78 protein-coding genes and 2 tRNA genes (1 of these 80 running past the window's edge) are annotated in these 85480 nt (G+C 61.4%); 37 read left to right on the forward strand and 43 right to left on the reverse strand.

Annotated features, from left to right (window positions below; translation table 11 throughout):
* Positions 1-469: the 5' portion of an NAD(P)H-binding protein gene (locus WH91_RS13955; protein WP_046171620.1), read on the reverse strand. Its footprint begins 410 nt before the window's first position; the window shows 469 of its 879 coding nt (coding positions 1-469); the start codon lies at positions 467-469; the stop codon falls past the left edge of the window.
* A 147-nt stretch (positions 470-616) separates the two neighbouring features.
* On the opposite strand from WH91_RS13955, the gene WH91_RS13960 reads away from it, so the two are divergent.
* The 5 genes from WH91_RS13960 to gyrA all read left to right on the forward strand — a co-directional run bounded on the left by WH91_RS13960 (position 617) and on the right by gyrA (position 5919).
* On the forward strand, positions 617-1021 hold the full coding sequence (locus tag WH91_RS13960; RefSeq protein ID WP_342028097.1) for a winged helix-turn-helix transcriptional regulator: 405 nt from the start codon (positions 617-619) through the stop codon (positions 1019-1021).
* Positions 1022-1091: 70 nt separating this feature from the next.
* Positions 1092-1352 carry an AbrB/MazE/SpoVT family DNA-binding domain-containing protein gene (locus WH91_RS13965; protein ID WP_046171621.1) on the forward strand — a complete coding sequence of 87 codons (261 nt, stop codon included), beginning with the start codon at positions 1092-1094 and terminating at the stop codon, positions 1350-1352.
* Complete coding sequence (locus WH91_RS13970) at positions 1349-1753, forward strand: type II toxin-antitoxin system VapC family toxin (RefSeq protein ID WP_046171622.1); 405 nt, start codon at positions 1349-1351, stop codon at positions 1751-1753. Before WH91_RS13965 ends, WH91_RS13970 begins: the two co-directional genes overlap by 4 nt.
* 59 nt (positions 1754-1812) lie before the next feature.
* Positions 1813-3039, forward strand: a complete 1227-nt coding sequence (locus WH91_RS13975) for an MFS transporter (RefSeq protein ID WP_046171623.1) — start codon at positions 1813-1815, stop codon at positions 3037-3039.
* A gap of 162 nt (positions 3040-3201) precedes the next feature.
* Positions 3202-5919: a DNA gyrase subunit A gene (gyrA, locus tag WH91_RS13980; protein WP_199533528.1), complete on the forward strand. Its 2718-nt coding sequence runs from the start codon at positions 3202-3204 to the stop codon at positions 5917-5919.
* Positions 5920-5950: 31 nt separating this feature from the next.
* Here gyrA and WH91_RS13985 read toward each other — a convergent pair whose 3' ends face one another.
* Positions 5951-6457 carry a DUF805 domain-containing protein gene (locus WH91_RS13985; protein ID WP_052952849.1) on the reverse strand — a complete coding sequence of 169 codons (507 nt, stop codon included), beginning with the start codon at positions 6455-6457 and terminating at the stop codon, positions 5951-5953.
* A 206-nt stretch (positions 6458-6663) separates the two neighbouring features.
* On the opposite strand from WH91_RS13985, the gene coaD reads away from it, so the two are divergent.
* The 8 genes from coaD to map all read left to right on the forward strand — a co-directional run bounded on the left by coaD (position 6664) and on the right by map (position 13747).
* Positions 6664-7158: a pantetheine-phosphate adenylyltransferase gene (coaD, locus tag WH91_RS13990; protein WP_046171625.1), complete on the forward strand. Its 495-nt coding sequence runs from the start codon at positions 6664-6666 to the stop codon at positions 7156-7158.
* Positions 7155-7742: a peptidylprolyl isomerase gene (locus WH91_RS13995; RefSeq protein ID WP_046171626.1), complete on the forward strand. Its 588-nt coding sequence runs from the start codon at positions 7155-7157 to the stop codon at positions 7740-7742. Before coaD ends, WH91_RS13995 begins: the two co-directional genes overlap by 4 nt.
* A gap of 235 nt (positions 7743-7977) precedes the next feature.
* Positions 7978-8457, forward strand: a complete 480-nt coding sequence (locus tag WH91_RS14000; protein ID WP_046171627.1) for a peptidylprolyl isomerase — start codon at positions 7978-7980, stop codon at positions 8455-8457.
* Positions 8458-8533: 76 nt separating this feature from the next.
* Complete coding sequence (locus tag WH91_RS14005; protein WP_046171628.1) at positions 8534-8983, forward strand: DMT family transporter; 450 nt, start codon at positions 8534-8536, stop codon at positions 8981-8983.
* Positions 8984-9054: 71 nt separating this feature from the next.
* Complete coding sequence (queA, locus tag WH91_RS14010; protein WP_046171629.1) at positions 9055-10140, forward strand: tRNA preQ1(34) S-adenosylmethionine ribosyltransferase-isomerase QueA; 1086 nt, start codon at positions 9055-9057, stop codon at positions 10138-10140.
* Positions 10141-10183: 43 nt separating this feature from the next.
* A complete protein-coding gene (gene tgt, locus WH91_RS14015) occupies positions 10184-11323 on the forward strand; it encodes a tRNA guanosine(34) transglycosylase Tgt (protein WP_046171630.1) in 1140 nt (379 codons plus the stop codon).
* Positions 11324-11346: 23 nt separating this feature from the next.
* A complete protein-coding gene (pgi, locus tag WH91_RS14020) occupies positions 11347-12987 on the forward strand; it encodes a glucose-6-phosphate isomerase (RefSeq protein ID WP_046171631.1) in 1641 nt (546 codons plus the stop codon).
* Positions 12988-12991: 4 nt separating this feature from the next.
* Entirely contained in the window at positions 12992-13747 is a 756-nt protein-coding gene (gene map, locus WH91_RS14025; protein WP_046171632.1) for a type I methionyl aminopeptidase, read from the forward strand.
* Here map and WH91_RS14030 read toward each other — a convergent pair whose 3' ends face one another.
* Complete coding sequence (locus WH91_RS14030) at positions 13748-14275, reverse strand: hypothetical protein (protein ID WP_046171633.1); 528 nt, start codon at positions 14273-14275, stop codon at positions 13748-13750.
* A gap of 215 nt (positions 14276-14490) precedes the next feature.
* Positions 14491-14922, reverse strand: coding sequence for a MarR family winged helix-turn-helix transcriptional regulator (locus WH91_RS14035; RefSeq protein WP_052952850.1), 432 nt, complete (start codon positions 14920-14922; stop codon positions 14491-14493).
* Positions 14923-15462: 540 nt separating this feature from the next.
* On the opposite strand from WH91_RS14035, the gene WH91_RS24310 reads away from it, so the two are divergent.
* The 4 genes from WH91_RS24310 to WH91_RS25810 all read left to right on the forward strand — a co-directional run bounded on the left by WH91_RS24310 (position 15463) and on the right by WH91_RS25810 (position 17746).
* Positions 15463-16242 (forward strand): HlyD family secretion protein, encoded by a 780-nt coding sequence (locus WH91_RS24310; RefSeq protein WP_052952851.1) that lies wholly within the window; start codon positions 15463-15465, stop codon positions 16240-16242.
* 6 nt (positions 16243-16248) lie between these two features.
* Positions 16249-17304, forward strand: a complete 1056-nt coding sequence (locus WH91_RS14045; RefSeq protein ID WP_046171635.1) for a hypothetical protein — start codon at positions 16249-16251, stop codon at positions 17302-17304.
* 71 nt (positions 17305-17375) lie between these two features.
* Positions 17376-17618 (forward strand): transcriptional regulator, encoded by a 243-nt coding sequence (locus tag WH91_RS14050; protein ID WP_046108353.1) that lies wholly within the window; start codon positions 17376-17378, stop codon positions 17616-17618.
* Positions 17615-17746, forward strand: a complete 132-nt coding sequence (locus WH91_RS25810) for a hypothetical protein (protein ID WP_280136837.1) — start codon at positions 17615-17617, stop codon at positions 17744-17746. Before WH91_RS14050 ends, WH91_RS25810 begins: the two co-directional genes overlap by 4 nt.
* A 5-nt stretch (positions 17747-17751) precedes the next feature.
* Here WH91_RS25810 and betA read toward each other — a convergent pair whose 3' ends face one another.
* The 4 genes from betA to betI are packed head-to-tail and all read right to left on the reverse strand — an operon-like array spanning position 17752 to position 22989.
* A complete protein-coding gene (gene betA, locus WH91_RS14055; RefSeq protein ID WP_046171636.1) occupies positions 17752-19413 on the reverse strand; it encodes a choline dehydrogenase in 1662 nt (553 codons plus the stop codon).
* Positions 19414-19425: 12 nt separating this feature from the next.
* Positions 19426-20886: a betaine-aldehyde dehydrogenase gene (betB, locus tag WH91_RS14060; protein WP_143078017.1), complete on the reverse strand. Its 1461-nt coding sequence runs from the start codon at positions 20884-20886 to the stop codon at positions 19426-19428.
* Positions 20886-22403 carry a choline-sulfatase gene (betC, locus tag WH91_RS14065; protein ID WP_074797254.1) on the reverse strand — a complete coding sequence of 506 codons (1518 nt, stop codon included), beginning with the start codon at positions 22401-22403 and terminating at the stop codon, positions 20886-20888. The genes betB and betC overlap by 1 nt, the downstream gene beginning before the upstream one ends.
* Positions 22396-22989: a transcriptional regulator BetI gene (betI, locus tag WH91_RS14070; protein WP_046171638.1), complete on the reverse strand. Its 594-nt coding sequence runs from the start codon at positions 22987-22989 to the stop codon at positions 22396-22398. Before betI ends, betC begins: the two co-directional genes overlap by 8 nt.
* Before the next feature lie 113 nt (positions 22990-23102).
* On the opposite strand from betI, the gene choX reads away from it, so the two are divergent.
* From choX to choV, 3 genes are all read left to right on the forward strand, one after another.
* A complete protein-coding gene (choX, locus tag WH91_RS14075; protein ID WP_046171639.1) occupies positions 23103-24029 on the forward strand; it encodes a choline ABC transporter substrate-binding protein in 927 nt (308 codons plus the stop codon).
* 61 nt (positions 24030-24090) lie between these two features.
* A complete protein-coding gene (gene choW / locus WH91_RS14080; protein ID WP_046171640.1) occupies positions 24091-24924 on the forward strand; it encodes a choline ABC transporter permease subunit in 834 nt (277 codons plus the stop codon).
* Positions 24925-24928: 4 nt separating this feature from the next.
* Positions 24929-25978 (forward strand): choline ABC transporter ATP-binding protein, encoded by a 1050-nt coding sequence (gene choV, locus WH91_RS14085; protein WP_046171641.1) that lies wholly within the window; start codon positions 24929-24931, stop codon positions 25976-25978.
* 32 nt (positions 25979-26010) lie between these two features.
* On the opposite strand, the gene WH91_RS14090 is transcribed toward choV, so the two are convergent.
* Genes WH91_RS14090 through WH91_RS14105 form a run of 4 tightly spaced genes read right to left on the reverse strand, consistent with a single transcriptional unit; the run spans position 26011 to position 31352 of the window.
* Positions 26011-27675, reverse strand: coding sequence for an electron transfer flavoprotein-ubiquinone oxidoreductase (locus WH91_RS14090; protein ID WP_046171642.1), 1665 nt, complete (start codon positions 27673-27675; stop codon positions 26011-26013).
* A 23-nt stretch (positions 27676-27698) separates the two neighbouring features.
* Positions 27699-28952 carry an MFS transporter gene (locus tag WH91_RS14095; RefSeq protein ID WP_052952852.1) on the reverse strand — a complete coding sequence of 418 codons (1254 nt, stop codon included), beginning with the start codon at positions 28950-28952 and terminating at the stop codon, positions 27699-27701.
* Between the two features lie 13 nt (positions 28953-28965).
* Positions 28966-30099: an FAD-binding oxidoreductase gene (locus tag WH91_RS14100; protein WP_046171643.1), complete on the reverse strand. Its 1134-nt coding sequence runs from the start codon at positions 30097-30099 to the stop codon at positions 28966-28968.
* Complete coding sequence (locus tag WH91_RS14105; RefSeq protein ID WP_046171644.1) at positions 30096-31352, reverse strand: aromatic ring-hydroxylating oxygenase subunit alpha; 1257 nt, start codon at positions 31350-31352, stop codon at positions 30096-30098. Before WH91_RS14105 ends, WH91_RS14100 begins: the two co-directional genes overlap by 4 nt.
* Positions 31353-31522: 170 nt before the next feature.
* Here WH91_RS14105 and WH91_RS14110 point away from each other — a divergent pair, with 170 nt between their 5' ends.
* On the forward strand, positions 31523-32446 hold the full coding sequence (locus tag WH91_RS14110) for a GlxA family transcriptional regulator (protein WP_046171645.1): 924 nt from the start codon (positions 31523-31525) through the stop codon (positions 32444-32446).
* Here WH91_RS14110 and WH91_RS14115 read toward each other — a convergent pair.
* The 6 genes from WH91_RS14115 to WH91_RS14140 all read right to left on the reverse strand — a co-directional run bounded on the left by WH91_RS14115 (position 32443) and on the right by WH91_RS14140 (position 39259).
* Positions 32443-32952 (reverse strand): prolyl-tRNA synthetase associated domain-containing protein, encoded by a 510-nt coding sequence (locus tag WH91_RS14115; protein ID WP_046171646.1) that lies wholly within the window; start codon positions 32950-32952, stop codon positions 32443-32445. The two genes, WH91_RS14110 and WH91_RS14115, sit on opposite strands and share 4 nt — an antisense overlap.
* A 20-nt stretch (positions 32953-32972) precedes the next feature.
* A complete protein-coding gene (locus tag WH91_RS14120) occupies positions 32973-33530 on the reverse strand; it encodes a sarcosine oxidase subunit gamma (protein ID WP_046171647.1) in 558 nt (185 codons plus the stop codon).
* 10 nt (positions 33531-33540) lie between these two features.
* On the reverse strand, positions 33541-36534 hold the full coding sequence (locus WH91_RS14125) for a sarcosine oxidase subunit alpha (RefSeq protein ID WP_046171648.1): 2994 nt from the start codon (positions 36532-36534) through the stop codon (positions 33541-33543).
* Positions 36531-36833: a sarcosine oxidase subunit delta gene (locus tag WH91_RS14130; RefSeq protein ID WP_046171649.1), complete on the reverse strand. Its 303-nt coding sequence runs from the start codon at positions 36831-36833 to the stop codon at positions 36531-36533. The genes WH91_RS14125 and WH91_RS14130 overlap by 4 nt, the downstream gene beginning before the upstream one ends.
* 10 nt (positions 36834-36843) lie before the next feature.
* A complete protein-coding gene (locus tag WH91_RS14135) occupies positions 36844-38097 on the reverse strand; it encodes a sarcosine oxidase subunit beta family protein (RefSeq protein ID WP_046171650.1) in 1254 nt (417 codons plus the stop codon).
* Between the two features lie 106 nt (positions 38098-38203).
* Positions 38204-39259 (reverse strand): GlxA family transcriptional regulator, encoded by a 1056-nt coding sequence (locus WH91_RS14140; protein WP_244542304.1) that lies wholly within the window; start codon positions 39257-39259, stop codon positions 38204-38206.
* Positions 39260-39385: 126 nt separating this feature from the next.
* On the opposite strand from WH91_RS14140, the gene WH91_RS14145 reads away from it, so the two are divergent.
* From WH91_RS14145 to WH91_RS14160, 4 genes are read left to right on the forward strand one after another with little or no spacing between them, the layout of a single operon-like run.
* Positions 39386-40135, forward strand: a complete 750-nt coding sequence (locus tag WH91_RS14145) for an electron transfer flavoprotein subunit beta/FixA family protein (protein WP_046171652.1) — start codon at positions 39386-39388, stop codon at positions 40133-40135.
* Positions 40136-40155: 20 nt separating this feature from the next.
* A complete protein-coding gene (locus tag WH91_RS14150; RefSeq protein ID WP_046171653.1) occupies positions 40156-41085 on the forward strand; it encodes an electron transfer flavoprotein subunit alpha/FixB family protein in 930 nt (309 codons plus the stop codon).
* 26 nt (positions 41086-41111) lie between these two features.
* On the forward strand, positions 41112-41969 hold the full coding sequence (gene purU, locus WH91_RS14155) for a formyltetrahydrofolate deformylase (protein ID WP_046171654.1): 858 nt from the start codon (positions 41112-41114) through the stop codon (positions 41967-41969).
* A 42-nt stretch (positions 41970-42011) separates the two neighbouring features.
* Positions 42012-44573, forward strand: a complete 2562-nt coding sequence (locus tag WH91_RS14160) for a GcvT family protein (protein ID WP_046171655.1) — start codon at positions 42012-42014, stop codon at positions 44571-44573.
* Between the two features lie 152 nt (positions 44574-44725).
* Here the strand turns inward: WH91_RS14160 and WH91_RS14165 are convergent.
* A tRNA-Lys gene (locus tag WH91_RS14165) sits at positions 44726-44800 on the reverse strand.
* 91 nt (positions 44801-44891) lie between these two features.
* Complete coding sequence (locus WH91_RS14170) at positions 44892-45677, reverse strand: SPOR domain-containing protein (protein WP_046171656.1); 786 nt, start codon at positions 45675-45677, stop codon at positions 44892-44894.
* 140 nt (positions 45678-45817) lie between these two features.
* Here WH91_RS14170 and glmU point away from each other — a divergent pair, with 140 nt between their 5' ends.
* Both glmU and glmS read left to right on the forward strand, forming a co-directional pair.
* Positions 45818-47176, forward strand: a complete 1359-nt coding sequence (glmU, locus tag WH91_RS14175) for a bifunctional UDP-N-acetylglucosamine diphosphorylase/glucosamine-1-phosphate N-acetyltransferase GlmU (RefSeq protein ID WP_046171700.1) — start codon at positions 45818-45820, stop codon at positions 47174-47176.
* Between the two features lies 1 nt (position 47177).
* Positions 47178-49004, forward strand: coding sequence for a glutamine--fructose-6-phosphate transaminase (isomerizing) (glmS, locus tag WH91_RS14180; protein ID WP_046171657.1), 1827 nt, complete (start codon positions 47178-47180; stop codon positions 49002-49004).
* Between the two features lie 40 nt (positions 49005-49044).
* Here the strand turns inward: glmS and recG are convergent, their stop codons facing one another.
* On the reverse strand, positions 49045-51183 hold the full coding sequence (gene recG / locus WH91_RS14185) for an ATP-dependent DNA helicase RecG (RefSeq protein ID WP_244542303.1): 2139 nt from the start codon (positions 51181-51183) through the stop codon (positions 49045-49047).
* A 222-nt stretch (positions 51184-51405) separates the two neighbouring features.
* On the opposite strand from recG, the gene WH91_RS14190 reads away from it, so the two are divergent.
* The 3 genes from WH91_RS14190 (at position 51406) to WH91_RS14200 (ending at position 56059) form a co-directional block, all read left to right on the forward strand.
* Positions 51406-51684, forward strand: a complete 279-nt coding sequence (locus WH91_RS14190; RefSeq protein WP_046171658.1) for an FAD assembly factor SdhE — start codon at positions 51406-51408, stop codon at positions 51682-51684.
* Entirely contained in the window at positions 51681-55169 is a 3489-nt protein-coding gene (mfd, locus tag WH91_RS14195; protein WP_046171659.1) for a transcription-repair coupling factor, read from the forward strand. Before WH91_RS14190 ends, mfd begins: the two co-directional genes overlap by 4 nt.
* Before the next feature lie 146 nt (positions 55170-55315).
* A complete protein-coding gene (locus tag WH91_RS14200; protein WP_052952853.1) occupies positions 55316-56059 on the forward strand; it encodes an invasion associated locus B family protein in 744 nt (247 codons plus the stop codon).
* A 130-nt stretch (positions 56060-56189) separates the two neighbouring features.
* On the opposite strand, the gene WH91_RS14205 is transcribed toward WH91_RS14200, so the two are convergent.
* From WH91_RS14205 to WH91_RS14215, 3 genes are read right to left on the reverse strand one after another with little or no spacing between them, the layout of a single operon-like run.
* Positions 56190-57341 (reverse strand): FAD-dependent monooxygenase, encoded by a 1152-nt coding sequence (locus WH91_RS14205; RefSeq protein ID WP_046171660.1) that lies wholly within the window; start codon positions 57339-57341, stop codon positions 56190-56192.
* On the reverse strand, positions 57338-57802 hold the full coding sequence (locus WH91_RS14210; RefSeq protein WP_046171661.1) for a DUF6691 family protein: 465 nt from the start codon (positions 57800-57802) through the stop codon (positions 57338-57340). Before WH91_RS14210 ends, WH91_RS14205 begins: the two co-directional genes overlap by 4 nt.
* A complete protein-coding gene (locus WH91_RS14215) occupies positions 57802-58254 on the reverse strand; it encodes a YeeE/YedE family protein (protein ID WP_046171662.1) in 453 nt (150 codons plus the stop codon). The genes WH91_RS14210 and WH91_RS14215 overlap by 1 nt, the downstream gene beginning before the upstream one ends.
* Positions 58255-58436: 182 nt before the next feature.
* On the opposite strand from WH91_RS14215, the gene WH91_RS14220 reads away from it, so the two are divergent.
* From WH91_RS14220 to WH91_RS14230, 3 genes are all read left to right on the forward strand, one after another.
* On the forward strand, positions 58437-59321 hold the full coding sequence (locus tag WH91_RS14220) for a TerC family protein (RefSeq protein WP_082102177.1): 885 nt from the start codon (positions 58437-58439) through the stop codon (positions 59319-59321).
* The gene (locus tag WH91_RS14225; RefSeq protein ID WP_046171663.1) at positions 59318-60289 is read left to right on the forward strand and encodes a quinone oxidoreductase family protein; all 972 of its coding nucleotides are present in this window, start codon (positions 59318-59320) and stop codon (positions 60287-60289) included. Before WH91_RS14220 ends, WH91_RS14225 begins: the two co-directional genes overlap by 4 nt.
* 56 nt (positions 60290-60345) lie before the next feature.
* Positions 60346-60435, forward strand: a tRNA-Ser gene (locus tag WH91_RS14230).
* Between the two features lie 65 nt (positions 60436-60500).
* Here WH91_RS14230 and WH91_RS14235 read toward each other — a convergent pair.
* Genes WH91_RS14235 through hemP form a run of 9 tightly spaced genes read right to left on the reverse strand, consistent with a single transcriptional unit; the run spans position 60501 to position 67130 of the window.
* A complete protein-coding gene (locus WH91_RS14235; RefSeq protein ID WP_244542312.1) occupies positions 60501-61481 on the reverse strand; it encodes an energy transducer TonB family protein in 981 nt (326 codons plus the stop codon).
* A gap of 29 nt (positions 61482-61510) precedes the next feature.
* Positions 61511-61954, reverse strand: a complete 444-nt coding sequence (locus WH91_RS14240) for an ExbD/TolR family protein (protein ID WP_046171665.1) — start codon at positions 61952-61954, stop codon at positions 61511-61513.
* Entirely contained in the window at positions 61954-62640 is a 687-nt protein-coding gene (gene tolQ / locus WH91_RS14245; protein WP_046171666.1) for a protein TolQ, read from the reverse strand. The genes WH91_RS14240 and tolQ overlap by 1 nt, the downstream gene beginning before the upstream one ends.
* Positions 62641-62642: 2 nt before the next feature.
* Positions 62643-63068 (reverse strand): hypothetical protein, encoded by a 426-nt coding sequence (locus WH91_RS14250; protein WP_046171667.1) that lies wholly within the window; start codon positions 63066-63068, stop codon positions 62643-62645.
* Positions 63068-63892 carry a heme ABC transporter ATP-binding protein gene (locus WH91_RS14255; RefSeq protein WP_046171668.1) on the reverse strand — a complete coding sequence of 275 codons (825 nt, stop codon included), beginning with the start codon at positions 63890-63892 and terminating at the stop codon, positions 63068-63070. The genes WH91_RS14250 and WH91_RS14255 overlap by 1 nt, the downstream gene beginning before the upstream one ends.
* Before the next feature lie 4 nt (positions 63893-63896).
* Positions 63897-65000: a FecCD family ABC transporter permease gene (locus tag WH91_RS14260; protein ID WP_143078015.1), complete on the reverse strand. Its 1104-nt coding sequence runs from the start codon at positions 64998-65000 to the stop codon at positions 63897-63899.
* A gap of 11 nt (positions 65001-65011) precedes the next feature.
* A complete protein-coding gene (locus WH91_RS14265) occupies positions 65012-65890 on the reverse strand; it encodes a heme/hemin ABC transporter substrate-binding protein (protein ID WP_046171669.1) in 879 nt (292 codons plus the stop codon).
* 7 nt (positions 65891-65897) lie between these two features.
* Entirely contained in the window at positions 65898-66953 is a 1056-nt protein-coding gene (locus WH91_RS14270; protein ID WP_046171670.1) for a hemin-degrading factor, read from the reverse strand.
* 9 nt (positions 66954-66962) lie between these two features.
* Positions 66963-67130 carry a hemin uptake protein HemP gene (gene hemP, locus WH91_RS23540; protein ID WP_074797252.1) on the reverse strand — a complete coding sequence of 56 codons (168 nt, stop codon included), beginning with the start codon at positions 67128-67130 and terminating at the stop codon, positions 66963-66965.
* Between the two features lie 283 nt (positions 67131-67413).
* Here hemP and WH91_RS14275 point away from each other — a divergent pair, with 283 nt between their 5' ends.
* Positions 67414-69432, forward strand: coding sequence for a TonB-dependent receptor domain-containing protein (locus WH91_RS14275; protein ID WP_199533526.1), 2019 nt, complete (start codon positions 67414-67416; stop codon positions 69430-69432).
* Positions 69433-69717: 285 nt separating this feature from the next.
* Here WH91_RS14275 and WH91_RS14280 read toward each other — a convergent pair whose 3' ends face one another.
* From WH91_RS14280 to WH91_RS14300, 5 genes are all read right to left on the reverse strand, one after another.
* Positions 69718-70611 (reverse strand): carbohydrate ABC transporter permease, encoded by an 894-nt coding sequence (locus WH91_RS14280; protein WP_082102180.1) that lies wholly within the window; start codon positions 70609-70611, stop codon positions 69718-69720.
* Positions 70608-71486: a carbohydrate ABC transporter permease gene (locus WH91_RS14285; RefSeq protein ID WP_046171672.1), complete on the reverse strand. Its 879-nt coding sequence runs from the start codon at positions 71484-71486 to the stop codon at positions 70608-70610. The genes WH91_RS14280 and WH91_RS14285 overlap by 4 nt, the downstream gene beginning before the upstream one ends.
* A 63-nt stretch (positions 71487-71549) precedes the next feature.
* A complete protein-coding gene (locus WH91_RS14290) occupies positions 71550-72830 on the reverse strand; it encodes a type 2 periplasmic-binding domain-containing protein (RefSeq protein ID WP_046171673.1) in 1281 nt (426 codons plus the stop codon).
* Positions 72831-72988: 158 nt separating this feature from the next.
* Positions 72989-74071, reverse strand: a complete 1083-nt coding sequence (locus tag WH91_RS14295; protein WP_046171674.1) for an ABC transporter ATP-binding protein — start codon at positions 74069-74071, stop codon at positions 72989-72991.
* Between the two features lie 187 nt (positions 74072-74258).
* Positions 74259-76112 (reverse strand): glycoside hydrolase family 2 protein, encoded by a 1854-nt coding sequence (locus WH91_RS14300; RefSeq protein ID WP_046171675.1) that lies wholly within the window; start codon positions 76110-76112, stop codon positions 74259-74261.
* 107 nt (positions 76113-76219) lie between these two features.
* Here WH91_RS14300 and WH91_RS14305 point away from each other — a divergent pair, with 107 nt between their 5' ends.
* From WH91_RS14305 to arfA, 3 genes are all read left to right on the forward strand, one after another.
* Positions 76220-77233 (forward strand): LacI family DNA-binding transcriptional regulator, encoded by a 1014-nt coding sequence (locus WH91_RS14305; RefSeq protein WP_143078014.1) that lies wholly within the window; start codon positions 76220-76222, stop codon positions 77231-77233.
* Between the two features lie 53 nt (positions 77234-77286).
* Positions 77287-78213 (forward strand): ArsR/SmtB family transcription factor, encoded by a 927-nt coding sequence (locus WH91_RS14310; protein ID WP_046171677.1) that lies wholly within the window; start codon positions 77287-77289, stop codon positions 78211-78213.
* A 139-nt stretch (positions 78214-78352) separates the two neighbouring features.
* Positions 78353-79864, forward strand: coding sequence for an arabinosylfuranosidase ArfA (gene arfA / locus WH91_RS14315; protein WP_046171678.1), 1512 nt, complete (start codon positions 78353-78355; stop codon positions 79862-79864).
* Between the two features lie 60 nt (positions 79865-79924).
* Here the strand turns inward: arfA and WH91_RS14320 are convergent, their stop codons facing one another.
* The 5 genes from WH91_RS14320 to WH91_RS14340 all read right to left on the reverse strand — a co-directional run bounded on the left by WH91_RS14320 (position 79925) and on the right by WH91_RS14340 (position 85360).
* Entirely contained in the window at positions 79925-80746 is an 822-nt protein-coding gene (locus tag WH91_RS14320; protein ID WP_046171679.1) for a phytanoyl-CoA dioxygenase family protein, read from the reverse strand.
* Between the two features lie 17 nt (positions 80747-80763).
* Positions 80764-81732, reverse strand: a complete 969-nt coding sequence (locus WH91_RS14325) for an ABC transporter permease (RefSeq protein WP_046171680.1) — start codon at positions 81730-81732, stop codon at positions 80764-80766.
* Entirely contained in the window at positions 81729-82727 is a 999-nt protein-coding gene (locus WH91_RS14330) for an ABC transporter permease (protein ID WP_046171681.1), read from the reverse strand. Before WH91_RS14330 ends, WH91_RS14325 begins: the two co-directional genes overlap by 4 nt.
* Entirely contained in the window at positions 82724-84250 is a 1527-nt protein-coding gene (locus WH91_RS14335) for a sugar ABC transporter ATP-binding protein (RefSeq protein ID WP_046171682.1), read from the reverse strand. Before WH91_RS14335 ends, WH91_RS14330 begins: the two co-directional genes overlap by 4 nt.
* A gap of 132 nt (positions 84251-84382) precedes the next feature.
* Positions 84383-85360: an ABC transporter substrate-binding protein gene (locus WH91_RS14340; protein ID WP_046171683.1), complete on the reverse strand. Its 978-nt coding sequence runs from the start codon at positions 85358-85360 to the stop codon at positions 84383-84385.
* Positions 85361-85480: the final 120 nt, after the last annotated feature.

An 85480-nucleotide genomic window follows, 5' to 3' on the forward strand; every position in this document is an offset into this window, starting at 1 on the left:
CTGCGCCGGCGCCGAAAATCGTCATGTCGGCATAGATATGATTGCGCAGCAGAGTGAAGTCGAGGCCCGAAGCGGCGATAGCCTGTTCGGTCCAATAGTGGTCATTAATGCCGCCTGCATCGGCATTGGGCCGGGCATTTGGCGCGGAGGTATAGGCGATATACGTGACCCCGGCAGCCTTGGCGGCAGCGACGGCATTGGCCTGCTGCTCGGTGCGGTTATGCGCCACCGTGCTGATCAGCAGCAGGCGATCAACGCCGGCAAAGGCCTTGGCAACGCTGGCGGCATCATCAAAATCAAGATGGCGGACATCAACGCCTTTGGCGGCCAGATCGGCCAGCTTGGCTGTGTCGCGGGTGCCTGCGACGATCTTGGTAGCGCCGCGCACCAATAATTCTTCCACAGCGAGGCGGCCGAGATTGCCACCGGCGCCGGTCACCAGCAGGGTCTGATCTTTGAATTGCGTCATCTGTGCACTCCTTGTTGCAACAAACCCTTCCTTGCAGCAGATGCCGATGGAGAGTAAGTATCGATTAGAGAGTGATACCTATGCGGCTTCGACGGGAAGCGAAAGAGGGCACCTTCACCGCCTAAAGGCACCTTGGAGTAACCACGCATGTTGAACATGTCCGAACAGGCCGCGCTCTATGTCGAGCGCTGGAACAATGCCCCTGAAGGCCCCTCCAGCGATTGCCCGGTGCGCGGCGTGCTCGACAAGATTTCCGACAAATGGAGCATGCTGCTGGTTATGACCCTGGCCAGCGGCCCCAAGCGCTTCAACCAGTTGCGTCGTGAGGTCTCCGATATTTCCCAAAAAATGCTGACTCAGACTCTTCGCGATTTGCAGCGCGACGGAATGGTCGCGCGCCGCGTCTACGACACCAAACCACCATCGGTCGAATACCGCCTGACGCCGCTAGGCGAGTCCATTATCGTACCGTTTGGGCATCTGATTGAGTGGGCCGGCCACAACCACCCGCAGATAGGCGCTGCACGGGCGGTTTTCGACGGGACGAACTGAATCCCGACATTGAGGTTGGCATTTTAATAGTATATACATTGTTGTATATACCGCAATGCGAGGTTGATAAATGGTCCAGCTTGCCAAGGTATTTCAGTCCGGAAATTCGCAGGCTGTGCGCCTGCCCAAGGAATTCAGGCTGGACGTGGATCAGGTCGAGGTCAGCCGCGAAGGCGACGCGATCATTCTGCGTCCCGTGGCAAATGATCAAGCACCTTGGGCCTCGCTGCGGGCTGCCATCGCACGTGGCATGAGCCCTGACTTCATGGAAGCCGGACGTGAGCAACCCGAACAGCGGGATCGGCCGGACCTCGACGCTGCGTTTCCGTGATCGACTATCTGCTGGACACCAATGCGGTGATCACGCTGCTGAACGATCGATCGCCGGCTTTGGTTGAACGGGTTACCAAGAGCACGCCAGGTAGTATCGGGGTTCCCACTATCGTTGCGCATGAGCTCTACCTCGGCGCCTATCGGAGCCAGCGCGTGGAGTTCAATCTGGAAAGCCTGCGGCTCTTGTTTGCCGATTTCCCGACCTTGGACTTCAGCAGGGATGACGCTCATAGCGCCGGTCAGATCAGGTCTGGTTTGTTGCGTCTCGGCACACCGATCGGCCCCTATGACGTCCTGATCGCCGGCCAAGCCAAGGCACGAAACCTGACCCTCGTCACCAACAACACCAGCGAATTTGCGCGCGTCGAGGGACTAAGCATCGAGGACTGGACGCGCTAGAGTATATCTTGCTTCATTCTCCACGCTGCGCCACGAACGACGGAAGACGGTGTCACACCATGAGCAGGCAGGGACCGCTGATCGCACTGGCTGTTGCCAGCGTCGCGTCCATCGGCGGCACGCGGGTGTCGACTATTGCCATTCCCTGGCTGGTACTGACGACGACCGGAAGTCCGGTGCTGACTGGACTGGTCGGGTTTGCAGAGATGGCGCCTTATGTGCTGGCGAAGGCACTGGGCGGGCCGTTGATTGACCGCATCGGGGCGCGACGCATCTCTATGTGGTGCGACGGACTTTCTGCCATCGCTGTGACGCTGGTGCCGCTGCTGTTCTGGGCGGGCATGCTCTCCATCTGGGTGCTACTGCCCGCGGTGGCATTGATCGGCGTGCTGCGGGCGCCATCCGATGCCGCCAAGCAGGCGCTGGTGCCGACGATAGCGGCGCTAGGGCAGGTGCCGCTGGAGCGGGTCACCGGGGTGATGGGTGCCAGCGACCGGCTGGCCGGCACGATCGGTGCGGCCAGTGCCGGAGCGTTGATCGCGCTGCTTGGACCGGCGCCGGCTTTGCTGGCTAATGCGCTGGCATTCTGCCTGTCCGGGCTGGTGGTGGCGTTTGGCATTTCGGGGCGCCAGACGCAGGCCGAAAAACGCGACGTTGTCACCACTTATGGCACCGACTTCGCGGCAGGCTGGACCGTGCTCAGCAGCGACCCGGTGCTGAAGGGGCTGGTCATCATGATTGCCGTGACCAACCTGTTCGATCAGGCCTATGGCGTGGTGCTGTTGCCGGTCTGGGTGAAAACCGCCGGCCTCGACGTCACCTGGGTCGGGATATTTCTAGCCACCTTTTCCGGCGCGTCCATCCTTGGCGCTGCCATTGCCGCCGTCATCGGCGCTCGTCTGCCGCGGCTGCTGATCTACACCATCGGGTTCCTGTTTGCCGGGCCGATGCCGATGGCCATCTTCGCCGTTGATGCGCCGCTTTCTGCTATCGTGGCGGTGCTGCTGGTCAGTGGCTTTGCCGCCGGCTTCCTCAATCCGATCATTGGCGCCATCCTGTTCGAGCGAATTCCATCGGCCATGGTGGGCCGCGTCATAGCATTGTTTGGGGCGTTGGCTTGGGCTTTAATGCCGTTTGGGGGGCTGTATGGCGGGCTGCTGATCGACAGTTACGGCATTGCAATCGCACTTGGCGCTACCGGATTGTTCTATCTGATCGCCACGCTGGCGCCGGTCGCGTTGCCTAGCTTCCGCCATATGAACCGAAAAGGCTCGGTCGCGGCCTGATCTCCACAATTTTACTGGGACGAAATTCGCATTTTCCTGCGAAATAGCTTATCTGCAAGGTAACTCAATCAACCAAGAATCACCCCAGTGACCGATACGCCTGAAAACGGAACTGGCGCCGTGCCACCGTCCGACATTTCGATTATCGCCATCACCGACGAGATGCGCAAATCCTACCTCGATTACGCCATGAGCGTGATCGTGAGCCGCGCGCTCCCCGACGTGCGCGACGGCCTCAAGCCGGTGCACCGTCGCATCCTGTTCTCGATGAGCGAGAATGGCTACGAGTACAACAAGCCCTATCGCAAGTCGGCCCGCGTGGTCGGCGACGTGATCGGCAAGTACCATCCGCACGGCGACAGCGCGGTCTACATGGCCTTGGTCCGCATGGCGCAGGACTTTTCCATGGGCGAGCTGCTGGTCGAAGGCCAGGGCAATTTCGGCTCGGTCGACGGCGATATGCCGGCCGCCATGCGCTACACCGAAGTGCGCATGCAAAAGATCACCAATGCCATGCTCGATGACCTCGACAAGGATACGGTCAACTTCCGCGACAACTATGACGGCTCCGAGCACGAGCCGACGGTGTTGCCGGCGCGCTTCCCCAACATGCTGGTCAACGGCGGCAGCGGCATCGCCGTGGGCATGGCCACCAACATCCCGACCCACAATCTGAGCGAGACTATAAACGCCGCGTTGCTGATGCTCGACAACGACCATGTTACTACCGAGGAATTGATGCAGGTGCTGCCCGGCCCCGATTTCCCGACCGGCGGCATCATCCTTGGCCGCGCCGGAATTCGCTCTGCATACGAGACGGGCCGTGGCTCGATCATGGTGCGTGGTCGCGTGGCAATCGAAGAGGTTCGCAAGGAACGCGAAGCCATCATCATCACCGAGCTGCCCTATCAGGTGAACAAGGCGACGCTGGTCGAAAAAATTGCCGAGCTGGTGCGTGACAAGCGCATCGAAGGCATTTCCGACATGCGCGACGAAAGTTCGCGCGAAGGCATGCGGGTCTATATCGAGATCAAGCGCGACGCGCTGGCCGATGTGGTGCTCAACCAGCTGTATCGCTTCACCGCGCTGCAATCGTCGTTCGGCTGCAATTTCGTTGCGCTCAATGGCGGCAAGCCTCAGCTGATGAATCTCATCGAGATTCTGAAGGCCTTCATCGATTTCCGTCACGAAGTGGTGACGCGTCGTGCGCGCTTCCTGCTCAACAAGGCCCGCGACCGCGCCCATATCCTGGTCGGTCTCGCCGTCGCCGTGGCCAATATCGACGAAGTCATTGCGTTGATCCGTACCGCGCCCGATCCGGCGACGGCGCGCGAGCAGTTGATGACCCGCCGCTGGCCGGCGCAGGACGTGGCGCCGCTGATCGCGCTGATCGACGATCCACGCCACCGCATCAACGAGGACGGCACGTTCAACCTGTCCGAGGAACAGGCTCGCGCCATTCTCGAACTGCGTCTGGCGCGTTTGACGGCGCTGGGTCGCGATGAAATCGGCGACGAACTCAATGGCCTTGGTGCCGAGATCGAAGACTATCTCGCCATCCTGCGCAGCCGAGAACGCGTTATCGACATTATCCGCACCGAGCTGACCGAGATCAAACAGCAGTTCGGCTCGGCGCGCCGCACCGAGATTTCCGACGTGGTCGGCGATTTCGACGATGAGGACCTGATCGCCCGCGAAGACATGGTCGTGACCGTGACGCATGGCGGCTACATCAAGCGCGTGCCGCTCTCGACCTACCGGGCGCAGAACCGCGGTGGCAAGGGCCGCTCGGGCATGGCGACACGCGACGAGGATTTCGTCAGCCGCCTGTTCGTCGCCAATACGCATACGCCGATCCTGTTCTTCACCAGCGCCGGCATTGTCTACAAGCTCAAGGTCTGGCGCCTGCCGCTGGCGGCCGCCAATGCGCGTGGCAAGGCGCTGATCAACATCCTGCCGCTGGAGCAGGGCGAGCGCATCACCTCTATCATGCCGATGCCCGAGGACGAGGACACCTGGGCCGATCTCGACATCATGTTCGCCACCGACCGCGGCACCGTGCGCCGTAACTCACTGGCCGACTTTGTCGAAGTGCGCCAGAACGGCAAGATCGCCATGAAGCTCGACGAGGGCGATGGCATCATCGGCGTCGATACCTGCTCGGCAAGTGACGACGTGCTGCTGACCACGGCGGGCGGCCAGGCCATCCGATTCCAGGTCGATGAGGTGCGCGTCTTCAAGGGTCGCGACTCCACCGGCGTGCGCGGCATCCAGCTCGCCAAGGACGATATCGTCATATCGATGGCAATCATCCGCCACTTCGATGCGGTCTCCGAAGAGCGCGTCGCCTATCTCAAGATGAGCCGCGCGGTGCGCGGCGAGGGCGACAGCGAAGAGACTGTGGCCGAGGATGGCGAAGAGGCCGTCGTGGCTGGTGAACTCGGCCAGGATCGCTACGTCGCGATGAGCGAAGCCGAGCAGTTCATTCTGACTATCTCGGAAAACGGCTTCGGCAAGCGCACTTCGAGTCATGAATACCGGATCACCGGGCGCGGCGGCAAAGGCATCACAGCCATGGCCGTCAACAAGCGCAACGGCAAGCTGATCGCGTCCTTCCCCGTGGAAGACGAAGACCAGATCATGCTGGTGACCGACAAGGGCCAGATGACCCGCATGCCGGTCGAGGGCAAGAAGCCGATCCGCATCGTCTCGCGCGGCAGCCAGGGCGTCATCGTCTTTGATACAGCCGAGGATGAGAAGGTCGTTTCGGTCGAACGCATCAGCGAGCCGGAAAACGACGATGAATTGCCGGATGGTATCGATGGTCCGGACGCACCGGATACGCCAGATGCACCGCCGGAAGCTCCGGCCACCGAATGAATGAAGGGGCGCTTCGGCGCCCCTTGTCGTTTCAGATGAAGCGTTCCGGCGAGCTCAACCCTTCGTAGCCTGCGGCCATTGGACGGCCGGCATTGCTGCCCATGCGTATCTGGCGCGGAATGGTGCTATAGCGGGGCAGGCGGACCTGCTGCTGCATGTAATAGGGCTCATACCGGCTCGGTTCGGATTCGTCGTGGGCATTGCGGCCGGGTTCCGAGGCGCAGCAGTTCCAGTAGAGCACGATCAGGCCGGCGAACGGGATCAGGTACAGCAGAATCCACGCGCCGGATTTTCCCAGATCATGCAATCGCCGCACCTGAACCGTTATGCCGGGCACAAAATGCACGAAGGCTACGAAAAGCGAGATGGGAAGTTGTGGCTTGCGTGGATTGGCAAATCCATCAAGCACGAAGACGTCGATCACCGCAGCGGCGGCGTAGACCAGTGTTTGTACCAGGAAAAACATCCAATACTGCATGCGAGTGCTGCGTCCCGCAAACTCGAAGGTGCGCAGCATGCCGTCCAGGTAAGATCGCATCCATGTCCCCACGCGGATGTCTCGTTACTGTCTTCCTAGCGGGTTCAGCCTAATTAATTCGTATTTGGAATAGTTAAGGTTTTAGCTTCCAGACACAGGTCTGGTTCTTGCTGGCCATTTTGTTGTCGACCTGAACCGATGGTCCGCGCCTTGCCATGAATCTGCCCGCGTGACAAAACGCTGGCAACAACAATGGGGAGGGCGTCATGGGCAAGCTGGTGGGTTTTTATCCGGGCTCGTTCGATCCGCTGACCAATGGCCATCTCGACGTCATCGAGCGCGCCTGCAAGCTGGTCGACACGCTGGTGGTTGCCGTCGGTGTCAGCGCGACCAAGAAAAATCCGTTGTTCGTCCACGAGGACCGCATCGCCATTCTCGAGCAGGTGCTGGCGCCAGTGGGCAAGCGCACCGACACTGAGTTCAAAATTGTCGATTTCTCAGGCCTGATGGTCAATGCGGCGCGCGAGCATGGCGCCAAGCTGATCATTCGCGGCCTGCGCGACACCACCGACTACAATTATGAAATGCAGATGGTCGGCATGAATGCCCAGATGGCGCCCGACCTGCAGACCGTTTTCCTGCCCTCCAGCCCCCCGGTTCGGCATATCTCGGCCACATTGGTGCGTCAGATCGCTGAAATGGGCGGCGATATTTCCGCCTTCGTCCCGCAAATCGTCCTCAAGGCTCTGAAAACCAAATGACCGCTGTTACCCGTCGCCTGTTCGGCGCTCTCGTCATCGGCGCCATGGCGCTGTCCTCTGCTCCCAGCTTTGCCCAGACTGGCACGCCGCACCTGATCCTGACCCTCGAGAGCGGCGTCGTCGACATCGAATTGCTGCCGAAGCTGGCGCCCAAGCATGTCGAGCGCGTCATCGCGCTGACCGAGGCCGGCGAATATGATGGCGTGGTATTTCACCGCGTGATCGACGGCTTCATGGCCCAGACAGGTGACGTGAGCTTTGGCGATTCCGATGGCGAAGGCTTCGACCTGGCCCGTGCCGGCACCGGCGGTTCGGACCTGCCTGACGTCGAGGCCGAGTTCAACGCCGAGAGCTTCCAGCGCGGCGTGCTCGGCGCGGCCCGCTCGCAGGACCCCAACTCGTTCAACTCCCAGTTCTTCATCACCACGGCCGACGCCAGTTTCCTCGACGGCCAGTACACCGTGTTCGGCAAGGTGATCACGGGCATTGACCTGGTCGATGGCCTTGAAAAGGGCTCGCAGGAAAACAATGGCTCGGTCGCCAACCCGGACAAGATCGTCTCGGCCAAGATCGAATATAAGTAGGGATACCCGCTGGCCCCGACCAACACGCGGCACCTTCCCACTGACGGGGGAGGCTGGGTGGGCGTGCGAGAGCCCGGATCCAAGGTTAAACCGTCCCCCTCCCTGACCCTCCCCGCAAGGGGGAGGGTGACGACTGACAGCGCAGGTGCTGACCAGTTCAGAGGTCGCGCGCCTTGCACCCAACGCCCTTTGGCCCTACATGCGGGCCAGAATTTCTAATTGAGAGTTGAACAAAATGGCTGAATACGCCGATCCGGAAAACACCCTCGTCATCGAAACCACCAAGGGTAATGTCGTCATCGAGATGCGCCCCGACCTGGCTCCGAACCATGTCGCTCACATCAAGAAGCTGGCACGCGAAGGCTTCTATGACGGCATTGTGTTCCACCGCGTGATCGACGGCTTCATGGCCCAGACCGGCTGCCCGCAGGGTCGCGGCACCGGCGGTTCGAAGTATCCGGACCTGAAGCAGGAATTCAACGCTGAGCCCCACGTTCGCGGCACCACTTCGATGGCCCGCTCGCAGAGCCCGGATTCGGCCAATTCGCAGTTCTTCATCTGCTTCGGTGATACGCCTTTCCTCAACAAGCAGTACACCGTTTGGGGCAAGGTCACCGAAGGCATGGAGCATGTCGACGAGATCAAGCGCGGCGAGCCGGTGATCAACCCGGACAAGATGCTGTCGGTTAAAGTTGCGGCCGATATCGTCGCCTGACACCGACTCCTGGCAATAGTTTCGGACCCTCGGGCAGATGCCCGGGGGTTTTTTCTTGATGGGAACCAGATTGCGTATGGATACCGTTCTCTGGGCGCTGATGGGCATCGTTGCCGGTGCCTGCATTGCCACTCAGGCACCGATCAATGCGCAGCTTGGGCGCAATCTGGGCGTGCCGATCGCCGCAGCCGGCGTGTCCTTCGTGGCGGGCGCCGTGTTGCTCTGGACCATCGCCTTCATCTACAGCAACGCCACCAGCATCCCGATCAACTTCGGCGCGCCCGCACCCTGGACCTTCGTCGCTGGCGGCGTGCTGGGCGCCTTCTATGTCTTTTCCAATATCATCCTGACGCCGATGATTGGCACCGCAGCCGTCATGGCGCTATCCGTCGCAGGCCAACTGGTCGGCGGCATGATGCTCGACAAGATCGGCTTCATGGGCATGGCAGTGCGTGAAATCAGCATGGGCCGCATTGCCGGCGCAATGCTGCTGATCACCGGCGCATTGATGATCCGGGTGTTGTAGCAAAGCCTCGCCGCAACCCTCCTGCTGTGCAGGTGGTTCCGGGCCGGTCCGGCCCATGCTAGGGACGTTTCATGCTGGTATCCGATTTCGACTTCGACTTGCCCGAAAAGCTGATTGCGCTCCATCCTGCCGAGCCGCGCGATAGTGCACGCCTGCTGGTGGTTGATCCCAAAGCTGGGCTTGCCGACGGGCACATTCCCGACTTGCTTTGGTTGCTCAAGCCCGGCGATGTGCTGGTGGTCAATGATACGCGTGTGCTGCCGGCCGAGCTGCGCGGCACGCGGGTGCGCGGTGAAAACCGGGCCAACATTTCGTTCAACCTGCACAAGCGGGTTGATGCACATACTTGGCGCGCCTTTGCCCGGCCGGCCAAGAAGCTGGCATTGTTGGACCGGTTGGAACTGGGCAATGGCCAGACCGACGCGCTCGTGGCTCGCGTTGCCGGGCGTGGCGATACCGGCGAAGTGACGCTGGAGTTCGAACTCGGCGGCGCCCAGCTTGACGAGGCGATCAAGTCGCACGGCGCCATGCCGCTGCCGCCCTATATCGGCGCCAAGCGCGGCGTCGAGGAGCGCGATCTGGTGGATTACCAGACCGTCTATGCCGCCGAGGACGGCGCGGTGGCCGCGCCGACGGCGGGCCTGCATTTCACCAAGAAGCTGCTGCAGGACCTGACTGACAAGGGCGTCACCATCGAACGCGTGACCCTCCATGTCGGGGCAGGGACGTTCCTGCCGATGAAGGTCGAGGATACGAAAGATCACGTCATGCACGCCGAGTGGGGCGAGATTGACCAGGCGACGGTCGAGCGCATCAATGTCAAACGGGCCCTGGGTGGCCGCGTTATCGCAGTGGGCACGACCAGCCTGCGCCTGCTCGAAACCGCCTCGCGCAAGACCGGTACCCTGCAGCCCTTCACGGGCGACACCGACATATTCATCACCCCCGGCTTCCGCTTTGCGACCGTCGATGCCTTGATGACCAATTTCCACCTGCCCAAATCGACGCTGTTCATGCTGGTCAGCGCTTTCGCCGGGTTCGACGTCATGAAGGCGGCCTATGCCCACGCGATTGCCGACGGCTATCGGTTCTATTCGTACGGGGACTCGTCACTGCTGCTGCGGGCGGGGCGCGATGGGCTAGACGAGGGCTTTTAACTCCCCGTTGTCTGGTCACGCTCAACCCGCTAGAACGCGCGCCATGAGCTCACCGACCAAACTTGTTACCTTCACCCTTTCCGCCACCGACGGCATGGCGCGGCGCGGCCGCATCGACACGCCGCGTGGGGACATCCAGACGCCGGCCTTCATGCCCGTCGGCACCGCCGGGACAGTCAAGGCCATGTATCCCGAACAGGTGCGCGAGACCGGCGCCGATATCCTGCTGGGCAATACCTATCACCTGATGCTGCGTCCCGGCGCCGAACGGGTGGCGAGCCAGGGCGGGTTGCACACGTTCATGGATTGGCAGCGCCCGATCCTCACCGATAGCGGTGGCTTCCAGGTCATGTCGCTGGCGCAACTGCGCAAGCTGACCGAAAAGGGCGTGACTTTCCGGAGCCACATCGACGGCTCCAGCCATGAGCTGACGCCCGAGCGCTCGATCGAGATCCAGACGCTGCTCGACAGCGACATCATCATGCAGCTCGACGAGTGCCTGAAGCTGCCGGCTGAGAAGAAGGAAATCGAGCGCGCCATGCAGCTATCGCTGCGCTGGGCCGATCGCTCCAAAACCGCCTTCAACAACCAGCAGAACCGCGCGCTGTTCGGCATCGTGCAGGGCGGCGACGATCCGGAGCTACGGGCCAAGTCGGCACAGGGTCTGAAGTCCATCGGCTTTGACGGCTATGCCGTTGGCGGCCTCGCCGTGGGTGAGCCGCAGGAAGTGATGTTCAAGGTGATTGAAGAGATCACGCCCGAGCTTCCCGATGACCGTCCGCGCTACCTGATGGGCGTCGGCAAGCCCGACGATATTCTCGGCGCCATCGGCCGCGGCATCGACATGTTCGACTGCGTGCACCCCACCCGCGCCGGCCGCCATGGCCATGTCTATAGCCGCTTCGGCGTCATCAACCTGAAAAATGCCCGGCATAGGGATGATCATCGGCCTATCGATGAGCTCTCACCAAACCCCAATTGCCGCCGCTGGAGCCGCGCCTATCTGCATCACCTCGTTAAGACAGAAGAGATTTTGGGCGCGATGATCCTTTCGCAGATGAACCTGGCCTATTATCAAGAGCTGGTGCAGGGCTGCCGCGGGGCAATCGAAGGCAGTCGCTTCAACGATTTTGCGGCAGAGACGCGCGCGGCCTGGGCCGCTGGCGACCTGCCGGTTCTCTGACATTCACAAGAAGGGTCACCGACATGGCTAAAGCTGGACGCAAGGCGAGTTTCACCAGCCTCGACAAGCACCGCAAGCGGCTCGAAGAACAGCCGATGCGCGTGCAGTTCGCCCTCGATCCGAACCGCTTCAAGCGCTATTCGGCCAGCGGCGCCGGCATCCTGCTAGACTATTCCAAGAACCGCATCGATGAAGACACCATGGCTGCGCTGTTTGACCTGGTCCGCGCTGCCGGTGTCGAGGAACGCCGCGACCAGATGTGCGAAGGCGAGCATATGAATATCACCGAGGACCGCGCGGTGATGCATATGGCCTTGCGTTATCAGGGTGATCATCCGGTGCCGGTCGATGGCAAGGATGTTATGCCCGACATCCGCGCCGTGCTGGCCGCCGTCGAGACCTACACCAATGCTGTCCGCTCAGGCGAAATCCGCGGCCATGGCGGCGAGCAGTTCACCGACGTGGTCAATATCGGCATTGGTGGCTCGGACCTCGGCCCGGCCATGGTGACCCTGGCGCTGGAGCCCTACACCCGCGCCGACCTGCGCGCTCATTACGTTTCCAACGTCGATGGGGCCCATATCCACGATATCCTCAAGCGCCTCGACCCCAAGCGCACTCTGTTCATCGTTGCGTCGAAAACCTTCACCACCGACGAGACCATGACCAATGCCAATACGGCACGCGAATGGATCGCCGATACGCTGGGCGAAGTTGCAGTGCCGAACCACTTTGCGGCAGTATCGACCAACATCCCTGCCTGCGCCAAGTTCGGTATCCGTGAAGACCGTATCTTCGGCTTCTGGGACTGGGTTGGCGGCCGCTATTCGGTGTGGTCAGCCATCGGCCTGCCGATCGCCATCGCCGTCGGCTACGACAATTTCGCCAAGTTCCTGGCTGGTGCCGACGCGATGGACCGCCACTTCCTGACGGCGCCGCTGGAAGAGAACCTGCCGGTCATCATGGCCATGCTCGGCGTCTGGTACCGCAACGTTTGGGGTTTTTCAACCCATGCCGTGTTGCCCTATGACCAGCGCCTGAGCCGCTTTGCGGCCTACCTGCAGCAGCAGGACATGGAGTCCAACGGCAAGTCGGTAACGCTGTCCGGCAAGCCGGTTGGCTGGTCGACTGGGCCGATCGTCTGGGGCGAGCCCGGCACCAATGGCCAGCACGCCTTCTATCAATTGATCCATCAGGGCACCGACGTCATCCCGGCAGATTTCCTGATCGCCGCGCGGCCGCATGAAAGCCTGCCGCCGCATCACGACAAGCTCGTGGCCAATGTTTTGGCGCAGTCCGAAGCTCTGATGCTTGGCAAGACCGAGGAAGAAGTCGTCGGCGAGCTCAAGGCTCAGGGCCTCGACAAGGCGAAAATCAAGGAACTGACGCCGCATAAGGTGTTCCCCGGCAATCGCCCGTCCAACACGCTGTTCTATGAGCAGTTGACGCCGGAAACGCTGGGCTCGCTGGTGGCGCTGTATGAGCACAAGGTGTTCACGCAGGGCGTGATCTGGAACGTCAATTCCTATGACCAGTGGGGCGTCGAGCTGGGCAAGCAACTCGCCAAGGCCTTGCTTCCCAAGGTCGAAGGCAAGCAGAGCGGGGAAGGGCACGACAGCTCTACCCAGGGCTTGCTGGCCTATTACCTCGCCAACAGGGGCTGATCGCTTGACTATCACGACCGAAGAACAGCTCGAAAAGCTCAAGGCCATCGGCCGCATCTGCGCCATCACCCGTGACGCCATGGCCTCGGCCATGCGTCCGGGCATGACGACGCTCGAGCTCGACGAGATCGGTGCCAAACTGCTGGCCGAGCATGGCGCGCTGTCTGCCCCGATGGTGAGTTACGACTTTCCCGGCACTACCTGCATTTCGGTCAACGAAGAGATTGCCCATGGCATTCCCGGGCCTCGCGTGCTGCACGAAGGTGATCTGGTAAACATCGACGTATCTGCGGTAAAAGACGGCGTTTTTGCCGATTGCGGAGCGTCTTTCGTCCTCGGTGAAGGCGACAAGCGCGTCGTCAATCTTTGCCGTGATGGCAAGAAGGCGATGTGGGCAGGTATCAACGCGGTCAAGGCCGGAGCACCGCTGGCAGATGTGGGCGACGCTATCGGCAAGTTCGCCAAGAAGGGCGGCTATACGCTGATCCGCAACCTCGCCAGCCATGGGGTCGGCGACAGCCTGCATGACGAGCCCGGCGAAATTGCCACCTGGCCCGACAGATCCGAGCGTCGGCGGATGACCAATGGGCTGGTCTTTACTATCGAACCCTTCTTGTCGCTCGGCGGCAAGATGTCAGACCACAAGTCGGACGACGACGACTGGACGCTGGTGTCGCGCCCGTCCGCGCCTTGCGTGCAATATGAGCACACCGTAGTGGCGACGCCGCGCGGCGCCGTGGTTGTGACGCTGTCGGCTTAGCTAGAGCCAGACCAACAACATCGGGCCCAAGAAGATCATGACGATGCCAACGAGGTAACGCAGGTTGCCCAGCGTGCGCAGGTTTTGCACGCTGAGAATGCTGGACAGCACCAGGAACCCCAGCAGGGCTATAAAGGTCGGCGTTAGCGGCCCGAGTGAGACGGCGGTTTTCTCGGTAAGCTGCAGGTAGACCATGTGGCCGCCGATGAAGCCGAGCAGGGCGGTGATCACCACGGCCACGGCTTTCGACGTGATCAGCAGGGCCATGTCCACCGTGCGGCTGCTGAACAGCAGGGCCAGCCCGGACGACGTCACATGCACCGCAGCCAGTGTCGTGAAGATACGGCTGTTGGCCAGCAGCGGCACCATCTCGGGCGGCGCACTGAGCGGCAGAGAACCCACCATCGGCAGGTCGGCGCCGTACGTTGCCAGTATCAAGATGACATAGAGCATCACCAGCGTGCCGGCGGCAAAAATCAGCGCGGTGGTCGCCAGCACTTTCAGCAGATCGGTGAAATCCTGGGACACGTCGGGGCCTGGTCATGAGGAGAAGAGGGGGGCGAAATGGTACGCAAAAGTGGGGGCAAATACGATTGAATTGAGAGGGAGTGGGCGGCCTTCCCCAGAGGCTGCTGCGTCGAGTGTCACACGCGTGGACTCGCTATGTTTGCTCTTTGAGTAGCTAGCTTGGCCCTAGTCGATGCGTCAAGCAGACCATGGGCTATCGCCCTCCTGCGCGCATCTCAGTATTCGGCAAGCCGCTTGGCGATCTTGTTCATTTCATCGAGAAATTTCGCAATCGCGGCGAGGTCGTTTTCGGAAAACGACTGGGTCATTGCCGAGTAGCCGCGCTCGATCTCTGCGAGGCGGGCCAGCGGCTCCTTGGCTTTTTCGGTATCCAGTTCGATCAACACGCTGCGCCGGTCATCCGGGTTCGGTAGCCGACGCGTATAGCCCGCTGCCTCAAGCCGGTCGAGCAGAGCGGTCCCGGAACCAGAACTCAGGTTCAGGTGGCTGCTGATCTGCTTTGCACTGACGGGCGAACCGACGCGTTGCAGATAGGCGAGGCAAGCCATGTCGGTTGGGTGCAGATTTTGCAGCTTCGCCGCCCGTGCGCGCGCGATTTCCGCCACCTCGATCAGCTCGCGCAGCGACAGGTGTATCCGCTTGAGCATGACCTCTGGCTGCGAAGGGATGCTTGACCTTGCCTCTGTCATAAACTATCTCGACCGTAGAGTTATATGGCGAGCGATGTAGTTGCTATCGCCAGTTTTTGCAAATGCGGGGAAATCGCATGGCCCAGACTAGGTCGGAAATGCTTGTGGAATCCACCCCATCAGCGCCAGTTCGTGTTTTGCCTGACGTCAGAACGGGCGATGTGGAACCCGTGCTGGCAGTATCAGAGCCGGCGGTGCCAATTGAGCCCAAGCGCAAGAGCGCTGCGGGAAAGGTCGGTATCGTCGTTCTGGCGCTGCTGGGCGGCACCCTGGCCTGGCATGTTTCCACCGACCTTCTGGTCCCCTCGAGTTCGTCCGGCTCCGTTACGGCTCTTACGGCTTTGGTGGCGCCCCGCGTTGCCGGGCAGGTGAACCAGGTTCTTGTTGCCGATAACCAGATCGTCGCGGCCGGAACAGCGCTGTTCACGCTCGACCCTGCGCCTTTTGATCTCGCGGTGCGGCAGGCCGAGGCCAATTTATCCCAGGTGACCCAGAACGGTGGGCGCGGGGGTTATCTCGCTGGCGTCGGTCGAAGCACGCGTCAACCAGGCCCAGACTACCCTCGATGGCACGCGGGGCACCACGGAGCGGACTCGCAACATGTTCGACCGCGGACTGGCGTCTCAGGCATCGATGGACACTGCCAACTCGCAGCTGGCAACGGCTTTATCGGGCTTGGCGTCGGCACAGGCCGAACTGGAGAGCGCCGTGATCAAGGCGGGCGCCGAGGGTGTCCTGAACCCGCAGATCGCCACCGCTCAGGTGCAGCTTGAACAGGCGCAGCTCAACCGGTCGTTCGCGTCCATCTCGGCGCCGGTCGATGGTGTCGTCACCAATCTCAAGCTGGCGCCGGGCCAATATATCAATGCCGGCACGCCAGCGCTGACCTTCATCGAGAGTGACAGCCTGTGGGTGGTCATCGATATGCGGGAAAACCAACTGGTCAATGTCGACGTTGGGGACGAGGCCAGGGTGCTGTTCGATGGCGTTCCGGGGCGCAGTTTTCCCGGCCGTATCCGCGGCATTGCCTGGGGCATCGATCCCGGTCGCACGGCTGCAAACGGGCTGCCGCAGAACCAGGCGATGGCGCGCTGGTTTGAACCGGCTCGCACCATTCCAGTCCATGTCGAATTGACCGGTGCGGAGCAATGGCCTGACAATGTGCGCGTGGGCTCAAAGGCCAGTGCGCTGGTCTATGCCGCAGGCAGCAATACCCCGATCGCCGCCGGCGCGAGCTTTCTGCAGACCGTTTCGACCTACATGTCGTTTCTCTACTGATCCGCCATGTTCATCGCACCACGCCCGGAACTGGATGACGATCCGCACTTCGCGGTGCGCATAGCGCTGATGCCGCTGATTGGGCTGGTGCTGGCGATGCTGCTGCGCTCGCCCCTGCCCATGATCTATCCGACGATGATGTTCTCGCTCATCGCCGGCAATCGCAAGGCGTTCAATCCGGGAAGGGTGTTTGCTGCGCCGGTGGTATTCAGCGCTGCGCTTTGGTTGATGTCTGGTGTGGTGGTGATGCTGCAGGGCATTCCACTTGTGCTGATCACGGTGATGGGCGTGATTTATTTCCTGGCCTTCTACATGATCCAGAAAACCGGCACGGCCTTTGGCATGCTGATTATCGTCGCGGGCGCTCTGATGTCGATCATGGGGCTGGGCTCCTATCCCGCCATGACCTACCTGCGTGCCGAGATGGGCAAGGCTGCGCTGTGTTCAGCGTTCGTCATTCCTATTCTCTACATGTTGCTGCCGCCGCGAACGCGGGAAGTCCACATCGACGACGCTGCGCCAAGCTTCGATTATGGCTGGGGCACGCGCGCCGCGATCCGCGCGGTAGTGATGCTAGGATACTCTCTCTATCTCTACACCATCCTCGATTTCTCCAACATGATCCTGGCCGTCGCCGGCATGTTCGTGCTGGTCCATTCAACACGCCAGTCGATCTGGAGAGAAGCCGGTCAGCGCTCGTTCTCGGTGCTGCTCGGTGGCGGCATCGGCCTGGGCATCCTCTCCGCAATGACGATATCCGGCCACCTTTCGGTGCTGTTGGCGCTGGTCTTCCTGGCCACGCTTTGGTTGGGCAGCAAAATGCTCAGCGGGCGTCTGCCGGCCATGACGTACCAGGATTCGGCATCCGTAATGATCTCGCTCGTCGGCAGCGCGCTGGCGACCTCGGAGCCGAGCTTTGCCTTTATCCAGCGCGCGGGACTAACCGTTGCTGGCACGCTTGTGGCCGCCCTGGTGGTCTCCATTCTCGATGCCCTGCTGGTCAAGGAGCCGACGACCGTCGCTGAGGCAATTGCCGATCGGAACGCGCAGGAAAATCTCTGAAGTCGCTGTGAGACGGCGCTGAACCAATAGTCATCTGAAAGGTTGTTGAAGGAACCAACACGGAGTTTGCGATGACCTTGCCAAACGATCCATCAAACCGATCGCCGAAGGGCGATCACAATCGCCGGCTGGCGCTGGGCATGGACCCGGATGATTTTGCCCTCAAGGCAGGCGTCACACCGGAGGCGCTGCACGAATATGAGGCGACGAGCCCGGACCACGACTTCGATATCACCGTAGCTAACCTCGTCGGCGCTGCGCTGGAACGCTTGGAGGCAAATCCCCCAGCATCACAAAAGGTGTCGAACCGATGACCAAGGAAAAATCCAAGCCTGCGCCGCTTGAGCTTGAGCCCGGCGAGCAGAAGGATGACAATATCGATGATATGGGCAGGAAACCAGGCGGCGCCAAGCAGGATCAGCCCGTCAAGCCGAAGTCATAGGCTGCTCAGCGGTCGGACAATTCCCACCGCGGGTTGATCCAAGGTACGCCGTTGTCTGTCGGCAGCATGGGCTTACCCAGAATATGGTCCGAGGCCTTCTCTCCGACCATGATGGACGGGCCGTTGAGGTTGCCGTTGGTGATGCGCGGGAATATGGAGCTGTCCGCCACCCGCAGGCCCTCGACGCCAATCACCCGGCACTCCGGATCGACGACGGCCATCGGATCTTCGGCGCGGCCCATCTTGCAGGTGCCGCAGGGATGGTAGGCGCTCTCGGCGTGACGACGGATGTGGTCATCCAACTCTTCATCGGTCTGGTACTGCCCACCCGGCAGAATTTCCTTGCCGCGGTATGGATCGAAGGCTGCCTGGCTGAAAATCTCGCGGGTGACCCGGATACAGTGGCGGAAATCCGACCAATCTTTTGGGTCGGACATGTAATTGAACTGGATGCGCGGCGGCGCCTTTGGGTCGGACGAACGCAGGGTCACCGCGCCGCGTGACGATGATCGCATCGGGCCGACATGGGCCTGGAAACCGTGGCCTTCGGCGGCGGCCTGGCCATCATAACGCACGGCAATCGGGATGAAATGGAACTGGATGTCGGGGTATTTCACGCCTGCCTTAGAGCGTATGAAGGCGGCGCTTTCGAACTGATTGGAAGCGCCCAAGCCGTTCTTGAAGAATAGCCATTGCGCACCGATCAGCGCCTTGCCGAATGTATTCCAGTGTTTGTAAAGCGTGATCGGCAAGACTGAGGCCTGCTGGATATAGAGCTCCATGTGGTCCTGCAGGTTTGCCCCAACGCCGGGACGATCTGCCACCACGGCAATGCCGTGCTCGCCCAGTTGGGCGGCCGGACCGATGCCCGACAGCATCAGGATTTTGGGCGAGTTGATCGATGAGGCAGCGACAATCACTTCGCGCTTGGCCCGGACGATCTCGGTCTTGCCACCGCGTTCGATCTCGACGCCGACAGCTCGGCCGTTCTGGATTACCACCTTGCGGGCGTAACAGGTGACCAGCTTGAGGTTGGGGCGCTTCAGCGCCGGCTTGAGATAGGCATTGGCGACCGACCAGCGCCGGCCCTGCCAGACCGTCTGCTCCATCGGGCCGAAGCCCTCCTGCTTCTCGCCATTGTAGTCGTCGGTCAGCTCGAAGCCCGCCTGTTTGCCGGCCTCGACGAAAGTATTGAACAGCGGATTGTCGCGCTTGCCGCGCGTCACATGCAGCGGGCCAGAATTGCCGCGCCGGTCAGGATCGCCGCCATGCGGACCCGGATGCCAGTTTTCCATACGCTTGAAATAGGGGACGACGTCGGCATAACCCCAGCCCGAGGCACCGGACTCCTCCCAGTAGTCATAGTCGCCGGCATGACCGCGCACATAGACCATGCCGTTGATCGAGGATGAGCCGCCGATTACCTTGCCGCGCGGCACGCCGAGGGTACGTCCGCCCAGATGTGGCTCGGGTTCGCTGCGAAAGCCCCAGTCGTAGCGCGGCATGTTCATCGGATAGCTCAGCGCCGCCGGCATCTGGATCAATGGGCCGATATCGGAGCCGCCGAACTCGAGCACGATCACCGAATGCTTGCCGTCCTCGCTCAGCCGCGCCGCCATGGCGCCACCCGCCGAACCCGAACCGATGATGACGAAGTCAGCTTCCATGAGGCACGGCTCCTAGTAGGCGGCGGCCACGGGACCGGTGGCGACATAGACCGATTTGATCTGGCTGTAATGATCGAGCGCCGCGCGGGAATTCTCGCGACCGACTCCGGACAGCTTGACGCCACCGAACGGGGCCTCGACCGGCGTGATATTGTAGGTGTTGATCCAGCAGGTGCCCGCTTCGAGCTGGCCGATAACGCGATGGGCCCGCGCCAGATCGGCGGTGAACACACCGGCCGCGAGGCCATACTCGGTCGCGTTGGCGCGGGCGATGACGTCGGCCTCGTCGGAAAAGCCGAGCACGGCCATTACAGGCCCGAAGATCTCTTCGCGGGCGATGGTCATGTCGTCGGTGACGTCGGCGAAGACGGTGGGCTCGACATAGAAGCCGGAATTCTGGCTGGGCGGGACGCGGCCGCCGATGAGTAGCTTGGCGCCCTCTGCCTTGCCGGTTTCGATATAGCCGAGCACCTTGTTGCGCTGCGCTTCGGACACCAGCGGCCCAACGTGTGTCGCCTCATCGAGCGGATCCCCGATAACGGCATTAGCGGTACGCTGCACCAGCTTGTCGAGAAAGTTAGGGCGGATCGCGTCGTGCACGAAGACGCGGGTGCCGTTGGAACAGACCTGGCCGCTCGAATAGAAATTGGCGTTGATGGCGGCGCTGACGGCGCTGTCAATGTCGGCATCGTCGAATACTATCAGCGGCGATTTTCCGCCCAGTTCCATGGTGACGTGGCGCATGCCGGCCGCGGCTGCGGCATAAACCTTCTTGCCCGTCGCCACGGAGCCGGTCAGCGATACCTTGGCCACGCGCGGATCGGTGACGAGAGCGGCGCCGACATCGCCATAGCCCTGCACCACGTTGAACAATCCGGCGGGGGCACCGGCCTCCATCAGGATTTCAGCCAGCTTGAGAGCGCCGAGCGGTGTCACTTCGGATGGCTTGAAGATCATCGCATTGCCGGCGGCCAGAGCGGGGGCGGCCTTCCAGCAGGCGATCTGGGTCGGGTAGTTCCAGGCGCCGATGCCGACGCAGACGCCGAGCGGTTCGCGGATCGTGTAGACGAAATCGCCGCCCAACGGGATGGTCTCACCGGTCATGGTCGCAGCGAGCCCGGCGAAATATTCCAGTGCATCGGCGCCTGAGGCGGCGTCGGCTACCAGGGTTTCCTGGATCGGCTTACCGGTATCGAGCGTCTCGATCTCGCTGAGTTCCCGGTTGCGCGCACGGACGATATCGGCTGCCTTTCGCAGAACCCTGCCGCGCACGACCGGCTTGAGCGCACCCCATTCCTTTTGAGCCCGCACGGCCGAAGCCAGTGCCTGCTCGATGATGGAGGGGGTGGCTGAAAAGAGGCGCGCCACCACGTCGCCGGTTGCGGGATAGATGCTTTCGATCAGCCGACCGGCCGTGTCGTCCACATAGCGCCCGTCGATGAAATGGCTGGCTGTCGGCTGTACGTCGCGCATCATTCGCCCCTTGGGAAACGCTTGCTCTCTTCGAGCACATTGAGGTCCATGTGGTTGCGCATGTAGCGCTCGGATGCCTGCTGCAAGGGTTGGAAATCCCAAGGATAATAGGCACCGTTGCGCAAGGCGGCGTAGACGACATGGCGCCGCGCCTGGCTGGCCCGCACTTCGGCATCATAAGCACCAAGGTCCCAATACTGGGCGGCCACGAGTGCAAATTCGGCCAGCACATCGGCATATGCCGGATCGGCGGCAAGATTGGTTAACTCCCACGGATCGCCGTCGAGATTGAACAATTGCGCCGGATCGGCCGGGCATTCGATATATTTCCAAGGCCCGTCTCGCAGGCACACCATGGGCGCCACCGAGCCCTCGGCAGCATATTCCATTCGAACCGGGCCAGTACGAGGAGTGCCATTTGCCAGCGGCACCAGCGTCTGGCCGTCGGTCCATGGCGCTATGCGGTCGAGCGAAATACCGACGAGGTCGCACAGGGTAGGGGTCAGGTCCATGGTGCTGACTGGTGTGTCGATCCTGCCGGTTGGCAGGCCGGGTGCGGCGATCATCAGGGGGACGCGCGCCGAGCCCTCGAAGAAGTTCATCTTGAACCACAGGCCCCGCTCGCCCAGCATATCGCCGTGATCGGAGGCAAAGACAATGATGGTGTTGTCATCCTGTCGGGTGCCGCGCAGAGCTTCCAGCACCTCGCCGATCTTGTCATCGACATAAGAGATGCTGGCAAAATAGGCCCGGCGCGAGCGACAGACGTCATCCTCAGTGATATCGAGCGCCCGGAAGTCACAGGCATCCAGCAGGCGCTGCGAATGTCCATCCTGATCCTCGTAGGCAATGGCCTGCGTGGCTGGCGAAAGGTGTTCGCAATCCTCGTAGAGGTCCCAGTACTTCTTGCGCGCCACATAGGGATCATGCGGGTGGGTAAAACTCACCGTCATCATCCACGGTCGCGGCTCCAGGCGCCGCCCGAGGTCATAGACCTTGCGCACGGCGTTGAAGGCGACTTCGTCGTCATATTCGAGCTGGTTGGTCGTCTCGGCCACGCCAGCGCCCTTGACCGAGCCGAGGTTGTGATACCACCAGTCGATCCGCTCGCCCGGCTTGCCATAGTCCGGGGTCCAGCCGAAGTCGGCTGGGTAAATATCGGTGGTCAGTCGTTCTTCAAAGCCGTGCAACTGGTCCGGCCCGACGAAATGCATCTTGCCTGACAGCGTTGTCGCATATCCAGCAGCGCGCAGATGATGGGCATAGGTCGGGATATCCGAGGCAAATTCTGCAGCATTGTCATAGACTCGCGTGCGGCGCGGCAATTGTCCCGACATGAAGCTGGCGCGACCGGGAGCACACAGCGGCGAGCCGGTATAGGCATTGGCAAAGCGCGTCGAGCGCGTGGCGAGAGCCTTGAGATTGGGCACATGCAGCCACTCGGCGGGACCATCCGGAAAAAAGGTGCCGTTGAGCTGGTCGACCATGAAGATCAGGATATTGGGGCGATCAGACACGCGCGGCGCTCCGGGTCAGGCAAAGATCGAGATAGTCTAGCACCATGGCCCGCACCTCTTCCTGCGCCGGTGCAAAATCCTGCAGCGCATGGCGGATGTAGAAGCCATCGATGATGGCGGCCAGCCCCTGGGCGATGGACTGGGCCGATTCGCCGTCGACGAGTTGGCGCAGGTTGAACACCAAGTTGGAATGCAGCCGCCTTGCATAAACCTGTAGCAGGCGGCTGGCCTCCTGCGATTGTAGCGCTCGCACATAGAAGGTCAGCCAGGCGGCGACGACTTCGCGGTCGAACTGATCGGGCGCAAAACTGGCGTCGATGATGGCGTGAATACGCAGAACCGGCGTATACACCAACCCCATGCGGCGGCGGACGCTCTCGCCATAGAGCCTGAGAATGTGGCGCATGGCGGCGAGAAACATCTGGTCCTTGCTGCCAAAATAGTGATGCGCAAGGGCTGGCGACATTCCGGCTCGACGGGCAATCTGGCTGACCGTGACGTCGAGGCTACCGGCCTCGCCGATCTCGACAATGGTCGCTTCGATCATCGCCTTTCGTCTTACTGCCCCTGCACCGATTTTCGGCATTCTTCGCGCCTGCACATATTTTGAGTTTACATTTGCGATTGTCTCGCTTTTGATTGAGCCGTCAATCAAGAAAATGACTCAGCATTAAACTCGGCAATCAGGAGACGACGGATATGAGAAAGACTACCCTTACTCTAGCCAGCGCTTTGGCGCTGTCGCTGCTGGCGGGAACCGCTTTCGCAGCCGAATGCGATACAGTAATTTTCTCCGATGTTGGCTGGACCGACATCACCACGACTACCGCCACTACCAAGCACATTCTGGAAGCGCTCGGCTACAAGGTGAATGTGAAGGTACTTTCGGTGCCGGTAACCTACGCTTCCCTGGACAGCGACGACGTCGACGTATTCCTCGGCACGTGGCTGCCTGCCCAGCAGGGCGCAATCGGCCCATACTTGGAAAGCGGCGAAGTCGAAAAGCTCGCGATCAACCTGCAGGGCACCAAGTACACCCTCGCCGTTCCGGCCTATACCTATGACAAGGGCCTGACCGAATACTCCAAGATCCACGAATTTGCCGCACAGCTCGACAACACCATCTACGGCATCGAGCCCGGCAATGAAGGCAATGGCTACCTGATCAGCCTGGTCGATGCCAACAAGTGGGATCTAGGCGGCTTCAAGGTGGTTGAGAGCTCCGAGCAGGGCATGTTGTCCGAAGTCGATCGCGCCGTTCGCGACAACAAGGACGTCGTCTTCCTTGGCTGGGAACCCCACCCCATGAACGCCAAGTTCCCGCTCAAGTATCTGCCGGGCGGCGAAGACTTTTTCGGCGGTGAAGGCACCGTCGAGACCGTGACCCGCAAGGGCTATGCCGCAGAATGCCCCAATGTCGGCAAGCTGCTCACCAACCTCAAGTTCTCGCTCCCGATGGAAAACGAGATCATGGGTGCGATCCTCAACGATGGCACCGATCCGGCCGATGCCACCCTGACCTGGCTCAAGGCCAACCCCGACACAGCGCTCAGCTGGGTCGACGGTGTGACCACTCTCGACGGCGGCGACGGCGCCGCGGCGGTCAAGGTTCTGCTGGATAGCTAGAACAGACACACAGCCCGGTCACCATGGACCGGGCTGTTCTGCTTTCAGGGGGATATGAACGGTGGATTGGCTGACCGACTACAAGATTCCGGTGGGGCGCTGGGCGAGCGACTTCTTCATCCTGCTGCGCGACAATTTTCGCGGCGTGTTCGATGGTATGTCGGATGCAGCGGAGGCCCTGATCGATGCGCTGCTGTGGATATTGCAGACGCCGCATCCATTGATCATCGTTGCAGTTTTTGTCGGCGTCACCTGGTGGCTGCAGCGTAGTTGGGCCACCTGCCTGCTGACGCTGCTGGGACTGCTGTTTATCCTCAACCAGGGCTATTGGGAGCAGACCACTGAGAGCCTGACGCTGGTCATATCCGCCTGCGTCGTCTGCATGGCCGTCGGTATCCCGATCGGTATCGCAACGGCGCACCGTCCACGGCTCTATCGGTTTTTGCAGCCCATTCTCGACCTAATGCAGACGTTGCCGACCTTTGTTTATCTCATTCCCGCCATCGTGTTTTTCGGCATCGGCATGGTGCCGGGCCTGATCGCGACGGTGATCTTCGTGCTGCCGGCACCCATCCGCATGACGCATCTGGGTATTTCATCGACACCGCCTGCGCTGCTCGAAGCGGTGGAAGCTTTTGGCGGCACGCCGCACCAAAAGCTGTGGAAGGTCGAAATGCCCTACGCCTTGCCGCAGGTGATGGCTGGGCTGAACCAGACCATCATGCTGTCTCTGTCGATGGTGGTCGTTGCGGCGCTGGTTGGCGCCGACGGCCTCGGCGTTCCGGTGGTACGGGCGCTCAATTCGGTCAATACCGCCCTTGGCTTTGAGAGCGGCTTCGTCATCGTGGTGGTTGCCATCGTGCTCGACCGCATGCTGCGCATCCGGAGGGATTAGGTAGATGGAAGACGCTGTCATCTTCGATAAGGTCAATATCGTCTTCGGCACCAATCCGGACCTGGCTTTGCCACTGATGGACGCCGGCAAGACGCGCCAGGAAATCCAGCGGGAAACCAAGCAGATCCTGGGTGTCCACGACTGTTCGCTAACCGTCAAGAAAGGCGAAATCCTGGTCTTGATGGGTCTCTCGGGCTCCGGGAAATCAACGCTGCTCCGCGCCGTCAACGGCCTCAATCCGGTGGTGCGTGGGTCGGTGCAGGTGATCGACCAGGGACGCTCGGTCAATCCGGCCGCCTGCAGCCGCGACGAGTTGCTGCAACTGCGGCGCAAGTCGGTGGCCATGGTGTTCCAGCAGTTCGGCCTGTTGCCCTGGCGCACGGTGCTCGACAATGTCGGGCTCGGCCTCGAACTCGACGGGCTGTCGAAGCTGCAGCGCAATGCCAAGGTCCGCTCGCAACTGGAACTGGTTGGGCTATCGGACTGGGCTGATCGCAATGTCGGCCAGCTTTCCGGCGGCATGCAGCAGCGGGTCGGCCTGGCGCGGGCCTTTGCCACCGAAGCGCCCATCCTCTTGATGGACGAACCATTCTCCGCGCTCGATCCGCTGATCCGCTCGCGACTGCAGGATGAATTGCTCGAACTGCAGGAAAAGCTCAAGCGCACCATCATCTTCGTCAGCCACGATCTCGACGAGGCGTTCAAACTGGGCGACCGTATCGCGCTGATGGAAGGCGGGCGCATCGTGCAATGCGGTACGCCGCAGGAGATCATCGCCAATCCGGTCGACGACTATGTCGAGGACTTTGTGGCTCACATGAACCCGCTGAACGTGCTGCGCGCCATGGACATCATGTCGCCGGACATCGGCAGTGGCGTCAACGCGGTGCCTTCTCACAGCCCGCTTGCCGCAGTCATCGAGCAATTGTCAGCCGGCGCGCCATCGGTGTGTGTAAGGGGCCCGGACGGGCAATTGGTTGGCAGTATCTATAGCAAGAACATCGTCACCGCCCTGCGCAGCAAGCCCGCGCGGGTGGGCGGCGTGGTGCACTAAGGTAGGCGGGCGCCGGGCAAATCCGGCGCCGGTTACATGTTCGCGTAGACCGGGCCTTCGCCGCCCTGGGGGGGCACCCAGTTGATGTTCTGGTTGGGATCCTTGATGTCGCAGGTTTTGCAGTGCACGCAGTTCTGCGCGTTGATGACGTAGGTCTGGACGTTTTCGCGTTCAACCCATTCATAGACGCCTGCCGGGCAATAGCGGGTGGATGGGCCCTCAAAGATCGCCAGCTCCGATGAGCGCTGCAGTTCAGGGTCGATCAGTTGCAAATGGCTGGGCTGGTTTTCGGCGTGGTTGGTGTTGGAGAGAAACACTGATGAGAGCCTGTCGAAGGTGAGTACGCCATCGGGCTTGGGATACTCGATCTTGCTGAAGCCGGCTGCCGGTTCGAGCGATTGGGCATCGGACTTTCCATGCTTGAGCGTGCCGAGGGGCGAGAAACCCAGCAACTGGTTGAACCACATGTCCACGCCGCCAATGCCGACGCCGAGTATCGTGCCGAATTTGGACCATAGCGGTTTGACGTTGCGGACCTGCTTGAGGTCCTTGCCGATAGGGCCTTCGCGCCAGCTGTCTTCGATGCTGGTGACGTCATCGTTGGCGCGGCCAGCGGTAATGGCGGCGGCGAGGTGCTCGGCAGCCAGCATGCCGGACAAAACGGCGTTGTGGCTACCCTTGATGCGCGGAAGGTTGACCAAGCCCGCCGAGCAGCCGATGAGGGCGCCGCCGGGGAAGGAAAGCTTGGGCACTGACTGATAACCGCCCTCGGTAATGGCGCGGGCGCCATAGGACAGGCGCGTGGCGCCCTCGAAGGTTTTGGCAATAGCCGGGTGCGTTTTGAAGCGCTGGAATTCCTCGAACGGGTGGAGATACGGGTTTTTGTAGTTTAGATGAACCACGAAACCCACGGCTACGGTATTGTCGTCGAGGTGATAGAGGAACGAGCCGCCGCCGGTCTTCATGTCGAGCGGCCAGCCGAACGAGTGCTGCACCAAGCCTTGCTTGTGGTGCTCGGGCTTGACCTGCCACAGCTCCTTGAGCCCGAGGCCGAACTTGGCCGGTTCGCGATCCTTGTCTAGGTCAAAGCGGGCGATGAGTTGCTTGGCGAGCGAGCCGCGAACGCCTTCGCCGATCAGCACATATTTTCCGAGCAAGGCCATGCCGCGGGTGTAGTTGGGGCCGGGCTCGCCGTTGCGCTCCACGCCCATGTCGCCGGTCGCAACGCCGATGACGGCGCCTGCCTCGTTGTAGAGGACTTCGGCGGCGGCAAAGCCGGGATAGATTTCAACGCCGAGCGCCTCGGCCTTGGTTGCAAGCCAGCGGCAGACATTGCCGAGCGAGACGATGAAGTTGCCATGATTGCTCATCAGCGGCGGCACCAGGAAATTGGGTATGCGCAGCGCGGCCTTCTTCCCGAGCACCAGGAACCGGTCTTCGGTAACCGGCACCTTGAACGGATGGTCGGCCTCATCACGCCAGCCGGGAAGCAGCGTGTCGATGCCGCTCGGGTCGACGACGGCGCCCGACAGGATATGCGCGCCCACTTCGGCGGCTTTTTCCAGCACGACGACCGAGAGATCGGGATTGACCTGCTTGAGCCTGATCGCCGCCGAGAGGCCGGCAGGGCCGGCACCAACGATCACGACGTCGAACTCCATGCTTTCGCGTTCGGGGAGTTCTGCTTGCTCAACCATCTTCGTTTCTCTCAACGGTACTATTACGGAACGGCATCGGCTTGCGGCGAGCCGATGCCGGCAGGCGCCATCGGCGTAGTGGACACCAGATCGAATGACTGTTTTTCGCCGACCACTTGCAGCTTGTTAAGCCGCATGCGGGCGAAAACAAAGCCAACGATGCCCAATTGCACGATTGCCATGAAGCCCGCCAGGGCTGCCGGGCCGAACCATTGCATGCCGAACGATGCCAGGATCGGACCAAGGGTGGAGCCGGCGCCATACAGCAGCAGCAGGCCGGCGGACACCTGTACATAGTCGCTGCGGTCGGCGACGTCGAAAACATGCGCCGAGGCCACGGCATAGCTGGGCAGCACGGTTGCGCCAAACAGCAGTGCGAAGATGAGCCATGGACCGCCCAATTGGGGTAGCAGGGCGACGGTGACGCCAGCCAGAGCAGCCGCAAGAGTGATCGCCATCAGCACATGGCGACGATCGAGATGGTCGGACAGCTTGCCAAGGGGCCACTGGGCGATGGCGCCGCCCAGGACCACGACGCTCATGAACTGGGCGGCTGAAGTCAGGTCACCCGTTTTGGCAAAGGCAAACACCGGGCCCAGCGACCACAGGGCGCCGTTGGAAAGACCAATCAGGAAGATCGAGGCCGTGCCCGCTGGCGACAGGCTGAACAGGCGGAATGGCCGAACTCTCACCAGGATTGGGGGCTGCGGTGCCGGCGAGCGTGAAAGCGCCAGCGGCACGACGGCTAATGAAATAAGGATCGATGCGACGGAGAACAGCAGGAAGGAGGACGCATCGTAGAGCGTCACCATCATCTGGCCAGCGGCAGTGGCGATGTAGTTTATGGCAACATAGATGGAGATCATTGTACCGCGCGTCGAACTGGTCGCTCGATCGTTGATCCAGCTCTCGATGATCAGATAGAGGCCGGCAAGGCAGATGCCGGTCAACAGACGGAGCAGGGCCCAGAATTGAGGGTGCACCAGCATGGGGTAGCAGATCGCCACGGCGGCGGTGATCGACACCAGTGCAGCAAAGGTGCGGGTATGGCCAACGCGGCTCAGCAGGACAGGTGTCAGCAGGCAGCCGATTACAAAGCCGAGATAATAGCTCGATCCGAGCAGGCCCAAGTCCACAGCGGAAAAGCCCTCGATGCCGCCGCGGATGGGCAACAGCATGAGTTGCAACCCATAGCCGGTGACCAGCAGTGCCTCGCTGATCAGCAGCGCCGACAGCAGCAGGTAGGGTGACTTGGAGCCAGGCTGAGCGGTAACCAACGAATATTCCAGTCTAGCGTTCGATCACCAGGTCGCTGGTGGGCTTGGAGCAGCATAGCAGCATCATGCCCGCGTCGATTTCGCGCTGACGGATGCCACCTTTATGATTCATCTCGATGGTGCCCGATACCTTCTTTGATTTGCAAGTGCCACATAGGCCCTGCGTACAGGAAGACGGCAGGCGCATGCCGGCACGCTTGGCGGCCTCCAGCACCGTCATGTTTTCCGGCACTTCGATGGAGCGGCGGGTCTTGGTAAACTCGACTGTGTAGGTTTTGACCTGCGGCGCGGCATCCAGCAAAACCTCGCCGATGGCGACCTCGACCTGCTCGGTGGCGGAGAGTTCTTCAAAATTGAAGCTCTCGTCATGATGGTGGCTCATGTCGAAGCCGGCTTCGACGAGCAGGGCCTTGACCGCAGCCATGTAAGGAGAAGGGCCGCAGACGAAAATCTCGCGGCTCATGTAATCGGGCACGATCATGTCCAGCAGGGCCCGACTGAGGCGGCCGCGCAGTCCGCTGGACGGCGATAGCGGTGTTACGCCCTCGACAATCGGCACGAAGCGGAATGTCTCGGTGAGCCGCGCCATCAGCTCGAGCTCTTCTCGGAAAATGATGTCCGATGAAGTGCGGGCCGAGTGAACGAACACCAGGTCTTCCTGCTCGCCCAGATCGTGGAAAGTACGAGCCATCGACATCAGGGGCGTGATGCCACTGCCGCCGGACAGGAACAGGTATTTGGGGGCAGGGTGGGCATAGCAGGTGAACTCGCCCATCGGACCGAGCGCCTTGACCGCCATGCCCGGCTTGAGATTGTCGTGCAACCAGTTTGACACCCGCCCCCCCGGTACGCGCTTGACGGTGAAGGAGATGGTATGGGGGCGGGTCGGCGCCGACGAGATGGTGTAGCAGCGATGCAAAGTCTCGCCGCCGATCTCGAAGGCATAGGTCATGAATTGGCCGGGCTGATAGCGGAACCGCCCCGGCACAGTGGGCCTCAGGACGAAGGTCTTGACGTCGTGGGTTTCCTGCCGGACCGACTGACAGATCAGCGTATCGTCGTTTTCACTGTCCCAAAGGTCATCCGGCAGCTTGAGCGCTGGCGCCTGGGCGTCGATCGGGCCGAACCCACCGTCAAGAATCTTCATTTTGCGAGATATTCCGTCATGCGGGAAATGTACCAGCGGATGAATTTCTCCACGAGCATTTCGGTGTTCGGCGAATAGGGTCCGGGCTCATAGGCTGGGTTCATGGCGCCCTGCTGACACATCTGCACCAGTGCGGAATCCTGCGCATTGGTAGCGGTCCACACCTCGATCAGGTTGGCGATGTCATAATCAACCCCTTCGACGGCGTCCTTGTTGACCAGCCACTTGGTGCGGACCAGCGTGCGACCTTCGTCGAGCGGCAAGGCCGAAAAGGTGACGATGTGGTCGCCGAGGAAATGGTGCCAGGAATTGGGCTGGGTCCAGAATGACAGGCCGCCGAGCTTGGCATTGCTGAAGGCGCCGAGCGGAATGCGGCAGGCGGCGCGGGTGTCCATGGTGTGGCTTTCGCCGTTTCCATCGAGCGGCAGGCGCTCCGTGCGGAAGCCAGTGACGCGGCTGTCTAGTTCCTCGATTTCGTGCGACGGCAGGCCCATGTTCTCCCACTCGGCGTGGCTGGTCTTGCGCAAAGCTTCGTAGCGCTGGGCGTTTTCAAGGTCGAGCGGGTCCATCTCCTCGGGCGAAAAGCCGAAGCCATAAGCAAACAGTGGCACCGTCAGCTCGGGGTGATTGGCCTCGCAGTGGTAGCACTCGCGATTATTCTCGATGGTCAGCTTCCAGTTGCCCATTTCGATCAGGTCGCTCTGGTAGGCGATTTTGGTCTCGCGCACTTTGTGCGGCGCGATGTAGGGCGCCATGCGGGCCGCGACATAGTCGAAATCCTCGGGCGGCTCCTCGGTCAGGCAGATAAACAGCAAGCCTTCGAGCGAGCGCAGGTGCACCGACTTCAGGCCTTTGCAAGATGCGTCAAACTCCGCGCCCATGTGCGGCGCATGAACGAGACGGCCGTCCAGCGCATATGTCCAGGAATGATAGCGGCAGACGAGATTGCCGACGGTGGCCTTTTCTTCGTCGATCAGTCGGGCGCCCCGATGGCGGCAGACATTGTGGAAAGCGCGTATTTCCATGTCGTCGTCGCGGATGATGAGCACCGACGCCTTGCCGATATTGACGGTCATCACGTCGCCCGGCTCGGGCACATCGGGCTCGACACCGACATAGATCCAGTGGCGGTAAAAAATGGCCTCCATATCAGCGTCGAAAACTTCAGCGGATGTATAGAATGGAGCGTCCAGGCTGTGGCCTGGCTTTCTTCCATGAACCAGCGCTTCAAGCGCAGATTGCTTATCGAGCATGACGAACTCTCCTCAACCGAGATGAGGCGGGGAGGCCTCTGTCGCTGGATCAGATTTGGCGCTTTTTCTCATGCTGTCTTGATGCCGGGCGACAGCTGCTTTAGATTTTACGACATTATCTTCATGGGTGTGTTGTGCATAGTAGTTCTGACGCCCAAGTTTTTGGCTTCATGCTCACCGAACAGTTTTCGATGATCGCTTTTACTGCAGCGCTCGAGCCGCTGCGGCTCGCCAATCGCGCGGCTGGGCGCAAGCTTTATGAGTGGCATCTCTACTCGGCAGACGGGCTCACCGCAGAGGCGTCCAATGGAGTGCGTGTCAATGTGGAGCAGTCGTTTCGCGACGCGCCGAACATGGATGCGGTGGTGGTTTGCGCCGGCGTCGATGTGCAACTGATCGACCACCGCGATCTCATTTCGGTGGTGCGACGGCTGACCAAGTCCGGGGCAGCGCCCGGCGCTGTCTGCACAGGGACCTACGTGCTGGCCAAGGCGGGCCTGCTGGATGGCTATCGCTGCACCATCCATTGGGAAAACCGCCCGGGAATTCGGGCGGATTTTCCGGACCTCGACATCGGCGAAGAGCTGTTCGAGATCGACCGGGACCGCTTCACCTGCGCCGGTGGCGTGGCGGCGGCGGACATGATGCTCTCGCTGATCAAGCGCGATCACGGCGAAACGGTATCGAGCGCGGTCACCGATCAGTTGATCCACCATCGCATTCGCGAGGCCAGCGAGCGGCAGCGCATGGATTTGCGGACGCGTCTGGGCGTGGCCGATCCCAAGCTGTTGCGGGTCATCTCGCTTATGGAGCGCTCGATCGAACGGGTGCTGACCATCGAGGAATTTGCCCGTAGCGTCGCGCTATCGCCTCGACAACTAGAGCGGCTATTCCTCAAGCATCTAGGGTCGTCGCCTAACCGGCATTATATCAAGATCCGGCTCGACCATGCCTGCCAGCTGTTGCGCCAAACGCGCATGCCGATTCTCGACGTGGGAATGGCCAGCGGCTTCAGCTCGGCGTCGTATTTCTCACAGAGCTATTCAGACCATTTTGGGCATAGCCCGAGCAGCGAGCGCAAGGCGGCGGTCTAAGCGCTGGCCAGCGTATCGAAATCGACGATGTCCGGGCTGTGGCCGGTGGCGGTGACGAATTTGACCAGCTCGTCGCTGGTCAGCGAGACCGTTGCAGTATTGACCAGTGGATGAACCGTGATGCGGGGTTGGGCCAGCATGTCTTTGGCCAGGACGAGCTGAACGGCATTGGCGGTGTCATTGATCAGCGCCAGAGGACTGACGGAGCCCTGAATGACGCCCAATGCTTCCAACAGCGTCTCGCTGCTGGCGAAGGAGAACTTCTTGGCGCCGACATGGGCCGCCAGCGCCTTGAGGTCGAGACGACGATCGGTCGGCACGCAGACCAACCAGAGACCGCCCTTTGCGCCCTTGAGCAGCAGGTTCTTGGTGTGAACACCTTCCAGCACCGACCAGAAAGGCAGGGCTTCCTCGACGGTGTGGACCGGCGGATGCTCGATGGCGACAGGAGTGATCGCAAGCTGGGCAAATAGCGCATCGAGAGCGGCGCGGGCTTCGGTCGTCATAAGTTGTCCTCTTGAAAGCGTCAGACGCCAAGTTCGATTTCGCGGCAGATGCCGGCGAGCAGGTTCCAGACGTGATCGGCGAACGAGTGCCAGACTTCGATGCGGAAACTGTCCGGCCCTTGGCGCAGCAGGATGATCTGTGCCTTGTCGATAATGGTGCGACAGCCGCTGCCAACCGGCATGGCGGCGATATCGAAGGCTATGGTGGCCTGCAGCGCGAGAACCGCCTCCGGGCCTTCGACGGTAATGCCGACTTCGCGGTGGCCGACATCGACGAGGCTATGGATTGTGGTGGCATAGAGTTCGCCAAAGGCGCTCTCGATGGCGTCCTGCTCGGCGAGAGGCGCGATGAGATACCATTCGTCGGGACCGATGCAGGTGGCGATGCGGCCGGAAGCCGAGACCAGACCGCCGGTGGTGGGTGGCAGGTTGCCGCCCCAGATCGTCGATGCTGCGGCCAGGTTCTGTGGATCAATCCGCAGGATGAAGCGGGCGCAGTCTTCGACCGGGCGCATGTTGACGCGGGCGTGTGGGCCGGCTAGTGCGCGTCCGACCAGAGGATGATGGGTGTGCATCATTCTGTGCTCCTTAAGCGCTGAGGCGCGTGTTTTCGGGGTCGAGGAAGACGGTGCCGGTAACTTCGGCCTGCAAAGTGCCATCCGGCATCGGAATATGCACCGTCTCACCCATGCGGCCATTGCCGCCTTCGATCACGGCCAGCGCGATTGATCGGCCAAGCGCCACGCTCCAGTACGACGAGGTGACATGGCCCACCATCGTCATGGGCACGGACTGATTGGGATCGAGTACGATCTGGGCGCCTTCTTCGAGCACCACTTTTGGATCGGCGGTCAGCAGGCCCACCAAGTGCTTGCGGTCGGTCTTGAGCATGTCCGGACGGGCCAACGAGCGCTTGCCGACGAAATCGGGTTTGGCCTTGCCAATGGCCCAGCCGAGGCCTGCATCATCGGGCGTCAGCGTGCCGTCAGTGTCCTGCCCGACGATAATATAGCCCTTTTCGGCCCGCAACACGTGCATGGTCTCGGTGCCATAAGGCGTGACGCCGTAGGCCTGGCCTTCGGCGATGAGCTTTTCCCACACGGCGCGGCCATATCGGGCCGGCACGTTGACCTCGTAGCCGCGTTCGCCACTAAAGCTCATGCGGAACAGGCGGGTCGGAACGCCGCAGATGCGGCCCACGCCGACCGACATGTGCGGGAATGCCTCTTCCGACAGATCGATGCCTTCGACCAGGGGCGCCAGAAGGTTGCGCGCGTTGGGGCCGTTTATGGCAATGACCGACCACTGCTCGGTGGTCGAGGTGAGCCAGACCTTGAGATCGGGGAATTCGGTTTGCAGGTAATCTTCCATCATGTTGAGCACGCGGGCGGCGCCGCCCGTCGTGGTCGTCACATGGAAGCGGTCGTGGGTCAGGCGGCCGATAACGCCGTCGTCACGAATGAAGCCATCCTCGCCGAGCAACACGCCATAGCGGCAGCGACCAGGCTGCAGCTTGCTCCACGGGTTGGTATACATGCGATTGAGGAATTCGGCGGCATCGGGGCCGACGATCTCGATCTTGCCCAGGGTGGATGCATCGAAGATGCCGAGAGAGTCGCGCGTCGCCTTGCATTCACGGGCCACGGCGGCGTGCATGTCCTCGCCCGGCTTCGGGAAATACCAGGCGCGGCGCCACAGGGCAACGGGTTCGAAGACGGCACCGTGTTCTTCAGCCCAGGCGTCGATCGAGGTCTTGCGGGTAACATCGAACAGGCGACCACGATTGTAGCCGGCGAAGGCGCCAAAAGTGGTTGGCGTGTAGGGCGGGCGGAAGGTGGTGAGCCCGACTGATGGCACCGGGCGTTGCACGGCGTCGGCCGCAATGGCCAGACCATTGATGTTGGAGGTCTTGCCCTGATCGGTCGCCATGCCGGTGGTGGTGTAGCGCTTGATATGCTCGATGGATTTAAAGCCTTCGCGCACGGCAAGACGGATGTCCTTGGCGGTGACGTCGTTCTGGAAATCGATAAAGGCCTTGGCCGTGTCAGCGTTCCTGTCGGTCGGCAATTCACGGCTGCTGATGCCGGTCATGTCTAGTTCGTCATTGACGGCATAGATCGACGCCTTGGCCGTGAAGCCGGCATCCATGGCAGCGTCGACGCCGGCCTCTGCGCCTTCCGCGAGCACCCTGGCCAGGCCGAAATCGCCATTGCCGGCACCGGCGCAACGGCTTTGTTCGACATGCTTGGACGGCAGGAAGACCTGCGCGTCCTCGCGCCATTCCAGCTTGCCTTGTGAATGGGAGAACAGGTGGAGTGTCGGGTTCCAGCCGCCGCTCATCAGCAGCGTATCACAGGCAAACTCGCGGGCCTGAGCAGCGCTGCCGTGGATTGGCTTGGCGCGCAGCGAGGAAATGCGCAAGCGGCCCTTGGTGCCGGTAACTGTCCAGCTGGTGAGCACTTCGATGCCGAGTGCCGATGCACTGGCTGTGAGGTGAGCCGGAACGATTGGTCGGATATCGATGATGGCCACAACCTTGACGCCGGCGCGGGCCAGATCGAAGGCGGCGAGCCAGGCGCTGTCATGGGTGGTCACCACGACGGGGCTGGCGCCGACCTTGACGCCATAGCGGTTGAGATAGGTGCGGGCGGCGCTGGCCAGCATGACGCCGGGACGATCATTGCCGTCAAACACCAGCGGTTTTTCGATGGCGCCCTGGGCGAGCACGACCTGCTTGGCACGGACCTTCCACATGCGTTCGCGCGGCGTGCCCTCAGGGGCAGAGGCGAGGTGGTCGGTAATGCGCTGGCACAGGCCGACGAAATTCTGGTGGTAGTAGCCGATGGCCGTGGTGCGCGGCAGCAGGGTGACATTGGCCATGCCGGCCAGTTCATCCACGCTCGCCTTGAGCCAGGCCCAACCGGTCAGGCCATCAATGCCCCCATCCGTCTCCGACAGCAGCGAACCGCCCAATTCGGCCTGTTCGTCGACCAGGAGTACCTTTGCGCCGCTGCGGCCGGCTTCGAGTGCAGCCGCGAGGCCCGCCGGACCGGCACCGACAACGAGCACGTCGCAATGCGCGAAGCGGCTGGAATAGATGTCGGGATCGGGCAGGGTAGGCGACTTGCCCAAGCCTGCCGTACCGCGAATGATCGGCTCATAGACCTTGTTCCAAAAGCTCTTCGGCCACATGAAAGTCTTGTAGTAGAAACCAGCCGAAAACAGCATGTAGAGCACATCGTTGATGGCGCCGACGTCGCGCTCCAGCGATGGCCAATGGTTCTGGCTGATGGTCTTGAGACCCTGCGAAATCTCGACGACCGTGGCGCGGCTATTCGGCTCGACGCGGCCGGGGCCGTGATCGATGCCGAGCAGGGCATTTGGTTCTTCCGAGCCGGCCGAGAGAAAGCCGCGCGGGCGATGATACTTGAACGACCGACCAACCAGATGCTGCCCACTGGCCAACAGGGCCGAGGCGACGGTGTCGCCTTCAAAACCGTCATAGGTCTTGTCGTTGAAGGTGAACTGGACTGGCTTGCTGGGATCGACGCGGCCCTTGCCGGGAATGCGGAAAGTGCTCATGAGCGCGCGGCCTCAAGTTCAGCCTGATCGGGGCGGGGCAGCCCGGCTTTGTAAGTCATGACGAACTTGTCGGTGACGGTGTCGCGGACCGCATTGAAGAAACGGCCACAGCCATGCATGTGCCGCCAGCGTTCGTAGTGGATGCCGCGTGCATTGGAGCGGATATAGAGGAAGTCGCGCCACTCGTCGTCCGTCGTGCTGGACGGGTTTTGCGGGCGAACGATATGTGCCTCGCCGCCATAGGTAAATTCGAGCTCTGGGCGTTCGGCAGCGCAGTAGGGGCAGCGGATTAGAAGCATTGTACTTACCCTAGTGTGCAACGGCTGCCGCAGCAGCCTCGTCGATCAGCCGGCCGGTGGTGAACCGCTCCAGCGTGAATGGCGCGTTGATGGGATGGGGTTCGTCACGCGCAATGGTGTGGGCGAAAACGTGGGCCGATCCGGGCGTGGCCTTGAAGCCGCCGGTGCCCCAGCCGCAATTGACGTAAAGCCCCGGAACCGGCGTCTTGCCCAGGATCGGCGAGCGATCGGGGGTGACGTCGACGATGCCGCCCCATTTGCGCAGCATCCGCATACGGGTGAAAATCGGGAAGATTTCGCAGATGGCGGCGACGGTGTGCTCGATCAACGGCAGGCCGCCGCGCTGGCTGTAGGACACGTATTGGTCCGTGCCCGAACCAATGACCAGCTCGCCCTTGTCGGACTGCGAAATGTAGGCGTGGACCGTGTTAGACATGACCACGCAGGGAAAGATCGGCTTGACCGGCTCGGAGACCAAAGCCTGAAGCGGATAGCTTTCCAGCGGCAGGCGGACGCCGGCCGAATCCATCACCACCGAAGTATTGCCGGCGGCAGAGACAGCGACTTTCTTGGCCTTGATGAAGCCACGCGCCGTATCGACGCCGATGACCTTTCCGGATGCGTCTCGGCGGATGGCAGTAACCGGGCAGTTCTGGATGATGTCGACGCCGCGCGATGCTGCGCCGCGCGCATAGCCCCAGGCCACGGCATCGTGCCGGGCAACACCGCCGCGCCGCTGCAGGGCTGCGCCCATGACAGGGTAGCGCGCATCGGGCGAAATATTGAGCGGCGGACAAAATTCCTGAGCCTGCTCGGCAGTCAGCCATTCATTGTCGATGCCGTTAAGGCGATTGGAATGGACGTGGCGCTTGAAGCTCTGCACGTCGTGCACATTATGCGCCAGCATCATCACGCCGCGCTGCGAAAACATGACGTTGTAATTGAGCTCCTGGCTTAGGCCCTCCCAGAGCTTCATCGAATGCTCATAGAGCATCGCGCTTTCGTCATAGAGGTAGTTCGAGCGGATGATGGTGGTGTTGCGACCGGTATTGCCGCCACCGAGCCAGCCTTTTTCGATCACCGCGACATTGGTAATGCCGTGTTCCTTGGCGAGATAGTAGGCTGCGCCCAGGCCATGACCGCCGGCCCCGACGATGATGACATCGTACTCGGCCTTGGGCTGGGCGTCGGGCCACTGAGGCTTCCAGTTCTTGTGCCCCGTCAGGGCATTGGCCAGCAGTGACGGAAACGAAAAGCGGGTCATTGCTTACCTCGGGCGAAAATTGTTTAGCGTATCATTGCGACATTGAAGCCGACAGGACAGTACGTTTGCGTCAAACGGATCGCAGGTAAACGACATCCGGCATGTGTCAGGCTAGCTCGAGTTCCGGTGCCGCGCTCTTTGTCCTCTTGCGGACTTCGTGCGGCGTGCTGTCGAAGCGCTGGCGGAACATGCGGCTCAGATGGGACGAATCGCAGAAGCCGCATTCGACGGCAATCGCCGTGACCGACTTGTCCGTGGTTTCAATCAGATGGCGCGCATAGGTCAGGCGGATTTGCAGGAACGCGGCCTGCGGCGAGGCGTCGAGGGCCGCCCGGAAATGGCGTTCGAGCTGGCGCTTGCTGTTGCCCATGCGGCGAGCCAGTTCGGTTACCGAAAGAGGATTGTCGATGTTCTGCTGCATCAGCAGCAGCGCCCGCATCACCATCGGGTCACGCGTTGAAATACCCATCGGCACCCCGGGCTGCGACTTTTCGGGCCGCAGCGCATCGTCGATGATCATGATGTGAAGGCTCTTGCTGGCCTGGGCCCGGCCAACGTGCTTCTCGACCAGATAAGCAGCCAGATGGGCCGAGCTGGCGCCGCCCGAACAGGTCAGGCGATCGCCGTCATCGATGAAGATCTGGTCGGAGACCGGGTTGAGGCCATCGAACTGTTCGAGGAAATCGGCGTGATGGAACCAGCTGACGCAGCAGCGATAGCCCTGCATCAGGCCGGCCTTGTGCAGCAGGAAGCCGCCAGTGCAAACACCAACCAGCGGCACGCCGGCTGCCGCTGCCTTATCGAGATAGGCGGTATATTCAGCGCCCAGGCCCGACATGTCATCCATGATGCCGCCGATTACCACGATGTAGTCGAACTTCGTCGGGTCACCGAGCCGCTCATTGGGCTGCACGGCAATGCCGCTGCTCGACGGTACCGCGTTCATCGTGTCGGACAGCACGGTCCAGCCGCACATGATCGGGCGGCTGCGGTCACCCTCGTCGGCGGCAAGGCGCAGGACGTCGACGAAGTTGGCGAAGGCGCAAAGCGTGAAGCGCTTGGCTAGGATAAAACCGACCGAAAGGCGAAGCCCGTCGGGGCGTGCGCGGTAGGCTTTGGGGGAGGTCGCATTTGTCCGGTTGCGGCCCATCCTGATATCCATCGCATCGCCCCTGCTGAATTCACGCCATCCATGTCGTATCGCTAATCCAATATTGACGCAAACGTTCTGGCGAAGCGGCAAAAAGTGTCGCAATGCTCCCTGCAAGATCGTTGGATTGGATTGCAGATGAAAGTCTTGGTGCCTGTAAAACGCGTGGTCGACTACAACGTCAAGATCCGCGTAAAAGCCGATGGTTCGGGCGTCGATCTGGCCAATGTGAAGATGTCGATGAACCCCTTTGATGAGATCGCCCTCGAAGAAGCGATCCGCCTTAAGGAGGCCGGCAAGGTCACCGAGATTATCGCCGTATCGATCGGGCCAGCCCAGGCGCATGACACGCTGCGTACCGCTCTCGCCATGGGCGCCGATCGCGCAATTCTGATTATTGTCGATGGTGCGGTGGAGCCGCTGGCAGTCGCCAAGCTACTCAAGGGCGTGGTCGAGGCCGAAGCGCCCCGCCTCGTCATCCTCGGCAAGCAAGCGATCGACGACGATTCCAACCAGACCGGCCAGATGCTGTCGGCACTGTTGGGCTGGTCGCAGGCGACCTTCGCATCCAAGCTCGAACTGGGCGACGACAAGGCCTTGGTGTTGCGTGAAGTCGATGGCGGCTTGCAGTCCATCGAAGTGTCGCTGCCCACCGTCGTCACCGTTGATCTCCGCCTCAACGAGCCCCGCTACGCCTCACTGCCCAACATCATGAAGGCCAAAAAGAAGCCGCTCGAGGAAAAGACTGCGGCCGATTACGGCGTCGATGTCGAGCCGCGACTGAAAGTGCTTAGGACCGAGGAGCCGGGTACGCGCAAGGCGGGCATCAGGGTCGGCAGCGTTGCCGAACTGGTCGACAAGCTGCGCAACGAAGCCCGCGTCATCTGACCCCGAGCGAGGATACACAAATGGCTATTCTACTTCTCGCTGAACATAACAATGTCACCGTCTCAGAGCTAACGGCGCGTGCGTTGACCGCCGCGTCCCAGATCGGTGCGGAAATCGATATCCTGGTGGCCGGCAAGGTTGCGCAGGGCGCTGCCGATGCGGCCGCAAAACTGGCTGGCGTCCGCAGGGTACTGCTGGCCGAGAGCGATGCGCTGGAAAACCAGCTGGCTGAGCCGCTGGCTGATCTGATCGTATCGTTGGCTGGTGGCTACGACGTGTTCGTGGCGGCAGCGACCACCACGGGCAAGAACGTGTTTCCCCGAGTCGCGGCCCTGCTCGACGTGATGCAGGTCTCCGAAATCGTCGAGGTGGTATCGCCCGACACTTTCAAGCGCCCGATCTATGCCGGCAATGCCATTCAGACCGTGCAGTCCAGCGACGCCAAGAAGGTCATCACTGTTCGTACATCCGGTTTTGCACCGGAGGGCAACGGAGCAGGGGCGCCCGTCGAGGCATTGACTGCGGTCGCCGATCGGGGTCTGTCGGTTTTCCTCGAAAACCGGATTGCCAAGAGCGATCGACCCGAACTGGGTTCGGCCCGCGTGGTTATCTCGGGCGGTCGGGCCTTGGGCTCGTTGGAGAAGTTCCGCGAGGTCATCCTGCCGATTGCCGACAAGCTCGGCGCCGCCGTGGGTGCATCGCGCGCCGCAGTGGATGCGGGTTATGCCCCCAACGACTGGCAGGTCGGCCAGACCGGCAAGATCGTAGCGCCGGACCTTTACATTGCGGTGGGCATTTCCGGTGCTATCCAGCACCTCGCTGGCATGAAGGGCGCCAAGGTCATCGTGGCCATCAACAAGGATGGCGATGCGCCGATCTTCCAGATCGCCGACTATGGCTTGGTCGGTGACCTCTTCGAACTGCTGCCGGAACTTGAACGGCTGCTCTAGGCGTCAATATCATTGGGACATCAACGATGACCGAGAATAAGTTCATTTTGAAACTGAGCTGCCTTGACCAGCCGGGCATCGTTGCGGCCATCACGACCGCACTGGCGGCGCGAGGCGCCAACATCCTTGAATCCAACCAGTTCTGCGACCGCCCGACCAACGAACTGTTCCTGCGGATCGCCTTTGCGGTGCCAGTGGCGACGACCCGCGATATTCTGGAGTTGGCGCTCAAACCGTCAGTCGATCGTTTCGACATGAAGCTCAAGATCGAGGACCTGTCGCGCCGGCCCAAGATCATCATCATGGTCTCGAAATTCGACCATGGCCTGCTCCACATTCTCTACCAGATCAAGGTCGGTTGGCTGAATGCGGAAGTCGCGGGCGTGGTGTCAAACCATGAGGATTCCCGCGCTACCACCGAGCATGAAGGCATTCCTTATCACTATTGGCCGGTAACCAAGGAAAACAAGGCCGAGCGCGAAGAACAGCTGATCGAGCTGGTCAAGGAAACCGGTGCCGAGCTGGTGGTGCTGGCGCGCTATATGCAGGTTCTGTCCAACGACCTGTCGAACCGGCTGTTCGGCATGATCATCAATATCCACCACTCGTTTTTACCGAGTTTCAAGGGTGCCAAGCCCTATCACCAGGCCCATGAGCGCGGCGTCAAATTGATCGGCGCGACTGGGCACTATGTGACGGCTGACCTCGATGAAGGCCCGATTATCGAGCAGGAAACCGAACGCGTCAGTCACGCCATGACGACGGAAGATTTCGTCGCCGCCGGCCGCGATATCGAGTCTCGCGTGCTGGCCCGCGCGGTGAAATTTCACCTTGAGGGCCGGGTGATGCTCAATCATCATCGGACCGTCGTCTTCACTCAGTGATCGCGTAAGCCTTCGACTAGCCCACCAATACGGAGATATTCAATGGCGCCGTTCCCCGAAAAAGCTCGTGTCGTCATCATCGGTCTGGGCGGGATTGTGGGCGCTTCGATCGCGCACCATCTGGTCGAGCGCGGCTGGGACGATATCGTGGGCATCGACAAGTCGGGCATCCCGACCGATATCGGCTCGACCGCCCATGCGTCAGACTTCTGCTACGCCACCAGCCATGATTTCCTGAGCTGCTGGACCACGCTCTATTCCATCGATTTCTTCGACAAGATGGGTCATTACGCTCGCGTTGGCGGCATCGAAGTCGCCCGCGTCGGCGATGATGCCCGCATGGACGAGATTAAGCGCAAGGTCGCGTCAGGCAAGGCGTTTGGCACGCGCGCCCGTCTAATGGACGCGGCCGAAATCAAGCAGAAAATGCCGCTGGTCGAGGAGAGCATGATCCAGGGCGGTCTGTGGGACCCCGATGCGGGCCTGGTCATTCCACGGTCGCAGACGGTTGCCGGCAAGCTGGTGGACCAGGCTGTAAACGCCGGCAAGCTGCAGGCATTCGCCAATACCTCGGCGCGCTCGCTGATCATCGAAGACGGGCGCATCAAGGGTGTCGTCACCGACCGCGGCACGATCATGGCCGACCATGTCATTGTTTGCGCAGGCCTGTGGGGCCGCCTGATCGCCGAGATGGCGGGCGAGGACTTGCCGGTCATGCCGGTGGACCATCCGCTGACCTTTTTCGGCCCCTTCAACGAATTTGCCGATACCGGCGCCGAGATCGGTTATCCGCTGCTGCGCGATCAGGGCAATTCGGCCTATCTGCGCGACACGGGCGATCCGAAGTCTGCCGAAGGCGGCCAGATCGAGTGGGGCTATTACGAAGAGAATAATCCGCGCCTGGCGCATCCTCGCGAGTTGCTGGAAAAGGAGCAGGCACGCCTTTCGCCATCACAGCGCGATCTCGAAATGGAACAGGTCATCGAGCCGCTCGAGCGCGCCATGGAGTTGACGCCGATCCTAGGCGAGCTCGGCTACAACGAGGGTCATTCCTTCAACGGACTGCTGCAGACCACCACCGATGGTGGTCCCTCGATGGGCGAAAGCCAGAAGGTGCGCGGCCTTTGGTATGCCGTGGGCATCTGGGTCAAGGACGGACCCGGCATGGGCAAGCTCATCGCCGACTGGATGACCGATGGCCGCACCTCTATCGATCACAACAAGATCGACTATGCCCGCTTCAGCAGCTTCCAGCTGGAAGAGAAGTTCATCGAAGAGCGCTGCATCGAGACGGCGCGCAAGATTTACAACCCGCCGGTGCATCCACGCGAACCGTTTTCCGGTGGGCGCGGCATCCGCCGCTCGCCGTTTCACGAGCGCGAGAAGGAACTGGGCGGCTACTTCATGGAGCTCGGTGGCTGGGAGCGGGCGCATGGCTACGCGGCCAACGAGCACCTGCTGGAAAAGTATGGCAGCCGCGTCCCGGTGCGCCAGAACGAGTGGGACAACCGCCATTTCTGGCGCGTCTCCAATGCCGAACACCTCGAGCTGACCGAAAACTGCGGCATCATCAATCTCTCTCATTTCGCCATCTGCGATATCGAGGGGCCCGATCATGTCGAGCTGATGGAATGGCTGTGCGCTGCGAAAATCGGCGGTGACGCCAATATCGGCAAGGGCATCTACACCCATTTCCTCGACGCCGAGGGCATGGTCCGCGCTGACTTCACGGTCATCCGCATGGCCGACCGTATCCGCATGGTCAATGGCGCCGATGCCGGTCCTCGCGATTACCACTACATGCGCCGCGTGGCGCAGGACCGTGGGCTCGATGTCACCATCACCGACGTCTCGGAAAAATACATCACGGTCGGCATCTGGGGACCCAATGCCCGCGAAAACCTGAGCAAGTTGCTCGAAGACCCCGGCATCCTGCTGCCGGAGAACTTCCCCTTTGCTGCGATCAAGCCGCTGACCATCGCTGGCAAAGCGGTCACTGCCTTCCGCATTTCGTATGTGGGCGAGCAGGGCTGGGAGCTGCACATGGCCTATAAGGACGGACTTGCCGTCTGGGACGCCTTGCGCTCCACCGGCGTCATCGCGGTGGGTGTCGAAACCTACGCCAATACCCGTCGCATGGAGAAAAGCCTGCGCCTGCAGAATGCGGATCTCTTGACCGAATACAACCTGATGGAAGCCGATCTGGCCCGCCCCAAGGTCAAGGAAGCCGACTTCAGCGGCAAGCAGAAGCATATCGAATACAAGGCGCGCGAGCACCAGCCGGCGATGCTCTGCACACTGATCATGACCGACAATATCGATAGCAAGGGCGTGGCGCGCTACCCGGTCGGTATCATGCCGGTGATGGACCCCGCGACGGGCGAAACGCTGGTGGATGCGTTGGGACGTCGTTCCTTCACCAGCTCGGTCGCCTACGGCCCTACCATCGGCAAGAACATCGCCCTGGCCTACATGCCATGGGACTGGTGCCAGGTGGGCCGTGAAGTGACCCTGGAATATTTCGGCGAAACCTACCCCGCCGAAATCGCCAGCGTCGGCTACAAACCGCTCTACGATCCAGAGAACCTCAAGCCGAGAAGTTGAGGCCAAGCTTTCTTGTCGCCGATCTAGAGAAGTCCGAGACTGCAAAGGCGCGCGGGTAATCCCCGCGCGTTTCGCCATCTGCGGCGCTGCATTAAAGCGTACCGCCGCTCCGCCCGAGGGCGCCGCGTTTCATAACAAAATTTAAGAGAGATTGGTATGCCGGGAGGGGGTCGAACCCTCGACCATTCGATTAAAAGTCGAATGCTCTACCACTGAGCTACCGGCACATGCCTGCGAGGGCAGACGCCTGTTGGCGCTGCGGCGGAACATAGCCACGTTCCCTGTGCTGTCAACCGCAATTGCGCGCAGTTCCGCAGTTCAATAGTCCAGCGGGGTTCCGGCGAACGGGACGGGCATGCAGGCCACCGAGATACGCTCCAGTCGGCCGCACAAAGCGGTGGCTTCTGCAAGCTGGCTGATGGGGCCGACGACGATCCGCTTGTTGCTGCCGTTGGACTCATCCGCCAGCACTGGCGCGAGACCGAACAACAACGGCCCCAGTTTCATATTAAGATCGCGCCATGCCTCTGGCGCCTGGGCCTCATCAATGGCCGGTCCGAGCGCAATCCCATAGGCCTTGGCGCTGGGAGGCGCTGCGGTTGCGATCTGTTGCACTGGAGCGGGCAGGGGCTGGCTGGGCGTTAATGGCAGAAATCCGGCCATCGGCAGCTGGCGCACCACAACCGAGCCACCATCGGCCTCAAAGGCTGTCGACGGCACGCCGCCGATTGCCGAGGTGAGGTTGGAGCGGTCGATCCCAATGCCGCCGGGCGACAGTTCCAACAAGTTTGGCAGGGTGACTTCCAGAGCCCCGACGCGACGTACAACTGCGCTGCTCTGCTGTTCCCCGAGATTGAAGCGGGCGGTCAGCACGCCGTTGTCACGCTGCAAGTTTTGCATCTCCATCCGAAGTTCGACGACTTGGGAGCGCAGCTGGTCGACGGACGCGCCTTCGATCCGCGTCTTGTGCAGCCCGGCAAGCAAGGTTTGCGGCGTCAGCGCGGACACATTGGCGCCCATCACGGCAACAGCAGCCAGAACCAGGGCAACGATGCCCCAGGTGGTGACGTCCGATTGCCGGAACTGTTCCGATGCTTTAGCCAAAGCGAAACCTCGATGGTGCCACAGAATCAGGCGTTACATCCAAGTTCACCATGACGCTGTCGTTACCAATTCGCCAACGCCTGCATGCCATAATATTGTGCAAATACGCCCTATAGAAGTACCGCGCCGGAGAAATGAAGATGACTGAGCTGCTGTCGATCATACTTGCCGCGGGTGAGGGTACGCGCATGCGATCGGCTACGCCCAAGGTCTTACACCAGGTTGGGGGCATGGCTATCATCGCCCATGTGGCGCGGGCGGCACGAGAAGCCGGCTCCACCAGGATCGCCATGGTCACAGGGCCAAAGCATGACGCCATTCGCAGCGCGATCACTGCGGCGCAGCCCGACGTTCATCATTTTGAACAAACGGTAGCCCGGGGTACGGCCCATGCCGCCTCTATGGCGCGTCCGCTGTTCGAAACGGCCGAGGGCTATATTGCCGTCGTTTATGGCGACCACCCGCTGCTACGAGGCGACAATTTCCGTGCCGTGCTCGAGCGGCTGGATGACGGCCTCGATGTTGCCATCCTGGGATTCGAGCCGAAGGACCCGACCGGCTATGGCCGCTTTATTACGGATGGCGAAAAACTCCTGGCCATTCGTGAACACAAGGACGCGTCCGATATCGAGCGGCAGATCGGCCTCTGTAACGCCTGTATCCTGGCGTTCCGGGCAGATGTGTTCCGCGAGCTGATCGACAAGGTCGAAACCAATAACGCGCAGGGCGAGTACTATCTCACCGACCTCGTCGGCCTTGCCAATGCAGCGGGCAAGAAGGTGGGCTATGGCATTGCGCCGGAAAATGACGTCATGGGCGTCAATGATCGCAGCCAGCTGGCCCATGCCGAGGGTCTGTTCCAGGAGCTGCGCCGCTTGGATTTCATGAAGGCCGGCGTGACCCTCAAGGATCCCAAAAGCGTCTGGTTTTCGTATGACACCGAGATCGCCCGCGACGTGACGGTGGAACCCAATGTGGTGTTTGGCCCCGGCGTGGTGATCGAGGAGGGCGCAGTGATCCATGCCTTTAGCCATATCGAAGGCGCCCATATTGGCCGCAATGCCAGCGTCGGTCCGTTCGCGCGGCTGCGGCCCGAGGCGAACCTGCATGAAGGCGCCAAGGTCGGTAATTTCGTTGAGATCAAGAAGGCCGAGATCGGCAGGGGCGCCAAGGTCAGCCACCTGACCTATATCGGCGACGCCACCATCGGCGATAACGTCAATATCGGCGCCGGCGTCATCACGGCGAACTACGATGGCTACAACAAGCACCGTACGGTCATCGGCGACAACGCCTTTATCGGCTCGAACAGTTCGCTGATTGCACCGGTCATGATAGGTGCTGGTGCTCTTGTTGCCAGCGGCAGCGTCATTACGGACGACGTAGAGGCGGATGCCCTGGCGTTGGGTCGTGCACTGCAGGTTGCCAAGCCAGGCAGAGCCAAGGCAATTTTTGAGCGTTTGGCTAAGGTTAAAAAACTGAAGACCGAGGGAAACTAGCATGTGCGGTATTGTCGGCATTGTAGGCAGCGAACCCGTTGCAGCCCGTCTGGTCGATGCGCTCAAGCGCCTCGAATATCGGGGCTATGATAGCGCAGGCGTCGCGACGCTCGAGGGCGGCGACATCGCCCGCCGCCGCGCCGAGGGCAAGCTCGGAAATCTGGCGCAGAAATTGGGCTTCGAGCCGCTGGGCGGCAACATCGGCATCGGCCATACCCGCTGGGCCACCCACGGCGCGCCGACCGAGAACAACGCTCATCCACACGCCACCGACCGCGTTGCCGTGGTGCATAACGGCATTATCGAAAACTATCGCGAGATGCTGGCCGATCTCGCCCAGGACGGTTATCTGCCCAAGACGCAAACCGATACCGAGTCTGTCGCCCTCTGGGTTAGCCGTGAACTGGCCAATGGCGCCGAGCCCGAGCTGGCAGTAGCCCGCACGCTCAAGACGCTCAAGGGCGCCTTTGCGCTGGCCTTTCTGTTCAAGGGCCAGGAAAACCTGCTGATCGCTGCCCGCCATGGCGCGCCGCTGGCTATCGGCTATGGCGCGACCGAAATGTATCTCGGCTCCGACGCAATGGCGCTGGCGCCGTTCACCTCGCGCCTGACCTATCTCGAAGACGGCGACTGGGCGGTCATCACCCCCAATGGCGTCACCATCCGCGACGGCAAGGACGCCATCGTGCAGCGCGAACAGCAGATTTCGCAGGCTTCGGCACTGATGGTGGACAAGGGCAACTACCGTCATTTCATGGCCAAGGAAATCTACGAACAGCCCGAAACCATCTCGCACACGCTGAGCCACTACGTGGACATGGGCGCCGAAAAGGTAGCCATCCGCGAAGTGCTGCCGTTTGATTTTGCCGATCTGAGCCGATTGACCATTAGCGCCTGCGGCACGGCTTATCTCGCTGGTGCTGTGGCGAAATACTGGTTCGAGCGTTATGCGCGGCTTCCTGTCGATATCGATGTGGCGTCGGAATTCCGCTACCGCGAGCCGCCGCTGGAAAAGGGCGGGTTGTCGCTGTTCATCTCGCAGTCGGGCGAAACCGCCGACACGCTGGCGGCACTGCGTTACTGCGCCAGCCAGGGTCAGCATGTGGCATGCCTGGTCAACACGCTGGAATCAACGATTGCTCGCGAATCCGCGGTGGTGTTCCCGATCCTTTGCGGTCCGGAGATCGGTGTCGCCTCAACCAAGGCGCTGACGGCGCAATTGACGGCATTGGCCAGCCTCGCTGTCGCTGCAGGCCGCGCTCGCGGCGTGTTGAGTGCCGAGCAGGAAACCGAATTGGTCCGCGCTCTTGTCAGCCTGCCGACTGCGGTGGCGGAAGCTCTGGGCACTGAGGGCCAGATCATGGACATTGCCAAGCGTCTGTCCAAGGCCAAAGATGTGCTCTATCTCGGTCGTGGCCCAATGTTCCCGATCGCCATGGAAGGCGCGCTGAAGCTCAAGGAAATCAGCTACATACACGCCGAAGGTTACGCGGCTGGTGAACTCAAGCATGGGCCGATCGCCTTGGTCGACGAGGATATGCCGGTCATCGTCGTGGCGCCGTCGGACGAATTGGTCGACAAGACCTTGTCCAACATGCAGGAAGTCGCAGCGCGCGGCGGCAAGATCATCCTGATCACCGATGCCGAAGGTGCGGCGACCGCAGGGCATGGTGTGTCGGACATCATCCTGATCCCGCATGTGTCGAGCTTCGTGGCGCCGATCCTCGCGACGATACCCGTACAGCTGCTGGCCTATCACACCGCCGTTTTCATGGGGACGGACGTCGATCAGCCAAGGAATTTGGCGAAATCAGTGACGGTAGAATAACTCCGGCGTGGCGGGCGGGGATAAGTTTTCCGCCCTGGCGCTAACCGGCCCGGATTAGCGGGATCGCGAGGTCTTTGCGGAAGAGGTAAAGCAGCGTTTGCGCGGCTTCGCCGTCTGGGCCTTTGAGCGCAGGATTGCGTGCTAGCAATGCTTTAGCGTCGTCATGCGCGTAATCCAGTAGGTGCCGATGCACGTCGGGCACGGCGAGCCGATAGCCCGGCATACCCGACTGGCGGGTGCCGAGAACGTCACCCTGGCCGCGTAGTTCAAGGTCGCGTTCGGCGATTTCGAAGCCATCCTCGGTGGATTTGATTGTTTCGAGCCGGGCCTGGGCGGTCAGGCTGAGCGGGTCCTTGTAGAGCAGCAGGCAGGCGGAGCGTTGGGAGCCGCGACCGACGCGGCCGCGGAGTTGGTGCAGTTGGGCGAGGCCGAAGCGTTCGGCGTGTTCGATGATCATGATCGAGGCATTGGGTACGTCGACGCCGACTTCGATGACGGTGGTGGCGACTAGCAGCTTGAGTTCATTGGCAGAAAATCGCTGCATCACTTCCTGTTTGGCGGCGGCGCTCATGCGGCCGTGAACCAAAGCGACCTGATTTCCGAAGACTTTTTGCAGTTCGGCGAAGCGATCCTCGGCGGCGACGACGTCAAGATGCTCGCTTTCCTCGACCAGCGGGCAGACCCAAAAGGCCTGCGCACCTTCGGCTAGACGTGCCTGCAGACGTGAAATGACACGGGGGTAGTCACCGATGGATAGGACTGCAGTATCAATGGGTTGGCGGCCCTTTGGCTTCTCTCGCAGTGTGCTAACCGACATGTCCCCAAAATGCGTCAAAACCAGCGTGCGCGGGATTGGCGTCGCGGTCATCACCAACAGGTCGGTATGCTTGCCCTTGTCGGACAGCGCGAGGCGCTGGTGAACACCGAAACGATGCTGCTCGTCCACCACGGTCAGGCCGAGATTTTGGAACTCGACACCCGACTGGAACAGGGCGTGGGTGCCGACAACAATGGTGGTCTCGCCACTGGCGATTCCGGCGAGCTTGGCGCGGCGCTCCGCTGCAGGCATTTTGCCCGTGAGCAGTTCGCAGCCCAGCCCCGCTAGATCGCACAGCGGCTTCAGCGTCTTGAAATGCTGGCTGGCGAGCAGTTCCGTCGGCGCCATCAGTGCCGATTGCGCGCCGCTCTCGGCGACCGCCACCATCGCCATCAGCGCCACCACAGTCTTGCCCGAGCCCACATCGCCCTGCAACAGCCGCGACATGCGGTCGGGGGAGGCGAGATCTGCGCGGATTTCATCCACGGCCTGCTGCTGCCCCTCGGTCAGCGTGAACGGCAGAGATCTCCGCACCTTTTCCGTCAGGGCCCCGGTGAAGACGCGAGAAATTCCGCTCTCCTTGGTCATGGTCGAGCGGATCAGTTGCAGCGTGATCTGGCCGGCCAGATATTCGTCATAGGCCAGCCGCATGCGGGCAGGTGACCATAGTTGCGCTTCGTCCGGATTGGTCGGCAGATGGACCATACGCATGGCGTAGACGAAGCTCGGCCATTTCCGCTGCGCCATCGTATCGGCGTCGATCCACTCGGGGATTTCGGGCATGCTGTCGACCACCTGCCGCACCAGCTTGCCCAGCGCCTTGGAACTTAGCCCCTGGGTCAGCGGGTAGACTGGCTCGACCAGCGGCAGGGTCGTGAATTTGTCCTCCTCGACGATATAGTCGGGATGGGTGATCTGCTTTTCACCGTTGAAAAAGCCGATGGTGCCGGAGACGTAACGCTCCTCACCGATGGGCAGCGCCTTCTCGACCCAGCCGCCTTGTGCCCGGAAAAATACCAGCTGCATCTCGCCAGTCTCGTCATGGGTAAACACCCGATGCGGCACATGGGCCTTGCCCTGCGGCGGCGGTTGGTGCCGGTCGATATGCAGCTTCAGCGTCACGATCTGATTGAGATAGGCTTCGGCAATGCCGACTTGCCGGCGCCGGTCCACCACCCCCGATGGCATATGCATCAGGATATCGAGCGCAATGGCTTCCTGGCCGTCCGGCGCACCGAAAAACCGCGTCAGCAGGGCAGCCAGCTTGTCGCCGACACCCTTGATCGAGTGCAGCGAGGCAAACAGCGGCGATAGGCTTTCGGGACGCGACAGGGTGATTCTCCTCGGATGGGAAAATGGCACGCATGGTCCGGTATCGCCACATCCTCGGTGTCATCCCGGCGCAGGCCGGGACCCATCCTGAAGTCTTTCAACCGTCACTGCCGGATCAGTCATCTCAGGATGGGTTCCGGCCTTCGCCGGAATGACATCGCGTTTTGAACTATCCATGGGCTGACAACCCTCCAAAAGCCGCGTAAACAATGCGACCAAATCAAGAACGAATTTAGGATCATGGTGCGTCAAATGACTGCCGGTGAAGATATTTCCGTGCGGCGCAAGAAGCTTCGGTACCGCGCCTGGCACAGGGGTACCAAGGAGATGGACCTCATTTTGGGGCCCTATGCCGATGCGCATACCGAAGCGCTGGACGAAGCTGGGCTCGATCGGCTCGAAGCGCTGGTGAACGAAGAAGACCCGCCGCTTCTCAAATGGGTGATGGGCCAGGAAGAGCCGCCCGAAAATATCGATCGCGGGTTCCTAGCCGAAGTGATTGCCGACCATTCTGCAAGATTGGCCAGATGAACGAACTTGCCCCGCAGCAGCGCCCGACGCGTACTATCGCCAATGTCCCCGACGGCATGCAGCCCATGGTGCTGGCGCGCCTGGTGCAGCAACGCATCGAGGCTGCGCCGGATGATACGGCCAGCTTAGTCTTCGTGGCGCGCGACGGTCGCCGTTTGCAGCGCATGGCGGACATCCTTACCGCAATGCTGCCGGGCCACACTGTGCTGACGCTGCCGGCCTGGGACTGCCTGCCCTACGACCGTGTGTCGCCCAACAACGTCACCATCGCGGCCCGGATGAACACGCTGGCGGCGCTGACCAGCGGGGCCAAGGGGGCAGTGGTCCTCACCGCCGTCAACGCACTGATCCAGCGGGTGCCGCCGCGCGACGTGGTGGAAACCATGTCGTTTTCGGCAATTGCCGGTCGCATCGTCGATAGCAACAAGCTGATCGCCTGGGCTGCCAACAACGGCTACCTGCGGGTGCCGACGGTGCGCGAAAGCGGCGAATATGCCGTGCGTGGTGGTTTGGTTGACCTGTTTCCGGCCAGTGCCGAGGCGCCGTTGCGCTTTGACTTCTTCGGCAGCCAGCTCGAATCCATCCGCACCTTCGATGCCGACAGCCAGCGCACCACCGGGACGCTGAAAAGCATCGCGCTGACGCCGATGAGCGAGGTGGTGCTGACTGACGACACCATCAAGCGCTTTCGCCAGAACTACACCGCGACCTTTGGTGGCAACACCGTCGATGACACCTTGTATGCCTCCGTCAGTGGCGGTTCGCGTTACTCGGGCACCGAGCACTGGTTGCCGTTCTTCTACCAACATCTCGATACGCTGTCGGACTATGTCGGTGACGCGCCCTTCATCTTCGACGAGCAAGCCGCCGAGGCCTATGCCGACCGCGTGGCGCAAATCCGCGACTATTACGATGCCCGCGAGGCCGCGCGCTTGATGCCAGTCGTGGCCGGCACCGGCGCGCCGTATAAGCCGGTGAAGCCAGAGCTGCTTTATACTGTCGATCAGCATCCCTATGCGCTGGCCGGCGCCTCCACGGTTCAGCTCAGCCAGTTCATGGCGCCCAATACCAAGGCGTCGGATGATGCCGGCGGCCATATCGCGCCAACCTTTGCAGCCGAACGGCAGGCGACCGATACCAACCTGTTCCAGTCTGTGGTCGATCGGTTGCTGACCGAGCGCCGCAATGGCCGCCGCTCGATCGTCGCCTGCTGGAGCACGGGCACCCGCGACCGCATGGTGCAGGTGCTCAAGGACCACGGCCTGACCAATCCGCGCATGGCGGAAAATTGGCGCGACGCCGAAACCACCAGCGCCGCCACGACCTCGCTTGTCGTGCTGCCGCTGGACACTGGCTTTGAGACCAAGGACCTGTTGGTTCTCAGCGAACAGGACATTCTCGGCGAACGCATCCTGCGCCCCCAGCGCAAGAAGAAAGCATCGGACGCGCTGACCGAGGCGGCAAGCCTTGGGGCGGGTGATCTCGTGGTTCACGTCGATCACGGCATCGGCCGCTTCCTCGGGCTCAAGGTTATCGAGGCCGGCGGCGCGCCGCATGAATGCGTCGAGCTGGAATATGGCGGCGATACCAAGCTGTATCTGCCAGTTGAAAATATCGAGCTGCTGACGCGTTACGGGACCGACGACGGCCATGTGACGCTGGACAAGCTGGGCGGCGTCGCCTGGCAGGCCAAGAAGGGCAAGCTCAAGAAGCGCATTCGCGAAATGGCGGAGCAGCTCATCAAGATCGCGGCGGCGCGCCTGCTCACCAAGGCCGACGTGGTCGAGATCAATCCGGGCGCCTATGACGAATTTGTGGCGCGTTTCCCCTATGAGGAAACCGAAGACCAGATGGCGGCCATTGCGGCGGTGTTCGATGACGTGACCTCGGGCCGTGTCATGGACCGGCTGGTGTGTGGCGACGTCGGCTTCGGTAAGACCGAAGTGGCGCTTCGTGCGGCTTTTGCCGTCGCCCTCAGCGGCAAGCAGGTTGCCGTCGTGGTGCCTACGACGCTGCTGTCGCGCCAGCATTACAAAACCTTTGCTGAACGATTCGTCGGTCTGCCGGTGCGCGTACGACAGGCTTCGCGCATGGTCGGTTCTGCCGAGCTCAAGGCGACCAAGGAAGGCCTGGCCGATGGTCAGGTCGATATCGTCATCGGGACCCATGCGCTTTTGTCCAAGACCATCAAGTTCAAGGACCTAGGCATGGTGATCGTCGACGAGGAACAGCACTTCGGCGTCGGCCACAAGGAGCGCCTCAAGGAGCTCAAGGCCAATGTGCACGTGTTGACGCTGACGGCGACGCCGATCCCGCGCACGCTTCAACTGGCGCTGACCGGCGTTCGTGACCTGTCGCTGCTGGCGACGCCGCCGGTGGATCGTCTTGCTATCCGCACCTTCATAGCGCCGTTCGACGCGCTATCGATCCGCGAGGCGCTGCTGCGCGAAAAGTATCGTGGCGGGCAGAGCTTTTATGTGGTGCCGCGCATCAAGGACCAGCACGAGATCGCCGAGTTCCTCAAGGCGCAGGTGCCGGAAGTCAGCTTCGTAGTAGCCAATGGTCAGATGGCGCCGGCCGAGCTCGACGACACCATGAATGCGTTTTACGACAACAAGTTCGACGTGCTGGTGGCAACGACCATCGTGGAATCGGGTCTCGACATTCCCAATGCCAATACGTTGATCGTGCATCGCGCCGACCATTTCGGCTTGGCGCAGCTGTATCAGATCCGTGGCCGTATCGGCCGGGCCAAGGCCCGTGCCTATGCGCTGTTCACGGTGCCTTCTGACAAGAAGCTTACCGACACGGCTGAGCGCCGCCTTGGCGTGCTGCAATCGCTCGAAAGCCTCGGCGCAGGCTTCCAGCTGGCCAGCCATGATCTCGATATCCGCGGCGCAGGGAACCTGCTGGGCGACGAACAATCGGGCCATATCCGCGAGGTCGGGTTCGAGCTGTATCAGTCGATGCTGGAAGAGGCTGTGGCCAATTTAAAGAATGGCGACGAAGACTACGAGGACAAGAACGAGTGGAGCCCGCAGATTTCGCTGGGCATGCCGGTCATGATTCCCGAGCATTACATTCCCGACCTGCAGGTGCGCATGCAACTGTATCGCCGCTTAGGCGATCTCACCGATATTCGCGATATCGACGCTGCTGGCGCAGAATTGATCGACCGTTTCGGCTCGCTGCCGGAAGAGGTTGAGGCCCTGCTCAAGGTGATTTTGGTCAAGGCGCTATGTCGCCAAGCCAATGTCGAAAAGGTCGATGCTGGTCCCAAGGGCGCGGTTATCTCGCTGCGGAACAACGAATTTCCCAATCCCGGCGCCCTTGTCAGACTGGTCAGCGACCCGGCAAACCAGGTGCGTATCAAGCCCGATCAGAAGCTTGTGTTTGCCCGCAACTGGCCGACGCCGAACGATCGCTTGAAGGGCGCCGCGGCAATCCTGTCGCGCATGGCCAAGCTCGCCGAAAATGCGGCATGAACCATACGCATCAACCCTGTCTCGCCATAATCCTTTTGCAAGGTGTATTGGTCATGTTATTGCCCGAATTCAGCATTTGAAGGGCAGTTGGAAATTCAAGGTGGCATCAAGCTGCCGGGACCGCCCAAAGAAGCCAAGGAAATTCTATGAACTTCAGGAAACCTCTCGTCGCCGGTATTGCGGTGGCTGCGCTCATGCTGTCCCCGCTGTCGGCTTTCGCTCAGGAAGCCGCTCCTGCCGCGCCCGCAGTCGAAGCACCGGCCGCTGAGGCACCTGCCGTAGACCCTGCCGCTCCTGCTGCAGCGCCAACTGCAGCCGATGCCGCCGCTGCCGGCCAGAACTGGCTCAAGGTCTGCGATCCGCTGCCCGATGGGCAAAAGGCCTGCATCATGCGCCAGGTCGTTCTGGCCAATGGCCAGTTTCTTGGCTCGTTCCTGTTGCGTGACGATCCCGGGCAGGAAAGCCGCCTGCTCGCCGTTGCTGCCGTTCCGCTCGGTGTGCTGCTGCCGTTCGGCCTGACCTGGCAGATCGATGGCGCCAAGCCGATCCGTGTGCCCTACATGCTGTGTGACCCAACCTCCTGCGCCACGCAGCTGGTGATCAACGAGCAGTATGTGAACTCGCTCAAGAAGGGCGGCGTGCTCAAGCTCACCGCCAAGAACCGCCAGAACCAGGACTTGACCATCGACATCACGCTGGCCGGTTTTACCTCGGCCTATGATGGCGATGCTGCGCTGACCTTCGACGAATTCCGCCAGGAAACTTCTGGCGAGAACGCGCTTGAGCAGGTTCTTCAGGATCGCGCCGAAACCCTGCGCCAGCAGCTCAACGGTGATGCACCGGCTCCGGCTGCCGGCACCGAGACCCCGGCGGCTCCCGCTACGCCGTAAAGCACTGGCCGATATTTGAATGACGAAGGGCGCAGGTGACTGCGCCCTTTTTGTTTTTTGGGTTGGCACGCCTGCGCTCGCACTGCCGCTAAGGGCGTCTGCAACGATCTCTAAAGGAGAGGCCGTGGCGCTATCGGCGTCCCATGCCTACAGCAAAGGCTTGCTTGCGCAGGACTGGGGCAAGCTTCAGCGCCCACAATCCGCCTGCGCGGAGCGCCTGGGCTGGGATCATCTCAGCGAGCAGTGAGCGGAACAGGGTGTCCACCATGCCGCCGGTGCGCGCGAGATCGCTGGTGCGGCGGGCGGCATAGTCCTGGCTGAGGTTGATGGCCCAATCCGGTGCCGCGCGGTCGTTGGTGGCGAGTGCTGCGGCAAGGTCCGCCACATCGCGCAGCCCCAGGTTTAGCCCCTGCGCGCCGATGGGCGGGAAGGCATGCGCTGCTTCGCCGACCAGCACCACGCCGTCGGCCCCGGCAGAGTCGACGTTCAGCGTGCTGAGCGGGAAAACGAAGGCCGGACTAGCGAGTTTGATGGCGCCGAACAATCGCTGTGATTTCTCCAGCAGCGTGGCGTTCAACTGTTCAGGCCCGCTGTCCTTGGCCGCCGTCAGTACGGCATGGTCATCGATCCACACCAGGTTGGCGCGCTTGCCGCCTGCCGGGACCAGGGTGAATGGCCCTTGCGGGTAGTGAAACTCTACCGACGTGCCGCCAATTGCCCGGCCGAGGTCGAGATCGCACACCAAGGCGGACTGGCTGAACGCCGTTTCCCTCGCCCGCAGGCCAGCGGTTTCGCGCACCAGTGACTTCTTGCCATCCGCGCCCACGATCAGTGGAGCGCTCAGGCGCGAGCCGTCGCTGAGTGTGACTGTCGTTCCATCCAGATCGGCAACGCCAATGTCGCGGGTTTCGAGATTGGCCAACGTTGCAGCGACGGCATGAAAGCGCTCCATCAGCCGCATATTGGCAAAGTTCCAGCCGAATGCATCGAGGCCAGCCTCGCTGGCGTCGAACAGCGTCTCGGGCGCCCGGATCAGGCGGCCCGTTGCGTCGATGATGCGGATCTGGGTCAAGGCATGGCCGATCTCGGCCGGATCGTCGACCAGACCCACGCTGGCCAGGAAATCCACACTAGGCATCATCAGCGCCGAAGTGCGCCGATCCGGTGGGCCGGACGGCGCGAGATGGACGGTTTTCAGCCCGGCCTGTGCCAGGGCAATCGCCGCCGCCACACCGGCCAGTCCACCACCGACCACGATGGCATCTGCGTCATGGGACGTCATAGTACATTCACCAGGCGTTGGCTGCTCGGCAGGATGAAGCTGCCGGCAAACGAGCCGGCGAACATGGCGACGAGGAATATCCAGAGATTGTCCGGCAGGAAGGCGATCAGCGAAATCGCCGGACCAGGGCAGATGCCCGCCATGCCCCAGCCGATGCCGAACATTGCCGCCCCGGCGACCAGGGGGGTATCGATCTTCGTCGATGCCGGCTCGTGAAAGCTGCTGTCGAACAGGGGCGCCTGCCGGCGTTTTCCGAGCTGCACGGCGATGAACATCACGATAATCGCCGGGCCGATGACGAAGGCCAGGCTGGGGTCCCAGCCACCGCTCGGGATGGCGCCGAAATCGAGGAAGCGCAACACTTTCAGCGGATCGACCATCTGCGACACATAGAGACCGGCGCCGAATAGTGAACCACTCAGCGCGGCCGTTGCGAGATAGGGGAGCTTGAGGCTAGCCATCACACCACCCCCGTCACGGCGACGGTGATGATGGCGACGCCGAAGAACACCACTACAGCGACCAGCGAGCGCAGCGACAGTCGTGCCAACCCGCACACGCCATGCCCGGAGGTGCAGCCATTGCCGACCTTGGTGCCGATGCCGGTCAGCAGTCCCGCAATCGCCAGCCAGACCGGCGTCGGCAAGCCCAAGGCAGCCGGCGCCTTGACCAGTCGGGCGGCCACATCACCACCCACGCCGAGGCCGGGAAACAGTTTTGCCGCCGCAAATGTCGTCGCCACCAGTGCGACGAGGAACACCAGGCGCCAGACCACAGTCTGGGCCGGTGGAAGCAATTGGCCGAAAATTCCGGAGATGCCGGCAATACGACCATTGCCGAGCCAGAGCACGGCGGCCGCGAGGCCGATAAGGCTGCCACCGAGGGCAGCAGAGAGCGGGGTGAACGATTCCATGACGACACTCGTTTTGGTTACCTTGCTGAGATTATCACCCGCTACGATGATGAAGCCAGCGTTGCGACGCCCGCCTTATGCTGCGGAACGCCGCAGTTGGAGGAAAACTCTGCTGCTATGCCTTTCGCTGACGACAGGCTCTGATTAGATAGCTGACCTAGAGACTCGAAATGGAGCCGACAATGCTTGAGCTGCTGGCAGATCCCAATGCCTGGATCGCCTTCGGTACTCTCACGATCATGGAGATCGTGCTGGGCATCGATAATATCGTCTTCATTTCGGTGCTGGTGTCGCGCCTGCCCAAGGAGCAGGCCGATCGGGCCCGCAAGATCGGTCTGGCGCTGGCGCTGGTGTTCCGCATCCTGCTGCTGCTGGTCATTTCCTGGATCATCAGCCTGACCCAGCCCGCCGTTTCCGCCTTCGGCCTCGACCTGTCGTGGAAGGATCTGATCCTGATTGCCGGTGGTGCCTTCCTTGTCTACAAGGCTACCCATGAAATGCATGCGGCCATCGAGGAACCGCATGAAAACGATATGGGTCGGAAGGCCAGTGCGGTTTTTGCCGCCATTATCGGCCAGATCATCGTCATCGACATGGTGTTCTCGATCGATTCGATCGTAACGGCCGTGGGCATGGCCGACGACGTCGAAGTGATGATTGCCGCGGTCATCGTCGCGGTTGGCGTGATGTTCGTTGCGTCCGGTCCGGTCGCCAAGTTCGTCGCCGACCACCCGACCACCAAGATGCTGGCGCTGGCCTTCCTGCTGCTGATCGGCGTTTCGCTGGTGGCCGATGGCCTCGGCTTCCACATTCCGAAGGGCTACATTTACGCGGCCATGGCATTCTCCGTCCTGGTTGAGGCCATCAACATCACTGCCTCTGGGCGCAAACGGACCAAGAACGGCGGCACACACGTCCAGGTAGCGCCGTTCACCGGGCAAACCGGTGCGGTCGACGGCAGCACGGGCGTAGCGGCGGTGAAGAAGACCACGCCCAAGTCCACCCCGGCCGCTCGGGCTCAGGCTCGGCCGAAGTCGGCGCCGCGCAAGCCGCGGACGCCGAAATGACCCGGGCCGTCGTCGTCCACCACACTGGTGGACCCGACGTCCTGACAGTCGAGGACTGGCCATTGGCCAGTCCTGGGCCGGGGCAGGTCGCCCTCAGGCAAACTGCCATCGGCCTTAACTTCATCGACACCTACCAGCGCTCGGGCCTCTACCCGGTGCAGACGCCGTTTGTCGCCGGTAGCGAAGGCGCCGGGATCATAACGGCGCTTGGCGATGGGGTCACAGGCCTCAAGGTCGGCGACCGCGTCGCGTATCAGGGCCAGCTTGGCGCCTATGCCGACGAACGTATCGCCGCTGCCGACAAGCTGGTGCCGATTCCTGATGGCATCAGTGACCAGGCCGCCGCCGCGATCATGCTCAAGGGTCTCACGGCCTACTACCTGCTGTTCAAGACCTGGCCAGTCGCCAAGGACGAGACAATCCTCTGGCACGCCGCAGCCGGCGGCACCGGGTTGATCGCCACGCAATGGGCCAAGTCGCTTGGCGCCACGGTTATCGGCACGGCGGGCAGCGACGACAAGGTCGCGCTGGCCAAGGCGCATGGCTGCGATCATGTCATAAACTACAACACCGAAGACTTTGCCGCCCGTACTCGTGAGCTGACTGGGGGCAGGGGCGTCTACGTGGTCTATGACGGCGTCGGTAAATCGACCTTCGAAAAATCGCTCGATTGCCTGCGCCCGCGTGGCCTGATGGTCACCTTTGGCAATGCTTCGGGCGTGGTCAGCATTCCTGATATCACGGTGTTATCGCGCAAGGGCTCGCTCTACGTTACCCGCCCCACCAGCGCACACTATTTCCAGACCCGGGATGAACTGCTCGAAGGCGCCTCCAAGCTTTTCGCCGCCGTCCAGAGCGGCGCCGTCAAGGTCGAGATCGGTCGTACCTTTCCGCTCAGCGAAGCCGCCAACGCGCATCGCGCGCTCGAAGGCCGCGAGACCACGGGCTCTGTCGTCCTGCTGCCATAAACCCTTGTGCGTCGGGCTGGACAGCCCGGCACACTATCGCTAAACGCTCAATCGACGGGTAGGTGGCAGAGCGGTTGATTGCTCCGGTCTTGAAAACCGGCGAACGTGAAAGCGTTCCGGGGGTTCGAATCCCTCCCTACCCGCCAAACCCTCAAATTCCGCTCGCCCAGGTAGCGCAGCTCCTGCGGCGTTTCCTAGAAAGCGGCCCGCGCTAGCCGCCGAATGCCAAGGGCACATCGAACGTCCATGACGATCGATTGGCGGCGCTTGGAATGACGGGGAAGGGGGCGGCGCGGCTGACGGTCGCGAGGCCGGCTTGATCGACTGCACCGTTGCCTGATGATCGGCCGATGCCAAGGTCGGTGACCTGGCCATTGGCGAGGACGGTGAACCGCACGACGACTTCGCCGCGTGGGCCGCTATTGCTGCGCAGGGCCCGGCGCAGCTTGCGCAGCACATCGCTGGGATATTTGGCGACTTCGGCATCGCCGCCATTTCCGGAGCCGACCTGCTGCGCGTTGCTGCCGGCAGAGGCTGCCGCGTCGGCATCGTTGGCGCCGCCATTGCCGGCGGTGCTGGGCGGTGGAGTGGCAGCCTGGCGCGGGGCTTGTTGCTGGGGTTGTGGCTTCGGCTGTGCCTTTGGATAGGTCGGCGTGCTGGTGCGCGGCCGGCTCAAGGTCTGGGGAACCGGCGCCATTTTCACGTCTTCGCTGCTAACGGGCTCAAGCGGCTCGGACGGTGTCGCAGCGACCGGCTGGCTGGTCAGGGTGCTGACGGCCGTCGAACTCAGGGCCGCAACTTCGGTTGTGGTCTCGACTGGCGTTGCCGCCTCGGGCTGCGGCTCGACCACCTCCGGCGGCGGCGGTGTTTCGGCCGGCTCGGCGGTCTCGGGCGGCAGGGGATCGACGGCGGTTTCGCTGACCGGCTGCTGGGTCTCGGGTTCTACCGCCTCAACGGCCTCGGTAATGGGCTCGACGGTTTCAGATTCGACCGGATCGAGTACCGGCGTCGATGCTACGGAGCCGGAGGACACCAGATTGGCCGTCGAATCGCTCTGCACGACTTTGGTGGCATTGGCCGAAACCGAGGCCATGGTGACGATGCTGACGCTGACAGCTTCAGCGGCGGGCGCGTCCTCGGCCTCCGGCCAGGCAAAGCCGACCAGAGCAACGCCGAGCACTGCCGCATGCACCAATAAAGATCCTGGAAGAGCGCGACGCATTAGGGGCTCGACTGCCGCTCAGTGATGAGACCGATCTGGCCATATCCGGCAGCGGAAAGAGCTCCCATGACTTCCATGATGGCGCCATAGGCGGCGGTCGCGTCACCGCGCACGTAGATCCGCTCGTCGGTGCCTTTGACTGCAAGAGCCTCGACCGAGGACACCAGCGTCGGCAACGTCACCGCGTCACCATCTATGGAAATAGCGCCGTCCGGCGTCACGGTGACAGTGATTGGCTTGCGCTCGAACGGCATCGCCTGCGCCTGGGTTTGCGGCAGGTCGACCGGCACACCCATGGTCATCAGCGGCGCTGCCACCATGAACACGATCAGCAGCACCAGCATGACGTCGACCATCGGGGTGACGTTGATATCGCTGATCGCGGCCTTGCGGGCCCGGCCGCGACGCCGGCCGCCCTTGGCGCCGCCTATTGACATGGCCATCAGGCTTTTCCTGCGTCGAGCTGGCGTGACAACATGGCGACCAGCCGGTCGGCAAAGGCTTCAAGCCGGCCAATCAGCTTGCCGGCATCGGCGTTGAGCTTGTTGTAGGCAATCACGGCGGGGATTGCGGCAAGCAAGCCCAGCGCCGTTGCCAGCAGGGCCTCGGCAATGCCCGGTGCCACTACGGCCAAGCTAGTGTTTTCAGCTGAGGCAATGGCGGTGAAGGCATTCATGATGCCCCAAACAGTGCCAAACAGGCCGATAAAGGGACCTGCGCTGCCGATGGTCGCGAGGACGCCGAGGCGTTTTTCCAGCTCGGCACTTTGTTCGTTGACGGCGAGGTCCAGCGCAATCTCAAGCCGGCTTTGCAGCCCGCCGGAGGTCGCCGCCTGTTGGGCATGGCTTTTGTCCCATTCGTCCATGGCGGCCAAGAACACCGCGGAAAGCCCGCTGGCGTCGGTTCCGGCATAGTCGCCGCGCAGCTCGGCCAGCGGCTTGCCCGAGGCAAAGGCGCGATCGAAGGCTGCCATGTCGCGGCGGGCCTTGGCATAGGTCGAGACGCGGTTGGCAATGATCGCCCAGCACCAGATCGAGGCCAGCAGCAGGCCGATCATGATGGACTTTACGATCCAGTCGGCCTGTAGAAACAGGGCCAGCATCGAAAAGCTATGCGCGGAGGTTTCCATGCTTAGACGCCAAACACGATGTCGAGGCGCGTGCTGGTCTTGAGCGCATCGAGGCAGATTGTTGGAGGCGTGATCTCGCCTTCGCAGGCGCTGATGTCATTGACCAGCACGCGACCGAGGCTGTCGCATTGGAGGCCTGTGAGCTGGAACTGCAGCACCTTGGTCTTGCCGTTGCTCAGGTTTTTGAAGTCGAGCGTGACGATGCGATCGATGGCGCCCCCGGTATCGAACAGCGCCAGTTCCACCGCCGCCCGATCCAGTTGGCCGCCCAACTGGTTGGTGGCGAGAAAGCTGACGCGGCAGCCCGTTTCGGTCGATTGCAGCGCATTGAGCTCAAGCGCGAACGAGGGTGTCGCAGTTTCCTGCGCAACAACGGGCGACACGAGCATGGCGAGGCCCAGCAGGGCGGCAATGGGGCGATTGGTCATCAGGCAACCTTGGTGAAATGGGCGGGCGCGCTGTGGCGACCGGCGGATTGGGGAAGTACAAAAGGCATGCCGGGGGGCGGCGTGGCGCCAACGCTGAGGCGGCAGTCGAATACCTCGGCAATGATATCGTCGGTCAGCACCTGTGCAGGCGTGCCGTATCCGGCGACCTCGCCCTCGCGCAGCGCAACGATGCTGTCGGCATACATTGCCGCGAGGTTTAGGTCGTGCAGGATGGCGATGACGCCGCCGCCGGCATCGGCAAAGCGGTGCGCCACATCCATGATCATCAACTGATGCTTGACGTCGAGGCTGGAGACTGGCTCGTCGAGGAACAGGTAGCGCGGCGCGCCGTCGAGAACCGGGGTCCAGACTTGGCAGAGCACCCGCGCCAGTTGCACGCGCTGCTGCTCACCGCCTGAAATCTCGCCATAATAGCGTCCGCCGAAACCGGCGAGATCGACAGCGGCAAGCGCCATTTCGGGCAGCCGCTTGTTCATGCTCAGCGGCACGCCGGAGCGGCCGGCGGTCAAGCCCATGGCGACCACTTCGTAGACCGTGAAGGGGAATGGCAGGCTGCTGGATTGCGGCAGTACGGCGCGCAGGGCGGCGGCCTCGATGGGTGTCATCGTGGTCAGGTCGCGGCCGTTGATGCTGACGCTGCCGGTATAGGCATTGTCGCGGCAGATCGCCTTCATCAGCGTCGATTTGCCCGAGCCGTTGGGACCGATGACTGCCGTGATGGCACCCGCCGCCGCCGAGAAGGAGACGTCGTGCAGAATGCGGCGATTGCTCAGGCTGACCGAAAGTTCGCTAACCTCAATCATGACTTCACCACGCAAAGGCCGCGCGCTTGCGCAGCAGGATCCAGAGAAAAAACGGGCCGCCGAACGCCGCGGTGATGATGCCGATGGGCAGCTCGGCCGGCGCCACGATCAACCGGCTGATCGCATCGGCCATCAGCAGGAAGGAGGCGCCCAGCAGGGCAGTCGCCGGCAGCAGGTAACGATGGTTTGGCCCGATGATCAGGCGCAGCAGATGCGGCACGACGATGCCGACAAAGCCGATGCCGCCGCTGACAGCCACCGAGGCGCCGGTGGCGCCGGCCACGGCCACGATGGTCAGCAGCTTGAACCGTTGCACCGGCACGCCGAGATGCGCGGCGGTCGCTTCACCCAGGGTGAGGGCATTGAGCCCGTTGGCCAGAAAGCCGGCGGCAATCAGCGAGGCGATAATGATCGGGCCGGATGCCGCCATCTTGGTCCAGTTTGCGCCCGAAAGAGAGCCCAAGCTCCAGAATGTCAGGTCGCGCAACTGGCTGTCGGTCGCCACATAAACCAGCACGCCGGTAACCGCGCCGGCAAGGGCTGCAATGGCGATGCCGGCCAGCAGCATGGTGGCGATAGCGGTCTGCCCGCTGCGCGTGGCGACACGATAGAGCAGGAAGGTCGTGATCAGCCCGCCGGCAAACGAGGCGATCTGCAGGGTGTAAATGCCCAGCAGCGCCGTCACTGGAGCCAGCATGGTGGTGCCGAGAACAATGATGCTGACCGCGCCGAGGCCCGCACCAGCCGACACGCCAACGAGACCGGGATCGGCGAGGGGATTGCGGAACAGGCCCTGCATCAGCAGGCCGGAAACCGCTAGCGCGGCGCCGACCAGCACGCCAAGCAGCATGCGTGGCAGGCGGATATTGTAGATCACCGCATGGTCGCGCAGTGCCTGCTCGGCATGGTCGGGCACGGCGCCAAACCAGCCGGCGACGATGGTCCATGCCGAGGCGCCAGATGCTCCGGTGGTCATCGACACAGCCATCATGATCAGCAGCAGCACGGACAGGACGACGATGGCGAGGCGCCCCAGATTGCTGCGATCACCCGCAGCCAGATCGGCCGACGCGCTTTTGTGCTCGAGCATGGTCACTACACTCGCCATCGTCGCGTTCCTTAGTTTGCGCCGTACAGCAGGTCGGCGACTTCGCCAGCAGCGGCCGCCGTGCGCGGGCCAAAGCCCAGCAGGTAAGCGCCCTCGATGCGGTAAAACGCATCGTTCTGGCCGGCGGGGGTCAGTGCGATGGCCGGATTCGCCTTGAGATCGGCATCGCTGGCGCCGTGGTCGCCGCCGCGATCCATCATCAGGATGACGTCGGGAGCGGCGTCGATGATGGCTTCCTCGGTCAGCGCCTTGTAGCCGGCGTATTCGTCGATGGCATTGACCCCACCGGCCAGAGCGATGATGCCGTCGGCAGCGGTGCCCGTGCCGGAAGCCTGGATCTTGCCGCCTTCGGCCGACAGGATGAACAGCACGCGCTTGGGCTCGGTTACGGTATCAGTGCGGGCTGCCAGATCGGCAAACTGCTGCTCGGTTTCGAGCGCCAGAGCTTCGGCCTTGTCGGCGACACCGAGGGCCTGGCCCACGGCCCGAATTTTTTCCACCACGCCTGCAGCGGAATAGCTCTCGGGCACGGTCTGGTACTCGACACCGGCATGGCTGAGAACTTCCAATGCCTCGGGCGGACCGCTGCCTTCGATGACCAGCAATGCCGACGGGCTGACTGACAGCACGCCCTCGGGCGCCAGCTGGCGCATGTAGCCGACATCGGGAAGCTTCATGACAGCCTCGGGGTAGAGCGCTGTCTGGTCACGCGCGACCAGCTTGCCCTCTTCGCCGAGCGCAAAGATGATTTCAGTGATCGAGCCACCGATCGACACCAGGCGCGATGTGTCTGCGAACGGCTTGAGCTCCTGCGCCATGGCGCTCGACAGGCCAAGTGACAGCGTCAGCAGAGCCACGCCAGCGAGGCGACGGGAATTGAAAACGTACATGGTGACCTCAGGCCGCGTTGGATTGGTTGTGCAACGGAAGCTGCTCGACGGCGGTGCGCCAACCGGCGCGCTCATCGTTGCCCTCTTGGCGCTTGCCGAAGAACTGGATGATCAGCTCGCGATTGCCGTCATAGACTTCCACTGAGGTGATGTGACCGTCGCTGGTCGGCTTGCGCACGGCCCACACCGCAGCAATATGATCGAGCCGCAAGTGCAGGTGGAAGGTGTCATCCATCACGTTGAGCCAAGGGCCCATCGGCTTGATATTGGTGATCGGGCCGGCGTGAATCTGGATGCAGCCGTGATTGCCGACAAACGCCATGATCGGCAGGTCGGTGCCCGCTACGGCGGTGAACATCTGCTCCACAGCGGTCGAGTCAAGCTGCCAAGCGAAGTCTTCGCCGACCATTTCAAGCGCGTTGAGGCGGTGCAGGTTGAGCTTCTTCAGCATGCCGAAAAACTGGTGCGTGTCTGTCAGCGCCTGCCACTGCTCGCGGAGGCTGGCGACGTCGGCCGGCTCGCCCAAGCCGGGAACTGCGAACCGCGGCGTGGTGACGATGGTGTCAGTCTGTTCGGCGTGGCGGAGGTTGGTCACCAGAGCCGACCAGGCTTCGAGATTGGTCGCAGGACGCGCGTGCACCTTGTGTACGGCCTGGCCCTGCGCATCGAAAAACTGCAGCGAGCGGCGCACGGCGCCATCTTCGCCAGTCTTTTCCACAGCAAAACCAAAGGCCCACTTCGATGGGAAAACGCGCAGGTCGATCTGCTCGCCCAGCACCATTGATGCCATCGGGCCGATGACGACCTTTTCATAAGGGCCAATCTTTTCGTGCACGGCGCTTTCGTTGCGGGTCAGCGCCATGATCTCGCCGACAGCGCTCAATCCGTTGAGCAGCAGACCGACGTCCGGCTTCAGGAAAATGGCCGTGCGACCCACTTCGGCGGCCACGAGATGGGCTTCCGAGATGGCGTGAATGCGGGCGAAATCGCGTTCCCGCATCTCGGGATGCAGGGCACGCAGGTTGCGGATATCTTCAGCGGTCTTGGCTGCGGTTTCGGTCAATTGGGAACCCTATTTGGTCAGAATGAGCTTGTCTTGGCGGGTGACCCGCAGGCGGTACTGTTCGCCGTTGTGCAGGATGAGAACTTCGGTCTGTCCGTCGAAAAGTTCAGTGCTCGCAATAGTTTTGCGGTCACCATCAGTGCGCTCGGGACGCGAAGGCTCTTCGGCAACGGGCATAAATAATCCTTTTAGATCATACTCATAGAGGGCAGTTTTCAGCCTGCGTCCGGAATGCATATAACTTGACTTCCATAACCAGGTTATTTACTCAGCGCAATAGGTGATCTAAAATGTCATGTTTCAGGCGCTATTTACAGCAAGCCAGCCATCCGCCAGCCAGCAGCTAAAAACAAAGAAACTGGAGTTTAAAATGGGGCTGGTACGGTCACGCGCTGTCACACTGATGTGCGGCGTTGCGCTAGGAGCGATTGCGTTGCAGGGGGCTGCAGCGCAATCCAAGGTGAACACAAAGAATGTGACGCTGCTGGAGCGTCTGGTGATCGGTGCAGGTGCGCCCAAGGTGGCTATCGATACGCCGCAAGCTGTGACCGTTGTCAGCCAGGGAGACATCGATCAGAAGCAGGCATCCAGCACCGGCGAAATCTTCGACGACATTCCCGGCGTGACCATGGTCGGCTCCGAGCGCGTCCTTGGCGAATCCTTCAACATCCGCGGTATCGGCGCAGCTGAAACCTCCGGCGACGAAGCCCGCATCGCGATCACCGTCGATGGTGCCAAGAAGTTCTATGAACAGTACCGCATGGGCTCGTTCTTCTCGGACCCGGAGCTGTACAAGCAGGTCGAGGTGCTGCGTGGACCCGCGTCGTCCACCCTGTACGGGGCTGGCGCCATGGCTGGCGTCATCAACTTTACTACCAAAGATGCTTCCGATTTCATTCGCGAAGGCCAGACCGGCGCGATCCGCGTCAAGGGCAGCTACAACTCCAACGGCAATGGCACGCTGATTTCAGCGATCGTTGCGCACCAGATCAACGAGACCTTCGAGATTCTTGCGACTGGCAACCTGCGCCAGTCCGCTGTCCAGACGCTGGCGGGCGGCGGCACGTTGCCGGGCTCCGAATTTGCGGCCTGGTCGGGCCTTGTCAAGGGGACCATGCATCTTGACGACGAGCAGGTGGTGCGCCTGTCGTACCAGCAGTGGAGCACCGATGCGAAAAAGCAGGACTATGCACAGACCGGCACAGTGTCTGATTTCGGGAAGATCGATCGCGCCGTGACCGACAAGACGGCCCTGCTGAGCTACGAAAATCCTGCCATCGAGAATCCTATGCTTGATCTCAATGTCCAGCTTTCCTATTCCGACACTACCGTTGCCCAGCGCAATCCGACTGTCCCGGTCGGCTCCATCGGCGCTGCCGACTATGGTTACGGCACGACACAGTTCAATGCGCAGAACACCTCGGAGTTTGGCGGCGAAGGCTGGGAGAATTTCCTGACCTATGGCGTGCAGGCGAGCTATCAGGTTCGAACCGCAGCACCGGTCGGCGGCGGCGTCATCACCACCCATCCTGAAGGTACCTCGACCAATGTCGGCGTCTTCGCGCAGTCCGAACACACGATCAATGACGCATTGACCGTCACGGCCGGCGCCCGCGTCGACTATTCCAACCTGGTGCCCGGCGCGGCCCTAGTGACCACTACGCCAAATAGCCAATGGGCTTTCTCGCCCAAGCTGGCCGCCATCTGCGCGTTCAATGACAGTCTCAATGTGTTCGGCTCGGTCGCTCACACTGAGCGCATGCCCACTCTGGACGAAATGTTCCAGTACTCGGGCACACGGACGGCCAACTTGAACCTGCGCAAGGAATCATCGGACAACTTCGAGCTTGGTTTCGGCACCAGGGGCTATGATTTGCTGGCTGAGGGTGACTCGTTGGGCCTCAAGGCTACCGGGTTTTACAACAACATCACCGACGGCATCCGCTCCAACCCGAGCAGCGCCAATGCACCGTACTTCGTCAACATCGCGGGCATGAGACTCTGGGGCCTCGAGCTTGAAGCCTCGTATGAAGCCGAGCAGATGTTTGCGCGGCTGGCCTATACGTTCACACGCGGCGAATACACCCAGGGGTTTACGGGTACTGGTGGCAGCGCGGCGACCAATGCCTCGAATACCCGCAACGTCGGCGACCCGCTGGACACGCTGCCGCAGGACAAGATCGTTGCTACGCTGGGGGGCCGGTTGCCCGAGCAAAATCTCGAGTTCGGCGTCAAGGTCACGCTGTCTGCCGACCCGATAGTGGCAGTTGCCACGACTCCAGCGTCTGGCAAGCCGGGCGGTTGGGCCACCGCTGACGTGTTCGCAAGCTGGAAGCCGGAGCAAGGCCAGTTCAAGGGGCTGGAAGCACAGTTCTCCATCGAGAACATCTTCGACACCGACTACCGCGAGAACCTGTCGATGGACCGCTCCAAGGGCCGCACCTTCAAGCTGACCCTGGCCAAGCAGTTCGACTACTAAGCAGACAATCCGGCCAGCAGCCCACGGCTGCTGGCCATTTGCTTCTAAAGATTGACGAGCAAGACCAAGGCGATTCCGCGGATCTCGCAGAGCTTCCCGCGTTGATATCGACTACGCCGATCTTGGAGACGGTAGTACGGACTTTCATCTCGCCGGGCGCCCGGCTATAATCGGCTGCGGAACATTTGATGGCGAAAGAAGCACCTCACAGTCGTCGTCGTGAGCTAGCCAGACCGGATGATCGCTAGGTCCAGGACGCCCCCGACTAAACCCACTATCTCCGTGTCAGCCTTTCACCCCGGCTGACAGCATTATGGCCTGCGTTACGCGGCGTTGAAAAATCAGATACAGCACTGCCACCAGCAGCGCCGCCAATATGGCTGCTGCGAGTTCGCGGGCGTAGTGCACGCCGAAGGCGTCGTTGACCTGGGTGATGCCGACGGCCACGTTCATCATCTCGGGTTTGGACACGGCGAGGAATGGCCAGAGGAATGCATTCCAGGCGCCAATGAAGGTGACGATGGCGAGGGCCGTGGTGACGCCCCAGTTCATCGGCAGGTAGATGCGGCTGAAGATGCGCCATTCGCTGGCGGAATCCATCTTTGCTGCTTCCCGATACTCCTTGGGTACGGAGTCAAAGAAGTTCTTGTAGACGATGATCACCACGGGGTGGATGAGCTGTGGCAGGATTACGCCCATCCAGGTGTTGATCAGCGATAGCTGCGCCATCAGGATGAAATGGTTGACGATCAGGGCGGTCAGCGGAACCATGAAGCTGGCGAGGATCAGGTACCAAAGCACAGTGCGGCCGGGGAACCTGAGCTGGGACAGGGCGTAGGCGGTCAGCGCGCTGGTCACCAGAGTGATGGCGGTGACGCCAAGCGAGGTCACCAGCGAGTTGACATACCAACGGCCGATCATGGTGTTGGCGAAGACCTCCCAATAGGCCTCGATGGTCCAGGTCCGCGGCAGGAATTCCACGGTCTTGGAGATGACCTGGGATTCGGGCTTCAGCGAGGTAATGACGCCCCAATAGATCGGGAAGGCCCAAAGTATGGCAAAGACCAGTGTGATCAGCGTCAGGATCAGGCCGCCGATATCGAACGCCCTGAGCTTGCGCGAAGTGGTCGTTGTGCCTGCAGCACCCAATGCCGGATTGCGGCTATCAGCGATGCTCATTTTTCACCTCGGGCACGAAGAAACTGGAACTGCAGCAAGGAGACGACGATGACGATGACAAACAGCGCGACGGAAATTGCTGCCGCGTAGCCCCCCTCGTTCTTCTGGAAGGCCTGGCTGTAGATATATTGCACCATCACCATCGACGGGTCCGGGCGCCCGCCCTGTACGAACAGATAGACCTGGTCGAAAATCTTGAGTTGCAGGATGAGCTGAATGGTCAGCACCAGCGCCGTCACCGGCCAGATCAGGGGCCAGGTAATGCGGCGGAAAATGGTCCAGCGGCTGGCATTGTCCAGCGCCGCGGCCTCGTAGATGTCGGTCGAAATCGAGCGCAGGCCAGACAGGAACAGCAGGATATTGAAGCCGCAGGTCCACCAGATGGTGACAAAAGCGACGGACGGCATGAACAGCCACTGGGTGCGGAACACCGGGGTGGGCTTTCCCAGAATAAGGGCAATCGGGTGTTGCATGATGCCGAACTGCAGGTCGAACATCCAGTTCCAGATGCGATAGACCACCGACACCGGCAGAATATAGGGCAGGAAGAACATCGCGAGGATGACGCTCTGCTGCCAGCCCTTGAGCCGGGAAACCATCATGGCGATGGCCAGCCCGATCAGAGTATTGGGGATCACCGTCAGCGCTACGAAATAGCCGGTGTTGCGAACCGAGGTCCAGAAGCGGCGGTCGTCGAACATCTCGACGTAATTCTCAATGCCGATCCACTTGCCGGGCCCGATCAGGGGCGCATCGGTGAAGCTGAGATAGACCATTTGCACTGTCGGCCACAGGAACAGCACGCCATAGATCAGCACGAAGGGCAAAATGAGAAGATAGGCGGCTACCCACTCTCGGCGTTGGTCTCTGATCATTGTGTTCCGGCCTTTAAACAAAAGGGGTCCGGCGACAAAAGCCGCCGGACCGGTCGTTCAGATTTAGTCGGCCTGGTCCTGCAGGTCGGCCTTCATCTCTTCGATGGCGGCCTGTGGCTCGAGTTCACCATTCATCGCCGGGCTGATGTAGTTGGCCACCGCGTCGTAAACGGGGGAGGCAACGCCAGCCAGCGTCGACTTCGGATCGAACACGGCAGTATCGGCCAGGATCGAATAGGTGGCATTAGGCTGCATGGTCTTGAACGCTTCGCTTTCGCGCGTTGGGGTATAGGCCGGGATATGGCCGGCACTCGCCCATGCGAGAGAGTTCTTGTTCATCCAGGAGATGACTTCGAGAACGGCGGCCTTCTTCTCAGGCGTCATTTCCTTGCCGACATTGTTCGGAATGGCAAAGCCATGCGAGTCAGCCCAGGTCGCCGGGTGATCGAAGAAGGTTGGGATTGCGATAGCACCCCATTCGAACCCGAGTTCACCCTTTGCAGCAAGGTCGGTCATGGTGGGAACTTCCCACACGCCATTGATGTGGAAAGCGGCGGCGCCCGAGGTAAACAGAGCAACCGAGCCTTCATATTCGGTCAGGGCCGGCGCATAGCCACCCGAAACCCAGCCAGCCATGGTTTCGACAGCCTTGACTGCCTTCGGGATGCTCTCGTCTGGGAAGAACGTGCCGTCGTCTCCGAGGAACACGCCGTCCTGTTGGCCGAACAGCGAGTAGAACACGCGCCATGGGGTGCCATCGCCCGAGGTCTGCAGCGACAGGGCATATTCCGAGCCGCCTTTCAGTTTTTCTAGGGCAGCAGTGAAGTTGTCGGCGCCGTCGAGGCCGGTGGGCAGGCCATCGGCACCAAGCAGACCAGCTTCAGCCAGCTTGTCCTTGTTGTAATAGAGAATGATCGAGTGGATATCGAACGGCACGGCATACTGCTTGCCGTCGCTCTGGCCAGCTTCCCAGTTGGCAGGGGCGAACGTGTCAGGCCCAAGGCCGACGCCCGCCAGATCGGTTGTGCTGATTTCAGCCAATGCACCCGACTGCACGCCAAGCGGCACGCGCGACAGATGGTAGGTCATGACGTCTGGACCTTCGCCGATGGCGGCCGAGGTCTGCACCTTGGTGTAGAAGGGGGTACCCCATTCCAGCGTCGTCGGCTGGATTTCGATCGTGTCGGCGTGTTCGGTGTTGAACTGCTCGATCAGGGCCTTCATGCGCACGCCGTCGCCGCCGCTGAGGAAATCCCACCAGACGACGTCTTCCTTCGCCTGCACACCGCCCACCGAGAGCAAGGCTACAGTCGACAGCATTGCGATCTTGAAAAGATTCTTCACGTTATCCTCCCTTGGGGTAAACCCCAGCGCCATTCCTCAGGACTTGCGTTGCACTGGCGAAGCGAACGCGCCTTTTTTCAGAAGACCGTTTGACGGCTCTGATTCTTCAAGAAGCCGCGCTTTGGCGCGAGGCTTCGAAATCGTATCCTGACCGCGGTTCAGGCGGCGGCGTGATAGGCTGTGCCGGCCTCGTCGAACACCATGGCTGCCTGACCATCGATCGCAATGCGGACAGGTTCCCCGGCCTGCACGCTGCTAACGCCATTGTCCTCGGCCACGAGTGTCGAGCCGTCGGCAAGGCGGGTATAAATGAGACTGCGCTCTCCCAGGCGCTCGACCACGTCAGCGACGCCTTCGATGTCGCCGTTGGGATCGATATGCGCCGCCTCGGCCCGGATGCCGAAGGTGAGGTTGCTGTTGGGAAGGCCCACGAAGGGTACCGAGGTCGTTACCGGCTTTTGCCCGGCAAAGCTGAAGGCAGCCTTGCCGCCGACATCGCTCACGGTAGTCACCGGCAGGAAACTCATTGCGGGCGATCCGACAAAGCTCGCCACAAAACGCGTGGCCGGGCGGGAGTAGATTTCCATCGGCGTACCGATCTGCTCGATGCGGCGGTTGTTCATCACCACGATGCGCGTGGCCAGAGTCATGGCCTCGGTCTGGTCGTGGGTCACAAAAATCATCGTCGCCTTGATGCGATTGTGAAGCTGCGCCAGCTCGAGCCGGGTGCGGACGCGAAGGCCCGCGTCGAGGTTGGACAGGGGCTCATCCAGCAGGAAGGCCTTTGGATCGCGAACGATAGCACGCCCGATGGCGACACGCTGGCGCTGGCCGCCGGACAGCTGCGCCGGTTTGCGCTCCAGCAACTGCGTGATTTCCAGCATGCGTGCTGCATCGTCGACGCGGCGGATGATTTCGGGCTTGGGCGTGCCGACGTTCTGCAGGCCGAACGACATGTTATCGCGTACCGTCATATGCGGGTAGAGCGCGTAATTCTGGAACACCATCGCGACGCCACGCTCATTAGGCGGCAACTGGTCGACGCGACGACCACCCAAATGGATTTCGCCCTCGGTGACGTCTTCGAGGCCGGCGATCATGCGCAGCAGGGTGGACTTACCGCAGCCCGAGGGGCCAAGGAAAACAATGAACTCGCCCGACTGGATATGCATGGACACCTTGTCCAATACGCTAACCGCGCCAAAGGACTTGCTGACCTCTTTGAGGACGATATCCGACATAAATTTCCTCTCCCGGGGCGCTTTGGGCGCCACTTGCTGCGAGCTCAGGGCCAAAACCCCGGCTCGCAGTCATTTGTAGTATTTTTCAGATGGAAGGCTTGGACGTCAATCCCATTAGGCGAAATAGTATCACAAAACCGGATAAATATCACAAATGTCGTCCGAGACGCATTTTGATAGGCGCCGATCAGTCGATCGGCTCCGCGTCGTCCGCCGCTTGCCGGGCCTTGCGGCGGGCGTTGTCGACCTGCTCGTGGGGCACCGATGCGGCGGGAAGGGTGGTGATGTCGCGCAGTGTCTTGAATGGCAGTTTCGGCTCACGGCCGGCAGTTAGCAAGCCGTTAACTTCCTGCTCTGTGTCCGTGACCTGAGTGTAGCAATAGCCCGCCACATGAGGCATGGCAGCGATAGCGGTGAAGATATCGCGCAGCCGGTCTTCGAAGTCGGCGGGGTCATTGACCGTGGAATAGCCGTGCCACTTTTCGCCCTGCTTGGGCAGGTAGCTGAGGCCGCCGAACTCGGTCAGCATCACCGGCGCATCGCCCAACTCGCGACCGCCGAGCACGATACGGCGGCGTGCCGGTCCCATGCCCTTCAGCATTGCCTCGATATCGGCCGTTTCATGGAAACGGCTCGATAGGCCGGCGCCGTCTGGAGCGTAGTCGTGCACCGACCAGATGTCGCTTTCCACCAGTTCCCAGCCATCGTTGGAGATAACGGGGCGGCTGGTGTCGAGCGCCTTGGTCAGGTGATATAGCGCGCTGGCATAATGGGCCTGGTCGGGGCGGTCGGAGATCTGCGAGACGCCCCAGCTTTCGTTCAAAGGCACCCAGGCAACGATGCAGGGATGGCTCTTGTCGCGCCGGATGGCCGCCATCCATTCCTTGGACAGTCGCTCGATGGCGGAGCTGGAAAAACCATAGGCGCTGGGCATTTCTTCCCAGACGATAAGGCCCAGCACATCGCACCAATAGAGGAAGCGCGGGTCTTCGATCTTCTGGTGAATGCGGACGCCGTTGAAGCCCATTTCCTTGATGAGTTCGACTTCTCGCTTCAGCGCCTCGGGGCTCGGGGCCGCTAGATGGGATTCCGGCCAGTAGTTTTGGCCAAGCACCATGCGCAGGTAATAGGGCAGGCCATTGAGCAGGAAGCGCTGGGCACCGACGCCGACGCTGCGCAGGCCGAGATAGGACTTCACATGGTCCGGCCGCTCGCCATTGAGCACGACTTCTACGTCTACGAGGTTGGGACGCTCGGGGGTCCACAGCAGGTAATCGCGATGCACGCCGTTTTCGAGTTGCGGCACGGCAATGTCAAAGCGCAGCTCGGCCTCGGTCAACACCATGGTCTGCTGGGCCAAAAGCTTGCCCTGAGCGCTGAGCTTGACGGTCAACGACACCGGAGCCGTCGGCACGGTGTTGAGGCGGACTTCGCAACTCACACGATGATGCGCCAGATCGGGCACAAAATGCAGATCGGTCAGGTGCAGGGCAGGTACGACGCTGAGCCACACCGGCTGCCATATGCCGCTGGTGCGGTGATACCAGATGGAGTGCGGCGCTTCGAGCCAGTCCTGCTTGCCACGGGGCATGCGGACATCCTGAGGCTGGTCCTCGGCGCGGACCACCACCACCTGATCGCCTTCGCCAAGAGCGTGCGTGACGTCGAGCGAGAATGGCACATGGCCGCCCTCATGATTGCCGACGCACTGGCCGTTGACCCACACCGTCGCCGCATAATCCACGGCACCAAAATTGAGCAGCAGCCTCTCGCCGGACTGCACACTTGGCGCGGAAAACGTCCTGCGATACCAGATGACCGGGTGAAATCCGGTTTCGCGCAGCCCCGAAAGCTCGCTTTCGGGAGGAAACGGCACCACGATCTGGCGATCGAAAATGTCCGGCCGCTGCCACCAGTTTTGGCCGATACCTGTATCGCCGTCGTCATGAGCGAAGCCCCATGAGCCGCACAGATCGATCCAGTTGTCGCGCTGGAATTGCGGATCGGGCGCAAGCGTGGTTGTGGCTTGGATGTTGGTCATGGTTCCTCCGGTTCAGTGACCAGCTCTCTGAAGGCCGGCTTGCTAAATTTGTTTAGCAAGCTGAGGCAGGTGCGCTATCTTGTCAAGGATGGCGACAGGGAGGCGACGTGAAAAATCGGGTGAAAATGGTCGATATCGCGCGGGCTGCGAATGTCTCGCGCACTGCAGTTTCGCTGATCCTCAACCAGATTCCTGGAATGCGAATAGCCCCGGCAACGCGCCAACGCGTGCTCAATATCGCCCGCGAGCTCGGCTACGACCCCGGCCCCAGGCTTGAGAATTTAGGCCAGGAAAACAAGCGGCTGTTTGGCGTCCTGATCAATGAAATTTCCTCAGCCTACCCGATCGATCTCATCTACGGGCTACAGAGTTGGGCCAATGGTCAGGGCGTTCAGATCATCATCCAGGTCTCGGATGGCATCCCCGACCGGGAGCTGGCGGCACTCGACAACTTTGCCCGATTCGGGGTGCAGGGCGTCGTATATGCCAGCAGCTTTTCGGCCATAGCTGAGCCGCCCGAAGCGCTTGGCAGCTTTAGGCACGTGATGCTGAATTGCCGGCGCGAGGACAGCTCCGGCTTTGCCGTGCTGCCGGCAGAACGTCATGGGGGCGCTGTTGCAACGCAGCATCTGGTCGACATCGGCCGTCGGCGCATTGCCACCATAACCGGCGATCCTTGGCAATTTGCCAGCAGGGAGCGACTGGCCGGCTATCGCCGCACGCTCAACAAAGCGGGCCTCAATCTGGGCAAGACCTATGAGGGAGTGAGCGATTGGGGCCATGTCTCCGGCTACCGGGCGGCGCGCGAACTGTTTGCTCTCGACCAACCCCCAGACGCGATCTTTGGGCAGAACGACATCATCATACGAGGGGTGTTGGCGGCAGCACGCGACGCCGGATTGCGCGTGCCGCAAGATTTGGCGCTCGTCGGCTATGACGATCGCGAATTTGCGAAATTCCAGGAGATAACCAGCATCACGCTGCCTTTTGTCGAGATGGCAGAACGCGCCTTAGGCGAGTTGGCGGGCATCGGCGAGCTGGGCAGCAAGACGGTGTTTCTGCCCGGAACCCTCGTTCCAAGAGGGAGCTCAATCGATACAACAACGGGGCTGCCGACTTGATTACATCAGAACTTTTGATACACACTTCGCCCAGGTCTTGAATTTGGGATGCCATGAGCCGCAATTTTTTGGTTATCGACCCTGAAGATGGCATCGCGGTGCTTAAGGGGCTAGCGTCATCCATCCGCATCAAGATGCTGAAGCTGTTGCATGTCGAGGGGCCGATGAACGGCAACGACATCGCGGCGCGACTGGGGCTGCCGCAATCGACCGTATCGACGAATTTGCAGATTCTCGAGAGCGCCGGACTGATCCGCACCGAGACGCAAAAGGCCCGCAAGGGTAACCAGAAGATTTGCCATTCCACCTTCGACGAGGTGCTGGTGATGTTCAAGGAAGACATTAAACCGCGCTCGAACGTGATCGAAGTGGCAATGCCGCTCGGACTTTACACAAGCTGCGAGGTGTCGGCGCCATGCGGTCTGTGTTCGGTGGACGGCATCATTGGATTGCTGGACGTTCCAGACACGTTTCTCGACCCAGGACGCATGAAGACCGGCCTTATATGGTTCACGCGCGGCTTTGTGGAATACCAGTTTCCCAACAATGCCAAGCTTGCGCAAAACACCATCGAGGTGATGGAATTCTCGATGGAGTTAAGCTCGGAAGTGCCTGGAACCTCGGCAGATTGGCCTAGCGACATCACACTATCGGTCAATGGCACCGAGATTGGCACCTGGATGTCGACCGGCGACTACGGCGACAAGCGCGGCGTCTATACGCCTAACTGGTGGAAGCTAAAGGGCAGCCAATATGGCAAGCTCAAGAGCTGGCGTGTGACGACGGACGGCACCTATGTAGACGGCATGAAGATTTCGCCGGTATCGCTGGTCGATCTGGACCTGGCCAATCACCGGTCGATACGGCTACGAATTGCGGTGAAGGAGGATGCACTGCATCCCGGAGGCATCAATATTTTTGGCCGAGGTTTCGGAAATTACGACCAGGACATCATCTTGCGCCTGCAAACGGCGCGTTAGCCGGATAGTCCCGTGAATGGCCCCAACAGGGGCGTCCGTGTGAAAAATGGCGCGCGACACTCTTGCACCCGTCGAACGTCATCGTTATTACCGAATTCATGATACAAATCCGGAAACCGGATGAAAAAGGGAGGCCGCGATGAAGTCGACGGTTATCGCGAACAAAGACTTTACGATTTCCAAGATTGATGGCCGCGTTTATGGCGCTTTTCTGGAGCACTTGGGGCGGGCGATCTATGAAGGCATCTACGAGCCTGATCATCCGACGGCAGATGAAAATGGCATGCGTGGCGATGTCGTTGACCTCGTCAAGAAGCTCAATGTTCCAGTCGTGCGCTATCCCGGCGGCAATTTCGTTTCAGCCTACAATTGGGAAGATGGCGTCGGCCCGCGTGAACAGCGCCCGGTTCGTCTGGACCTCGCCTGGCATACCTCGGAGAGCAACGCCGTCGGCATCCACGAATTTGCCGACTGGTGCGCCACCGTTGGCACGGAGATGATGCTGGCCGTCAATCTCGGCTCGCGCGGCGTCGACGAGGCGCGCAATTTTCTGGAATACGTCAATCATCCCGGCGGCTCCTATTGGTCCGACCTACGGATCAAGAATGGCCGCAAGGAACCTTTCAACGTTAAGTTGTGGTGCCTGGGCAACGAGATGGACGGGCCGTGGCAAGTCGGCCAGAAAGACGCGACCGAATACGGCAAGCTCGCCGCCAATACAGCGCGTGCCATGCGCATGTTTGACAAGTCTCTGGAGCTGATCGTCTGCGGTTCATCCAACCCGGACATGGCCAGCTATCCCGACTGGGAACGGATCGTCCTCGAGCACACCTATGACGAGGTCAACTACATCTCGCTGCATATGTACTTCGCCAATAGGGACGACAACACGCCCAATTTCCTCGGTCTGGCGGAGAAACTCGACACCTATATTGAGACCGTTGCCTCGACCATCAAGCAGGTCAAGGCCAAGCGCAAGTCGAAGCGCGATGTCTACATCTGCTTTGACGAATGGAACGTCTGGTACCATTCCAACAAGAAGGATCGCGAGATCCTCGAAGGCAACAGTGGCTGGCCGCATGCGCCGGGACTGCTCGAAGACATCTACAATTTCGAAGACGTGCTGATGGTGGGGTTGATCCTCAACACCTTCATCCGTCGCTCGGACGTTGTGAAGATCGCCTGCATCGCCCAGCTGGTGAACGTCATTGCCCCGATCATGACCGAAAAAGGCGGCCCGGCTTGGGCGCAGACCATCTACTACCCCTATTACTTCGCCTCTGTGTTTGGCCGCGGCACCGCCCTGCAGCTACAGGTCAATTCGCCAGCCTATGCAACGACGCATGCCGCTGAAACGCCGTTTGTCGACGTGGCGGGTGTTCAGGCCGACGATGGCACACTGACATTCTTCCTGGTCAATCGGCATACGAGCGAAAGCATTGAGACCGAGGTCGACCTGCAGGGCTTTACAGGCGGTGTTGTGATCGACCAGCAAGTGATGACCAATCCCGACCTCAAGGCCGTCAATACGGCCAACGAGCAGGATAAAGTGGCGCCACGCAAGGGCGACGATGCCAAGATCGTCGGCAGCAAACTGTCGGTAAACTTGCCGCCGTATTCGTATCAGATGGTCCGGGTGCGCGTGAGCTAAGCCGCTTTTCCCAGACCAGCAGTTAGAGGGTCGCGCCCAAGCGCGGCCCTTTTTGTTTTGCTATTCGGTGCCCATGACCAGGCCTTCGATATCGTGCTTTTGTGTGACCGGCACGAGTTCGTCGGCAACCCGGCAAACCAGGTGATCACGGACAATCGGCGGCAGGGCGTCATGATATTGCTGGGTGACCATCATGTCGTGCAGTTCGGCATGTCCGGCGCCGGGTGAATCGACCCCGAGCACCAGCACCGGCCGGGCGATCGGCGAGTCGTGCCGCGTCCCACGATGCATCATCAGCGCCGAGCGGCAGGAGATGTCGCCAAGCTGCGGATGCTTGCGCAGTGCCCGCTCGGTGTAGCGATCCCAGGAATCCTTCTCCGGGAACATCTCGTGTTTCCAGCTGCGGCCATCGTCATATTGCGTGCCAGGGGCACATTCGAACGGGCCCATGTCAGGGGTGACATCGACGCCGGTCAGGTTGAAGGCCAGCGAGGTCAGGCGCTTGTCGTTGTAGGTGTCCGGTGGCGACGGAAAATCGCGATGCCAGGGCTGGTTCATCGCCCCTTGGAAGGGTGTGTCAAAGCCGATTTCAACGATCTGATAGTCGTCGCCCAGCACCGCGCGGCACATGCCCACCACCCAGGGATGGGTCGTCAGTTCGACAAAGCCGCCAAATTCTTCGGGATGGATTTCCACATACCAGCGGCGCGGGCCCCGACCGACGGCGCCGCCCGGCCGCTGGATCGCGGCCCAAAACGCCTTCATCATGTCTTCGCGCATTGCCTCGGCCCATTCCCGGGAGAAGGCGGCTTTGTGTCCCACAATGCCATCCTGCATAAGGGTGGCGTGATCGTTTTCGATGGAGAGGACTGGATCGGTCATAAGAGGTTTTCCTTCGATTAGGTTCTAGTAGTCTCGCCCGCAACCAGCCGGGCTTGAAGAATGACGACCACCAGCAGGAACGCCCCGCGGATTACTGATTGCCAATAGGCGGAGAGCGATATCCAGCCCAGGCCATTCTCGAAATTCAGCACCGTGAACAGGATGCCGAGCAGCAGCACGCCCGCCAGTGTGGCGCCAACGGACCCGACCCCGCCGGTCAGCAGCGTGCCGCCGACCACCACCGAGGCGATGGCAAACAGTTCCCAGCCCACACCCTCGATAGGCTGGCCGGCGCCGAACTGGGCGGCGAGGACAACTCCAGCAAGGCCCGCCAGCCCCCCGCTGGCAACATAGGCAAGTGTCTTGATGCGATCGGCGGGAAGACCCATCAGCTTGGCCGATTCCTCGCTACCACCCACCGCGAGCACCCCGCGGCCGGTCGCCGTGTAGTTCAACACCAGCCACCCGAGGATAAAGGCGATCGTGGCAATGATCGCCGGGATCGGCAGACCGATGAAATTGCCCTGGCCGAGTTCGGTGAAGCCGGATTGGTAAGACACCGGCACCGAGCGGTTGTTCGCCAACAGGAGCGCGGTCCCGCTGGCGGCGAGCATCGAGGCGAGGGTGGCGATGAATGGCATGATGTGCATGCGGGTGATCATCACTGCATTGATCAGCCCGACCACAAGGCCGACAGCCACGCCTGCAACCACACCCGCAACTGGTCCGTAAGGGCTGGCATAGGCGGCGGCGACACTGCCCAGCGCGGCGACCGTGCCGACCGAAAGATCGATCCCGCCGGTCATGATGACGAAGCACATGCCCAGCGCCACCAGGGCGAACATCGAATTGTAGCGAAGCACGCTCATGATATTGAACAGGCCGAGAAAATTCTCATAGCGAAGGTAGCCAAAGAGGATCAGCAGGGCGAGTGCGATGAGCACTCCATAGGAGCCCACCATGCGGGCGAGGTGAATGCGGGTCATGCGCTGCGTCCCTGCTGCTGCACCCAGACGGCGGCAATGATGATGACGGCCTGCGCCACCTGCGCCACGGAGTCCGGGACGCCATTGGCGAGTAGCGTATAGCGCACCAGTTGGATGGTCAGAGCTCCGAGCAGGGTGCCGATGATCGACGCGCGGCCACCACTGAGCAGCGTGCCGCCGACGGCAACTGCCGCGATGGCGTCAAGCTCCATACCGAGGCCGACGAGATTGGCGTCGCTGGCCGAATTGATGGCGATGACCACCAGCCCGGCAATGCCGGCGCAGAAACCGGAAACGGCATAGACGACCAGCTTGACTTTTTTCACCGCAATGCCGGAAAGGCCCGAGGCTTTTTCGTTGCCGCCGATGGCGAGAATCTGGCGGCCGAATACCGTTTTGCGGATCACCCAGGCGGCAATGATTACCAGTACCAGCATAACGATGACCTGGAACGGAATGCCCAACACGCGGCCAAGGCCGATGAACTGGAATTCGGGGACCTTGAAGGTCTGCAACTGTCCATTGGTCATCACTTGGGCGATGCCGCGGCCGGCGATGAACAGCACCAGTGTGGCAATGATCGGCTGGATACGGAAACGGGCGATCAGCCAGCCGTTGAACAGGCCCAGCAAGGTCGCCACGCCGACGGCGATGATGATGGCCAGCGCCACGGCGAGATAAATATTGCCGATGGGAAACAGCTTGCTCATGAACACCATCGGCGCCAGAGCACCAGAAATCGACATCAACGAGCCGACCGAGAGGTCGATGCCGCCGGTGGCGATGACCAGCGTCATGCCTACGGCGACGATGACGATGGTACAAACCTGGGTCAGGTTGACGTTGAGCGTCTGCAGCGTGGCGAAATTGGTGGTGAAGATCAGGTTGAAGACGATCAGCAGCACCAGCGCAATGACAGTGCCGTAGCGGGCCAGCAGGTCGAACGGGTTGATCGGCCGTCGTTCGATGACGGTGGCGCGGGTCGCGTCGGTCATCGTGCGGCCTCCGGGCTACCTTCGGCCATGGCGGCCATGATCGCATCTTCACTGGCCTCGGCACGGGTCATCTCCGACACGGTCAGCCCTTCGCGCAGCACGAAAACGCGGTCGGCGCCCTCGATGACTTCTTCGAGCTCGGACGAGATCATCAGGACGGCGAGACCGTCATCGGCCAGCGACTTGATCAGCGCCTGGATTTCGCCCTTGGCGCCGACATCGATGCCGCGGGTGGGTTCGTCCAGAATGAGCAGCCGCGGTTCGGTGGCTAGCCAGCGGCCGAGCAGTACTTTCTGCTGGTTGCCACCGGAGAGCTCGCGGATCTTCTGGTTTGGGCCGGAGCATTTGATCGACAGGGCCTTGATGAATTTTTCGACGACGACGCGTTGGCGGGCCTCATCGATGATGCCGGATTTGGCCAGCTTGGGCATTAGCGCCAGCATCATGTTTTCGGCAACGCTCATATCGGGAACGATGCCCTCGGCCTTGCGGTCTTCAGTGCAGAAGCCGAGACCGGCGGCAATGGCGTCGATAGGGCTGGCCGGATCATACGGCGCCCCACCCAGCGTCATGGTGCCACCGCTGCGCTTGTCGGCGGCAAAGGCGAGGCGGGCGGTTTCGGTGCGACCGGCGCCCAGCAGGCCGGCAAAGCCGGCGATTTCGCCGCGGCGGATCGAGAAGCTGACATCGCGCACCGCGCTGCCGGCGCTGAGGTGCTCGGCCGCAAACAGCGTCTCGCCCAGCTTGGCCGGGTCACGATCGGTAAAGGCCGTGGCGTGGCCTTCGACGCGGGCAATCTCGCGGCCCAGCATGGAGGACACGAGGTCGAGCTTGCCGATGCCGCTGATCTCGGCAACCCGCACCGTGCGGCCATCACGCATGATGGTTACTCGATCACAGACGGCATAAAGCTCGTCGAGCTTGTGGCTGACGAAAACTACCGAGACACCCTCGGCCTTGAGCTGGCGAATGACGTCGAACAAAACACCGACTTCGCGCTCGTCCAGCGACGAGGTTGGTTCGTCCATTATCACCAGCTTGGCGTCAAAACCAATGGCACGGGCGATGGCGACCATCTGCTGGGTTGCGGTAGAGAATTCCATCACTGGGCGGCGAACATCGGCCTTGATGTTGAAACGGGCGAGCAGCCGTTCGGCCTCGGCATGCATGGCGCCCCAATCGAGCAGGCCAAAGCGCCGCTTTTCGCGACCCAGACAGATATTCTCGGTAATCGAGCGATAGGGGACGAGGTTGATTTCCTGATAAATCGTGGAAATGCCGCTGGCCTGGGCCTGCTGCGGCGAGGTGACCTCGAATGGCTTGCCATCGAAGCTGACGCTGCCTGCATCCTTTTTATGATAGCCGGTCAGCACCTTGATCAGGGTAGATTTACCAGCGCCATTCTGACCGATCAGCGCATGCACTTCGCCCCGGCGCACCTCGAAACTGGCGCCGATCAATGCAGGAATGCCGGCAAAGCGCTTGTCCACGCCCGCCATTGCGAGCAGCAGATCCTCACCCATCCTTGCTACCTTTTTTAGTTCAGCATCGTTCGAAGCGACGCAGAATTCAAGTGCGTCCAGTGGACGAATCAAAGCCAGAAAAAAGCCCCTTCGGCCCGGGAGTATGGGCCGAAGGGGCCTCTGGAGGACCTCTTAGTAAGCGGTCGGGAGCAGTTCCTTGGCGTTGGTGGCGTCGTAGAACTGATCGGGATTGATGATCATCGGTGCAATGGTCTCGCCATTGGCATAGGCCACGGCGGTGTCAAAAGCTTTGGGGCCAAAGCGCGGATTGCACTCGACCACGGCAGCGATCTTGCCCTCGACAACCAAGCCGACGGCTTCCTTGCCGCCGTCGATGGAGAGGATCAGCACATCGGTGCCAGGAACCTTGCCAGCCGCTTCGACAGCTGAGATGGCGCCGATGGCCATTTCGTCGTTGTGGGCATAGATGACATTGGCTTCCGGATGCGCCTGCAGCAGGGTTTCGGCAACCTGGCGACCAAGGTCGCGGTTGAAGTCGCCGGTCTGGCTGGCCAGGATCTTGAAGTCGGGATTGGCCGCGATGACGTCGTCAAAGCCCTTCTTGCGATCATTGGCGGGGGACGAACCGGTGGTGCCTTCGAGCTCAATGATGTTGGTCTTGCCATTGGCATTGGCGACCAGCCAGTCGCCGACGCGCTGACCCTCTTCGATGAAGTTCGAGCCGATGAAGCACACGTAGTCTTCGCCGGCCTTGGCAAGCGACTGATCGACGTTGCGGTCCAGCAGGATTACGGGAATGCCTGCGCCCTTTGCGGCCATGATGGCCGGGATCAGTGGAACTTCTTCGCGTGGAGCGAGGAAGATAAGGTCAACGCCTTGGGCGATCATCGAATTGACGTCGGAAACCTGCTTGGCGGCAGAGCCGGCGGCATCGGTATAGACCAGTTGCCAGCCGCGCTTCTTGGCTTCGTCCTGCATCGAAGCAGTCTGGGCCAGGCGCCATGGGTTGTTCGATTCGGTCTGGGCGAAGCCGACCTTGTAGGTGTCTTTCTTGGCCAGCGGCGGCACGGCGGCAAAGGCGCGCGACGCCATCAGCGATGCTGCAGCGGCGGCCGATGAAATAAGCAGAGTGCGACGAGATATCGTCATGCGTTTTCCTCCCAAAAAACGGATCGCGGGTTTTCCGCAAACTTGGTGTGGCTCCCTGCCACCAGATGATCCTTGCGCGTTGATCAAACCTAGTCAATTATTATTATTAATAAACATTAG

This window comes from Devosia psychrophila (assembly GCF_000971275.1).
Classification (GTDB): Bacteria; Pseudomonadota; Alphaproteobacteria; order Rhizobiales; family Devosiaceae; genus Devosia; species Devosia psychrophila.

Bases quoted from the DNA above. Each gene is read 5' to 3' on its own strand.
- WH91_RS14135 (WP_046171650.1), bottom strand. From the start codon at position 38,097: ATGACCCGCTTTTCGTTTCCGTCACTGCTGGCCAATGCCCTGACGGGG.
- pgi (WP_046171631.1), top strand. From the start codon at position 11,347: ATGGCTAAAGCTGGACGCAAGGCGAGTTTCACCAGCCTCGACAAGCAC.
- WH91_RS14225 (WP_046171663.1), top strand. From the start codon at position 59,318: ATGACCCGGGCCGTCGTCGTCCACCACACTGGTGGACCCGACGTCCTG.
- WH91_RS14115 (WP_046171646.1), bottom strand. From the start codon at position 32,952: ATGACGACCGAAGCCCGCGCCGCTCTCGATGCGCTATTTGCCCAGCTT.
- glmU (WP_046171700.1), top strand. From the start codon at position 45,818: ATGACTGAGCTGCTGTCGATCATACTTGCCGCGGGTGAGGGTACGCGC.
- mfd (WP_046171659.1), top strand. From the start codon at position 51,681: ATGAACGAACTTGCCCCGCAGCAGCGCCCGACGCGTACTATCGCCAAT.
- arfA (WP_046171678.1), top strand. From the start codon at position 78,353: ATGAAGTCGACGGTTATCGCGAACAAAGACTTTACGATTTCCAAGATT.
- purU (WP_046171654.1), top strand. From the start codon at position 41,112: ATGACCGAGAATAAGTTCATTTTGAAACTGAGCTGCCTTGACCAGCCG.
- WH91_RS14295 (WP_046171674.1), bottom strand. From the start codon at position 74,071: ATGTCGGATATCGTCCTCAAAGAGGTCAGCAAGTCCTTTGGCGCGGTT.
- WH91_RS14140 (WP_244542304.1), bottom strand. From the start codon at position 39,259: ATGGATATCAGGATGGGCCGCAACCGGACAAATGCGACCTCCCCCAAA.
- hemP (WP_074797252.1), bottom strand. From the start codon at position 67,130: ATGCCCGTTGCCGAAGAGCCTTCGCGTCCCGAGCGCACTGATGGTGAC.
- WH91_RS14000 (WP_046171627.1), top strand. From the start codon at position 7,978: ATGGCTGAATACGCCGATCCGGAAAACACCCTCGTCATCGAAACCACC.
- tgt (WP_046171630.1), top strand. From the start codon at position 10,184: ATGAGCTCACCGACCAAACTTGTTACCTTCACCCTTTCCGCCACCGAC.
- WH91_RS14325 (WP_046171680.1), bottom strand. From the start codon at position 81,732: ATGACCCGCATTCACCTCGCCCGCATGGTGGGCTCCTATGGAGTGCTC.
- glmS (WP_046171657.1), top strand. From the start codon at position 47,178: ATGTGCGGTATTGTCGGCATTGTAGGCAGCGAACCCGTTGCAGCCCGT.
- WH91_RS14210 (WP_046171661.1), bottom strand. From the start codon at position 57,802: ATGGCTAGCCTCAAGCTCCCCTATCTCGCAACGGCCGCGCTGAGTGGT.
- WH91_RS14220 (WP_082102177.1), top strand. From the start codon at position 58,437: ATGCTTGAGCTGCTGGCAGATCCCAATGCCTGGATCGCCTTCGGTACT.
- choV (WP_046171641.1), top strand. From the start codon at position 24,929: ATGGAAGACGCTGTCATCTTCGATAAGGTCAATATCGTCTTCGGCACC.
- gyrA (WP_199533528.1), top strand. From the start codon at position 3,202: ATGCGCAAATCCTACCTCGATTACGCCATGAGCGTGATCGTGAGCCGC.
- WH91_RS25810 (WP_280136837.1), top strand. From the start codon at position 17,615: ATGACCAAGGAAAAATCCAAGCCTGCGCCGCTTGAGCTTGAGCCCGGC.
- betA (WP_046171636.1), bottom strand. From the start codon at position 19,413: ATGGAAGCTGACTTCGTCATCATCGGTTCGGGTTCGGCGGGTGGCGCC.
- WH91_RS14160 (WP_046171655.1), top strand. From the start codon at position 42,012: ATGGCGCCGTTCCCCGAAAAAGCTCGTGTCGTCATCATCGGTCTGGGC.
- WH91_RS14035 (WP_052952850.1), bottom strand. From the start codon at position 14,922: ATGCTCAAGCGGATACACCTGTCGCTGCGCGAGCTGATCGAGGTGGCG.
- WH91_RS14265 (WP_046171669.1), bottom strand. From the start codon at position 65,890: ATGTACGTTTTCAATTCCCGTCGCCTCGCTGGCGTGGCTCTGCTGACG.
- WH91_RS14200 (WP_052952853.1), top strand. From the start codon at position 55,316: ATGAACTTCAGGAAACCTCTCGTCGCCGGTATTGCGGTGGCTGCGCTC.
- WH91_RS14335 (WP_046171682.1), bottom strand. From the start codon at position 84,250: ATGGGTGAGGATCTGCTGCTCGCAATGGCGGGCGTGGACAAGCGCTTT.
- WH91_RS14050 (WP_046108353.1), top strand. From the start codon at position 17,376: ATGACCTTGCCAAACGATCCATCAAACCGATCGCCGAAGGGCGATCAC.
- WH91_RS14100 (WP_046171643.1), bottom strand. From the start codon at position 30,099: ATGAAGATTCTTGACGGTGGGTTCGGCCCGATCGACGCCCAGGCGCCA.
- WH91_RS14205 (WP_046171660.1), bottom strand. From the start codon at position 57,341: ATGACGTCCCATGACGCAGATGCCATCGTGGTCGGTGGTGGACTGGCC.
- WH91_RS14190 (WP_046171658.1), top strand. From the start codon at position 51,406: ATGACTGCCGGTGAAGATATTTCCGTGCGGCGCAAGAAGCTTCGGTAC.
- WH91_RS14285 (WP_046171672.1), bottom strand. From the start codon at position 71,486: ATGATCAGAGACCAACGCCGAGAGTGGGTAGCCGCCTATCTTCTCATT.
- WH91_RS14120 (WP_046171647.1), bottom strand. From the start codon at position 33,530: ATGATGCACACCCATCATCCTCTGGTCGGACGCGCACTAGCCGGCCCA.
- WH91_RS14150 (WP_046171653.1), top strand. From the start codon at position 40,156: ATGGCTATTCTACTTCTCGCTGAACATAACAATGTCACCGTCTCAGAG.
- WH91_RS14320 (WP_046171679.1), bottom strand. From the start codon at position 80,746: ATGACCGATCCAGTCCTCTCCATCGAAAACGATCACGCCACCCTTATG.
- WH91_RS14145 (WP_046171652.1), top strand. From the start codon at position 39,386: ATGAAAGTCTTGGTGCCTGTAAAACGCGTGGTCGACTACAACGTCAAG.
- WH91_RS14090 (WP_046171642.1), bottom strand. From the start codon at position 27,675: ATGGTTGAGCAAGCAGAACTCCCCGAACGCGAAAGCATGGAGTTCGAC.
- WH91_RS14280 (WP_082102180.1), bottom strand. From the start codon at position 70,611: ATGAGCATCGCTGATAGCCGCAATCCGGCATTGGGTGCTGCAGGCACA.
- WH91_RS14300 (WP_046171675.1), bottom strand. From the start codon at position 76,112: ATGACCAACATCCAAGCCACAACCACGCTTGCGCCCGATCCGCAATTC.
- queA (WP_046171629.1), top strand. From the start codon at position 9,055: ATGCTGGTATCCGATTTCGACTTCGACTTGCCCGAAAAGCTGATTGCG.
- WH91_RS13975 (WP_046171623.1), top strand. From the start codon at position 1,813: ATGAGCAGGCAGGGACCGCTGATCGCACTGGCTGTTGCCAGCGTCGCG.
- coaD (WP_046171625.1), top strand. From the start codon at position 6,664: ATGGGCAAGCTGGTGGGTTTTTATCCGGGCTCGTTCGATCCGCTGACC.
- WH91_RS14110 (WP_046171645.1), top strand. From the start codon at position 31,523: ATGCTCACCGAACAGTTTTCGATGATCGCTTTTACTGCAGCGCTCGAG.
- WH91_RS14125 (WP_046171648.1), bottom strand. From the start codon at position 36,534: ATGAGCACTTTCCGCATTCCCGGCAAGGGCCGCGTCGATCCCAGCAAG.
- WH91_RS14105 (WP_046171644.1), bottom strand. From the start codon at position 31,352: ATGCTCGATAAGCAATCTGCGCTTGAAGCGCTGGTTCATGGAAGAAAG.
- WH91_RS13965 (WP_046171621.1), top strand. From the start codon at position 1,092: ATGGTCCAGCTTGCCAAGGTATTTCAGTCCGGAAATTCGCAGGCTGTG.
- WH91_RS14215 (WP_046171662.1), bottom strand. From the start codon at position 58,254: ATGGAATCGTTCACCCCGCTCTCTGCTGCCCTCGGTGGCAGCCTTATC.
- WH91_RS14255 (WP_046171668.1), bottom strand. From the start codon at position 63,892: ATGATTGAGGTTAGCGAACTTTCGGTCAGCCTGAGCAATCGCCGCATT.
- betI (WP_046171638.1), bottom strand. From the start codon at position 22,989: ATGCCGAAAATCGGTGCAGGGGCAGTAAGACGAAAGGCGATGATCGAA.
- WH91_RS14045 (WP_046171635.1), top strand. From the start codon at position 16,249: ATGTTCATCGCACCACGCCCGGAACTGGATGACGATCCGCACTTCGCG.
- choX (WP_046171639.1), top strand. From the start codon at position 23,103: ATGAGAAAGACTACCCTTACTCTAGCCAGCGCTTTGGCGCTGTCGCTG.
- WH91_RS13960 (WP_342028097.1), top strand. From the start codon at position 617: ATGTTGAACATGTCCGAACAGGCCGCGCTCTATGTCGAGCGCTGGAAC.
- WH91_RS14310 (WP_046171677.1), top strand. From the start codon at position 77,287: ATGAGCCGCAATTTTTTGGTTATCGACCCTGAAGATGGCATCGCGGTG.
- WH91_RS14005 (WP_046171628.1), top strand. From the start codon at position 8,534: ATGGATACCGTTCTCTGGGCGCTGATGGGCATCGTTGCCGGTGCCTGC.
- WH91_RS14260 (WP_143078015.1), bottom strand. From the start codon at position 65,000: ATGGCGAGTGTAGTGACCATGCTCGAGCACAAAAGCGCGTCGGCCGAT.
- WH91_RS13995 (WP_046171626.1), top strand. From the start codon at position 7,155: ATGACCGCTGTTACCCGTCGCCTGTTCGGCGCTCTCGTCATCGGCGCC.
- betB (WP_143078017.1), bottom strand. From the start codon at position 20,886: ATGCGCGACGTACAGCCGACAGCCAGCCATTTCATCGACGGGCGCTAT.
- WH91_RS14330 (WP_046171681.1), bottom strand. From the start codon at position 82,727: ATGACCGACGCGACCCGCGCCACCGTCATCGAACGACGGCCGATCAAC.
- WH91_RS14130 (WP_046171649.1), bottom strand. From the start codon at position 36,833: ATGCTTCTAATCCGCTGCCCCTACTGCGCTGCCGAACGCCCAGAGCTC.
- tolQ (WP_046171666.1), bottom strand. From the start codon at position 62,640: ATGGAAACCTCCGCGCATAGCTTTTCGATGCTGGCCCTGTTTCTACAG.
- WH91_RS14240 (WP_046171665.1), bottom strand. From the start codon at position 61,954: ATGGCCATGTCAATAGGCGGCGCCAAGGGCGGCCGGCGTCGCGGCCGG.
- WH91_RS14340 (WP_046171683.1), bottom strand. From the start codon at position 85,360: ATGACGATATCTCGTCGCACTCTGCTTATTTCATCGGCCGCCGCTGCA.
- WH91_RS13985 (WP_052952849.1), bottom strand. From the start codon at position 6,457: ATGCGATCTTACCTGGACGGCATGCTGCGCACCTTCGAGTTTGCGGGA.
- WH91_RS14250 (WP_046171667.1), bottom strand. From the start codon at position 63,068: ATGACCAATCGCCCCATTGCCGCCCTGCTGGGCCTCGCCATGCTCGTG.